The 115,343-nt window shown below is 65.7% G+C and carries 78 protein-coding genes and 2 pseudogenes (2 of these 80 running past the window's edge); 37 read left to right on the top strand and 43 right to left on the bottom strand.

Annotated features, from left to right (window positions below):
• Positions 1 to 2,693: the 3' portion of a PAS domain-containing protein gene (locus JANGC3_RS0106010; RefSeq protein ID WP_017875581.1), read on the top strand. It extends 157 nt beyond the left edge of the window; only the last 2,693 of its 2,850 coding nucleotides appear in the window; its start codon lies off the left edge, out of view; it ends in the stop codon at positions 2,691 to 2,693.
• 46 nt (positions 2,694 to 2,739) lie between these two features.
• Here the strand turns inward: JANGC3_RS0106010 and JANGC3_RS0106005 are convergent, their stop codons facing one another.
• Both JANGC3_RS0106005 and JANGC3_RS0106000 read right to left on the bottom strand, forming a co-directional pair.
• A complete protein-coding gene (locus tag JANGC3_RS0106005; protein WP_026132615.1) occupies positions 2,740 to 6,207 on the bottom strand; it encodes a response regulator in 3,468 nt (1,155 codons plus the stop codon).
• A gap of 136 nt (positions 6,208 to 6,343) precedes the next feature.
• Positions 6,344 to 8,191, bottom strand: coding sequence for a PHA/PHB synthase family protein (locus tag JANGC3_RS0106000; RefSeq protein ID WP_081611779.1), 1,848 nt, complete (start codon positions 8,189 to 8,191; stop codon positions 6,344 to 6,346).
• Positions 8,192 to 8,492: 301 nt separating this feature from the next.
• On the opposite strand from JANGC3_RS0106000, the gene JANGC3_RS0105995 reads away from it, so the two are divergent.
• On the top strand, positions 8,493 to 8,948 hold the full coding sequence (locus JANGC3_RS0105995) for an Hsp20/alpha crystallin family protein (protein ID WP_017875578.1): 456 nt from the start codon (positions 8,493 to 8,495) through the stop codon (positions 8,946 to 8,948).
• A gap of 45 nt (positions 8,949 to 8,993) precedes the next feature.
• Here the strand turns inward: JANGC3_RS0105995 and JANGC3_RS0105990 are convergent, their stop codons facing one another.
• The 8 genes from JANGC3_RS0105990 to rsgA form a co-directional block, all read right to left on the bottom strand.
• Positions 8,994 to 10,475 carry an aldehyde dehydrogenase family protein gene (locus JANGC3_RS0105990; protein ID WP_026132613.1) on the bottom strand — a complete coding sequence of 494 codons (1,482 nt, stop codon included), beginning with the start codon at positions 10,473 to 10,475 and terminating at the stop codon, positions 8,994 to 8,996.
• Between the two features lie 299 nt (positions 10,476 to 10,774).
• Entirely contained in the window at positions 10,775 to 13,942 is a 3,168-nt protein-coding gene (locus tag JANGC3_RS0105985) for an efflux RND transporter permease subunit (RefSeq protein WP_017875576.1), read from the bottom strand.
• The gene (locus tag JANGC3_RS0105980; protein WP_017875575.1) at positions 13,939 to 15,525 is read right to left on the bottom strand and encodes an efflux RND transporter periplasmic adaptor subunit; all 1,587 of its coding nucleotides are present in this window, start codon (positions 15,523 to 15,525) and stop codon (positions 13,939 to 13,941) included. Before JANGC3_RS0105980 ends, JANGC3_RS0105985 begins: the two co-directional genes overlap by 4 nt.
• The gene (locus tag JANGC3_RS0105975; RefSeq protein ID WP_081611778.1) at positions 15,522 to 16,865 is read right to left on the bottom strand and encodes a TolC family protein; all 1,344 of its coding nucleotides are present in this window, start codon (positions 16,863 to 16,865) and stop codon (positions 15,522 to 15,524) included. Before JANGC3_RS0105975 ends, JANGC3_RS0105980 begins: the two co-directional genes overlap by 4 nt.
• A 75-nt stretch (positions 16,866 to 16,940) precedes the next feature.
• Positions 16,941 to 17,348 (bottom strand): hypothetical protein, encoded by a 408-nt coding sequence (locus JANGC3_RS32400; protein ID WP_026132611.1) that lies wholly within the window; start codon positions 17,346 to 17,348, stop codon positions 16,941 to 16,943.
• A 310-nt stretch (positions 17,349 to 17,658) separates the two neighbouring features.
• Complete coding sequence (locus JANGC3_RS0105965; RefSeq protein ID WP_232429664.1) at positions 17,659 to 19,491, bottom strand: amidohydrolase; 1,833 nt, start codon at positions 19,489 to 19,491, stop codon at positions 17,659 to 17,661.
• Positions 19,492 to 19,584: 93 nt separating this feature from the next.
• Entirely contained in the window at positions 19,585 to 20,262 is a 678-nt protein-coding gene (locus JANGC3_RS0105960; protein WP_017875571.1) for a GNAT family N-acetyltransferase, read from the bottom strand.
• 248 nt (positions 20,263 to 20,510) lie between these two features.
• The gene (gene rsgA, locus JANGC3_RS0105955) at positions 20,511 to 21,575 is read right to left on the bottom strand and encodes a ribosome small subunit-dependent GTPase A (protein WP_017875570.1); all 1,065 of its coding nucleotides are present in this window, start codon (positions 21,573 to 21,575) and stop codon (positions 20,511 to 20,513) included.
• Positions 21,576 to 22,134: 559 nt separating this feature from the next.
• On the opposite strand from rsgA, the gene JANGC3_RS0105950 reads away from it, so the two are divergent.
• The 7 genes from JANGC3_RS0105950 (at position 22,135) to JANGC3_RS0105920 (ending at position 30,702) form a co-directional block, all read left to right on the top strand.
• Positions 22,135 to 23,475, top strand: coding sequence for a chitinase (locus JANGC3_RS0105950; protein ID WP_232429663.1), 1,341 nt, complete (start codon positions 22,135 to 22,137; stop codon positions 23,473 to 23,475).
• Positions 23,476 to 23,755: 280 nt separating this feature from the next.
• Positions 23,756 to 24,103 (top strand): hypothetical protein, encoded by a 348-nt coding sequence (locus tag JANGC3_RS0105945; protein ID WP_017875568.1) that lies wholly within the window; start codon positions 23,756 to 23,758, stop codon positions 24,101 to 24,103.
• A gap of 128 nt (positions 24,104 to 24,231) precedes the next feature.
• The gene (locus JANGC3_RS0105940; protein WP_026132610.1) at positions 24,232 to 25,455 is read left to right on the top strand and encodes a TolC family protein; all 1,224 of its coding nucleotides are present in this window, start codon (positions 24,232 to 24,234) and stop codon (positions 25,453 to 25,455) included.
• A complete protein-coding gene (locus JANGC3_RS0105935; protein WP_017875566.1) occupies positions 25,452 to 26,000 on the top strand; it encodes a hypothetical protein in 549 nt (182 codons plus the stop codon). The genes JANGC3_RS0105940 and JANGC3_RS0105935 overlap by 4 nt, the downstream gene beginning before the upstream one ends.
• Positions 25,997 to 27,139, top strand: a complete 1,143-nt coding sequence (locus JANGC3_RS0105930; RefSeq protein ID WP_017875565.1) for an efflux RND transporter periplasmic adaptor subunit — start codon at positions 25,997 to 25,999, stop codon at positions 27,137 to 27,139. The genes JANGC3_RS0105935 and JANGC3_RS0105930 overlap by 4 nt, the downstream gene beginning before the upstream one ends.
• A 6-nt stretch (positions 27,140 to 27,145) precedes the next feature.
• Positions 27,146 to 30,247: an efflux RND transporter permease subunit gene (locus JANGC3_RS0105925; protein WP_017875564.1), complete on the top strand. Its 3,102-nt coding sequence runs from the start codon at positions 27,146 to 27,148 to the stop codon at positions 30,245 to 30,247.
• 80 nt (positions 30,248 to 30,327) lie between these two features.
• Complete coding sequence (locus tag JANGC3_RS0105920) at positions 30,328 to 30,702, top strand: hypothetical protein (protein ID WP_017875563.1); 375 nt, start codon at positions 30,328 to 30,330, stop codon at positions 30,700 to 30,702.
• A gap of 45 nt (positions 30,703 to 30,747) precedes the next feature.
• On the opposite strand, the gene JANGC3_RS28520 is transcribed toward JANGC3_RS0105920, so the two are convergent.
• The 7 genes from JANGC3_RS28520 to JANGC3_RS30645 all read right to left on the bottom strand — a co-directional run bounded on the left by JANGC3_RS28520 (position 30,748) and on the right by JANGC3_RS30645 (position 42,149).
• Entirely contained in the window at positions 30,748 to 31,923 is a 1,176-nt protein-coding gene (locus JANGC3_RS28520) for a trans-sulfuration enzyme family protein (protein ID WP_017875562.1), read from the bottom strand.
• Between the two features lie 101 nt (positions 31,924 to 32,024).
• On the bottom strand, positions 32,025 to 32,435 hold the full coding sequence (locus JANGC3_RS0105910; protein WP_051068230.1) for a TipAS antibiotic-recognition domain-containing protein: 411 nt from the start codon (positions 32,433 to 32,435) through the stop codon (positions 32,025 to 32,027).
• A 67-nt stretch (positions 32,436 to 32,502) separates the two neighbouring features.
• Entirely contained in the window at positions 32,503 to 33,783 is a 1,281-nt protein-coding gene (locus tag JANGC3_RS0105905) for a c-type cytochrome (RefSeq protein ID WP_017875560.1), read from the bottom strand.
• A 57-nt stretch (positions 33,784 to 33,840) separates the two neighbouring features.
• The gene (locus tag JANGC3_RS0105900) at positions 33,841 to 34,962 is read right to left on the bottom strand and encodes an ISAs1 family transposase (protein WP_017875559.1); all 1,122 of its coding nucleotides are present in this window, start codon (positions 34,960 to 34,962) and stop codon (positions 33,841 to 33,843) included.
• A 105-nt stretch (positions 34,963 to 35,067) separates the two neighbouring features.
• Complete coding sequence (locus tag JANGC3_RS0105895) at positions 35,068 to 35,607, bottom strand: (2Fe-2S)-binding protein (RefSeq protein WP_017875558.1); 540 nt, start codon at positions 35,605 to 35,607, stop codon at positions 35,068 to 35,070.
• A complete protein-coding gene (locus JANGC3_RS0105890; RefSeq protein WP_017875557.1) occupies positions 35,604 to 38,390 on the bottom strand; it encodes a xanthine dehydrogenase family protein molybdopterin-binding subunit in 2,787 nt (928 codons plus the stop codon). The genes JANGC3_RS0105895 and JANGC3_RS0105890 overlap by 4 nt, the downstream gene beginning before the upstream one ends.
• Positions 38,391 to 38,630: 240 nt before the next feature.
• Positions 38,631 to 42,149: a response regulator gene (locus JANGC3_RS30645; protein ID WP_017875556.1), complete on the bottom strand. Its 3,519-nt coding sequence runs from the start codon at positions 42,147 to 42,149 to the stop codon at positions 38,631 to 38,633.
• A 281-nt stretch (positions 42,150 to 42,430) separates the two neighbouring features.
• Here JANGC3_RS30645 and JANGC3_RS0105880 point away from each other — a divergent pair, with 281 nt between their 5' ends.
• From JANGC3_RS0105880 to JANGC3_RS0105870, 3 genes are all read left to right on the top strand, one after another.
• Positions 42,431 to 43,015 carry a TetR/AcrR family transcriptional regulator gene (locus JANGC3_RS0105880; protein ID WP_026132608.1) on the top strand — a complete coding sequence of 195 codons (585 nt, stop codon included), beginning with the start codon at positions 42,431 to 42,433 and terminating at the stop codon, positions 43,013 to 43,015.
• 77 nt (positions 43,016 to 43,092) lie between these two features.
• Positions 43,093 to 43,872 carry an SDR family NAD(P)-dependent oxidoreductase gene (locus JANGC3_RS0105875; protein ID WP_017875554.1) on the top strand — a complete coding sequence of 260 codons (780 nt, stop codon included), beginning with the start codon at positions 43,093 to 43,095 and terminating at the stop codon, positions 43,870 to 43,872.
• Positions 43,873 to 44,066: 194 nt separating this feature from the next.
• Positions 44,067 to 44,561, top strand: a complete 495-nt coding sequence (locus tag JANGC3_RS0105870) for an arsinothricin resistance N-acetyltransferase ArsN1 family B (RefSeq protein ID WP_017875553.1) — start codon at positions 44,067 to 44,069, stop codon at positions 44,559 to 44,561.
• 39 nt (positions 44,562 to 44,600) lie between these two features.
• On the opposite strand, the gene JANGC3_RS0105865 is transcribed toward JANGC3_RS0105870, so the two are convergent.
• From JANGC3_RS0105865 to JANGC3_RS0105845, 5 genes are read right to left on the bottom strand one after another with little or no spacing between them, the layout of a single operon-like run.
• On the bottom strand, positions 44,601 to 45,608 hold the full coding sequence (locus JANGC3_RS0105865; protein ID WP_017875552.1) for a site-specific integrase: 1,008 nt from the start codon (positions 45,606 to 45,608) through the stop codon (positions 44,601 to 44,603).
• 23 nt (positions 45,609 to 45,631) lie between these two features.
• Entirely contained in the window at positions 45,632 to 46,432 is an 801-nt protein-coding gene (locus JANGC3_RS0105860) for an ABC transporter permease (RefSeq protein WP_035787547.1), read from the bottom strand.
• Positions 46,433 to 46,442: 10 nt separating this feature from the next.
• Positions 46,443 to 47,189, bottom strand: a complete 747-nt coding sequence (locus JANGC3_RS0105855) for an ABC transporter ATP-binding protein (RefSeq protein ID WP_017875550.1) — start codon at positions 47,187 to 47,189, stop codon at positions 46,443 to 46,445.
• On the bottom strand, positions 47,186 to 48,151 hold the full coding sequence (locus JANGC3_RS0105850; RefSeq protein WP_017875549.1) for an ABC transporter substrate-binding protein: 966 nt from the start codon (positions 48,149 to 48,151) through the stop codon (positions 47,186 to 47,188). Before JANGC3_RS0105850 ends, JANGC3_RS0105855 begins: the two co-directional genes overlap by 4 nt.
• Positions 48,148 to 49,263, bottom strand: coding sequence for an aryl-sulfate sulfotransferase (locus JANGC3_RS0105845; RefSeq protein ID WP_017875548.1), 1,116 nt, complete (start codon positions 49,261 to 49,263; stop codon positions 48,148 to 48,150). The genes JANGC3_RS0105850 and JANGC3_RS0105845 overlap by 4 nt, the downstream gene beginning before the upstream one ends.
• 116 nt (positions 49,264 to 49,379) lie before the next feature.
• Between JANGC3_RS0105845 and JANGC3_RS0105840 the strand changes: the two genes are divergently transcribed.
• Positions 49,380 to 50,339, top strand: coding sequence for a LysR family transcriptional regulator (locus JANGC3_RS0105840; RefSeq protein ID WP_017875547.1), 960 nt, complete (start codon positions 49,380 to 49,382; stop codon positions 50,337 to 50,339).
• A gap of 9 nt (positions 50,340 to 50,348) precedes the next feature.
• On the opposite strand, the gene JANGC3_RS0105835 is transcribed toward JANGC3_RS0105840, so the two are convergent.
• A complete protein-coding gene (locus tag JANGC3_RS0105835) occupies positions 50,349 to 51,653 on the bottom strand; it encodes an alginate export family protein (RefSeq protein ID WP_081611777.1) in 1,305 nt (434 codons plus the stop codon).
• Positions 51,640 to 53,121 (bottom strand): MFS transporter, encoded by a 1,482-nt coding sequence (locus JANGC3_RS0105830; RefSeq protein WP_026132606.1) that lies wholly within the window; start codon positions 53,119 to 53,121, stop codon positions 51,640 to 51,642. The genes JANGC3_RS0105835 and JANGC3_RS0105830 overlap by 14 nt, the downstream gene beginning before the upstream one ends.
• A gap of 139 nt (positions 53,122 to 53,260) precedes the next feature.
• Between JANGC3_RS0105830 and JANGC3_RS0105825 the strand changes: the two genes are divergently transcribed.
• Together JANGC3_RS0105825 and fhuF are read left to right on the top strand one after the other, a co-directional pair.
• The gene (locus JANGC3_RS0105825; protein WP_026132605.1) at positions 53,261 to 54,166 is read left to right on the top strand and encodes a LysR family transcriptional regulator; all 906 of its coding nucleotides are present in this window, start codon (positions 53,261 to 53,263) and stop codon (positions 54,164 to 54,166) included.
• Between the two features lie 177 nt (positions 54,167 to 54,343).
• Positions 54,344 to 55,126 (top strand): siderophore-iron reductase FhuF, encoded by a 783-nt coding sequence (gene fhuF, locus JANGC3_RS0105820; RefSeq protein ID WP_017875543.1) that lies wholly within the window; start codon positions 54,344 to 54,346, stop codon positions 55,124 to 55,126.
• Here the strand turns inward: fhuF and JANGC3_RS0105815 are convergent.
• The 3 genes from JANGC3_RS0105815 to JANGC3_RS28505 all read right to left on the bottom strand — a co-directional run bounded on the left by JANGC3_RS0105815 (position 55,101) and on the right by JANGC3_RS28505 (position 59,966).
• Positions 55,101 to 55,841, bottom strand: coding sequence for an alpha/beta fold hydrolase (locus JANGC3_RS0105815; RefSeq protein ID WP_081611986.1), 741 nt, complete (start codon positions 55,839 to 55,841; stop codon positions 55,101 to 55,103). The genes fhuF and JANGC3_RS0105815 overlap by 26 nt on opposite strands.
• Positions 55,838 to 57,472 carry a cyclic peptide export ABC transporter gene (locus JANGC3_RS28510; RefSeq protein ID WP_051068228.1) on the bottom strand — a complete coding sequence of 545 codons (1,635 nt, stop codon included), beginning with the start codon at positions 57,470 to 57,472 and terminating at the stop codon, positions 55,838 to 55,840. The genes JANGC3_RS0105815 and JANGC3_RS28510 overlap by 4 nt, the downstream gene beginning before the upstream one ends.
• An 85-nt stretch (positions 57,473 to 57,557) precedes the next feature.
• Positions 57,558 to 59,966 carry a penicillin acylase family protein gene (locus JANGC3_RS28505; RefSeq protein ID WP_157406478.1) on the bottom strand — a complete coding sequence of 803 codons (2,409 nt, stop codon included), beginning with the start codon at positions 59,964 to 59,966 and terminating at the stop codon, positions 57,558 to 57,560.
• A 218-nt stretch (positions 59,967 to 60,184) separates the two neighbouring features.
• On the opposite strand from JANGC3_RS28505, the gene JANGC3_RS0105800 reads away from it, so the two are divergent.
• Together JANGC3_RS0105800 and JANGC3_RS0105795 are read left to right on the top strand one after the other, a co-directional pair.
• Positions 60,185 to 61,429 carry a lysine N(6)-hydroxylase/L-ornithine N(5)-oxygenase family protein gene (locus JANGC3_RS0105800; RefSeq protein ID WP_017875539.1) on the top strand — a complete coding sequence of 415 codons (1,245 nt, stop codon included), beginning with the start codon at positions 60,185 to 60,187 and terminating at the stop codon, positions 61,427 to 61,429.
• A gap of 157 nt (positions 61,430 to 61,586) precedes the next feature.
• Positions 61,587 to 63,785 carry a TonB-dependent siderophore receptor gene (locus JANGC3_RS0105795; RefSeq protein WP_017875538.1) on the top strand — a complete coding sequence of 733 codons (2,199 nt, stop codon included), beginning with the start codon at positions 61,587 to 61,589 and terminating at the stop codon, positions 63,783 to 63,785.
• A 437-nt stretch (positions 63,786 to 64,222) separates the two neighbouring features.
• Here the strand turns inward: JANGC3_RS0105795 and JANGC3_RS0105785 are convergent, their stop codons facing one another.
• Together JANGC3_RS0105785 and JANGC3_RS0105780 are read right to left on the bottom strand one after the other, a co-directional pair.
• The gene (locus JANGC3_RS0105785) at positions 64,223 to 64,699 is read right to left on the bottom strand and encodes a MarR family winged helix-turn-helix transcriptional regulator (protein ID WP_081611776.1); all 477 of its coding nucleotides are present in this window, start codon (positions 64,697 to 64,699) and stop codon (positions 64,223 to 64,225) included.
• A gap of 7 nt (positions 64,700 to 64,706) precedes the next feature.
• Positions 64,707 to 65,570 (bottom strand): alpha/beta fold hydrolase, encoded by an 864-nt coding sequence (locus tag JANGC3_RS0105780; protein WP_081611775.1) that lies wholly within the window; start codon positions 65,568 to 65,570, stop codon positions 64,707 to 64,709.
• Positions 65,571 to 65,610: 40 nt separating this feature from the next.
• Between JANGC3_RS0105780 and JANGC3_RS34205 the strand changes: the two are divergent.
• The 5 genes and pseudogenes from JANGC3_RS34205 to JANGC3_RS30640 all read left to right on the top strand — a co-directional run.
• A pseudogene (locus JANGC3_RS34205) lies at positions 65,611 to 66,122 on the top strand (recombinase family protein); the annotation flags it as partial.
• Complete coding sequence (locus JANGC3_RS33155) at positions 66,096 to 66,332, top strand: helix-turn-helix domain-containing protein (RefSeq protein WP_198291993.1); 237 nt, start codon at positions 66,096 to 66,098, stop codon at positions 66,330 to 66,332. The pseudogene JANGC3_RS34205 and the gene JANGC3_RS33155, both read left to right, overlap by 27 nt.
• Before the next feature lie 159 nt (positions 66,333 to 66,491).
• On the top strand, positions 66,492 to 66,866 hold the full coding sequence (locus JANGC3_RS33150; RefSeq protein ID WP_198291992.1) for a hypothetical protein: 375 nt from the start codon (positions 66,492 to 66,494) through the stop codon (positions 66,864 to 66,866).
• Positions 66,867 to 66,963: 97 nt separating this feature from the next.
• Positions 66,964 to 67,293 (top strand): hypothetical protein, encoded by a 330-nt coding sequence (locus JANGC3_RS33145; RefSeq protein ID WP_017875534.1) that lies wholly within the window; start codon positions 66,964 to 66,966, stop codon positions 67,291 to 67,293.
• A gap of 392 nt (positions 67,294 to 67,685) precedes the next feature.
• The gene (locus JANGC3_RS30640; RefSeq protein ID WP_017875533.1) at positions 67,686 to 68,234 is read left to right on the top strand and encodes a hypothetical protein; all 549 of its coding nucleotides are present in this window, start codon (positions 67,686 to 67,688) and stop codon (positions 68,232 to 68,234) included.
• A 189-nt stretch (positions 68,235 to 68,423) separates the two neighbouring features.
• Here JANGC3_RS30640 and JANGC3_RS0105760 read toward each other — a convergent pair whose 3' ends face one another.
• The gene (locus JANGC3_RS0105760) at positions 68,424 to 69,263 is read right to left on the bottom strand and encodes a formyltransferase family protein (RefSeq protein WP_017875532.1); all 840 of its coding nucleotides are present in this window, start codon (positions 69,261 to 69,263) and stop codon (positions 68,424 to 68,426) included.
• Positions 69,264 to 69,445: 182 nt separating this feature from the next.
• Here JANGC3_RS0105760 and JANGC3_RS0105755 point away from each other — a divergent pair, with 182 nt between their 5' ends.
• Positions 69,446 to 70,402, top strand: coding sequence for an alpha/beta hydrolase (locus JANGC3_RS0105755; protein WP_017875531.1), 957 nt, complete (start codon positions 69,446 to 69,448; stop codon positions 70,400 to 70,402).
• 11 nt (positions 70,403 to 70,413) lie between these two features.
• Positions 70,414 to 71,163 carry a GNAT family N-acetyltransferase gene (locus JANGC3_RS28490; protein ID WP_081611774.1) on the top strand — a complete coding sequence of 250 codons (750 nt, stop codon included), beginning with the start codon at positions 70,414 to 70,416 and terminating at the stop codon, positions 71,161 to 71,163.
• Between the two features lie 112 nt (positions 71,164 to 71,275).
• On the opposite strand, the gene JANGC3_RS31285 is transcribed toward JANGC3_RS28490, so the two are convergent.
• From JANGC3_RS31285 to JANGC3_RS0105715, 7 genes are all read right to left on the bottom strand, one after another.
• Positions 71,276 to 81,718 (bottom strand): non-ribosomal peptide synthetase, encoded by a 10,443-nt coding sequence (locus JANGC3_RS31285; protein ID WP_017875529.1) that lies wholly within the window; start codon positions 81,716 to 81,718, stop codon positions 71,276 to 71,278.
• Entirely contained in the window at positions 81,718 to 85,038 is a 3,321-nt protein-coding gene (locus JANGC3_RS0105740; protein ID WP_026132603.1) for a non-ribosomal peptide synthetase, read from the bottom strand. The genes JANGC3_RS31285 and JANGC3_RS0105740 overlap by 1 nt, the downstream gene beginning before the upstream one ends.
• Before the next feature lie 9 nt (positions 85,039 to 85,047).
• Positions 85,048 to 89,595: a type I polyketide synthase gene (locus JANGC3_RS0105735; RefSeq protein WP_017875527.1), complete on the bottom strand. Its 4,548-nt coding sequence runs from the start codon at positions 89,593 to 89,595 to the stop codon at positions 85,048 to 85,050.
• The gene (locus JANGC3_RS0105730) at positions 89,592 to 94,883 is read right to left on the bottom strand and encodes a non-ribosomal peptide synthetase (protein ID WP_026132602.1); all 5,292 of its coding nucleotides are present in this window, start codon (positions 94,881 to 94,883) and stop codon (positions 89,592 to 89,594) included. Before JANGC3_RS0105730 ends, JANGC3_RS0105735 begins: the two co-directional genes overlap by 4 nt.
• Before the next feature lie 15 nt (positions 94,884 to 94,898).
• Positions 94,899 to 95,159, bottom strand: a complete 261-nt coding sequence (locus tag JANGC3_RS0105725; RefSeq protein WP_017875525.1) for an MbtH family protein — start codon at positions 95,157 to 95,159, stop codon at positions 94,899 to 94,901.
• Between the two features lie 308 nt (positions 95,160 to 95,467).
• On the bottom strand, positions 95,468 to 95,722 hold the full coding sequence (locus JANGC3_RS0105720) for a DUF4880 domain-containing protein (RefSeq protein WP_232429662.1): 255 nt from the start codon (positions 95,720 to 95,722) through the stop codon (positions 95,468 to 95,470).
• 64 nt (positions 95,723 to 95,786) lie between these two features.
• Positions 95,787 to 96,290: an RNA polymerase factor sigma-70 gene (locus JANGC3_RS0105715; RefSeq protein WP_017875523.1), complete on the bottom strand. Its 504-nt coding sequence runs from the start codon at positions 96,288 to 96,290 to the stop codon at positions 95,787 to 95,789.
• Between the two features lie 26 nt (positions 96,291 to 96,316).
• Between JANGC3_RS0105715 and JANGC3_RS32390 the strand changes: the two genes are divergently transcribed.
• Positions 96,317 to 96,628 carry a hypothetical protein gene (locus JANGC3_RS32390; protein WP_157406477.1) on the top strand — a complete coding sequence of 104 codons (312 nt, stop codon included), beginning with the start codon at positions 96,317 to 96,319 and terminating at the stop codon, positions 96,626 to 96,628.
• A 92-nt stretch (positions 96,629 to 96,720) separates the two neighbouring features.
• Here the strand turns inward: JANGC3_RS32390 and JANGC3_RS31280 are convergent, their stop codons facing one another.
• Both JANGC3_RS31280 and JANGC3_RS32385 read right to left on the bottom strand, forming a co-directional pair.
• Entirely contained in the window at positions 96,721 to 97,692 is a 972-nt protein-coding gene (locus JANGC3_RS31280; protein WP_081611773.1) for a M35 family metallo-endopeptidase, read from the bottom strand.
• A gap of 194 nt (positions 97,693 to 97,886) precedes the next feature.
• Positions 97,887 to 98,765, bottom strand: coding sequence for a hypothetical protein (locus JANGC3_RS32385; RefSeq protein WP_157406476.1), 879 nt, complete (start codon positions 98,763 to 98,765; stop codon positions 97,887 to 97,889).
• A 512-nt stretch (positions 98,766 to 99,277) separates the two neighbouring features.
• Between JANGC3_RS32385 and JANGC3_RS0105705 the strand changes: the two genes are divergently transcribed.
• On the top strand, positions 99,278 to 100,309 hold the full coding sequence (locus JANGC3_RS0105705; protein WP_017875521.1) for a DNA-binding protein: 1,032 nt from the start codon (positions 99,278 to 99,280) through the stop codon (positions 100,307 to 100,309).
• A 310-nt stretch (positions 100,310 to 100,619) separates the two neighbouring features.
• On the opposite strand, the pseudogene JANGC3_RS31275 reads toward JANGC3_RS0105705, so the two are convergent.
• Both JANGC3_RS31275 and JANGC3_RS0105695 read right to left on the bottom strand, forming a co-directional pair.
• A pseudogene (locus JANGC3_RS31275) lies at positions 100,620 to 101,078 on the bottom strand (DUF4158 domain-containing protein); the annotation flags it as partial.
• A 3-nt stretch (positions 101,079 to 101,081) separates the two neighbouring features.
• Positions 101,082 to 101,660: a recombinase family protein gene (locus tag JANGC3_RS0105695; protein ID WP_017875519.1), complete on the bottom strand. Its 579-nt coding sequence runs from the start codon at positions 101,658 to 101,660 to the stop codon at positions 101,082 to 101,084.
• Between the two features lie 387 nt (positions 101,661 to 102,047).
• Here JANGC3_RS0105695 and JANGC3_RS31270 point away from each other — a divergent pair, with 387 nt between their 5' ends.
• The 9 genes from JANGC3_RS31270 to JANGC3_RS0105650 all read left to right on the top strand — a co-directional run bounded on the left by JANGC3_RS31270 (position 102,048) and on the right by JANGC3_RS0105650 (position 110,718).
• Positions 102,048 to 103,574, top strand: a complete 1,527-nt coding sequence (locus JANGC3_RS31270) for a CYTH and CHAD domain-containing protein (protein WP_081611772.1) — start codon at positions 102,048 to 102,050, stop codon at positions 103,572 to 103,574.
• A 95-nt stretch (positions 103,575 to 103,669) separates the two neighbouring features.
• Positions 103,670 to 103,924, top strand: coding sequence for a DUF3562 domain-containing protein (locus tag JANGC3_RS0105685; RefSeq protein ID WP_017875518.1), 255 nt, complete (start codon positions 103,670 to 103,672; stop codon positions 103,922 to 103,924).
• 326 nt (positions 103,925 to 104,250) lie between these two features.
• Entirely contained in the window at positions 104,251 to 104,940 is a 690-nt protein-coding gene (locus tag JANGC3_RS0105680; RefSeq protein WP_017875517.1) for a response regulator transcription factor, read from the top strand.
• Positions 104,927 to 106,192 (top strand): sensor histidine kinase, encoded by a 1,266-nt coding sequence (locus tag JANGC3_RS0105675; protein WP_017875516.1) that lies wholly within the window; start codon positions 104,927 to 104,929, stop codon positions 106,190 to 106,192. Before JANGC3_RS0105680 ends, JANGC3_RS0105675 begins: the two co-directional genes overlap by 14 nt.
• Before the next feature lie 109 nt (positions 106,193 to 106,301).
• The gene (locus JANGC3_RS0105670) at positions 106,302 to 107,930 is read left to right on the top strand and encodes a phosphoethanolamine transferase (protein ID WP_026132600.1); all 1,629 of its coding nucleotides are present in this window, start codon (positions 106,302 to 106,304) and stop codon (positions 107,928 to 107,930) included.
• Positions 107,920 to 108,639, top strand: coding sequence for a phosphatase PAP2 family protein (locus JANGC3_RS0105665; protein ID WP_157406475.1), 720 nt, complete (start codon positions 107,920 to 107,922; stop codon positions 108,637 to 108,639). Before JANGC3_RS0105670 ends, JANGC3_RS0105665 begins: the two co-directional genes overlap by 11 nt.
• A gap of 288 nt (positions 108,640 to 108,927) precedes the next feature.
• A complete protein-coding gene (locus JANGC3_RS0105660) occupies positions 108,928 to 109,293 on the top strand; it encodes a hypothetical protein (protein WP_017875513.1) in 366 nt (121 codons plus the stop codon).
• Positions 109,266 to 110,228 carry an alpha/beta hydrolase gene (locus JANGC3_RS0105655; protein WP_157406474.1) on the top strand — a complete coding sequence of 321 codons (963 nt, stop codon included), beginning with the start codon at positions 109,266 to 109,268 and terminating at the stop codon, positions 110,226 to 110,228. The genes JANGC3_RS0105660 and JANGC3_RS0105655 overlap by 28 nt, the downstream gene beginning before the upstream one ends.
• A gap of 67 nt (positions 110,229 to 110,295) precedes the next feature.
• Complete coding sequence (locus JANGC3_RS0105650; RefSeq protein WP_026132599.1) at positions 110,296 to 110,718, top strand: Fur family transcriptional regulator; 423 nt, start codon at positions 110,296 to 110,298, stop codon at positions 110,716 to 110,718.
• Positions 110,719 to 110,904: 186 nt separating this feature from the next.
• On the opposite strand, the gene JANGC3_RS0105645 is transcribed toward JANGC3_RS0105650, so the two are convergent.
• Together JANGC3_RS0105645 and zigA are read right to left on the bottom strand one after the other, a co-directional pair.
• Positions 110,905 to 111,888, bottom strand: a complete 984-nt coding sequence (locus tag JANGC3_RS0105645) for a CobW family GTP-binding protein (RefSeq protein WP_017875510.1) — start codon at positions 111,886 to 111,888, stop codon at positions 110,905 to 110,907.
• A gap of 14 nt (positions 111,889 to 111,902) precedes the next feature.
• Entirely contained in the window at positions 111,903 to 113,135 is a 1,233-nt protein-coding gene (gene zigA / locus JANGC3_RS0105640) for a zinc metallochaperone GTPase ZigA (RefSeq protein WP_017875509.1), read from the bottom strand.
• 375 nt (positions 113,136 to 113,510) lie between these two features.
• Here zigA and JANGC3_RS0105635 point away from each other — a divergent pair, with 375 nt between their 5' ends.
• Both JANGC3_RS0105635 and JANGC3_RS0105630 read left to right on the top strand, forming a co-directional pair.
• Positions 113,511 to 113,909, top strand: coding sequence for an Hpt domain-containing protein (locus tag JANGC3_RS0105635; RefSeq protein WP_017875508.1), 399 nt, complete (start codon positions 113,511 to 113,513; stop codon positions 113,907 to 113,909).
• A 269-nt stretch (positions 113,910 to 114,178) separates the two neighbouring features.
• On the top strand, positions 114,179 to 115,343 hold the 5' portion of the coding sequence (locus tag JANGC3_RS0105630; protein WP_017875507.1) for an EAL domain-containing protein. 1,439 nt of this gene lie beyond the right edge of the window; the window shows 1,165 of its 2,604 coding nt (coding positions 1-1,165); the start codon lies at positions 114,179 to 114,181; its stop codon lies beyond the right edge, outside the window.

Here is a 115,343-nt window from a genome sequence, read left to right as displayed (position 1 = left end):
ACGACGCCGACCGCTTCACGTCGGTAGTCGCGCCGGGCTTGCCGGAGGACTACCGCGTCGCCTTGCTGCACAGCGCGATCGGCCTGCACACCAGCCCGTTCGGCACCGCCGCGTTTGCCGGCGCGCCGGTGTTTGCCAGCGATATCGCGCAAGAGCTGACCTGGACCGACGGCCGCAAGGACGCGCTGCTGCACGGCTTTCGGGCTTGCTGGGCGGCCCCCGTGTTCGGCGCCAACGGCCACATTCTCGGCGTGCTCGGCCAGTTGTTCAAGGCGAACAAGCACCCGACCCAGCTTGAAACCGAGCTCATGACGGTGGCGGCGCGCGCCTGCGCCCACACCATCGAACGGCGCCAGGCGGCCGCCGCCGTCGCCGAGAGCGAGGAGCACTTCCGCCACGCGCTCGAATTGAACGCGCAGGTGCTATGGACCGCGCAGGCCGACGGCCAGCTCGACTACGTGGCGCGGCGCTGGCGCGACTGGACCGGCGGCAGCGGCCTGGGGGGCAGTTGGGGCGAGGCGATGCACCCGGACGACTTGGCGCCGACGCTGGCCGCCTGGCAAGCCTCGGTGGCCAGCGGCGCCCCCTACGACATCGAACACCGCGTGCGCATGCTCGACGGCCAGTACCGCTGGATGCGCTCGCGCGCGCTGTGCCGGCGCAACGAACACGGCGCGCAACTGAAATGGTACGGCTCGACCGAGGACATCAACCAGCACTGGCAGGCCCGCGCGGCGCTGCTGAAGAGCGAGGCGGAATTCCGTTCGCTGGTCGAGGCGATGCCGAACCAGGCCTGGCTGGCGCGCCACGACGGCGCGTTGTATTGGGCCAACGAGCGAGGCTATGAATACACCGGCGCCCAGTTCGGCCTCAGCGACATCGACGACTGGAGCAAGGTGGTGCACGAGGACGACCTGGCCGGCGCCGTCGAGGCCTGGCACGGCGCGGTGGCCGCCGGCACGCCGTACGAGGGCCAATTACGCCTGCGCCGCGGCGCCGACGGCGCCTACCGCTGGTTCCTGGTGCGCGCCGTGCCGGTGCGCGACCAGGACGGCGCGGTGGTGCGCTGGGTCGGCACCAACACCGACGTGCAGGAGCAGCGCAACGCCGCCGACAAGTTGGCCTATCTGAACTTTTCGTTGGAAATCGAGGTTGCCAACCGCACCGCAGACCGCGACCGCATGTGGCAATTGTCGACCGACATCATGCTGGTGGCGGACTTCAGCGGCATGATCATCGCCGTCAATCCGGCCTGGTCGGCGATCCTCGCGCGCATCGAGGGCGAGTCGCTGGGCATGGACTTCCTGGAACTGGTGCACGCCGACGACCGCGCCGACACACTGCGCGAGTTCGGCAAGCTGGAGCAGGGCGTGCCGACGCTGCGCTTTGAAAACCGCTACCGCCATTGCGACGGCTCCTACCGCTGGATTTCCTGGACGGCGGCGGGCGCGCAGGAACTGATCCACGCTATCGGACGCGACATCACCGACGAGAAGGAGGCGCGCACGGCGCTGGCCCGCAGCGAGCAGGCCCTGCTGCAGTCGCAGAAACTCGAATCGATCGGCAAGCTCACCGGCGGCGTCGCCCACGACTTCAACAACGTGTTGCAGATCATTTCCGGCAACCTGCAACTGTTGGCCATGGCCGTCGACGACAACCCGGTGGCGCTGCGCCGGGTCGAAACCGCGATCGCCGCGGTCGAGCGCGGCGCCAAGCTGTCGTCGCAATTGCTGGCGTTCGCCCGGCGCCAGCCGCTCAAGCCGCTGGTGACCGACCTGGGCCGGCTGGTGCGCGGCACGGCCGAACTATTCCGCCGCGCCATCGGCGAAATGATCGAAACGGACATCACCTGCGGCGCCGGCCTGTGGCACGCGCTGATCGACCCGAACCAACTGGAAAATGTGTTGCTGAACATGGCCATCAACGCCCGCGACGCGATGCAGCGCCGCGGCAAGCTGACGCTGGCGCTTGACAACGTCACCCTGCTTGGCGACCCGCGGCAGCCCGAGTTGCCGGCCGGGCAATACGTGCGCCTGGCGGTGACGGACACCGGCCACGGCATGGAGCAAGACATCCTCGACAAGGTGTTCGAACCCTTCTTTAGCACCAAGAAGGAGGGCGAGGGCACCGGGCTGGGCCTGAGCATGGCCTACGGCTTCATCAAGCAAAGCGGCGGCCACATCAAAGTATCGAGCCAGTCCGGCCATGGCTCGACGTTTGAAATCTTCCTGCCGCGCACGCTGGAGCCGCTGGCCGACCTGCGCGTCGCCTTGAGCGGCCCTGTGCTGGGTGGCAACGAGACGATCCTGGTGGTGGAAGACGACGTGCACGTGCAAACGGCGGTGGTCGACATGCTGCGCGGACTCGGCTACTCGGTGCTGAAGGCAAACACGGCGCAAAGCGCGCTGACCGTCATCAAAAGCGGCGTCGCGGTCGACCTGCTGTTTACCGACGTGGTCATGCCGGGCGAACTGCGCAGCCCGGAAATGGCGCGCCAGGCCAAGCTGCTGCTGCCCAAGCTGGCGGTGCTGTTTACATCCGGCTACACGCAAAACGCCATCATGCACGGCGGCCGGCTGGAACCGGGCATCGAACTACTGAGCAAACCCTACCGGCGCGAAGACTTGGCGCGCAAAGTCCACCATCTGCTGGCGAAACACAAGGCCAGCCCGGCGGCCGGCGCCGCGCAATAGCCCGGCATCAAGCGGCAACCCCGGGGTCGGGACAGTGGCCGCGGCCCTAAATGCGTTCCATTTTCGGCATCCACACGCGCAGCAGCGAATACAGCCGGTCCAGGTCGATCGGCTTGGCCAGGTAGTCCGAGGCGCCCGCCTGCAGGCATTCCTCCTGGTCGTTCTTCATCGCCTTGGCGGTGATGGCGATGATCGGCAGCTTCCGGAAGCGGGCGTCGGCGCGGATGCGGCGCGTCGCCTCCAGCCCGTCCATGCCCGGCATCATCACGTCCATCAGCACCAGGTCGATGTCGCTCACGCTGCCGAGCTTGCTGATCGCCTCCATGCCGTTGCGGCCGATTTCCACCACCACGCCTTTTTGCTCGAGCGCGTTGGTCAGCGCGAAGATGTTGCGCACGTCGTCGTCGACCAGCAGGATCTTGCGGCCGTGGAACACCCGTTCGCGGCTGCGCACTTGCTTGAGCATGCCCTGGCGCTCGCTCGACAATTCCGATTCGACCTTGTGCAGGAACAGCGTTACCTCGTCGAGCAGGCGCTCCGGCGAGCGCGCGCCCTTGATGATGATCGAGCGCGAGTACTTCATCAGGTCGCTTTCCTCGTCGCGGCTCAGGTTGCGCCCGGTGTAGACGATCACCGGCGGAAAGGCGCACAGTTCTTCGCGCGCCATCCGTTCGAGCAATTCCTTGCCCTGTATGCCCGGCAACTTCAAGTCGATGATCATGCAGTCGAAGGTCTGCGTGCGCAGTAGCGCCAGCGCCTCTTCGCCCAGGGCCACGGCGGTGATTTCAATGTCCTGGTCGGCGATCAGGTGGATCACGCTGTCGCGCTGGCGCTCGTCGTCCTCGACCAGCAGGATGCGCTTGAGCTTTTGCGTGAACTTCGATTCGAGCTTGAGGAAAACCTGCTTGAGTTCTTCGCGCGTGCTCGGCTTGCTGGCGTAGCCGATCGCGCCCAGTTGCATGGCGGCCTGGACGTGGTCGTAAGCGGAGACGACGTGCACCGGAATGTGGCGGGTGCGCGGGTTTCCCTTGAGCTTTTGCAACACCAGCAAACCGGGGCTATCCGGCAGGCCCATGTCGAGCAGGATGGCGTCCGGCAGGAACTGCGCCGCCAGGCGCAGGCCTTCGTCGGCGCCGTGGGCGACCAGGCAGTGGTACTGCATTTCATGCGCCAGCTCGAACAAGATGCCGGCGAAGGCCGGTTCATCCTCGATCACCAGCACCGCGCGACGGCCGGACTGCTGCCGTTCGCGGTCGTCGGCGAAGGCCGGGATGCCGATGTGCTCCGGCTCGGCCACCGTGGCCGGCGGCGTCGCGGCCGCCGGAGAAAATGCGGCGACCGGGGAGGGCGCCGACGTATCGACCAGCTCGTCGCGCCAGGCCAGCGGCAGGGTCAGGGTGAAGGTGCTACCCTGGCCGGGCGTGCTGCCGAGCGTGACGGCGCCGCCGAGCAAGGCGGCAAGGTCGCGCGAAATCGACAGGCCCAGCCCGGTGCCGCCGTAGCGCCGGCTGGTGGTGCCGTCGGCTTGGTGGAAGGCGTCGAACACCTTGTCTTGCTGGTCGCCGGCAATGCCGATGCCGGAATCCTGTACCACGAAGACCACCTTGTCGTCACCGTCGAGGTCGACCGAGAACGCGACCTTGCCGGCGTCGGTGAATTTCACGGCGTTCGACAGCAGGTTGCGCAACACTTGCTCCAGGCGATGGCGGTCGCTGACAAACTTCGGCGGCAGGCGCGCGCCGAGCTGGACGGTGAACGCGAGTTGCTTCAGCTCGGCCAAGGGCGTAAACGTCTTGCGCAAGCCGTCCAGCAGGTCGGCGAAGCGGAGTTCTTCGGGCAGCAGGTCCAGCTTGCCGGCCTCGACCTTGGAAATGTCGAGAATGTCGTTAATCAGCGTCAGCAGGTCGTTGCCGGCCGCGTAGATCGTCTCGGCGAAGTTGACTTGCTGCACCGTCAAATTGCCATCGCTATTGTCGGACAGCAGCTTGGACAGAATCAGCGAACTGTTCAGCGGTGTACGCAACTCATGCGACATGTTCGCCAGGAACTCGGACTTGTAGCGGCTGGCGCGCTGCAACTCCTCGGCGCGCAGCTCAAGCTGGGCGTGGGCCTGGCCGATCGCGCTATTTTTCTGGTCCAGCGCCAGCGCCTGCACTGCCAGTTGGCCGTTGGACTCTTCCAGCGCCGCCTTTTGGCGCTCCAGATGGATCTGCGATTCTTCCAGCACCCGCGACTGTTCGCCCAATTCCTCGTTGGTGGTGCGCAACTCCTCCTGCTGCACCTCCATCTCCTCGTTCAATTGCTGGGTTTCCTCCAGCGCGTCCTGCAGGCGCTGGCGGTACAGCGCCGCCTCCAGCGAGGCGCCGATATTGACGCCGATCAAACGCAGGAACTCAAGGTCGCGCGCGCCAACCGGGCGACTAAAGCCCAGCTCGATCACGCCATTAACCTTACCCTCGTTCTCGATGGGCGCCAGCAGCAGATGCACCGGCGCGGCGGCGCCCAGGCCGGAAGTGACGTTCACGTATCCTAGCGGCACCTGGTCGATCTGGATCAGCCGTCGCGTCGCCGCCGCCTCGCCCACCAGCCCCTCGCCGAAGCGGAACGCCTGCGGCGTGCGGGCGCGCTCGCCGCTGAAGCCGTAGCTGGCACTGCGCCGCAACAAGCCGTCATCCTCCGTCACATATATCGCCGCCACGCTCACGGCCAAATAGCCGGCAAGGAACTCCAGGGCCTGTCTCCCCAATTGCGGCAGGGCGAGTTGGCCGCTGATGTGGCTGGCCAGCTCGCTTTGTCCGGTGCGCAGCCAGGCTTGCTGTTGTAACAGCGCATTGTCGTCGGCGCTTTGTTGCAGCGCCGCGCCGTAGATCTCGGACAAGCGTAGCAGCTCGCGCCGGCCCAGGTAGGCCAGCAGCCCGCTCAGCGACAGGCTGATGGCGAGAAACAGGCCGACCGACAGCAGCGTGCGCTCTTGCGCGGTGTCGTTGCGCTCCTGCCGCAGGCGCTGCTCGGTGTCCAGGAAGGCGTCGAACTCGCGGCGGATCTGTTCAAACTCCTGGCGCCCCTCGCCGGCGCGTACGCGCGACAGGAAGTCGAGGTTTTTGCGGCGCATGTCGATCATGTCGAACGCGTATTCGCCCCATTGCAGCTGCAGGGCCCGGATGCGCTTGACGCGATCGAGCTGAGCCGGATTGTCGGCGACCAGTTCCTGCAGCGCCAGCATTTCCACCGCCATGCCCGCCTTGGCGAGCTTGTACGGCGCCAGATTCAACTCGTCGGACGTCAGCAGGAAGCCGCGCAAGCCGGTTTGCAGGTCGACCGACAGCTTGGTCATTTCATTGGCCTTGCCGATCACCCGCTCCGAGTGCTCGACCCAGCGCAACGCCGCCAGCAGATAAATGACCAGCCCGACGAAGACGGTGGCGCTGGCGACGCCGACCAGCAGGGGGATCGTGACGTTGCGGGTGAGGATGCGGCGAAAGCTGAGCGGATCGATCGTGGGCTGGCGGTTCATTTGGCGCGGGTAGGTGCTTGTCAAGGTGGCTAATTCTAGCCTAACCGCAAGAAAAACCGCGCCGCGCGCCACGGCAATGACGCGGCGAACACGCTTACAGCGCCCGCGACCGTGCCGCGTTCAGCCTGGGCGAGCGTCAGCGCTGGTGAATATACGAGCCGGGCGCCGGGGCGATCGCTGCGTAACCCTTCGCCGGCGCACCCATGGGCGGCGGCGGCTCCAGTTGCGCGCTGGAATTGTGGCGTAGCCATTCGGCCCATACCGGCCACCACGACCCTTCCACCGTCGGCGTCTCGAGATACCAGCGGTCGGGGTCGACATAGCGCTCGTCGGCCTCCCAGCGCGAAATCCGGAAGCGCCGTTTATGATGTCCAGGCTCGCTGATGATGCCGGCGTTGTGGCCGCCACTGGTGAGCACGAAAGTGACTTCGGTGTCGGCCACCAGATTCAGCTTGTAGACCGAATGCCACGGCGCCACATGGTCAGCTTCCGTCGCGACGGCAAAAACCGGCACATGGATGTCGCTGAGCGCGACCGACTTGCCGTCGACCTTGTAGCGGCCGGCGAACAGGTCGTTGTTGAGGAACAGCCGGCGCAGATATTCGCTGTGCATGCGATAGGGCATGCGCGTGGTGTCGGCGTTCCAGGCCATCAGGTCGCTCATCGGCGCGCGCTGGCCGAGCAAGTAGTCGTGCACCATGCGCGACCAGATCAGGTCGTTCGAGCGCAGCAACTGGAAGGCGCCGGCCATTTGCCGCGTATCAAGGTAACCCTGCTGCCACATCAGGTTTTCCAGATAGACGATCTGGCTCTCGTCAATGAACAGCGACAGTTCGCCCGCCTCGCTGAAGTCTGTCTGGGCCGCCAGCAGGGTCATGGAATTGAACGGCGTCTCGCCGCATTCGGTCAGGTAGGCCGCCGCCACCGCCAGCATGGTGCCGCCGAGGCAGTAGCCGACCGCGTTGATTTTGCGCTCGGGCACGATCGCCTGCACCACCTTGCACGCGCCGAATACGCCCAGCCATAAATAGTCGTCCATGCCCAGCTCGCGGTCGTCGGCGCCGGGATTGCGCCAGGAGATCATGAACACGGTGTGGCCGCGCTCGACCAGGTAGTTGACCAGCGAGTTATGCGGCGACAGGTCGAGGATGTAGTATTTCATGATCCACGCCGGGACGATCAGCACCGGCTCGGCGCGCACCTGCGCCGTTTTCGGGCTGTACTGGATGACTTCGATCAATCGGTTGCGGAACACCACCTGCCCCGGCGTGACCGCCACCTCTTTGCCAGGGCGAAACGCCTCGGCGCCTGGAGGCGGCTCTTTGTTTCCCTCCCGCCGCAAGTCTTCCAGGAAATTGGCTGCGCCGCGCACAAAGTTCTTGCCGCCTTCCCTGGCGGCGGCGGCCAGCACCTCGGGGTTGGTGGCGATAAAATTCACCGGAGACACCATGTCGAGCAATTGCCGCGTGACAAATGACACCATGTGTTCGTGGTGCGCCGAGACGCCGCTGATGCCGGTCATCGCGTTGTGCCACCATTGCTGGTTGAGCAGGAAGCCTTGGTAAACCACGTTGTACGGCCAGTTTTGCCAGGCCGGGTCGCGAAAGCGCTTATCCTGTGGCAAGGGTTCGATACAAGGTGGGCAGGGCTGCCCGAGCGGGAATTGCGTCGCCGCGCAGCGCGCCGCGTAGGCGCCCAGCCGGAACTCCCTGCGCACCGCTTTCTGTATCAAGGCCTGCCATCGACCGGATGAACTCATCAGATGCATTGCCCAGTCGGCGTACGCCAGCGCGACGCTGATCGGCGATATGCCGTGGGTAGCCCGCGCAACGGTCGCGTGGATCGCCCGGTCGATTATGCTGGGCACCTCTTCGTCGTTCCAGCCCGGCACCAGGGTTTCCAGATGTACATCGCCGCGAACCGGACGCCTGCCGGAACGCAAGTGGACTGGCAAGCCCGCTTGCCTTGTTTGCGAAATTTGCATGTGAACGCTCCTGCAAAAGTTAGGGCGCCGCGCCGGCCCCTGAGCGTTGGACGGCGCGTGGGGTGCGACGTTTCACCTTTCTCGACACGGGTGGAGATAGATCAAACAGTGTCGCGGCGCTGTCATCCGCCAGGCAAGGGCAGAGCGGCGACTATCACCAAGACAGGGCTACATTTGACGCACATCAAAGGCGCACGCCGTCGCGATTCTAGGATAGGCGAACGGGCGACCATACAAACGGCGCGCGTGGCCGCGTTGCCGCGGCGGTTAATATCCATTTCTTTTCACAGTGAGGCTCCACATGGCAAACAATTTGATACCGCGCGATCCCTTTGGCGGACTCGCGCGATTTGATCCCTTCACCGACATCGACGAGATATTCCGCGACTTCTTCGGCACGCCGGGCCTGCAGCGCAGCGGCCGCGACGCGGCCTCGCGCATCCGCGTCGATATCACGGAAACCGACCAGGCCTATCAGATCAAGGCCGAAATTCCCGGCGTGAGCAAGGACGACATCAAGGTGTCCGTCGAAGGCAACCGGGTGTCGATCAACGCCGAGCTCAAGGAAGAGCGGCAAACCGACGAGGGCGGCAGGATGGTGCGCAGCGAACGCATGTATGGTCAGCAATATCGCAGCTTCACGCTGCCGCAGGAAGTCGACGATACGTCGGCGCAGGCCCGATATCAGGATGGGGTGCTGGAACTGTCGCTGCCGAAAAAGGCCGGGGCCGGTGCGAAACAGTTGTCCATTCAGTAAGGCATGAGCGTGGCGAGCGGCCGGCAGGCACCGGCCGCCGCACCCTTACAGCATTGGCAGGCGCATCAAATCGACTGTTTTGCGCACCAGATAGTTGCGGTTCTTGCTGTACGGCGGGAAAAACAGTTTAATCAGCATCAGCGGCGACGAGCGCATGACGCCGCGTTCGTGCGAAAACGCGCGGAAGCCATAGGCGCCGTGGGCCGAGCCGATACCGGAATTGTTGACCCCGCCAAACGGCAGGTTCCCGTGGGCAAACTGGGCGACGCAATGGTTGACGCAGGCGCCGCCGGAGCTGGTGCGGGCGAGCAGGGCGTCAATGTGCGCCTGCTTGCGGCTCCAGACATACAGCGCGAGCGGTTTTGGACCGGCGTTGATGGCGGCGATGACCTCGTTTAGATCGGTATAGGCGAAAATCGGCAGCAGGGGGCCGAAAATCTCCTCGTCCAGAATCGCCGCCCCGGCCGGGACCTGGTCGAGCAAGGTCGGCGCGATAAAGCACTCGGCCTCGTCGAGCGTACCGCCGGCGCGCACCACGGCGCCGCGCGCCAGCGCGTCCGTCAGCAGCGCGGCAACCCGTACCGTGTGGCGGCGGTTCACCATCCGCGTCAAGTCGGGGCTGCGCTGGTGCTCGGCGGCCGTCGCGCCGTAGCGCGCGTCGAGCACCTTCTTGCATGCGGCGATGAAGGCTTCCTTGACGCTGGCATGCACGTAGACATAGTCGGGCGCGACGCAGGTCTGGCCGTTGTTTAGGAACTTCCCCCACATCAACGTTTCGGCGGCCAGCACCAAGTTCGCGCTCTCATCGACGACGGTCGGCGACTTGCCGCCCAGTTCCAGCGTCACGCTGGTCAAGTGCTTGGCGGCGGCGGCCATGACAACCTTGCCGACGGCCGGCGAACCGGTGAAGAAAATGTGGTCGAACGGCAGCGCCAGCAAAGCCTGGGAGGTGGGCAGGGTGCCTTCAAACATCGCCACCTCGTTTTCCGGGAACACCTCGCCGATGATGCGCGCCATCAAGGCCGACACCGCGGGCGTCATTTCGGACGGCTTGACGATGGCCGTGTTGCCCGCGGCCAAGGCCGAGACCAGCGGGCCGAAGCACAGGCTCAGCGGATAATTCCACGGCGCGATGATCAAGACCCGGCCGCGCGGCTGGTACTGGACCCAGGCCGAAATGCCGAGCATGGTACTGGTCGGCCATACCTTGCTGGGCTTCATCCAACGCTTCAACTGGCCGATCGCATGGCGCATCTCGTCCATGACCGGCAGCAGCTCCGACATCTCGACCTCGGTCGCCGATTTGCGGAAATCCTGCGCGAAGGCCGCATACAATGCCTCGCGCTGCGCCATCATCGCCTCGCGCAGCTTCTTGATGCGGGCGATCCTCTCCTTGGCGCTCGACACGCGCCACTGCAGCGCGGTGGCCAACTGGGCCTCGAACACCGTCGTGATGTGGAGTGGATCGGCTTCGCCCGGGACCGCGCCGGTCGGCGCATGCGGGCGGGATGGGGGAATGGAGTGCATGCGGGATCGCTTTCAGGTTGGAACGGCCAAGGATGGGTGCGGGTCGCGGGGAACGATACCACGGCGGCGGATATCGTTTTGACAGGATTCCTCTAATTTGGGCTCGGCGCACGGACGCGACGAAACAGCATAGCACTCGGCAAACTTCCAACATTTCGCATAATTTATATTATGTCAAATCCTAGTTTATCTGGACAGTCTCGGATACCAAGTGCGCACCTAACTACTGTCGAACTGCTCATAGGACCTCAGTACGCGCCCGAGGGCGCGGCTTGGTCATGTTTATAACGTTATAGTCTTCAACGACTCCCTTGCTGTCGCCCCGCACTTCCGGCGGCGGTACGGCGCAATTGCCGGCGGCGCAGCAGCAAATACACCGCCGGCACCACAAACAGCGACAACAGCGGCGCGGTGATCATGCCGCCGACCATCGGCGCGGCGATGCGCTGCATCACTTCCGAGCCGGTGCCGGCGCCGACCATAATGGGTACCAAGCCGGCGATGATGACCGCCACCGTCATCGCCTTCGGCCGCACGCGCATGACCGCGCCTTCGCGGATCGCGTCGAGCAGGTCGGCTTCGCCGGTGCGGCCGATGCCCTGGCGCGCCTCCCATGCCTGCTTCAGATACAACAGCATGATCACGCCGAACTCGGCCGACACCCCCGCCAGCGCGATGAAGCCGACGCCGCTTGCCACCGACAGGTTGTGCCCGAGCAGCCACAGCAGCCAGATGCCGCCGGCCAAGGCGAACGGCAGCGTCGCCATGATCAGCGCGGCTTCGTCGACGCGCTTGAACGTCAGGTACAGCAGCACGAAGATGATGAACAGCGTCGCCGGCACCACAACCTTCAGTTTCGCATTGGCGCGCTCCAGGTATTCAAACTGCCCCGACCACGATACGGAATAGCCGGGCGGCAGCGCCACCTCCTTGGCGACCGCACGCTGCATGTCGTGCACGACCGCTGTCAGGGCGCGCTCGCGTATGTCGACATAGACCCAACCCGACAGGCGGGCGTTTTCGCTCTTCAGCATCGGCGGACCGTCGTTGACGCGGATCGAGGCGACGTCGCCGAGGCGGATTTGCGCGCCGCGGTCGGTCAGCACCGGCAACTGGCGCAGCTGTTCGACCGAGTCGCGCACCTCGCGCGGGTAGCGCACGTTGATCGGGAAGCGCTGCAGCCCCTCCACCGTTTCGCCGATGTTGTCGCCGCCGATGGCCGCCGAGACGATGCTGTGCACGTCGGCGATGTTCATGCCGTAGCGCGCCGCGGCGTCGCGGTCGATGTCGATGTCGACATAACGTCCGCCGTTCAGGCGCTCGGCCAGCGCGGACGACACGCCGGGCACGCGCCCGACCACGCGCTCGATCTCGCCGCTGATGCGGTCGATCTCGCGCAGGCTGGGGCCCGCCACCTTCACGCCGACGGGGCTCTTGACGCCGGTGGCCAGCATGTCGATCCGGTTGCGGATCGGCGGCACCCAGATGTTGGACAAGCCCGGCACCTTGACGATGCGGTCGAGCTCGTCAACCAGCATGGCGGGCGTCATGCCCACCCTCCACTGCTCGCGCGGCTTGAACTGGATTGTCGTCTCGAACATTTCCAACGGCGCCGGATCGGTGGCGCTCTCCGCGCGCCCTGCCTTGCCGAACACGCTTTGTACCTCCGGCACCGTTTTGATCAGACGGTCGGTTTGCTGCAGCAGCTCGGACACCTTGCCGGCCGACAGGCCCGGCAAGGCCGACGGCATGTACAGCAAGTCGCCTTCGTCGAGCGCCGGCATGAACTCGCCGCCCAGCCGCGACATCGGCCACAAGCTCGCCAGCGCGAGCAGCGCCGCGCCCAGCAGCGTCGCCAGCGGAAACCGCAGCACGATGTCGAGCAAGGGGCGGTACACCGCGATCAGGAGCCGGTTGACGGGGTTCTTGCGTTCGTCGGGGATGTCGCCACGGACCAGGTAGCCCATCAATACCGGTATCAAGGTCACCGCCAGGCCGGCCGCGGCCGCCATCGCATACGTTTTGGTGAACGCCAGCGGCGCAAACAAGCGCCCCTCCTGGGCCTCTAGCGTGAACACCGGAATGAACGACAGCACGATAATCAGCAGCGAAAAAAACAGCGCCGGGCCGACCTCGGCGGCCGCGTCGCCGATCACGCGCCAGTGCTCGTCCCCTCGCAAGCGCTGTCCCGGGTGCGCGTGGTTCCACGCCTCGATGTGCTTGTGGGCGTTCTCGATCATCACCACGGCGGCGTCGACCATGGCGCCGACGGCGATGGCGATGCCGCCGAGCGACAGGATGTTGGCGTTGACGCCCTGGTAGTACATGGCGATAAAGGCGATCAATATGCCGATCGGCAGCGTGACGATCGCCACCAGCGCGGAACGCAGGTGGAACAGGAAGAGCGCGCAGACCACGGCCACGACGATGAACTCCTCGATCAGCTTGTGTCCCAGGTTGGTGACGGCGCGCTCGATCAGCTTCGAGCGGTCGTACACCGGCACGATCTCGACGCCGGGCGGCAAGCCGGGCTTGAGCTTGTCCAGTTTGGCTTTCACCGCGGCGATGGTGTCCAGCGCGTTTTTGCCCGAGCGCATGATTATCACGCCGCCGGCCACTTCGCCTTCGCCGTCCAGCTCGGCGATGCCGCGCCGCATCTCCGGGCCGATCTGCACGCGCGCCACGTCGCCCAGCCGCACCGAGACGCCGGCGTCGGTCGTCGTCAACGGTATCTGGCGAAAGTCGTCCAGCGACTTCAGGTAACCGGACGCGCGCACCATGTATTCGGCCTCGCCCAGCTCCAGCACCGAACCGCCGCTTTCCTGGTTGGCCCGCCGCACCGCCTCGATCACCTTGCCGTGGCCGATGTTGTAGGCGCGCAGCTTGGCCGGATCGAGCACGATCTGGTACTGCCGCACCATGCCGCCCACGCTGGCCACTTCCGCGACGTTCGCCACCGCCTTCAATTCATACTTGAGGAACCAGTCCTGCAGGGTGCGCAGTTGCGACAGGTCGAGCTTGCCGCTGCGGTCCACCAGCGCGTATTCGTACACCCAGCCGACGCCCGTCGCGTCCGGTCCGAGAGCGGTCTTGGCCTGCGGCGGCAGGCGCGACTGCACCTGGTTCAGGTATTCCAGCACCCGCGAGCGGGCCCAGTACGGGTCGGTGCCATCCTCGAACAGGATATAGACGAACGAGTCGCCGAAGAAGGAATAGCCGCGCACCGTCTTCGCGCCCGGCACCGACAGCATGGTGGTGGTCAGCGGATACGTGACCTGGTTTTCGACGATCTGCGGGGCTTGGCCGGGATAACTGGTGCGGATGATGACTTGCACGTCGGACAGGTCGGGAATCGCGTCGAGCGGCGTGCGCGCCAGCGACCAGATGCCCCAGGCGGTGAGCATGGCCGTCGCCAGTAGTACCAGAAAACGGTTGGCGATCGACCAACGGATCAGTTTGGCCATCATTTTGCGGCCCCCGGCTGACCTGTTTTACCCGCGGCCGGCCGGACGCCCTCCAGTTGACCGTCCTTCCTTCCGGGCGGCGGCGCCGCAGCCGTGGGGGAAATCGACGTCAACTGGTACGCGCCGTCCTTGTTCTGCCGCACCTCGAAGGCGACGCTGTCGCCCACCGCGACGTTGCGCGGCAGGCCGCCCTGCGGCGGCTTGAACGCCATTGTCATCGCCCCCCATTGCAGCGACGGGATCGGGCCGTGCGACAGCGTGATGTCGTCTTTGCCGATCGCCTCAACCTTGCCCTCGCCGCGATGCGGCGCCGGCGCCGGCTTGCCGGCCCCATCCGGCTCGGGCATGCCGCCCATCCGCGTCGCGGTGCCCTTCAGGCTGGCTTCGGAGTCAATCAGGAATTGGCCGGAAACGACCACGTCCTGCCCCTCTTCCAAACCCTTGCGGATCTCGCTCTGGCCGTTCGCCTCGGCCCCGACCTCGACGTCGGCGGGCAGGAACTTGCCACCGCCTTGCGCCAGCATGACGACGCTGCGCGTGCCGGTCTGGATCACCGCCTCCGACGGCACCAGCAGCACGTCGCTGCGGGCGTCCGGGCTGAGCCTGACGGCGGCGAACATGCCGGGCACCAACCGGCCGCCGGGATTCGCTAGTTCCACGCGCGCCTTCAGCGTGCGCGTCGCGCCGCTCACCTCGGGTAGAATCGCGCCGACCGTGCCCTTGAAAACGAGGTCCGGCAGCGCCGGCGTGCGCGCCTCCACCGCGTTGCCCGGGCGCACACGCGCGGCCAGGCTCTCCGGCACCTCCGCGTTGACCCAGACGGTGTCCAGTCCGTTGATGCGGAACAGCGTGGCGCCGGCGGCCACGGTCATACCCTCGCGCGCCCCCAGCTCGGTAACGACGCCGCCGATCGGGGCGGTGACGCGCAAGCGCGCATGCGTTTTCCCGCTCGCTTCGACCAGGCGGATCTGCTCGTCCGTCATACCGACCAGGCGCATGCGCTGGCGCGCCGCGTCCAGCAGGCCATCCGCGCCGGCGCCCGTCATCCGTCTGACGGATATATACTCCTCCTGCGCCGCCACCCACTCCGGCACATACAGCTCGGCCAGCGGCTGTCCCTTGCGAACCGGATCGAGCGGCGCCCGCACATACAAGCGCTCGACGAAACCGTTGCCGCGCGCCTGGACCAGCGCCACGTCGCGCTCATTGTAGGCGATGCCTCCGGCCGCGTCGAACGGGGCCGACAGGCTGCCTTTGACGACCCGGGCCGTGCGCACGCCGAGGTTCTGCTGCACCCGGGGACTGATACTCACCCTGCCCTCGTCGCCGGCGTCGCCCGCGTACACCGGCACCAGTTGCATGTCCATGAAAGGCGACTTGCCGGGCTTGTCGAATTTCTGGCCCGGCACCATCGGGTCGTGCCAATACTGCACTTTTCTGCCGGTTGCCGTGTCGGCCCCGGCTGCCGCGGGCGCCGCCGTTCCCATGCCCTGGTTCACGCCGGCCCGGTAAAGGCCATAGCCGGCCGCCGCCGCGGCGACGGCGCCCGCCGCCGCAAGCGCGAGGACAATTTTCTGATGCTTCATCGGACGCTCCCGTTCATCGTCGCCGCCGGACGCGCCCGCAGGCCCTCATCCGGCAAAAGAAAGTTCAATTGCGCCCACAGGCGCGCCATGTCGGCCTCCAGTTGCAGCGCCTGAATCCTCACCTCGACCTCGCCGCGGCGCGCGGCCAGCACGTCGGCCAGTCCGGCCCGCCCGCCGCGGTATGCGGCCAGCGCCGCCGCCGTGCGCTCGCGGGCGAGCGGCAGCGCTTCGCGGCGGTAGCGGCCGATGCGCTCATGCCCGTTGTCCCACTCGTCGATCATGGCCCGTGTTTCGGCGACATGCGCGCGCAACGCTTCCTCGCGTTCGGCCCGGGCCTGCTCCACCGTCGCCAGCCTGGCCGACAGCTCGCGGTCCTGGCGGTTCTTCTGGTCCCACTGTAGCGGGATCGAGACGCCGAAGGAAATCATGTTGGCGTATCCGGGACCGCGCTGCTGGTAGGCCAGTTCGACACTCCAGTCGGCTGTCTTGTTGGCACGGGCCAGTTGCGCCTCCGCCAGCGCGACTTCCTCCCGTTTCGCCAGCACCGCCACCTGGGGGTGATGCGCAAGCTCGGTGTCGAGCGCCGCCCGGTCCAGATGGATGGTGTCGGTGCCAGTCTCGTCGGCCAGCGGCAGGTCCGCCGCCGGGCCGATCCAACGCGCCAGCATGGTGTTGGCGGCGCGCACGCGCCGCTTCGCGTCGCTGGCGCGGTCTTCAATGAGGACCAGGGCGCCGCGGGCGGCCAGCAGGTCGCTCCGGCTGCCCCGTCCGCCGCGGTAGGCGCCTTCGGCGGCCTGAATTTCCAGGGCCGCCTGCGCCCCTTGTTCGGCGATTGCCGTCGCCATGGCCTGCGCGTAATACCGCTCCAGCCAAGCGAGCGCGGTGTCGCGCTCGATGGCTGCGGCGGCAGCGCCTTTCTCGGCAAGCGATTTTTCCGCCTCGCGTTCGAAGCGGCCGGCGCGCAGGCGCCGTTTGTCGGCGCGCGTGATTTCCTGCGTCACGCCGACCCGCCGCATCGTCATGAAGTCGCCGCCAAGGCTGAAGCGGTCCCCGCCGCTGAGCGGCAGGTTGTCGACGCCGAGCTTGAGGACGGGATCGGGAAGCTGCCCGGCCGCGACCGCCATGTCGCGCAAGGCGGACGCGGCATAATCTTGCGCGGAGAGTGCGCGGTTGCGTTCGATGGCCAGTTGCCTGGCCCTGGCAAGGGTGAGCGGCGCCTCGGCGGCTGGGGCGTCATGTGGAAGCGCCAGCGCGCCAATCAATGCGGCGAAGGCGGCCCGGCCAACAAGCCGGCAAAAGGTTGGACGCGCCGTATCGGGCGCGAAAATAGAAGATGGCATGGAAGCTCCAGACGGCGTTGAACAACATCGACTGCGCGGGACGCGCAACGATGGCGGACTAGGCGATCACGAGGCTTAAATGCGGAAACAGCAGTTGCGGATGGACAGCGGCGGCGCGGTGGCGCGCTGCAACAGCGGCGCGGGTGACTGGGCGGAGTGCGGACGGTAGGCGGTATCGAGGAAAATCAACGCCTGCATCAATTCGACGGCCACGAAGGGCTGCACCTGCGGCAGCTCGGGCTTGTCGAGGGATTGGTTGCCGGTTTGGCTGTGGGCGTGGCACAAACTCGGCTGCTGCATATCCATCCCGGTACAAGCGGACATGTTTCGCATCCCTGAACTCGACGATTGGGCCAGCGCTCCGTTATTTTGCCCCGTCCGCAGGTTCGGGCAGGCGTACGATGCCACGGCAAGCTGCATGAACAGCATGCTGAATAGCGCAATCAGCGCGGCAACATATCGAAAGTGTCGGGAGGATTTCATCGGGAGGTGTTTTTTTCTTAATCCATAGTAGCAAGCGAGACGGCCCGCTGTCAAATTTAGCAGGTGAGACAAAACACCGGCAACACACGGCCCCCCTTGGGTCAAATATCGGTGTCGCTTGGACAAGCCAACAATATGCAAGGCCGCGACGCGCCAAAGTCACGTACTTGGTGTCGTCGCGCGTCGCTATGTCCAGCAAGTCCCTAAAATTGGCAAGACAGGGTTGCCCGCGCAGGTGATCCGAAACCCATTGCTCTGCCTCCCACGGCCAGCCAGGCGGGCAGACGGGAGCCCCGACCGCCATGCAACCCTATGAACGTAACGGCCGCCGCCGAGCGCTACTGGCCAGGCCAGGCCAGCCCTTGTCCCGATACACGATCTTTCCGCCCACCATGGTTTGCAACACCTTGATATTGGCAATGTCCTCGGCCGGAATGGTGAAGAAATTGCGGTCCAACACGATCATATCGGCCAGCTTGCCCACCTCCAGCGAACCGGTCTGGCGTTCCTGGCGCAGCGTGTAGGACGAGTTCATCGTGATCGCGCGCAGCACGGCGGCGCGCGGCATGCCGGGATGCGGGCCGAGCTGGCCGGCGAACTCGGCGCCGGCGTCGGGCGCGGCCGTGCGGGTCACGCCGACCTTGAGGGCGAACCATTCGTCGAGCGCGTCGACCGGCCAGTCGCTGCCGTAGACGACGCGGGCGCCGGCCGCCAGCAGCAGCGACTGCGGCTCCACGACGTCATAGCGAAGCGGCCCCAGATAAGGCTTCAGCGCCGCCACCGTGTCGGGCGCCGGCTTGCCCCACTGGAAAGACAGCACGGCGCTGGTGTCGAGTGCGGCGAAGCGGGCGAAGTCGGCCGGATCGACCAGTTCGGCGTGCGCCAGCGCCGGCCGCAGCGCCCTGCCCTGTGGCGTGGCGCGCAGCGCGGCGAGCGCATCGAGCGCGTCGCGCACTGCGCCGTCGCCATCGGCGTGGATGTGCGGGTCGATACCGGCCTTGGCCAGTTCGCGCAGCACGCCTTGCAGCCGCGCCGGCGGGAAGTAGCTGTCCGGCCCCTTGCTTGCGCCCGGCACCCAGTGCGGCTGTTGCGGCGTGCCCTGGTCTATATAGTAGGGCGCGAGCAAGGTGCCGGTCTGGGCAGGCGCGGCGATAACGCCGTCCATGAACAGCTTGGCGTGGCGCACCTGCAGCGATGGCGCCACCCGGGTCGCGCCCTGGTCGAATTGGCGCGACTGCTTGAGCAGCCCGGCCACCGCCCTGCCCGGCGCCGCGCCGTCCTCGGGGGCGATCAACACGGCAAAGTGGCCGCGTGCGGTCAACTCGCCGCGCCGTTGCAGTTGGCTGAAGGCGGTCATGGTTTCCGGATCGGTATAGGCGTCGAGGAAACTGCTTACGCCCTGCTGGCGCAGCGCGGCCAGCGCGGCACGGGAAGCGGCCAGGTTCTCGGCCGGCGTCAGCGGCGGCACCAGTTTCATCACCAGCTCCTGGGCGGCGTCTTCCAGCAGACCGCTGGCTTCGCCACGGGCGTCGCGGGTAATTTTGCCGGCCACCGGATCGACCGTGCCGCGCTGAATGCCGGCCAGTTGCAGCGCGCGGCTGTTGACCAGCGTGGAGTGGCCGAACGAGGAACGGACCATGACGGGGCGCGCGGTCTTGAGCGCGTCCAGCGTGGCGACGCCGGTAGCTACGCCCTCCGGCTGCATGCCTTGTTGGAACCAGTTGACCACCACCAGCCAGCGCTTGGCGCCACCTTGCTTGTCGGCGTCCAGGCAAGCTTGGATACGCGCTTGGAACTGCGGCACGGTCAGCGAGGCGTAATTCAGGTTGCAGTTAAGCAGACGGGCGCCGCCCGATTGCGGATGCAAATGGCCGTCGACCAGCCCCGGCATCAGCATGCGCCCGCCCAGATCGACGACATGGGTGCGTTTGCCGGTGTGGTGCGCGGCGCCGGCGTCGTCGCCGACATAAACGATGCGACCGGCGCGCACCGCCAGCGCCTGGTGCACGCTGTCGCGCGCATCGACCGTGTAGACATAACCGTTGCGGTAGACCGTGTCGGCCTGCGGCGCAGCGGCGGCAGCGGCGGCCAGTAGTAGCGAACAGCCGACGCCAGCGCCCCTTTGCTTCCAGTTCATCTTCATCAACTATCCTTTTTGTGCCGGTCGGCGATCTTCGCACGAAAATGATCGCAAAGCGATGAATCCAAGAATCAGGGCGGCGATGCCCGCCGCTCGTCAGCGCCGCGAAATTTCCCTGGCCGTGGAGTCGCGATAGTCGCGAAAACCCATGCGCTGGTAAAGACCGTGGATTGCGGCGTTGTCGCGCATGACGCGCAGAAAAGGCATCGCCTCGTGCTGCATCGCGCGCCGGATCAAGCCAAGGACGAGGCGGCGGGCCAAGCCCCTGCCGCGGAAGTCGGGATGGGTGCAAACGCCGGTGATTTCCTGCCAGCCGCCGGCGCAGGCGCGCGCGCCGGCCATCGCCACCAATCGCTCGCCGCAAAACATGCCGACATAGCGGCCCAGCTCCACGGTCCGGGCCGCAAACGGTCCCGGGCGGGTCAGCGCGGCCAGCTCGAGCGCGGCGGCGCCATGACTAGCATCGAGCAGCACCGGCTCGGGCTCCCCGTCGGCCGCGGGCATGTCTCCCTCCCATAGCATCCTGACCAGAGTGGCTTCGGACTCGATGCGCCAACCGGCGGGGGGGGCGCCGGCCCAGCCGTCGCAGTACACATGCTCGTCCGGCAGGACGAAGGGAGCCAACGCGTCGAAATTCGGATGCTGCAGATCGGCAAACGCGATAAAAGGCGTGAATCCCGCCACATACCGGCGCGCCTCGGGCGTGCCGGCGCTATATTGCGCATGCGGCCCGCACAGCGTATGCCAGACGATGTTGTCAAAAATAGTCAGCATAGCGCGGCGAGTCGGCTGGTGGCAGGGCGCATGAGTGGCCTGTCTTTCTCGAATACGATGATGGCGATCTTAACCCGCTTTGCTCCAAGCTAGATTCATACACCTATCGACCTTGGCCTTTCGCACCGTCTTCTGGGCAAAAATACAACGCCGGCCGGCGCTGCCCGGCGTATAACGATACCCCTTCAGGCCGGACCCGCATTTGTGCCCGGCCTTGGGACGCGTCCATCCATCCGCAAGCGACGACGCTAGCCCCGATTGTGGCGGTCGCGCTGTTGCACCGACTTCATCAACACTTTCCACTTGGCGCGTTCGGCGATTCGCTCGAGCGGCGTCTGCTGCCCGCGCCGCGCCTCGCGCAGCAGCTTGTGGTAGTTGCGCAGGCGGTCAGCGTCGACCGCGCCGCGCACCGCGCAACCCGGCTCGTCGGCGTGGCCGCAGTCACGGAACTGGCAGCCCGCCGCCAGCGCGTCGATATCCTCGAACGTCGCCGCCAGCGCGCGCTCGTTGGCGTCCGGGCGCCAGGAGCGCAGCCCCGGCGTGTCGATGATGCAGGCGCCGCCCTCGCACTGGTGTAGCGAGCGCGATGTCGTCGTGTGCCGGCCGCGGCCGTCGCCGCGGCGCACGCCGCCGGTTTGCTGGCCGCCGCCGCAGAGCGTATTCGTCAGCGTCGACTTGCCGGCGCCGGAAGTTCCCAGCAGCATCAGCGTCTGCCCGGGCGTGAGCCACGGCGCCAATACCGCCGCCGTGTCGGGCGCCAACGCGTTCACCGCAAACGCCGGCACGCTGGCCGGCAGCCGTTGCTGCAATTGCGCCATGCGTTGCGCCACATCGCTGCCGATGTCGGCCTTCGTCAGCACCACCACCGCCGCCACGCCGGCCGCCTGTACCAGCGCGATATAGCGCTCCATCCGGCGCAGGTTGAAGTCGTGGTCGAGGCCCATGACCAGCAAGGCGGTGTCGATATTGCTGGCGAGCGATTGGCGCCGGCTGTCATTGGTACGGCGCGCAATGTGGCTCACCGGCGCCAGCCGCGCGACGATCCAGTATTCGTCGTTCGGGTGCGCCTCCACCAGCACCCAGTCGCCGACGACCAAGACGACGTTTTGCAACAGCAGCGCTTGCAGCACGCGCGGCAAGGCGCGCACGCGGTACTCCTCCCTGCCGTCGTGCACCGTCAGCCAGTCGCGCTGCACTTCGGTGATGCGCGCCAAGCGGGCGCCCGGCGGCGCCAGTTCAAGGGTGTAGAGCCGGTTGGCGATAGTTTGGTTGAGGCCGATATTGCGGAGTAATTCGAAATCGAAGTCGATCATGATAGAAGTGAAGTCCCTGATTCGTAAGGCTTGCGGCGAGCGCAGGCAAAGCCGCCACGCACAGCGTGGAGGCACGAAGAAACGGAAGTCGGCGCGCAATCAGGCGCGTCTCAACACACTCGGCTCAGATCAAAGGTGACAACGGGAGCGAAAGGCGGAGAAGCGCGATCAGGCAGCCGACAGGACGACAATCTCATTGGTTCGCATGATGTGTCTCCTGTGGAAGTTGAATGGAATGCCGAGTCTGGCACCCAGTTGCCTGAATGTCAAGCATGAAGCGCCACGCGACGCAACAACCCCGGGGTCAGGTTTTGAAATGGCGGTTTCCATGCCGTCGCCCTAGCTTTCTGCGCTGATACCACCTGCCCGGCGAAGAAAATTGGTATCGCCACGTTTGGCTTGCACGCGCTGAGAATCTTTTGCCGCCGGAGAGAAATTGGTATCTGTTGTGATTTGTTTTTTGAAACCAGTTGACTACCAGATCGAATGCTCGCATTCTCGAAAAGACAAGTTTTTCTGTGCTTTTCGACGTAGCAAAACCAATAACAAGGAGACGTAATTGAACAAGACAATCATCAACAGCTTGGTAGTCGGTGTGTTCGGCGGCACGCTCGCGGCCTGCGGTGGCGGCGAAGGGGCAAGCGAAAGTGGCACAAAGACCTACGCGAGCAGCACTGTGGTCGCGGCTGCGGCGGATTGCTATGCTGCATGGAGCAGCAGCGCAGTCTATGTGAGCGGAGCTAAGGCCAGCTATAACAGCGTCAACTACAACGCGAATTATTGGACCCAGGGTAACAATCCTTCGACCAGCAATGGCGGTGCGGGTAGCGGCCAGCCTTGGAGCAGCGCGGGCAGTTGCGGCGCGACGCCTACTCCCACGCCCACTCCCACTCCTACCCCAACGCCGACTCCTACTCCAACTCCAACTCCAACTCCAACTCCTACGCCAACCCCCGGCCTGGCAAAACACGCGTTGATCGGCTATTGGCACAACTTCACCAATCCAAGCGGCGCGACCTATCCGATTGCCCAGATCAGCGATGACTGGGATGTCATCATGGTGTCGTTCGCGGACAATGCCGGCGGCGGCAACGTCAGTCTGACGCTCGATCCGGGGGCCGGCAGCGAGGCGCAGTTCATCGCCGATATCAAGGCCAAACAGGCGAAGGGCAAGAAAATTGTACTGTCACTCGGTGGCCAGAACGGAACCGTGTCCGTCGGCTCGACCACCGAAGCGACCAATTTCACTAACAGCCTGTACGCCATCATGACCAAATACGGCTTTGACGGCATCGACATCGACTTGGAAAACGGCGTCGCCCAAGGTGCCGCCATTCAGACCTACCTGCCGATCGCGGTTAAGAACCTCAAAGCCAAGGTTGGTTCGACTTTTTACCTGTCGATGGCCCCGGAATGGGTGTATGTCGAAGGCGGCTACACGAGCTATGGCAGCATCTGGGGCGCGTATATTCCCATCATTAACGCGCTGCGCAACGAATTGACCGTGCTGCATCCACAGTACTACAACAATGGCGACATCTACACGCCCTACTCGGTCAATGCCATTAAGGCGGGCTCGGCGGACCAACTGGTGGCGACCGCAAGAATGTTGATCGAAGGCTTCCAGTACGGTAACAACACGTTCGCCGGTTTGCGGCCGGACCAGGTCGGCTTTGGCGTGCCGTCGGGACGCAGCTCGGCCAACTCGGGTTTCACCACCTCCGCCGACGTGAGCAATGCGCTCAATTGCCTGACGCGCCTGCTCAACTGCGGCACCATCCGGCCGGCGGCGGCCTACCCGGACTTCCGCGGCGTCATGACCTGGTCGATCAATTGGGACAAGCACGACGGCCATAACTTCTCGGCACCGACCAAGGCGGTGCTCCGAACGCTGCCATAAGGGCGCCAGCGAAAACTATCAGCCAGGTGGCGGCGCACATGCGAATCGCTTTCGGCCCCACCTGTAGCCTGACGAGTTCCATGGCGCTCGGCGCGCCTGGCAACGTTGATCGAACCGGTCATGAATGTCTTGCCGCGCCCCCCCGCCATGAGAAGGCGGGGGGCGCGCTGCGGCGCCTGCCCGGCCACGCTGAGAAAATAGTGCGGCCGACGCGCTGCCGACGGCCCCCCTCCCGCTGATATAATTAGCGCATTCCGTTCTGGGCTACACCGTGCGACGTTTGTTTTTTCTGCTGCTGATCTGCCTTTTGCCTTTGCATGGCTTCGCCATGCAATTTGGCACGATGACGTCTGCGCAGGGGGCGGGCATCGCGCATGAACGCGACCATGCCGGCGGCGTCCAGCACCACCACGACGCCGACGGCACCGTGCATTACGACAACTCGGACGAGTCAGCCGAGCATGTTTCGGATCACTCGGCCGCGCACCAGCCCCCCGGGCTGCCCTTGCCGGCCATGCCAGCCATGCTTATCGGCCCTTCTGCGCTTCAATTCGACGATATCACGCAGTTCGTGCCCGACCCGGCGCCGGACGGCCTGCTCAGACCTCCTTCCCCCGCCCTCGGTTAATCGACCGAGGGTGTCGCGCATTTCCTGGTCCCGCACGCGGCGCCCGGCGCCGTTTTGCCTGCCGTCGCGCGCCTGCCATCGATTGCCTGCTGCCTGCTTATTGCCCCGCTTACCCTATGGAGAGTCGCATGCGCGCACATCCCCCGCTTTGTCGTCTTATTTACTGTTTGCTCGCGCTGCCGGCCGTGCTGATGGCGCCGCCCGCCGCCGCGCAGGCCGGACCCAGTCTGGCCGACGCCGTCGAGGCTGCATGGCAGCGCTCGCCGCAAGCCGCCGCGCTGGTTGCGCGCCAAGGCGAATCGCTAGCCGGCCGCGAGTCCGCCCGTTCGTGGATCGCCGGCGCGCCGGTGCTTGGCCTGGCCCAGCGCAGCGACCGTTGGAGCGAGCGGCGCGGAGAGCGCGAAACCGAAATTTCCCTGTCGGCGCCGGTCTGGCTGCCCGCCCAGAAGGCCACCCGCGCCGCGCTGGCCGACGCCAACGCCACCGAACTGGACGCGCAGAGCGCCGCGGCCCGGCTGGCGCTCGCCGGCGAGGTGCGCGCCAAGCTGTGGGAGGTGGCCGCCGCCCGCGAAAAAATGGCCGAGAAACGCGACCACCAGCACCACCTGGAAGAGCTGGCCGACGAGGTGGCGCGGCGCGTGCGCGCCGGCGACCTGGCCCGCAGCGATGGCTTGCTGGCACGGCAAGAAGTACTGGCAGCCCAAAGCGACGTGGCGGCGGCCGCCGGCCAGGCGGCGCAGGCGCTGGCCGGCTTTCGCACGTTGACCGGGCTGGCCGACATTCCCAAGCCGGAACCGGAGCCGATCGCCGAACCAGCGCCGCCGCGGCTGCACCCGCGGCTGGCGGCGGCCGCCCGCGCGACACAGCGCGCGCAGGCGGCGCTGGCGCTGGCCGGCGCCAACCGCAATCCGCCGCCAACGCTCGGCATCAGCGCCCGGCGCGAGCGCGATGGCAGCGGCGGCGCGGCGAGCAGCCTTGGTTTCGCCGTGCAAATTCCGTTCGGCGGCGCCTCGCTCAACCGGCCGCTGGAGGCCGGCGCGCACACCCAGGTGGCCAGCAGCGCCGCCGAGCTGGCGCAAGCCGGGGCCGCCATCGAGTCGGACATTGCGCTGGCCCGCGAACAGCTGACGCTGGTTGACGGCGCCTTGCAGACGGCGTCGGCGCGCGCCGTGCTGACGCGCGAACACGCGCGGCTGATCGAAAAGGCCTTTCGCCTCGGCGAACGCGGCCTGGCCGACCTGCTGCGCGCCCATGTGCTGGCGCACGAAGCGGACATGGCGGAACGCCAGCAGCGCGTTGCGCTCGGCCTCGCTCATGCCCAACTGAATCAAGCCTTAGGAATCATTCCATGAAACGCAACACCATTTTCACCGCCTGCCTGCTGGCCGCATCGACGGCCCTGGCCTCGCCCGGCGCGCACGGCCCCAACGGCGAGCACCTCGACGGCCCCGCCGGCCAGGCCAGCACCGGCGCCGTGCCGCGCATCGAAGCCGTTACCGAAGACTTCGAACTGGTCGGCACCTTGTCCGGTGGCGAGCTGTCGATCTTAATCGACCGCTACGAGAGCAACGAACCTGTGCTCAACGGCAAGCTCGACGTGCAATATCAAGCACTGAAGGCCAGCGCGACCTTCCATGCCGACATCGGCGACTACGCGATTACCGACCAGCGTTTTTTGCAAGCCATTTCAACACCGGGCAAGCACGCGCTGCTGTTTACCCTGGTCGCCGGGAAGGACAGTGATTTACTCGAAGGCACGCTTGAGGTTGCGGCCACCGCGGCGCACGCCCCTGCCCCAGCCCGTTTTCCGCGCTGGGTCTGGATCGGCGTGCCGGTAATGCTGGTGTCCCTGGCCGTCGGCCTGCTGCGCCGGCGTCAATTGAAGATCGGAAAATGACCATGCAACCCATCCACACTGTCTCGCGCGCGTTGCTGCTGGCCGTGGCGCTGGCCTCGGCGGCGCTTGCCTCGCCCGGCGCCCACGGCCCGAACGGCGAACATCTCGACGGCCAGGCGGCCGGCGCCGCCACCGGCCTGGTCCGGCTGCCCGACGGCAGCGTCAACGTGCCCAAGCTGGCGCAGCGCAGCATGGCGATTCGCACCGTCATGGCCAAGGACGGCGAACACCCGCTGACGGTGGCGCTGAACGGCCGGGCCGCGGTTGACCCGAACGCCGGCGGCCGGGTGCAGGCGCCGTTCGCCGGCCGCATCGAACCCGGGCCGCAGGGCCTGCCCGTGGCCGGCCAGACGGTGCGCAAAGGCCAGGTGCTGGCCTACGTGCTGCCGGTCGCCGACGCGATAGCAAGCGGCAACCAGCAGGCCCAACTAGCGGACTTGCGCGCCAATCGCGCCCTGCTGGAACAGCGTGTGCGCCGCTTGGAATTGCTGGAAGGCACTGTGCCGGCCAAGGATATCGAGGCGGCCAGGGCGGAATTGGCCAGTCTGAACGGGCGCGAACGCGCGGTGGCGCTGTCCATTGGCGGGCGCCAGCCGCTGCTGTCGCCGGCGACTGGCGTGCTGGCCAGCGCAAGCGCCATGAACGGCCAGATCGTCGAGGCGCGCGACGTCTTGTTCGACGTCGTCAATCCGGCGCGCATGTTGGTCGAGGCGCAGTCCACCGACGCCGGCTTGGCGCAAAAAATCGCCAGCGCCGGCCTGGACGGCGGCGGCGACGTGCAACTGGAGTTGCTGGGCGGCGGCCGCGTGCTGCGCGACGGCGCCGTGCCGTTGACGTTCCGCGCCCGCGCCCGCGGCCGGGAGCGCAACCCGGACTTGGGCCTGGCGCTCGGCCAGCCGGTGACGGTGCTGGCGCAATTGAAAACCAAGCTCAAGGGCGTGGCCCTGCCGGCCCGGGCGCTGGCGCGCGACCCGTCGAACCAGTCGATCGTGTGGATCAAGTCCGGTGCCACGCGCTTCATCGCGCTGCCGGTGCGGTTCCAGGCGCTGGACGCGCACACCGTGGTCGTCACCGCCGGCCTGAGCGCGGACAACCGCGTCGTCGTCGACGGCGCGGCACTGATCAACCAGGTCAGGTAGGCCGCCATGTTCAACGCAATCGTAGGTTTTAGCCTGCGCAATCGCCTGTTCGTGCTGGCCGCGGCGCTGATGATGCTGCTGGGCGGCGCGCTGACCGCCTGGCGCACCCCGGTGGACGTGTTCCCCGACCTGAACAAGCCGGTCGTCACCGTGCTGGCCGAGGCCGGCGGCATGGCGCCGGAGGAAGTCGAGCAACTGGTGTCCTTCCCCATCGAAACCGCGCTCAACGGCATGGCGGGGGTGACGCGGGTGCGCTCGGTGTCGGGCATCGGCCTGGCTATCGTCTACGCCGAGTTCGACTGGGGCACCGACGTCTACCGCAACCGCCAACTGGTGGCCGAGCGCATTGCCCAGGTGAAGGAGCAACTGCCCGGCGCGATTGCCCCGGTGATGGGGCCGGTCTCCTCGATCATGGGCGAGATCATGCTGATCGCGCTGCCGATCGACCTGGCCAGAACCGACCCGATGAAGGCGCGCGAGTACGCCGACTTCGTGCTGCGCCCGCGCCTGCTGTCGATTCCCGGCGTGTCGCAGGTGGTGCCGATAGGCGGCGAGGTGCGCCAACTGCGCGTCGAACCGGACCCGGCGCGCCTGGCGCAGTTCAACGTCACGTTGGAACAGCTGGAAACGGCGCTGCGCGGCTTCTCGGGCAACAGCAGCGGCGGTTTCATCGACCTGAACGGGCGCGAATACCTGATCCGCAACGTCGGCCGAACCAACCGGCTCGACGACGCGCGCGGCCTGGCGGTGGCTTACCGCAACGGCGCGCCGGTGCTGCTGGAGCAGGTGGCGGCGGTGCGCTACGCCGCCGCCCTGAAACGCGGCGACGCCGGCATGAACGGCCGGCCGGCCGTCATCGTCAGCGTACAAAAGCAACCCGCCGCCGACACGGTGCGCCTGACGGCCGCTATCGAGACCGCGTTGGCCGAACTCAAGCAGGGCTTGCCGGCCGGCTTGGCGGCGCCGCAGGTGCTGTTCCGGCAGGCCGACTTCATCGACGCCTCGATTGCCAACGTCGTCGAAGCGCTGCGCGACGGCGCCATCCTGGTTGCCGTGGTCCTGTTCGCCTTCTTGCTGAACGCGCGCACCACCGCCATCTCGCTGGTCGCCATTCCGCTGTCGCTGGCCGTGACCGCCCTCGCCTTCCACCTGCTGGGGCAGTCGATCAACGTCATGACGCTGGGCGGGCTGGCCATTGCCATCGGCGAACTGGTCGACGACGCCGTTGTCGACGTGGAAAACATCCTGCGCCGGCTGCGCCTGCGCGGTCGCGACAGCGCGCTGTCGGTGGCGGAGGTGGTCTGGCGCGCCTCGGTCGAGGTGCGCTCCGGCATCGTCTATGCGACCGTCGTGGTGGTGCTGGTGTTCGCGCCGCTGTTCGCGCTGCCGGGCATCGAGGGGCGCCTGTTCGCGCCGCTCGGGATCGCCTATATCGTCTCGATTTTCGCCTCGATGCTGGTATCGATGACGGTCACGCCTGTGCTGGCCGCCTACCTGCTGCCGGCGATGGCGCTGCGCCAGCGCGGCGACAGCCCGCTGCTACGCCGCCTGAAGGCATGGGACAGCGCGGCGCTGCACTGGTCGTTCCCGCGCGCCAAGGCGATTATCGCCCTGGCGCTGCTGTGCGTGGCGGCCGCGGCGGCCACGGTGCCGTTCTTTCCGCGCGCCTTCTTGCCGGCTTTCAACGAGGGCTCGCTGGTGATGGGCATGACGTTTACGCCGGGCACCTCGCTGGCCGAGGCGAACCGCATGGGCGCGCTGGCCGAACGGCTGATCGGGCAGGTGCCCGAGGTGCTCAAGGTGGGCCGGCGCACCGGCCGCGCCGAACTGGACGAACATGCCGAGGGTGTCCACTCGTCGGAGCTGGACGTCGACCTGAAGGCGTCGGCGCGCAGCCGCGAGCAAATCATGGCGGCGATCCGCCTGCAACTGGCGTCGATTCCGGCGTCGGTCGCCATCGGCCAGCCGATTTCGCACCGGCTCGACCATTTGCTGTCGGGCGTGCGCGCGCAAATCGCGCTGAAGATCTACGGCGACGACATCGACACGCTGCGCGGCTTGGCCGACGGCCTGCGCACCCGCCTTGGCGCCGTCGACGGCCTGGTCGACCTGTCGGTCGAGCGCCAGGTGCTGATTCCGCAGGTGAAAGTCAGCATCGACTACCGCAAGGCGGCCCAGTACGGCTTGGCGCCCGGCCAAGTGCTAAAGACCCTGGAAACGTTGTCCGAGGGCGCCCGCATGGCCCAGGTGGTGGACGGCGCGCGCCGCTACGACCTGATGCTGCGCCTGCCGGACCAGGCGCGCACGCCGCAGGACTTGGCGCGGGTGCTGCTCGACAGTCCGGCCGGGCGCATTCCCCTGTCGGCCATCGCCACGGTGGAGGAAGCCGACGGACCGAACCAGATCGGCCGCGAGAACGGGCGCCGCCGCATCGTCGTGTACGCCAACACCGACGGCTCGAACATGTCGCGCGTTATCGCCGACGTGCGCCGCGCCAGCACCGCCATGCAACTGCCGGGCGGCTATTTTGTCAGCATCGAAGGCCAGTTCCAGGCCCAGGAGCAGGCCCAGCGGCTCATCGCCGGCCTGGCGCTGGGTTCGCTGGCGCTGGTCTTCCTGGTGTTGTACACGCGCTATCGCTCGGCCACGCTGGCGGCCATCATCATGGGCAACATTCCGTTCGCGCTCATCGGCAGCGTGCTGGCCATGTGGTTGTTCGGCATTGCGCTGTCGGTGGCGTCGATGGTTGGCTTCATCACGCTGGCGGGCATCGCCACGCGCAACGGCATTCTCAAAGTCAGCCACTATATTAACCTGTGCAAGTTCGAGGGCGAACCGTTCAGCCAGGCGATGATCGTGCGCGGCTCGCTGGAGCGGCTGACGCCGGTGCTGATGACGGCGCTGGTGGCGGCGTTCGCGCTGACACCTCTGCTGCTGGCCGCCGACGCGCCCGGCAAGGAATTGCTGCATCCGGTCGCGGTGGTCATTTTTGGCGGCCTGATCAGCTCGACCATCCTCGATTCGCTGCTGACGCCGCTCATTTTCTGGCTGCTCGGACGGCGCCCGCTGGAGGCGCTGGTGGCGTCGACGCAGCGGGACGCGTATTAAGAAGTTTGAACGGTATTATCGGGGTGGTCGCGGCGGCGCCCCTGTCACAAGCCCCCGCCGCCGCATAATTGGAGATTGCAATGAAAAAACTGTTAACACTGGCGGCACTGGCCGCCGCCGTCGCCCTGTCCGGGCAAGCGTTGGCCCACGGCGCCAAGGCCAAGCACGGCGGCATCGTGCAAAGCGCCAACGACTTGACCTACGAGCTGGTCGACAAGGACGGCAAGACCACGATTTATATCGGCGACCACGGCAAGGACCTGCCAACGGCCGGCGCGACCGGCACGCTGACGGTGCTCAAAGGCGGACAGAAAACCGAATTGCCGCTGGAACCGGGCGGCGGCAACACGCTGCTTGTCAAAGGCAACGCCGGGCTGGTCGCCGGCGCCAAGGCCGTGGCGGCGATCGCGTTTGCCGACAAGAAAACCGCCAACGTGCGCTTTTCGGTGAAGTAAATGCCCGAATGATCCCGCCGCGCGCCGCCGGGCAATCGGCGGCGATTATCCGGCTCGCGCGGAAGGCATCGCTGCCTTCTCAAAGGCTTGCGCCAAATCCTCGCGCAGGTCGCGCGCATCTTCCAGACCGACATGGATTCTGACCAGGCGGCCATCGTCCGGCAACGCCTCCTGCGCCCGCAGCCGATGCGACAGCGCCGGCATGACGAGGCTTTCAAAACCACCCCAGCTGGTTCCCAGCGTAAACAGCCGAAGCCCGTCGATAAAACGTTCGAACTGCGCTTCGTCGCACCGGTTCAGCTCAAACGTGAACGGCCCGGCCGCGCCGGAAAATTGCTGGCGCCATAATTCGTGCCCGGGATTGGACGGCAGCGCGGGATACAGCACGCGGCGCACCGCGGCATGCGATTGCAACCACAGGGCCAGCGACATGGCCGATTCCTGGTGGCGTTGCATGCGTAGGCCCAGCGTGCGCAGACCGCGCAGTGCCAGCCAGCACACATCGGGCGCCGCGTGGCCGCCGCTGCGGTCGCAGTACGCGCGGGTGGCGGCCAGCGCCGTCAATGAACCGGTGATCAATCCCAGCATCAAGTCCGAATGTCCGCCGATATACTTCGTCGCGGCGTGGATGGAGATGTCGACGCCAAGCTTGTGGGCGTCGAAAAACAGCGGCGTGCCCCAGGTTGAGTCGGCCGCCACCGGCACCTTCCGGGCGTGGGCCGCGGCGCAAATGGCGCGCACATCGAGCATCTCCATGGTCAGCGAGGCCGGGGTTTCGATCAGCACAAGGCTAGTGTTGTCGCGCAGCAGTGCGCCGATATCGGCCTGCGCAGGGAAAAATTCGACGCGGCAACCGGTCCCGGCCAGCACTTCTTCGCAAAAGACACGGGCCGGGCCGTATACGCCCTCGCTTACCAACAAGTGTTGCTTAGGGCCGGCATGCGCGCTGAGCACGGCGGTGAGCGCCGCCAAGCCGCTGGCGGTGGCCAGGCAGGTTTCCGCGCCGCACAGCTTCGCCATCGCTCTTTGCAACTCGAAGGTGGTTGGCGTGCCGGAGCGTCCGTAACGCGGCGTGTCGAACACCAACCCCTGGTAGGATTGTTTGAACTCGCGCAGCGTGCCGAACGCGACGGTCGATGCGCGCACCAGTGGCGGATTGACGGCGTTGGCCGCCGCGGCGCTGTCTCGGCCAAGATGAATTAAGGCGGTGTTGATATGCATGGCGATGTCCTTCCTGTTTGTGAGTAACCCGATCATAAATCGGCAGGTTGGAACTCGGATGCCAAAACATATCGCCGAATCGCCATGAGGCGACGCGACGATTATGCCGACGCAGACAATTTCTGTTCCGCGTAGACCAGCATCGCAGCGCCCAAAAACGCCACCATTTGTGGATGGTAGGCGTTGTGGAACTCCTTCATCGCGGGATTTTCGTCGTAGAACAGGGCCATGCCAATGTAGGCCAGTTTGCTCGGCGTGTAAAAACGGCAAGCAATCTGGTAGTGCTCGTGAAGCAGTGCCTGCACCGCGGCGTCGGCGGGGCTGGCGCTGCCGATCAATGGCGAAATCCGTTTGTAGAGGGCGTCCCAGTCCGCGTGGACCTGGCCGCGGTCGACGTGTTTCCAATGATCCGTTTCGGCCAGGCTCCTGGTTTGTTCGGCATTCAACGCGCTGCGGCAGATTTCCTGATACGCCAAATCGAGTTCATTTACGCCCACTGGTTTCAATTCCATAATATTATTCAGATAGCAAACCGCGCAGCTTACCCACAGTGGAAACGGATGTCTACCTATTTGTGGCCTAGTGGTGGCCCCCGGCCTGCGCACGCAAGGCTGTCACCTGGCCCTCGCTGACCTTGGCGCCCTGCCCGCCCCAACTCATGCGCATGAAATTGCTCAGGTCGGCAATGTCTTTGTCGCTCAGCGTGCCGGCGAAGCCGGGCATGTCCTGCATATTCTCCTTGGCGCCGAAGTGTTGCGCCTCGATGCCGTCGAGTATCACGGCGATCAAATTGTGCGGGTCGGCGCTGCGCACGGTGGTGTTGCCGCGCATGGCGACGGCGACGTGCGGCTTGCCGCCGCCGTCAACCGCGTGGCAGCCGGCGCACACGGCGATATAGTGGTTCCGGCCGGCGTCCAGCTCGGCCGCCGCCACCGCCACCGGCTTCAGCGCTTGCGGCGCCAACGGCTTGTCACCGAGCAAGTAGGTGGTCATCGCGGCGAGGTCGGCCGGCACCAGGTACTGCGTGCTCAGGTGGACCACGGCGAACATTTCGCCGTACGCCGAGCCCTGCGGCGCGACGCCGGTGCCGAGGAAGGAGGCCAGGTCGGGCCCGGTCCAGCCGGCGGCGGCCAGGCCGGCCGGCGTAATGTCGGGTGCGCCGATGCGCGCCAGCACGTTGCCGCTCAGCGTTTTCGACAAGTCCAGCTGGCCCAGCATGCCGCGCGGCGTGTGGCATTCGGCGCAATGGCCCAGGGTGTTGTTCAGGTAGCGGCCGCGCTGCCAGGCGGCCGAGGCGCCGATGGAGGCGTCGGGCAGGCTGTCCTCGAGGAACAGCATGTTCCAGAAGCGCACGCCAAAGCGCATGTTGTACGGGAAACTCAGGTCGGCGTCCCTGCTTTTCAGCGCCACCGGCCGGGTTTGCATCAGGTAGGCGTAGATGGCGTCGCTGTCTTCCCGCGTCATCGAGCGGTACGAGGTGTAGGGCATGGCCGGATACAGGTGCTTGTCCGGCGTAACGCCGTCGTGCAAGGCGCGGTAGAACTCGGCGGCGCTCCATTTGCCGATGCCGTTTTCCTTGTCCGGCGTGATGTTGGTGCCGTAAAAGGTGCCGAACGGCGACTTCAGCTCGACGCCGCCGGCGAACGGCGCGCCGCCCGCGCTGGTGTGGCAGGCGGCGCAGTCGGCCGCCTTGGCCAGGTAGCGGCCGCGCTTGAGCTGCTCGGCGCCACCGGCACTGGCCGCCGTCGGCGCGGCGGCCGCGGCCACCGCCGGCCGTTCGCAGCCGGACAACAGCGCGCCGCCCAGCGCGGCGACGGCGACAGCGCCGGCCAGCGCCCGTATATAGAGCAATTTTCCCATCACTTGGACTCCTTCACCAGCCCGGGCGTGCCCAGCACAGGGCGATTGCATGAAGGATCAGATGGCCAGGCCCAACACCTTGCCAAGGTAGTCGGCGTTCCAGCCCGCCTTTAGGCGCTTGGAGGCGACGCCGAGCTTCGTCGTTTTCTCGTTCTTCAGCAGGTTGAGGGCAATGCGGCGCAGGATGGCGAAATTTTGCGCCGCGTCGCCAACGCGCACGCGGCAGCCGTCCTCGCGAAATGCGACGTCCAGCACCCAATGCATGCTGTTTTCGATGCCCCAGTGCGCCCGTACTGTTTTGCCCAACATTGCAGCCTTGGCCGGCAAGCTGCTGATGTAATAGCGGCGTTCAACGCTGGCTGTTCCGGTGCTGTTTCGCCCGATGATTTCGCGCGTCGACTCGATCATGATGAGGCTTTGCAGCCCGCTCCAATGCTGTTTTTGCTGAACGAGCCAAGCGATGTCGTTGGTGACAAGGCAGCGCCGGGTTTCGATCCGTCCGTGATCTTTTTCGGTCTGGATGTGCTCCCAGAATGGACGATCCATCTTGCCTGCGTCGGCGGCGTCGAACCACAGCTTGACGGCTTCGGCCAAGACGGGCTGGTTGTCCTTCACACCCAGAACATAGTCGGCGCCGTTGGCAACGATCTTGGCGGCGATGTCGCGCTGGCACCCCATCGCGTCGATTGTGATGATGGCGCCTTTGACGTCCAGGGTATCCAATAATTCCGGTATCGCGGTGATCTCGTTGCTCTTGTCGGCGGTCCGAACCTGCCCAAGTGTGACGCCGCTCGCGCTGCTCCACGCCGACACCAGATGAATGGCGCTCTGTTTGCCATCGTGTGAACCACGCACGCATTTGCCATCGATGGCAATGTGCTGCCCTTCAAGCGACGGACACAGTGCGCCCATCCAGCGTACAAAACACGATTCGAACTGCTTCGCGTCAAGCAGGGAAAAAACGCGTCCGAAGGTGTCGTGCGAGGCGATGCCATTGGCGAACGGCCGGTACTGACGCAGCCACTCGAGCTTCATTTCGCTCCATTCCACAACCGTGGTCCAGCTTTCCGCTCCACTGATGACGGCGCAGATCGCGGCCAGCAGCAATTCGTCCAGTTGATATGCGCACTCGCGCGCGCGCGGATCGCGTAATTCATCGAATGCTTCCAGCAGCGACATCGGTCCGATTGTCATTTTTCTCGCCCAAATATCGAGAGTAAACGCCTTTTTCAAAGAGTTTACAAGCGATACCTACAAGCTGTGCTCATCGCCTCGGCTCCGCCTTCATGCAATCGCCCTGGTGCCCAGCACCACTTCCTTGACGGCCTCGAAGTAGCGCACATAGCCGGTGCAGCGGCATATGTGCGGGTCCAGCGCCGCGGTGATGGCGTGCTCGACCTGGTCCCTGGCCACCGGCGCGCGCTTGAGCCGCTCCAGCAACACCGTGGCGGCGTTGACGAAGCCGGGCGTGCAGTAGCCGCACTGGAAGCTGTAATGCTCCAGGAACTTTTGCTGGACCGGCGACAGCGCCACCACCTCGCCCTTGTCGTTGCGGCGCGCGTGCCCTTCCACGGTCCTTACCTTCTTCGCGTCGAAGAAGTGGGCGCCGGTGATGCAGGAACGCACCTCCTCGCTGGTCCCGTCCGGCTTGTCGAGAATTACCACGCAGGCGTGGCAGATGCCTTGGCCGCAGCCCAGACGCGAACCGGTCAGGTCGAGGTATTCGTGCAGAAAGTCAATCATCATCAAGCCTTCGGGCACCGACACCGGACCGACCGGCTTGCCGTTGATTTGCAGGCTGAGGGGTTTGCTATGGATGCTCATGCCAGCACCTCCTGGATGTGTTGTGGCGTCACCGGCAAGGCCGTGAAGCGGTGGCCGATGGCGTGGGCGATGCCGTTGACGATGGCGCCGACCACCGGGATCATGACGACTTCGGCGATGCCTTTGGGCGGGTCGGTGTCGGTCAGCGGCGGCAGCACGTCGGCGCTTTGCTTCCACACGGCGACGTCGCTGGCGCGCGGCACATGGTAGCGGTTGAAGTTCCAGGTGCCGTCACCGGGGCCGTCCTCGTACAGCGGTAGGAATTCGTGCAGCGCGTGGCCGATGCCCATCGCCAAGCCGCCCTGCAACTGGCCCGACACCAGTTGCGGCGACAACATGCTGCCGCATTCCATGATCGAGTGGTGGCTGAGCAAGTCGACTTTGCCGCTGGCCTCATGTACCGCCAGTTCGACCAGGGTGCCGACGGCGCTGTAATAGGTGACGCCGGCGTTGTTGCGCTGCACCGGCGGCATGAAGACGCGCTTGCGGTCGAGCACGCGGTAGGCGCCGCCGTAGCGCAGCGACAAGCCGTCCACCGGCAGGCGCACAACGGCGCCGCCGACGTCGAACTCGGCTTCGGTCCATTGCCAGCGGTTAAACACGTGCACCACCGCGCCGGTCACCAGACCCAGCGCGTGCGCCTTGGCGGCCAGTTGCTCCAGCGGCAAAGCCTGCAGCCCGCCGGCCGACAGTTTGCCGTCGACCCAGCGCGCGTCCTCGACCCGCAACACCAGCGGCGCCGCCTGGCCGCCGCCGATGCCCTGGCTCCAGATCGCCAGCGCCGCCGGCCACAGGCCGTACATGAACACCGCGCGGGCCGCCTCGCGCGTGCTGTGCGTGAAGTAATAGGCCGAGTTGGTGGCGCTGGCCGGCGACGAATAGGTCGGCGACCAGCGCGGATTGGCCGCCAGCTTGTCTTGCTCGGGCTGGCTCAACATATACGGGTCGCCGCTGCTTTGCACCGGCAGGTCGGGCCACTCGACGATCGAGGTTTGGACCGCGCCGGCCGGCTTGCCCAGCCACTTGGCGCAGGCGATGGCCTGGGAGGTCGACATGCCGGTGCCGATCTCGGTGCCGCTGTGCCACAGCGCGACGGCGCCGTCGGCGCCGACCTCGACCTTGGCGAAGGAGCTTTCGGCGCCGGTGCCGAAGTCTTTTTGCACGCAGGCGAAGCCAACGCCGTAGCGCTTACCGGGGTTGGCCGCCTCGAAGGCGAGTTTTTGCTTGGCGCGGCCGGTCCACAGTGGATGGACTCGGGCTTTTTGCAACACCTCGTCGACCCGCACGGCGCCGGCGGGGATCGCCCCCTGGCTGTTTTTCATGCCCGAGCGCAACGCGTTTTTGAGGCGGAAATCAATCGCGTCCAGGCCCAGTTTGGCGGCGAACTCGTCGATCATCATTTCGGTCGCGGCCATGCTTTGCAGCGTCCCGTAGCCGCGCGCCGAGCCGGCGTCGACCGCGCGCGAGGCAATCGCCACGGCCGTGAAATCGTTCTTGGGGAAATAATAGATCGACTGCGCCGACGTCGCCGCAACCATCGCCACCGACGGCGAAAAATTGCAACGCCCGCCGCCGTTGGCCTCGAAGCTGCCCTGGAACGATTGCAGCAAGCCGCTGTCGCGGTCGACCGCGATGCGGTAGCGCAGTTGGAAGGCGTGGCGTTTGATGGCGCTTTGGAATTGCTCGTAGCGGTCGTTGGCCAGGCGCACCGGTTTGCCGTCCGTGTAGAGCGCCGTCAACAGGCCGTAGAAGGGGAAATTATAGTGGTCCTTGGAGCCATAGCCGACGGTGTAACATGGATGTAGAAAAAGCTTCTTGAGGGGGAATTTACCCTTTTTGAGCATTTCTATCGTGCTCTCCACTACCTCTTGCGGCGACTGCGTCGGCACCACCATGTGCAGCGTCTGGCTGGCGCCGTCGTACCAGCAGTTGGCGTTGTCCGGTTCCAGCGCCGCCGTGTCGACCGACTGGGTGCTGTAGTCGCGTTCGAGCACCAGCCAGTTGGCCGGTGGCTTGTCGAGTTCGTCCTTGATCTGCTTGGCGTAGAACATGCCTTGTTCGCCAAGCTTGCCGTGTTCGACGCCGTCCGGCCAGACCGGTTGCTGCTTGCGCATCATGCTGGGGAACACCATGGCGTTCTTCAGGCTGGAGAAGGTGTCCTCGTCGGCCGGGCTGGCGCCGCCGATCCGCACGAAGCGGAAGGTACCCCAGGGATCGCGCGCAAGCGGCGGCGTCGGCGCGCCGTAGCGGATCACGCCGTCCTTGAATTGCAGCGCGTCCTTGGCGAAGCGGAAGCGGGCGAAGTCGTGGAAGATCAGGATGGCGACCGCCTGCCCCAGGTAGGCCGGGGTTTTCCCCACCGGCAGCAGCATGTCGCTGCCGTAGAATGCCGGGAATTCGACGCCGTCGCGGGCCAGGTCTTCCGCCGTCACCACCCGGTCCGGTTGCAAGTCCGCGCCCAGCAGGGCCAGGTCGAAGCCGTCGTAGCTGCGGTCGGCCTTGGTGGTGCGCAGCATGAAGGCGTGCGATTGTTGCTGCGGCCAGTGCGGCATGTCGCGGGCGCGGATGTCGCGGGCGAACACTTTGGCGCCGCTGACCTTGGCGATGCCGTCGATGCGGAATTTGACTTGGCCGTTTTTGCCGTCCCAGGCGATCGGCGTGAGGATCTTTTCCTCGAACAGCGCGGCGAAGGCTTCGCCGCCGAACGGCGCCACATACACCGCGACGCCGGCGACCACGCCCGCTTTCAGGAAAGTGCGGCGCGACAGTTCTGCTTTCACCATTTCATACTCCCCGGTTCGGCAAGCCATGGTTGAAGAATCTTGCCTGCGTTAAACAGTTGAACAGAGGAACGAGTTTTCGTCAATCGATGTTGCTGTTTTAGCTGAGTCGCGGATGGAAAGCGTGGCGATTTGGTGAGTGCGGCGGGATGACGGGCGCCGTGCAAGCGTATGTTGAACGCCGCTGGTTGGCTTAGAAGCAACGGCGCACACCCGGGGGGGGAGCCCCCCGGGGCTTGATCGTCAGCGTTGCCGGCTCGCCAGCTCGGACGCATACGCGGCGGCCGCGAACCTGGCGACGAGTTTATCGACGGCGTCGGCGGCCGGCGGGCACGCCGCCAGCACCGCGCCGACCGCCGCCCAGCGGACGGCGTCGTCGTCGGCGCTGCGCAAGGCGTGTTCGGCGTGCCCGGCCAGACCGGCCAGTTGTTCGGCGCCCACCGTGCCGGCCAGCCCTTTCAATGTGTGCAGCAGGGGCAGCGCGGCGGCGGATTGTTGCGCGGACGTTGCCGCCGCGAGCAGTTCGGCGTGCCGCCGGGCTTCGCCGGCGAAGCTGCGCAGCGCTATTAAATACACCTTGGTGTTGCCGGCCATGCGGCGCACGGCCGCCGCGCTGTTCAGCGCTATCCCCTCGTCCGCTTCCGGCGTTGCCGGCTGCGCCGGTTCGGCCCGGTCGAATGGCACGAATGGTTCAAAGCTTTCAACATGCTCGAAAAATGGTTTGAATACCGGGTCGATAACGGCCCCGACCGCCGGCGCGGCGGCGGCGGCAACGCCATCGCGGCGCCGCACGTGGCGCAGGATCACGTCGCTCAGTTGCCCCAGGTCGAACGGTTTGCCGACGTGGTCGACCATGCCCGCCGCCAGTGCCGCGACGCGGTCGGCCGCCATGGCGTTGGCCGCCATGGCGATGACCGGCGGCGCCTGGGCGCCCAACAGGTCGCGGATGGCGCGGGTGGCGGCGTAGCCGTCCATGTCCGGCATTTGGATGTCCATCAGGATCGCGTCCATGGCCGGCCCGCCCCGTTGCAGCGCGTCGATGGCGGCCTGGCCGCCGCCGCAGACGCTGACCTGCGCGCCCTCGTTGCTCAGCAGCTCGTAGGCCACTTGTTGGTTGCTCGGGTTGTCTTCCACCAGCAGCAGCCGCAGCCCCGCCAGCGGCTGCGCCGACGGCACCGGCCCGGTGCGGTCGAACTGGCGTCGGCCCAGCTTGGCGTCGGCGACGACGTCGAACAGCATCGACGCCGTCACCGGCTTCACCAGCACGCCGTCCAGCACCAGGCTGAGCTGGTCTTGCCTTTGCGCCAGCACTTCGCGGTCGTGGCCGGTCACCATGACGATCAGCGGGGTGGTGTGCGCCGGCGTCAGTTGGCGGATGCGCTTGCTGGTTTCCCAGCCGTCCAGCATCGGCATGCGCCAGTCGACGATGACGACGTCGTAGGGCCGTTCGGCGCCGCGCCCGGCCACCGCGCCCAGCGCGGCGTAGCCGTCCTCGACCGCGTCGACGCGCCAGCCGAAGGAGCCGGCCATTTCCGTCAGCACCTGGCGGGCGCAGGGATTGTCGTCCACCACCAGGCAGTCGAGCCGCTTGAGCATGGCCGGGTCGACCGCCTCGGCCGGCTCGGGGGCCTCGGCCGGCTGGCAGTCGAGGGCGAAGTCAAAGGTGCTGCCCTGCCCCGCCACGCTCTCAACGCGCAGGGTGCCGCCCATCAAGCGCACCAGGCGCTGGCTGATGGCCAAGCCCAGTCCGGTGCCGCCGTAGCGCCGCGCGGTCGACGCCTCGGCCTGCGAAAAGCCGTCGAAGATACGCTGGCAATGTTCGGCCGAGATGCCGATGCCGGTGTCGCGCAGCGCGAAGCCGATCGACAGGCCGGCGTCGCCGCGCCCCAGCAGTTGCACCGACAGCAGCACTTCGCCGCGCTCGGTGAATTTGATGGCGTTGCCGGCCAGGTTCAACAGCACCTGCTGCAGGCGCAGGCCGTCGCCGACGACCCAGTCCGGCAGCGCCGGGTCGATGCGGAACAGCACCTCGATATCCTTGCCGCTGACGTTGGCCGACAGTACCACCGCCAGGTCGCGCAGCAGCTTGTCTATGCTGAACGGGTGCGGGTCGAGCGTCAGCTTGCCCGCCTCTACCTTGGAAAAATCGAGGATGTCGTTGAGCAGGCCCAGCAGCGAGCGCGCGGCCGACTCGGCCTTGGCGGCGTAGTCGCGCTGGCGGTAGTCGAGCAGCGTTTGTTGCAACAGTTGCAGCATGCCCAACACCGCGTTCATCGGCGAGCGGATCTCGTGGCTCATATTGGCGACGAATTCCGATTTCGCCCGGCCGGCGCTCAGCGCTTGCTCCTTGGCCGCCAGCAAGGCGTCGTGCGCCTCGCGCGCTTCGGTGATGTCGGTGCTGCTGCCGACCCAGCACAGGACGGCGCCGTCGGCGTTCTTCTGCGGCAAGGCGTAGTTGTCGAACACGCGCCAGGCGCCGTCGTGGCGGCGCAGCCGGCAGTCGCAGCGGAACTGGGCGGCGCCGGCGGCGGCCTCGTCCCAGGCGGCGGCGACCCGCCCGCGGTCGTCCGGGTGGACCGCGCCGGACCAGCCGCCGCCGGCCAGCAGTTGCGCCGACCCGATACCGGTGTAGTCGTGCCAGTGGTGGCTGAGGAAATCCACGCGGCGCTGCGCCGTGGCGGTCCAGACCATTTGCGGCAGGCCCTCGGTGAGCGAGCGCCAGCGCGTCTCGGACTCGGTCAGCGCGGACACCGAACCGCTCAGCGCGGCGTCTTTTTGCATCAGTTGATCGAGCACCTGGTACTGGCGCCGCAGCGCCAGGCGCACGCCCAACAACAAGGCGACGGCCAGCCCGACCAGCACGACCAGGAAAAAAGCGGCGTTGCGCACTTCCTTGCGCCATGGCGCCAGGAAATCCGCCTCGGACAGGCCGACCAACACGTTCACCGGGTAGTTGCCGATCTTCCCCAGGCTGTAGACGCGACGCTGACCGTCGACGCCGCTGGTGGTCGTGTAGGTCGCGCGGCGGTGGCCCGTCGCCAGCACCGCCAGCGTCGCCGGCGACAGCTTGACGACGCCATCGGCGCGCGGCCCGCCTTTGGCTTCCGGAAAGCGGTGCAGCGCGCGGCGACGCGAATCGATCAGCGTGATGACGCCGTGTTCACCGGTATTCAGCGACGAAAACAATTCAGTGATGCGCGCACTGTTGATATTGACGTAGACGGTGCCGCCGAAGCTGCCGTCCGGCAAGGTCAATGCGTACATGACCGGCAACACCCACTCGCCGGTGATGCGCGACTTGACCGGCACGCCGAAAATCAGCTCCCGCTCCGTTTTGGCGCGCTGGAAAAACTCGCGGATGACCAGGCTTTGCGGCTTGGCCAGGTCGACGTCCTCGCCGTAGATCACCAGGCCGTCGCGGTCCGAGCCGCGGATCGAGCGGGCCTCCGGTACGCGCTCCTTCAGCGAGCGCAGATAGGCGCTGAAACCGGCGTCGGTGAAACGGCCCTGCTGGTGCAGCGTGCGGAATTCCTCGGCGGCGCGGCGCACCGTCAGGTCGACCTCCTGGAAGTGCGAGTGCAGGAAGTTTTCCAGCACAATCGACAGGTTGCGCGAGGTTTCCTCGGCGCTGTCGTAGTAGCGTTGCTGGCTTTTGATCAAGACGTGGGCGACGAAGGTGGACATGACCAGCAGCACGAATAGCACGGCCGCCGCGACGACGGGGAACAGGTTGCGCAACTTGAGCAGGGAGTCGACTCTCATGGGGCGGGTGGATACATCTGCGGCATAGTGGATTTCTGAGGCATTATTTTTGGCAAAATTATTCCCGTACCGTGTAGTGTGTGGTCGGAATTAACACATTACCATTGCTCAGCCGCTTTGTAACCCCTGATCCATGCTCTTCGTCAATATCTACCCACTTGGTTTGAGCCGTACACGGGACAATGCCGGCGTTTTCTTGACACCGGCGCGATAAGTCCATACACTACCTACCAACTAGTCGGTATATAGACCGAACGGGCAAAAAACATGGAGCTGCAGCGATGAGGCACTTTTCAGACATCTCGGCAACGGCGCAGCGGTTGGTCGACGTCGCCCAGGCGCTGATCCAGCAGCATGGTTACAACGGCTTCTCGTACGAGGATATCGCCCGCGAAGTCGGCATTAAGAAGCCGAGCATCCACCACCATTTCGCCACCAAGGCCGAACTGGTGCGCATTGTCGTGCAGCGTTACGCCCACACCTTCGGCGCGCTGCTCGAACAAATCGACGCGCGCCACCAGGACGCCGGCGCGCGCCTGTCGGCCTACGCCGAACTGTTTGCGCAAACCTACCAAAACGAGCGCCGTTTGTGCCTGTGCGGCATTCTCGGCGCGGAAGCCGACGCGCTGTCGGCCGACGTGGCGCTGGAAGTGCGCGGCTTTTTCCAGTTCAACCTGGCCTGGCTGGTCAAGACCATGGAACTGGGCGCGGCGGCCGGCGCCTTGCGCCTGCGCGGCGGTGCGCAAGAGCAAGCCTACGCGCTGCTGGCCGTGCTGGAAGGGGCGATGCTGGTCGGGCGCGGACTTGGCTCGGACGGCAGCCCCGCCGCCGCCGGGCAGACCTATATTTCGAATTTGCTGGCGTAAGGCCGGCATAGCCGCCGGCTTGCGCCGGCATTTTTTTGCATTCACATCCTACCAACTAGTAGGTAGAGAAAGAAATCATGAACAGCATTTTTTCCGGGAAAAAATTACTTGTCGTTGGCGGCACCAGCGGCATCGGCTTGGCCACGGCACGCTTGGTCCTGCAAGGCGGCGGCGCCGTGGTATTGGTCGGGCGCAACGCCGACAAGGCGGCGGCGGCGCGCGCCGAGCTGTCCGAACTGGGCGGGGTCGAGACCCTGCTTGCCGACCTGGCCAATGACGCCGACCTGAGCCGTCTGCTGGCAGCGCTGCGCAGCGAGCACCGCGACGTCAATCTGCTGGTGAACGCCGCCGGCGTATTCAGTCCGAAACCTTATCTGGAGCACACGCCGGCCGACTTCGACACCTATCACGCGCTGAACCGCGCCCTGTTTTTCATCACGCAAACCGTGGCCGCCAACCTGGTGGCGACGGCGCAGCCGGGCGCGATCGTCAACATCGGCTCAATGTGGGCCAAGCAAGCGATTGCGGCGACGCCGTCGTCGGCTTACTCCATGGCCAAGGCCGGCATCCACGCGCTGACCCAGCACGCGGCGATGGAACTTGCCGACAAGGGCATCCGCGTCAACGCGGTCTCGCCGGCGGTGGTGGAAACGCCAGTCTACGAGGCTTTTATTGCGAAAGAGCAAGTACACGCCGCCTTGCAGGGTTTCAATTCCTTCCATCCGCTGGGCCGCATCGGCACGCCGGTGGACGTCGCGCGCGCCGTCGCCTTCCTGCTGTCGGATGACGCCTCCTGGATCACCGGCGCGGTGTGGGACGTCGACGGCGGCGTGATGGCGGGCCGCAACAGCTATTAGGTAGATTGGACGCTAGCATTTGGCGGACGCGGATGCCGCCGCGTTTGCCAAGCAACGCTGTGGCGCCGACCTTCGGCAGGGCTGCGCCACGTTTTTCGTCGTTGTATTATTATTGTAACTATTAGCAATTTCGCCACTCCGGCACGGCGGTGTTCCATCGCCATAACGCTCTCTGACCGCCGCCAATCAACGCCATGATTCGACTTGCCACCCCCGCCGACGCGCCCGCCATTTGTGCAATTTATAACCATTACGTTCGCACCAGCACCATCACCTTCGAGGAGGTCCCGGTCGAGGACGAGGAAATGGCGCGACGCATCAAAGATGTGTCCGCAAGCCTGCCCTGGTATGTCTGCGAGGACGACGGCCGCGTCGCCGGTTTCGCCTACGCCACGCCGTGGCGGGCCCGCAGCGCCTACCGGTTTTCAGTCGAAAGCACGGTTTACGTGTCGCACCGACACCCGGGACTGGGAATCGGCGCGCGCCTGTACCAGACCTTGATCGAACGCCTGCGCACTCTCGGGGTCCATACGGTGCTGGGCGGTATCTCCCTGGAGAACAGCGCCAGCGTGACGCTGCATGAAAGACTCGGCTTCGAAAAAGTGGGCCATTTCAAGGACGTCGGCCGCAAATTCGACCGCTGGATCGACGTCGGCTATTGGCAACTGCTGTTGCAAAAAACGGAATAGGCACGTCGCCGGCAAGCCCTTGCCCTTGGTTTGGCTATGTCAGCCAACTTTTACCGGCCGCCGCCGCAACAGGCTCAGCGCGGCGTTTTCCTCGAATTGCGCGGCTTCCTCGATGTAACCGTGGACGGTGCCGTCGTGGCGCCAGCCACCCTGGCGCTTGATATCGCGAAAGCTGGCGCCGGCGCGGTGCGCGCTGGTGGCCATGCCGCGCCGCAGGCTGTGGCTCGACAGTTGCGGCACGTAGTCAAGCAGCGCCAGCGTGGCGCCGGCTTCCAGGATGGCGTTGACACTGCCTTCGCCAAGCGCGCGTTCGCCCAAGTGGCCCCATTGATTCAGCGGGCGAAACAGCGGCCCCGATGCGATGCCGGCCGCCGCCAGCCAGACCCGCAGCGCCCGGGCCGGGCAGCAGGCGCCGTCGCCAAACGGTATCGCCTTGACGATGCCCTCCCCTTGCTGGTCGGTTTTCGAGCGCGGCAGCGTGATGACTAGGCCCTCGCGCTCCCACGCTAGATGCGACACGTCGAGGCTGACGATTTCGCTGCGCCGGAAGCCGCCAAAGTAAGCGATCTGCAACAAGGCGCTGTCGCGCTTGGCTTTCAAGGTGTCGAGGCCGGCCAGTTGCGCAACGATCAATTCCAGGTCTTCCAGCGGCAGCGCTTTGGCTTTCTGTTTTGGTTTGCCGTGCACGCGCCGGATGCCGGCCAGCGTCTTGCGCACCGTCGGCGTCGAGGCCGGGTCGGCAAAGCCTTGTTGCACATGCCACTGCGACAGCGCCGTCAGCCGCAACGCGATGGTGCGCGCATTGAGTTCGCCGGCGCAGGCCAGCAGATAGCGGATCAGACTGGCCTCGTCGCTCGGCAAGGCGCCGCCCCACCGCTGGAAATGCCGGACCGCCGAGCGGTAGGCGCGGCGGGTGTTGTCCGACGTGGCGGCGGCCAGCAAAGCGCGGTGGCGGGCGGCGCTCTCGGCGTCAACCGGCAGCGCCGCCGTGTTGACCGGAACGTTCAGGCTGGTGGTGGAAACTGGGGGCGGGTATTTTGACGGCATTCCGCCATTTTGTCATATTCCAGCTACGCGGCGCTGGGTTCATCCCGATGCCGCAGCAGCAGGCGGCCGGCGCCGCTGACCGTGGCGAACAACAGGAAACCCAGCATGGTGGCCGCGATCACCTCGGCAAACAGCAGCGCGGTATACATCCGTCCCTGGGCAAAGACGATCTGCACGCCCAGGCCGCCCTGTTCGTTGCCCGAGCCGATGATGAATTCGCCGACGATGGCGCCGACCACCGACAGCCCGGCCGAGATGCGCAGCCCGGCGATGGTGTGCGGCAGCGCCGCCGGCAGGCGCAGCTTGCGAAACACCGTCCAGCGGCTGGCCCCGTGCAGTGCGAACAGCTCGGTCAGATTGCGCGACGTCGAGCGCAGCCCCAGCAAGGTGTTATTGACGATGGGGAACAACGACATGATCAGGCTGATCAAGACCACCGAGCGCTCGTTGTAGCCGCACCAGAGGACGATCAAGGGCGCGACCGCCACCACCGGCACGGTTTGCAGCAGCACCGCGTACGGATAGATGCTGCGCTCGATTAAACGCGACTGGCTCATCAGCGCGGCCAGCGCGACGCCGAGCACGACGGCCAGCGCGTAGCCGAACAGCGCCTCCTTCAGCGTCGCCAAGGTTGCAGAAGCGAGCACGCCGGCGTGCTCGCCGACCGCCGCCGCCACCTCAAGCGGCGCGGGCAGCAGGTAGCCCCTGCCCTGGTAGACGGTGCTGCTGAGTAGTTGCCATAGCCCGAAGGCGAGCACGGCCACGCTTAGCGCCGGCAAAACGTGGGCGGCCAGTGCGGCGGCGGAAGGGGGACGGTGGAGCATGGGCGCCTTCTTATATAGTGGTGGGTTGGCGCAGGGCGGCGCTGACCCGCCCCGTCAATTGCGCGAACGCCGGCGTGGCGCGCAGCTCCGGCGCGCGCGGGAACGGGAACGGCACGTCGATCACGTCGACGATGCGGCCGGGTCGCGGTGACATCACCAGCACCCGGGTCGACAAGTAGACCGCCTCGTGCACATTGTGGGTCACCAGCACGCCGGTAAAGCCGCCCTGCCGCCACATCCGCGACAACTCTTCCTGCAGCACGTCGCGGGTCAACTCGTCGACCGCCGCCAGCGGCTCGTCGAGCAACAGCAGGTCGGGCCGCAAGGCCAGCGCGCGCGCCAGCGACAGGCGCATGCGCATGCCGCCCGATAACTGGTGCGGATAAGCCCGTTCGAAACCGGCCAGTCCGACCAGTTGCAGCACTTCGGCGACGCGTTGCCGCATCTGCTCGGGCCGGCAAGCCGCCAGTTCCATCAGTAATTGGGCGTTGCGCTCGACGTTGCGCCACGGTAGCAGCGCCGCCTCCTGGAAGACGAACGCCGGCTGCGCACCGTCGCCGCGCCGGCAATGCCCGCTGCTGGGGGCGACCAGGCCGGCGACGATGCGCAGCAGGCTCGACTTGCCGCAGCCGGACGGGCCGACGATGGACGTGAAGCTGCCGGCGCGCAGCGTGATGTCGATGTCGGCGAGCGCCTCGACGCCGTTATCGTAGCGCTTCGATATGCCCGACAGGACAATTTCCGCCCCGCCGCTCATGTTGGGCATCCGGCAATGAAGCTGCGGTCGTAAGCCAGCGACTCGTCAAAGCCCGCCGGCAGGAAATGCACACTGCGCAGTTGCGCGGCCAGTTCGCGCCAGCGGGCCGGGCTCATGCAACCGAGTTGGCCGAGGTCGGCCGGCGCCAGCGTGGCGCGGATTTCCTTGCTGGCGCTATCGTAGAGCGCCGGCGATATCTGCGGATTCATGGCCGTGAGCATCGGCTTGACGCCGTCCGGCTGGCGCAGGTAGGTGTTCCAACCCTGCCGCACCGCGGCGATGGTGGCCCGGACCAGCGCCGGATTGTTCTTGATCATCGCATCGGTGGTAAACAGCACGGCGTAGGGCCGGTATCCCAGCGCCGCCAGCTTGATTTGGCGCACCGGCACGCCGGCGGCCGCCATGCGCGCCGGTAAGTACAGCGAATAACCTTGCTGCACGATGTTCGTATCGCTGCGAAACAGACCCAAGTCGCCCGTTACCGGAATGTCGCGCGTGGCGCCGAGCCGGTATTGCTTCTTGGCCCATTCCCAGTAGGCGCTGCCGATGTTGACCGAAAAGGTGCGCTGGCGCAGCTGCTGGATCGACGCCTCCGCCGCGCCGGCGTGGTACACCAGCGCATACGGCACATGGTCGAGATGGGCGAACACGGCGCGCACCGGCGCCCCGCGCAGCCGCGCCAGCAACACGTCGTCGGCATTGCCGATGCCAAACTCGGCCTGGCCGGCGGCGACCTGCGGGATGGTCTGGATTTTCGGGCCGCCCTGCACGACGCTGATGGCGATGCCGTCCGCGCGCCCCAGCTTGTCCCGTTGCGCCTGCCAATAACCGGCATGGTCCGGCTGCGCGAACCAGTTCAGCAGGATTTTGACCTGCTGCGGCGGTGCCAACTGCTGCGCGGCGGCGGGGGCGCCGACGAGCACGCCGGCGGCCATGGCGATGGCGATGGCGAGCCGCTTCATACGGCCAGCCACGGCAGTTGCTCGCGGCTGTAGCGGAAGGTCTGGAACACGCTGTTTTGCCGCCCCGGCACATACTTGCGCGCCGCCTCGTCCGGATATTCGGCGAACCAGGGAATCACGTACTCCCAGACCACCTCGCCGGCGGGGGTGACTTCGAACAGGCGCCCGGTGGCCGACTCGGTGATATGCGTGTTGCCGTTGGGCAGGCGCTGGGCGCTACCCATATAGGCGGAATAGAAGGCGTTGACCAGTTCGTCGGTGTACGACCAGACCACGGCGTTGCTGGCCGGATCGATTTCCAGCACGCGCGAAAACGCCACATGTTTGCCGGCGCGGAAGTTGCCGTTGTCAAAAGTCAGGATATTCCCGTTGGACAGGGCCTGCGGCGCGTGCTGGTGCGACACCACCCCGGCCGGAATGTGCAGCGCCGGCTTGCCGCTGGCCTTGTCGACGCCAATGATGCCGGACGTTGTGCGCAGACTCATCAGCACCAAACCCTGCGCCGTCACGTCAAGTCCGTTAACCAGCGGCCAATGGCTGCGGGCGAAGCCCGGGTCGATCGGAAAGTCGCCCGGTTCCAGATGCTCCCATGCCTTCCATTCCCAAACGATCTGGCCGGCGCGGTTGACTTCGCGGATCACGTCGCCGTAGCTGCTGGCGCCCTCGGCCAGCGCGCTGCCGCCAATGAGCCGCCCGGCGAACTCCAGCGGCAACGGCGCGCAGGCGGCGTACAGCAAATTGCCGTTGGCGAGCCAGCGCGCGTCGTGGTGGTGGCTGGGGTCTTGGTAGTGCCAAAGCACCTCGCCGTCCGGCGTCACTTCGGAAAAATCGCCGCCGTGCCACAACGACCATGCCGGGTAGCGCTCCGCCGAGTCGGCGTGATTGCCGTTATAGCCCATGTTGCCGTTCGGCAGTATGACGGCGGCCCGGCCCGGGCGCAGCGGCATTTTCCATTGATGGACGACACTGCCGCCGATGTCGATCAGGTAGACGTTGCCGTTGTCGGTCTGCGGCGCGATCAGCGTGTAGCCGCCGGCGCTGAGCGCGGCGTCATGGGCAATCAAGCCGACGCCGCGGCGGCGCTGGGTAATTTGGTCGACGGTGCTGTTCAATTGCGTACTCCTGCTGTGGTGTGGGATGAGGTGTCCGGCAAATTGTAGGTCCCGCCACGGCGTCAGGAATAGCTGATAATTTATGATACAGTGTCAAAAATTTTCTGACACGAGCCATGCCCGCCATCTGCCAATCCTTTCGCTGTTTCGATGAAGTCGCCCAACGCGGTTCCGTGCGCAAGGCAGCCGTGTCCCTGCATTTGACGGCGGCGGCGGTCAACCAGCAGATTTTGAACCTGGAAAAAATGGTCGGCGTGCCGCTTTTCGACCGGGTGCCGAGCGGCATGCAGTTAAGTTCCGCCGGCGACATCATGCTGGCGGCGGTGCGCCGCAGCCAGCGCGACTTCGACAACGCGCTGGCCCAGGTGGAGGACTTGCGGCAATTGCGGCGCGGCCACGTCAACCTCGGCGTGTCGCATTCCTCGGCCGAAAACCTGATTCCCCAGATCATCGGCAGCCTGATGGACAGCCACCCCGGACTCAGCTACAACGTCCGCTCCGGCAACGGCGAGACGCTACTGCGCTGGGTCGCCAACGGCGAGGTCGACGTCGCCTACTGCCTGCGGCGTCCTGTTCCACCGCCAGGCGTGGTGGAAGTGCGGGCCTGGCCCCAGCGGCTGGGCGTGGTGACGGCGCCCGGCCATCCGTTGGCGGCGCAAGCGACGCCGCTGCGCCTGCGCGATTGCCTCGACTACCCGCTGGCCTTGATGGCACAGGATATGGAATTGAGCAGCGTTGCCAGCCACATCGAGCCGCGCCTGGCCAGCCGCGGCCGCCCGGTGGTCGAGACCAATTCGGTGGCGATGGCGCGTACCCTGGTGGCGCGCGGCAAGGCCGTCGGCTTTCTGATTCCCGAGAACGTCGCGCTGGAGGTGGCCAACGGCACGCTGGCGTGGCGCGGGCTGGTCGATTCCGGCGCCCACTTGCATACCTGCCTGTACCAGCGCGCCGGCTACAGCACGACCGCGGTGATGAGCATGTTCGTGGCGGCGATGGACTTGGCCATCGAGGACATCCACCGGCATTTCGACATCGCCAAAACGGCCCGCATAGAGATTAACAACTTGGCTGTTTAAACACGGACTTCAATACCGCCAGGTCGCGCCGATATAGGCGTAGCCGCCCGACGGGTATTGCGCGCGCTTGAGCACGTCGCCGGCCACGAGGCGCTCAACATTCAAGAACAAGGTCAAATGGTCGCTGGCCGACCACGTCCCGACGGCGCGCAACAGGCCGCCGATTTCGCGGCCCGGGACGTCCTGGCTACCCGCATAGGCGCGCATTGCGCCTGCATAGGCCGCGTCGCCCTCCTTCAGCCGTCGCGCGAAGCCATACTCGACCGAGAGATGGCTCCGTGGCGTAGGCGAAACGGCCAATCCCGGCGCAAGCATCAACAGGTTGCTCAGGCTGAGGAACTGCCCCTCACCGAGATAATTGGAACTGGCATAGAGCTGGTTGAAGCCCTTCAGCGTGGCGCTGCCGGAGGCGCGGCCACCGGAGGCGAGGTCGATATGCGCCGTCAGGCGTGGCTTCCAGCCCTCGTTAGAGAGCGCCAGGCTGTGCACCGCGAACAGGCCCCAGGCATCGAGGTCGCGATTCACGTGTTTGCCGCTCTGGTGCGCCAGTGTCCAGTCGAAGCGCAAGTCGCCCCGCTGGCCCCACAGGCGCGCGCCGACGGTGTCGCGGTCATCCAGACCGACGCGGCCGGCGAAGCGCAAGTGCGGGTTTTCGCTGTGAATCCAGAACGGGTCAAGATAGGTGTTGGCTCCGCCGCCGGATGCGACGACCAGACTGGCATTGATTCCGCGCAGGCGTTCGGCGCCATTGATCTCCTCGTCGAAGGCGCCGCGCAGCAGCCGCGTTGCGCGTAGCTGGAAAACGTTTACCCGAACCTGCTCACCGTTGGCGTAGAAACGCGCGCCGTTCCAGCTGCGATGGAGATTGGGACCGTCGCTCAAGCTAATCAGTTGTCGCGGTCCGTCGGCAAACTCCTGGCGCCCGATCGCTACGCCCACCACGGCCGCTCCGAGGTTTCCCCTTGTGTCGACGAATAATTGCTGCAACGAAGCGTCGTTCTGAAAATTGGCGGTAGCGGCGTTGCGGCGGCCCGCCACCTGGCCCGTGGCGAGCTCGCCATAGACGCGCAAGGCGGGGTTCCAGCGAAAATCAGCGCCCGCAACGCCGCGCAGCAACCCTTGCCGATAATCGTTGCCGCTCGTCGATTGGCCATTCTCGTAGCTGTCGTAGCGCAAGCGAGCCTCGGCGCTCAAGCTCAAGGATGCCCCGCCACCGAGCGGCATCGCCTTGCTCGGTGCGATGCTCTGGGCAGCGGCGGCACCGGCCCAGACCATCAGAACGATCGCAGCGCCACTGAATTTACCGGGGGCCATTCGCGTCCTCCCGGCCACATTGTGGCGCAGCGGCGCGCTGCGACAGCGCCTGGCTAAAGGCGGCGATAGCGAGGGCGCCAACGATGAGCGCGGCGGCAACGGCGAAGGTAATACGCATGCCGTTGGCAAGCGCCTCCGGCGGCGCCGCCAGCATGTCGCCCGTCGCCGAAGCGAGCGCGAACACGGCGCCCATCACGGACGCGCCGGTGAGCAGCCCAAGATTGCGCGACAGGTTCAGCAAGCCGGATACGACGCCGCGCTGGTCGGCGCGGATATCCGTCATGACGGCGGTATTATTGGCAGCCTGGAACAGCGCATAGCCGGCGGTGACGACGACGAGCGGGCCCATGTATCCGGGAATGCCAAAGCGCGTCGGCAGCATGGGCAGGACGGCGCAACCGAGCGCCATGGCGACGAGCCCGGCAATAGTCATGCGCCGCGCGCCAAAACGGTCGACCGCGCGGCCGGCAGGCACACCCGTCAGTGCGGCGACAATCGGACCGGACGACATGACCAGCCCGACCCGGGCGGTGTCGAGCGCCAGCGCGCCGGACAGGTAGAACGGGCCGACCACCAGCGTCGCCATCACCACGGTCGTCACCAGGGCGCTCATGGCGAAGCCCGCGCTCAGCACCGGATTGCCGAACATCGCCAGGCGGATCAGCGGCGACGCGGCCGTCGACTCGGCGCGCACGAAAAGGCCGACGCCGCAGACGGCGGCGGCCAGCAGCGCCACGTTGATGGCGCCGAAACTACCGCGCCCGGTCGTCATGGCAAGCGCATAGGCCACCAGCGTCAGCGCAAGCAGCAGCGTACCCACATGGTCGAAGCCGGGCCGCTGCGCCTTCGGTGCGCGGCGGTCATCCGGCAGGAAGCGCTGCGCGAGCAGCAGCGCCACGATGCCCAGCGGCACATTGATGAAGAAAATGGCCGGCCAACCCAGTGCGGCGATCAGCGTGCCGCCGAGCGTGGGACCGAGCGCCGTGCCAATCGCCGACATGGTGCCGAGCAGCCCCATGGCGCTACCGGTCCTTGCCTTCGGTACTGTCTCGGCGACGAAGGCCATGGTGAGGGCCATCATGGTGGCCGCGCCAAGGCCCTGTACCGCGCGGGCGGCAATCAGCACGGGCAGCGTGGGGGCGAAGCCGCACAGCGCCGAGGCCAGCGTGAACAGAGCGATACCGGCCAGCAGCAAGCGCCGGCGCCCGGTGATGTCGCCGAGCCGCCCAACGCTGACGATCACGGTGGTGACGGCGAGCAGATAGGCCAGCACGACCCACTGTACCTGCTGGAAGGAGGCGTTGAACGCCTGCGCCAGCGTCGGCAAACCGACATTGGCAATGCTGATGCCTAGCGAGGAGAGCAACATGGATAGGGAAAGGCTGACCAACGCCCAGCGCACCGTGGGAGCGAGTGTCGCTCTTCCCTCTGGCACCTCATCGGTTTTTGCATTGATGGGTTTCAACATGACCTCCGCTTATTTGACAACTCTCGAAATGGAGCTAAGCACATCATGCCTTCTGGCTTGACATAGCGGAAGGCGCAGCATTTGCACTGTATTCGTGCGTCTGACGCCATCCCAAAACAATCTACGTTAAAATTGCCGCATGTCGACACCGGATTTGAACTTATTGATCACTCTAGACGCCGTGCTCGCCGAAGGCAGCGTTGCGCGCGCAGCCCAGCGGCTGCGCCTTAGCCCGTCGGCGATGAGCCGCGCGTTGGCGCGCCTGCGCGAGACCACCGGCGATCCGCTGTTGGTCCGGGCCGGACGCGGCCTCGTTCCGACACCCAGGGCGATCGAGCTGCGCGAGCGCGTCAGCCAACTGGTCGAAGATGCAAAAGCGGTACTCCGGCCTGCCGAGAAGCTCAACCTGAAACAGCTCGCCAGAACGTTTACGCTGCGTACCCGCGAAGGCTTCGTCGAAAACTTCGGCGCGGCGCTGATCGCCCGCGTCGGCGAGGAAGCGCCGGGCGTGCGGCTGTGTTTTGTGCAGAAAACGAACAAAGACAGCGCGTCCCTGCGCGACGGCAGCGTCGACCTGGAGACCGGCGTGGTGGGCAAGGCGACCGGGCCGGAAGTACGCGCGCGCGCCTTGTTCCGCGACCGTTTCATTGGCGTGGTGCGCACCGGCCACCCGCTGAGCCAGGGCGCGGTCACGCCCGCGCTGTATGCGGCGGGCCGGCACATCAGCGTTTCGCGACTCGGACTCGACAAGGGGCAGATAGACGAAGCCTTGCTGGCGCTCGGGCTGGAACGGCAAATCGCCACGATTGTCGGCAGCTTTTCGGCGGCGCTGGCGCTGGCCCGGGCCGGCGAGCTGATCGCCAGCGTTCCCGAACGCTACACCGACAACCTGCGCGCCGGCATGCACAGCTTCGCCCTTCCCGTCGCGGCGCCGGAAATCAGCATTTCATTGCTCTGGCACCCACGGCTGGACGCCGATCCGGCACATCGCTGGCTGCGCGGCCTGGTCCTCGACATCTGCGCGGCGCGCCCCGACGCTCCCTGATCGCCATTCCGCCAACCCAACGATTGCCAATCTCCACGTCGCCAAACGAACGATTTTCGTCGGTCGGGTTAGCCCGTCCGGGCGTAACCCGACTGGCGTCGGCAGCGGCCCGGCGTCAACGTCGAAAACATTCGCGTCGCCGGTTCGTCTACTAAACATGACCCGAAAATTATCCCCATGATCGCCCTGCTGGAACCCTTGTTCCAGGGCGAACGGCGCGCCTATGGCGAGTCACTCTCCTACGCGCCGCGGTTTCCGCCGGATGCGCTGCCGGTAAGCCGATTGCTGGCCGACCCCACGCTGCTGGCGCAAAGCGTGCGTCGTTTCGCGGACAGGCTCGGCACGGACGACCTGCGGCCGGCGGCCTCGGCCTGGAGCTACAGCTATCTGGGCGCGCTACTGCCACCGCTAGCGGCGGCGGCAACGCTGCTGCGCCACCGCTTCCCGGCAGACGCCAACGACATGGCAGTATCGCTCGACCACCACGGCGGCGTGGCGCGATTCCATATCCGCGCGCTGGGCGGTGCTGGCGCCGACACCGTGGAATGTTATGACGCATTACTGCGCGGCCATTTGACGCCCCTGTTCGCGCAACTGGGCCGCCAGTCGGGACTGGCACAGAAGACATTATGGGGAAATCTGGCGCGACTGCTCGACAGGTTCCTGGCCGAGGCGGCGCAATCTGCCGTCGCCCACGGCGAGGCCGACATCGCGGCGGCGGTTGCGCAAGACCGCGCCGCCTTGCTCGACGCGCCGGCGTGGGCCGGCGCCGTCAATCCCTTACATATGCGACAAGGCCGCGCGCAAGGGCTGTCCGACGATGCTGCCAGTCCAGGCAAGCCGCTGCTGCTGCACCGGCAATGTTGCCTGTACCACCTGCTGCCGGATCAAGGCTACTGCGGCGCCTGCCCGCTCGATTCGGGCAACGCACGAGTCAAGGGCACGACGCCGGCTGCCTGAGCGCCAGGGCGCGCTCCAGCGCCTGCATCAATTGCCGCTCCTGCGCCTGCCCGCGCAGATAGAAATGGCCGCCGTCGTACCACTCCAGCCCGAAGTCCGAACCGGCTTCCCGGCGCCATGCCTGCATCTGCGGCGCCGTGTAGCGGTCGTTGCGGCCGGCCATCACCCACAGCGGCATATCCAACGGCGGCGCCGCCGCGTCGAAGCAGAAGCTGGCGCACACGCGGTAGTCCGCGCGCATCGTCGGCAAGATCATCTGCATCAATTCCCCGCTGTCGAACACGGCCTCGGGCGTGCCGCCCTGGCGCCGCAGCTCGGCGACCAGCGCCTGGTCGTCGTCCGGCGTGAAGACCAGCGTGTCGCGGCACGATGGCGCGGCGCTGGCCGAAACCAGCAGCGCGCGCGGCGCCCTGCCCCCGCCAAGTTGGCGCAGGCGCCGCGCCATGCCATACGCCAGCAAGCCGCCCATGCTATGGCCGAACAAGGCGTACGGCCGCGGCGGCAGGCGCAGGTATTCGTCGCACAGCTGCGCGAGCAAGGTGTCGTAGTCCTGCACCAGCGCCTCGCCCGAGCGCACGCCCCGGCCCGGCAACTCCATCGGCATCAAGCCAATCCACGCCGGCAGCAAACGCCGCCAGCGCAGGTACATGGTGGCGCTGGCGCCCGCGTTGGGCAGGCACAGCAAGGTGATCGACGCCCTGTCGGCAAGCACTATGCCGCCTGGACGCGGGTGCGCGGCGTGGTGTCCTCGCTGAGCTGGCCGTTTTCCATGCGGATGAGCCGGTCGGCCAGGTGGAAATAGCGGTCGTCGTGCGAGATCACCAGAATGGTCTTGCCCTGCGCCTTCAGCTCGGCCAGCACCTCCTGGTAGAACACGTTTTTGAACAGCGGGTCCTGGTCTGCCGCCCATTCGTCGAACACCAGGAAGGGCCGGTTCTCCAAACAAGCGACCACCAGCGCCAGACGTTTGCGCTGCCCCTGCGACAGCGCCTGCGTGGTGAACGCGCCGTCGCGTACCTGGACCTTGTGTTGCAGGTGCAGGCGTTCAATCAGGCGGTTGCCACGCGCGTCCAGATCCGCGCCGCCGTCGCCGCTGTGCAGCAGGCGGTCGAACAGGTAGAAGTCGGAAAACACGGTGCTGAACAATTGCCGGTACTGGTCGCGGTTGCTGTCGTCGACGCTGTTGCCGTTGAGCGTGATGCGGCCCGATTCCGGCGGATACAGGCCGACCAGCAATTTGGCTAGCGTGGTCTTGCCGCTGCCGTTGCCGCCGACCAGGAACACTACTTCGCCCGGTTTGAAGACGAAGCTGACCGGCCCCAAGGCGAAGAAATCATCGCTTTGCTCGTGGTAGTAGCGGTGCACCACCGATTCCAGCGCCAGTTGGTACAGCGGCTCCGGCTGGGCGCTGGTGACGGCCTGCTCGTGCTCGGCCATGCCCGCCGTGATCTCGTCGATGCGCTTGGCCGATGCCTTGGCCAGATTGGCGCGCGGGATGTTGAGCAGCAGCACTTCGAGCGGCGTAACCATGTAGACGAACACCAGCGCGAAGCCGGTCATGACGCGGGATTGGTCGGGCGCGTCGCCCAGCAGCACGAACAAGACCAGGCCGATGAAGGCGTAGATCAGGAAATTGGCCCAACTGGCCGAGACCACAAAAATCGACATGCCAAGCGTGCGGGCGCTGCGCACCTGCTCGATCGACGCGCCCAGCACTTGCTCGCGGAAGACTGTGCGCTTGCCGAAATGCAGCCGCAGTTCCTTGGCGCCGTCGGTCAGCGCGCGGAAATGGCCGAACAGGCGGTCCTGCTCCTCCGCCGCCAGGTTTAAATGGCGGATCGCGCGCAGGTTGGCCAGGTGGTAGCCGAAGGAACCGAGCCCGATCAGCGCGACGGCGAACAGGAAGATTTGCCACGACAACAGCAACATGTAGGTCAGGCAACCGAGTACTACGACGAAATTGCTCAGGATGGCAGGGAACGTGACGAAGAAGGCGGCGACGTTGGCGCTGTGCTCGGACAGCGCCGACTGCACCTTGGCCGAACCGACCGCTTCCAGGTTGCGGTAGTCGGCCGCCATGACGCGGCCGCTGACGTAGCGCCGTAATTCGGCGTGGGCGTGCTGGCTAAGGCGCTCGAACAGGCCCGAGGCGACGATGTGGGTGAGCATCAGCCCGATTGCCAGCACGCCGAACATCCAGGCCATGCCGGCGCGCGCCGACGGCGCGGCGCTGAGGGCCTCGCTGATGAGGGCGATCAGCGCGACGCCGCAGACACCGTGCGCAACGCTGCCGGCGGCGGCGGCGAGCAACAGGCCCCTGGATTGTTGAATCAAAAATCGTAACATGAACGTAATCCTTGTGAGTGGGCTTCCCTTGCAAGACGAACGGTGGTGCGCCTTGTTTAGCCTGATTTGTTTGGAACGGGCCTGCTTACGGCTGCAATACCGTGCTCGACGTGACTGCGGCGGCGATCTCGGCCTCGCGGAACGGAAAGCGCTGCCATTGCTTGGCCGCGTAGCGCTGTAGCGCCGAATTGCCCGCCACGTCGGCCAGCCCGGTGTCGCGCAAGCCGTGGGCGAGCAAGGTGTCGGCTTGCGCGCCGCCCGGTCCGAAGCGCACCACTTGCACATAGCTGTTGCCGACAAAGTCAGGCGGTACGCCCCGGCTGCCCAGCGCCCGGCAGGCCACCGTGTAGTAACCGCCCTGGTGGCAGCCGCCGTACAGCGGCACATGCGCGGCGGCGGCGCCGTCGCCGGCGTACAGGCTGTCGCCAAGCAAGGTGTCGAGCGCCTGGCCGGCGTCGGTCATCGCCAGCACCGCCGCCCCCAAGCTGGTCGCCATGCGCGGGTCCCCGGCCTGGATGCGCGCCGGCGTCTCCAGCGGATGGGCCGGGTCGAACGGCACGGCAAAGCGCTCGGCCTCGGGAATTTTCTCCACCCTGGCCCAGAACTGCTCCCACAACAGCGCCCCGCGCTCGCCCGCGTTGGCGCTGTCGTTCCAGCCGCCCAGCACCCGGCACGCCTGCGCCAGGCGCACCGGCCGCGGCGCGTCAAAGATCTTGCCGGTCAGACTGTCGCGCTCCACCTTGACCACCCGCTGCGAGCAGATCGACTCCAGCAGCGGCGTCTTGTACAGTTGCGCCGCCAGCGAGCGGGCGTCCAACACTTGCCGCTTCAGGCTGTCGACCACCTCGGCCGCCGGCAGCGGCGCATGCGCCAGCATCTCGGCGGCGATACCGTGGCCGATTTTGCCGCGCAGCGACACGCCTTGGCGCTCGCCGCCCATCACCAAGGGATAGCCTTCCAGCGGCTCGGCCGGGTTGCTCAGCCAATAACTCTCGTTCGAGTTCGCCACATAGTCGGTGCGAAACAGTCCCGGCTGCGCGGACGCCGGCAAGGCGCCGGGCTGGGCGGCGGCGCCGTCGACGAGCCAGTTGCAATCGCCGCGGCTGCCGTCGAGCACCGGCGCGAGCGGGTCGACCGCGGCAAACGCCTTCGACGCCGGCGTTGCGCAGCGCGCGCGCAAGCGGTCCGGCGCGTTCGGCACCGCGCCGATGTCGGCATACCAGACGCGGGCGTCGCCGCGACCGATGGCGACCGTGTTGACCCACGGCGTGCCGGCCTCGCGCTTCTGGATTTCCACAAAGTGTTGCAGCGAGCGCGCCTGGTTCCAGTAAAAGAAGGTGCGGAAAACCCGCAGGTTGTCGGCGTTGACGTCGCGCAGCGCCAGCGCCTTGCCGGCGCTCCAGCCCAGTTCGGGCGCCAGCACGCCCAGGTCGAGCAGCGGACCGTATTGGCTGGAATACAGCGTGCGCGTGGCGCTGTCGCCTTGGCCGTCAGCGCCGCGCAGGGGCACGGTGACGGTGTGCGCGCGCATCGGCACCAGGTCCTGGTCGAGCCGATAGTGGGTCGGATCCGCCAGCGTCAGGTCGAACAGGCCGAAACGCCGCGCTTCGGACACCGTATGGCTCCACGCGACGTTGTCGTTGAAGCCCACCATCAGCACCGGCACGCCGAGGAAGGACACGCCGGCGGCGTTCAGCTTGCCGGGTATGCTCAAGTGGGCCTGGTAGAAACGGTCCGGGCCGCGCCAAAACCAGTGCGGGTTGCCAAACAGCACGGACTGCGCCTCGCCGGTGACGTCGCCGCCCAGCGCCAGGGCGTTGCTGCCAATGCCGGGCTGGTTGCCGATGGTGTGCGCCAGCGTCTGGGCCAGCGTCGGCCCCGGCGCCGCCCGGGTGGCCGGGTGGGCCTGCGCCCGGGCGGCGCCGGGCGGCGCCGCGTTGGCAATCGCCGGGATAAAGCGCGCGTAGCCGGCGCTGATGCTGGCGGCGTACATGCGCCGGTAGATGTCGCCGGCCGTGATGTTCTCCACCCACGCTTGGCTGGCGCAGGCGTCGCTGCGGGCCAGCCGGGCTTGTCCCAGATAGCGGTTGTAGCCGTCGGCGAACCCGCCGATCAATTGTTGCAGCTCAACCGGCTGGGCGCGCCGGTACGCCGCCACCATCGCCTCGGTGGCGTAGGCGGCAAAGAAGAAATCCAGCTCCAGGTTGGTCGGGCGCCCCAGCATCGATTCATGCTCGGGCCGGTTGTCCGCTCCCCAATGCAAGCTGCGCCGGCCCTTGTAGGTGACAAACGCCTCGCTCAGCGTGCACAAGGCGTCCTGCGCTTGCACATAGCCATAACCCAGGCCGAGGTCGCGCCAGTTGGCCGCCTTGATATGCGGTATGCCGTCGGCGGTGCGGCGAATACTGACCTCGGCCGCCTGCGTCGCGCCGGCCGACAGCGTCAACAGGGCCGCCAGCGCCGCCCCCATGGCCGGCCTCGAATTGTTCAACATAGTTGTGCTCTTTCATCTGTGTGCATGCAGGCCTGACGTATCGGCGCCGCCAATTTTTAAGCCCTTGGGCGCCGTCGCCGCCAAAGAATAAAAAAGCGTCGAAATTGTAAACAGTTCTCATTCCGGTTCGTCAATCCAGCAAGACCATACAGCGACCGGCGTCTTTCTAAAGCCTCCGGTTCCCGCGAACCGCTCAACAGGACATCAGCACATACACCATGCATATCCATAAACTCATCGGCATCGGCTTCGGCCCCTCCAACCTGGCGCTGGCCATCGCACTGCAGGAGCAAGGCCAGCCGGCCGACGCGCTGTATCTGGAAAGGCAGCAGCAATTCGCCTGGCATCCGGACATGCTGCTGGATGGCACGCATATGCAGATTTCATTCCTAAAAGACCTGGCCACGCTGCGCAACCCGGCCAGCCGCTACACCTTCCTGCATTACCTGCACCAGCGCCAACGCCTGCAAGATTTCATTAACCTGAAAACCTTTTACCCGAGCCGGCGCGAGTTCAACGACTACCTGGCCTGGGCCGCGCGCCAGTTCGCCGCCCAATGCCGCTACGGCGAGGAAGTCAGCGCGGTGCTGCCGGTGCTGAGCAAGGGCCAGGTCACGCACCTGACGGTGCAGTCGCGCGACAGCCAGGGCCAGGTGCACGAGCGCCAGGCGCGCAACATCGTCGTCAGCGTCGGCGGCAGTCCGGCCATTCCTGAGTGCTTCGCTGCGTTCCGCGGCGACGCCCGCGTGTTCCACTCCAGCGCCTACCTGTCCGCGCTGGGCCAGTTGAAGGACGCGCGCCGCGTCGCCGTCATCGGCGCCGGCCAGAGCGCCGCCGAGATTTTCATGGATTTGCACGGCAAGGGCTATAACGTCGACCTGGTGACGCGGGCGCGCGCGCTCAAGCCGGCCGACGACAGCCCCTTCATCAATGAAATCTTCAACCCCGACTACACCGACTATGTGTTCCAGCAGACCCCGGCCGAGCGCGCCGCGCTGCTCGACGAGCATCTCAACACCAATTACGCGGTGGCCGACACGGCGCTGATCGAACAGATCTTCAACGTCTTCTACCAGCAAAAGGTGCTGGGCGACCAGCGCCACCAGTTCCTGCGCCGCCACGAGGTCGTCGCCGCCCACGCGGAAGCAGCCGGCGTCCAGTTGCAACTGCGCGACCACGAAAGCGGCAATACCTTCGCCAGCCGCTACGACGCGGTGATCCTGGCCACCGGCTACCGCCGCCAGCAGCACCAAAACCTGCTGGCGCCGCTGGCGCCATGGCTGGACGGCATGGCGGTGGATCGCCACTACCAGTTGATCGGCAACGCCCAGTTCCAGCCGCGGGTGTTCTTGCAGGGCGGCTGCGAGGCTTCGCACGGCCTGTCCGACACCTTGCTGTCGATCACCGCCATCCGCAGCCAGGAGATCGGCGCGGCGCTGCACGCCACCGCGCCCGCGCTATAGCAATGCCAGCCGCCGGGGTGCGGGCGCGGCGCCGAATATGTCGACTAAACAAATTGATCGCTGATTCGTCAAGGTCATAAGCGTTGTTGCGTCCAGGCATTTCGGACGCGCCCGCCACCCTTCCGTCATTACCTACTAAACTGAACAGCAAGCGAAAATGCATATCAAATCTAGCAAACTTCCGGTCCGCCGCAGCGTCCTGGCCCTGCAACTGGCCCTGGCCAGCCTCTCCGTCGGCGGCGCCGCCCACGCCCAACAGGCAGGCGCCGCCACGGCCAAGGAGGGGCAGACCATGGCGCCCGTGACGGTAACGGCCGGCGCCATCGGCCCCAGCGAAGGCAGCGGCTCCTACACCAGCGCCGGCAGCACCGCCGCCACCGGCCTGAATTTGTCGATCCGCGACACCCCGCAATCGGTCAGCGTGATCACCCGCGAACGCCTGGACGACCAGGCGCTGCTGTCGGTGTTCGAGGTCGCCAACACCACCACCGGCGTCTCCGCCAAGGGAATCGACAGCGTGCGCGGCACTTTCTTCGCCCGCGGCTTCCAGATCGACAAGCTGCAAATCGACGGCACGCCGATGGCCGGCAACAATGAAGGCGAGGCCAATGCCGACACCGCGATCTACGACCGGGTCGAGATCGTGCGCGGCGCCACCGGCCTGATGAGCGGCAGCGGCAGCCCGTCGGCGTCGATCAACCTGATCCGCAAACACGCCGACAGCAAGCAGTTCACCGGCTCGGCCAGCGTCGGCCTGGGTTCCTGGGACCGGCGCAACGGCGTCATCGACCTGAGCGCGCCACTGACACAGGACGGTTCGGTGCGCGGCCGCGTGGTCGTCAGCGCCGAGGACAAAGACAACTTCATCCGCCTTGAAACCACCCAAAAGGCGCTGGTCTACGGCGTCATCGACGCCGACCTGGGCCGCGACACCAAACTGAGCGTGGGCTTCAGCGAGCAGCGCGACGAGCACCGCGGCAACCAGTGGGCCGGCCTGCCGATTTTCTACACCGACGGCAGCCGCACCGACTGGGACCGCGCCACCACCACGGCGGCCAACTGGAACCGCTGGGACACCCGCCAGCAAAGCGTCTTCGCCACCGTCGACCACCGCCTCGGCAAGGAATGGAAGCTGCAGGCGTCGGCGACGCGGCGCAGCAACACCGGCGACCAGCGCCTGAACTGGATGGAGGGCGCGGTCGACCGCGCCACCGGCCTGGGCCTGCAACCCTGGCTGGTCGGCTACGGCGTCGACGCCACGCAGACCGACTTCGGCCTGACCGCCTCCGGCCCGTTCGAACTGCTGGGGCGCAAGCATGAAGTGGCCGTCGGCCTGCTGCACGGCAAACACGATCTGGAATGGCAGAACAGCAACGCCAGCGAACTGCCGCCAATCGGCGACTTCAGCGCCTGGAGCGGCGCCTACCCGGAGCCGACCTGGTCGGCGTACCAGCTCGGCAACCGCTCGCGCGAGACCCAGACCAGCGTCTACGGCGTGGCGCGACTGCAATTGACGGACGCGCTCAAGTTCATCGCCGGCGCCCGCGTCAGCAACTGGAACCGCGACGGCGAAGCGACGCTATGGACGGCGCAAGCGTACTCGATCCGCCACCACGGCGTCGTCACCCCCTACGCCGGCGCCGTGTTCGACCTGAGCCCGCAGGCCTCGCTGTATGCGAGCTACACCAGCATCTTCGATCCGCAGAACAGCCGCGACAAGACCGGCGCCTATCTGGAGCCGCTGAAAGGCAAGAACGTCGAAATCGGCGTCAAGGGAGAACTGCTCGACGGCAAGTTGAACACCTCCTTCGCGCTGTTCCAGGTGAAGCAGGACAATTTCGCCATCGCCGACGGCAACCAGGTCATCCCGAACACCCGCGAGCAAGCCTATATCACCGGCGACGGCAGCAAGACCCGGGGGTACGAAATGGAATTGAACGGCGAACTGGCTAGCGGCTGGAACGCCAGCGTGGGCTGGAGCCAATTCACCAGCGAGGACGCCGCTGGCAAGGCGATCAACACCGCCCATCCGCACAAGATGCTCAAGGTCTACACCAAGTACCGCCTGCCGGGTGAGTGGAAAAAACTGGCGGTCGGCGGCGGCGTGAACTGGGAAGGCCGCAGCTACGCGCAATTCCCCAGCCCGTTCGGCGGCGCCGATCTCCGGGTGGGCCAGGACGCCTACGCGGTCGCCAGCGTGATGGCGCGCTACGAGATCAGCCCGCAGTTGTCGCTGCAGGTGAACGTGAACAATCTGTTTGACAAGAAATACTACGCGAACCAGATCGACACCTTCAAGAACATCATGTACGGCGCGCCGCGCAATGTGTTGGCGACGCTGAAGTACACGTTTTAAACTAAAAAAGTTGAAGTATGGATGCAGGGGGCGGACCGCAATGTTTGCCCCCTGCATCGTTTGCGATCAACAAGCGTCCAGCCGGCGCTTAAAACTGACCGAAGAAATCACGCGCGACCACTTCGCAGGCGACCTTGATCATGAATAATGCCTTACTGAGATCGATGAGATGGCGGCCGATGAAGGTCAAAAAGTCGTCATTGGTCGCCGTCCTGCTGTCGTGAAAACACTCCCGTCAGCAGCGCGGCGACCGCGCGCAGCCGCGATCTTGTCAATAACTATGTGAAATATTCTCGCCGCTTGGGGCCAAGATCCTTAAGTTTGGTGGAATGGCGTCGGCTCCAGGTTCGAGCTGATTGCTGAACATCACTTGAATCTCGGCCGCCTTGGTATGGAGCTGTTCGCTCATGTCCTTGAGCCGGTATGGTCGCGTCAACTTATTCGATAGATGCGTGATTTTCCTCCACCGACGCGATCAGGTGTTTCAATACGCGCATGTGTTCATCGAGCGACTGAATATCAAAGCCGGCGCCAATCAAATTCGCCCACCGTGTTTGCCTGTCGGACAAGTTGGCGATAGCCGCGCGTCCGCTGGGCGTGGGTGTCGCCAGGCGCGCAGTTTTATGGGCCGGGTTATCGTTCATCGTCAGCAATCCCTCCGCGACCAGCGCGTCGCTGAGGCGCTGCACGCTTTGTCGCGCCAGCCCCATGTTGCGGGCGATATCCGCGACGGTGCGAGGTTCGCTGAGGACGGCGCCGAGCACCCGCCAACGCGCCGCCGTCAGGCCCGCCGGCGCGGCGATTTTGTCGGCTGCGTCCATTAATGCGCCGTCGAGCCGAAAAGCAAGTAACACGATCTCGGTCAGCGCCGCGCCAGCGGGTGTTTTTTTGATCCTTGGTGATCGTGTAGTCATAAGAGCGTTAGCCTTGCGGATCAAGTTCGTTGATGAATTGTTCCATTGCCAGGGCGGTGGCCTCCGGCTGATCCATTTGCAGCCAGTGCCCCGATCCGTGAATCACGCGAAACGCCGCTTCGGGCTTGAGCCATCGCAGCGATGACGGCGTATCGCCAGCTTCGCTGGAAAGTATCAACATCGGCTTCGTATAGCTCGCCAGGTCCGTTTCGGGATTCCAGGCCAGCATTGCCGCGGTCATGGCAATGAAAGTCTGCATCTCGATGCTTTCCGAGCTGGCGAGGACCAGCGCGACAGTATCAGCGTTGTCGCCGGCAATCGAGTTCAGATAGTCACGCAGGTAAGCGCGGTTGTCCGAGCCCTTTAGCGCAGCATCTATCTGCGTCTGGATGGGTTGCGGAATCGCTCGCGGGTCGGATGGCGGATCAAGCAAGATCAGTCCAGCGACCTTGTCTGAATTGGCCGCCGCGTAGCGCAGTGCCGTGGCGCTGCCCGCGCTGTGCGCGACCAGGATGAACTGTTGAAGATCCATGGCGTCTGCTACGGCGCAGATGTCCTCGGCCCGTCCTGTATAGCTGTAGTCACCATTCGCCGGGGCATCACTGGCGCCATGACCGCGGGCGTCGAACGCCACGACTTGGCGCCGCGAACGGAAGCGCTCAGACAATTCGCGCCACTGACTGGCTTGGCCGGGATCGGCGTGTACGAACAGAATCGGTATCTGGCCGCAGCGATCCGCCGACGCGGTCATTGATATTGCGCATTGTGGTCCTTTGATGCGACGTTCAATCATTTGAGTTGCCGCCTCCGCTTTGTCGCGTTCGCGTTGGGTCGGATAAAGCGGGCTTGCAGGGCGATCCTTTGAAGTCATAGTAGATCCCAATTTGACAGTGTACTGTCATTCTCAATTAATGACAGTGTACTGTCAACTTCATCATCCTTCCTATTTCAAACTGTATTGCACCGCTCACGCCGAAGCACAGAAAGTGGTCTTCGATTCCGCGCCGACGTATGTCGTCGCGGCCTCAGCCTGTGGCGATTTCACTTCTGGCGTTGGGAGACGAACCCGACCCATGGGGCTCTACGGATATGCCCGCGTTTCCTGCAGCGACCAGGATTTCGCCCTGCAGGAGCAGGCGCTGCGCGCCGCCGGCTGCGACGTGGTCCGGGCCGAGAAGGCGAGCGGCACCAGCCGCGCCGGACGCACCGAGCGGGAGACGCTGCTCGATTTCCTGCGGCGGGGTGACACGCTGGTCGTGACGAGGATCGACCGCCTGGCGCGCAGCATCAAGGATTTGCAGGACATCGTCACACGCTGAAGGAGCGCGGCGTCACCCTCAAGGCGACCGAGCAAGCCATCGACACCCGCAGCGCCGCCGGCAAGGCGTTCCTGGACATGCTGGGCGTGTTCGCGGAGTTCGAAACCAACCTCCGGCGCAAGCGCCAGCTCGAGGGCATCGCCGCCGCCAAGGCGCGCGGCGCCTACCGTGGGCGCAAGCCGTCGGTCGATCCCGTCGAGGTCCAGCGCCTGCGCGTCGAGGCGAAGCTTGGCGCGACGGAGATCGCGCGACGGCTCGGCGTCGGCCGCGCCTCGGTGTACCGCGCGCTGGCCCGCCTTGAGCGGCCGGCGTAAGGCGATTCCCGTCGACTCGCTGCTGCAGCGACGGCAGTGGCTGGATCGCTTGCCGCGCAAGAGTCCGGAACGGGCAGCCCAGATCGCCGCAGCGGCCGGCTTGTACGGCGCGCGACGACCGTCTATCGGGCGCTGCAAGCGGTTCAGAAGCCGAACGCTGTGCACCGCTCCGACCACCGCAATCCGCCACTGTTGCCGCAAATGGAGCTGGAGCGCTATTGCGAGCTGATCGCGGCGCTGAAACTGCGCACCACCAACAAGGCCGGGCGCCACCTTTTCACCGGGCGGGCCATCGAGCCGATGGAGGACTACGGCGTGGAAACGATACAGGGCTTGGTCAAGGCGCCCAAGGGCCTGCTGCGGCGTCCGACCGTCAATCGCCACCTTTCCCGTTGCGGCTCGATCAACCCCACTTGTTGCGCGAACCGCCAGCGCTGCGTTTTCAGGCAGAGCACAGCAACGACTGCTGGCAATTCGACATGGCGCCGTCCGACCTTAAACACATCGACAAGCCCGATTGGATCGACCCTTTGAAGGGCGTGCCGACCTTGATGCTGTTCAGCGTGGTGGACGACCGCAGCGGCGTCGGCTACCAGGAGTACCAGTCAAGAGCAGGGCCTTCCAAAACGTCATGCTGGCCCTCGATATCGCGTGGCTCACGCACATCCCGGCCGGCATGCAGATCCCCAAGCAGGGCGAGCGGCGCGACCGCGAGCTGCAGCCGACGCTGGCGCGCCACGGCTACCGGCTCAAGGACATGACCGAGCAGTTCGACGCCTGGATCTGTCCCGACGTGTACCTAATAAATCGAATCCGTCGCATGCTCGGCAACGTTCTCGACGAGGTCGGCTTCAGCCCTAAAGACCGAGTTCGATTGACGATTGAGGATGATTTGATAACGCTCACCCACGAGCGCTCAGGGCTACCCGCTTCGTCCGGGAGCCGCAGCGCCCAGAACTGAAAAAGGTGCGTGCCCTGCATGAGATGCCACCACCGGGCGCGCTGGAGGAATTCGTCCAGTTGGCCAGATATTGACTGGAGGACGAGTACAGCCCGCATTTGCAGTTAGCGTGAGCCGGCGGCAATGCGAGCCTGCGCCGTCGATTGCAAGCTCATTTGCAGATAGTGTGAGCACGGACCTACCGTCATTTGCAGATAATTCGAGCCGAAATCGGCGTCAAATGCGAGCACGGTCGGTTTCAAACGCGAGCCGCTACAGATAAACATCGGCATTATGCAAACGCAAACCTTCGGCTTTACCAAAAATTGGTAAATGCCAGGCAATGCGAATCGAGACGCACTGCGGTTCCCAATCAGGTACTCTTGAGGTATGGTTTCTCTTGAAAGGAAAAAATGGGCGCTAGCGTAGACTGGATTGTTGATTTGGATGCCACCTTGGACCAGGCGCAGGCATTGGCCGAGCGCGTCAAGGAATGGCTGATCGCCCGGGAGGTCATCTCGACAACGCTATGTCCCCAGCAGGCGTACAGTGGCGCCGACCTGATGGCGCGAGGGGCGTCGGCAGCGCAATGGGACGCCTGCCCTCTGACGCCACCGTTCTTAATGAGTGGACTTGAGGTCGCGATCGAACGGACGGTGTACCACACGGGCGACAACGGCATTGCCGCGATCCGCTGCCCCGGCTGCGCAGCCGCATATGACCCGGACGACCTGCCTTGGAGCGATGCCGTAGGGGCGTGGTTTTCGGACGAGGCCGAGTGCTCTATGGCCTGCCCGGCTTGCCACACCAGCCGAAGCATCGTGGATTGGACGTTCGACATGCCGTGGGGTTTTGGGAATCTCGCGTTCGGGTTCTGGAACTGGCCGATCAGCGAGCAGTTGGTGAACGAGCTATCTGTCTTGACCGGGCATCGCTGTCGTCTGGTCCATGAGCATATTTGACCCAATCGCTGATGACTGCGGCTAGAACTAACTGCGGCCCTTGGCGGCTTCAGCGTTGAATTCATCAAAACCAACTGCGTAACCCCGGGGTCGGACCTTAAGGCCCGACCCCGGCTCTCTGTCTTGGGTTGATTTTCAGCGTTGCCGGCCCGCCAATTTAACGGCATTACTTCGGTCCGTTTTCGCGTATCAAGCCGCCTTGCGCAGGCGCCCCGCCATCAACGTCAAGCCCTGCTGCATCGCCGGGAACAGGCTGAGCTTGAAGTTGTTCCAGCGCAGTTCCAATATCGTATCCTCCGGGTCGATCTCGGTCTTCAGCACGTCGACGATCACCTCGCCCGAGTCGATGCCGTTGTCGACATAATGGAAGGACGCGCCGGTCATCAACACCGGCGGCACCGCCACCGTTTCCATCGTGCTCCAATCGCGCACCTGCTGGCCGCGCGCGCCGTACAGCGCGTTGAGCGTGGCCCAGGCGCCGCGCCGCTCGTATGGCGACTCCAGCCGCGTAATGCCCGGATGGATGTTGACGATGCGCCTATGGTAGGGGCAGCCCGGGCGCACCAGCTCGTCGAGGATGATCAGCAGGCCGTCCAGCAGCACCAGGTCGGCGCCGAGTTCGTTCAGTTTGGCCAGCAGGTTCGCCTCGAACACGCGCTTGCCGGCGACGTGCTCCGGCGTGCCCCTGGCGTGGCGCCGATAGGTCGACGGAATCGCCTGCATCAGCGTGTCGAGGTCGCGGCCCTGCACCTGCAAGCCGGCAGGGCACAGCCACTTCTTGCCGGGCTCGCAGCGGAAGCCGTACTCGGCCAGCCTTTCGCGGTCGCGCGGCGAACCCTCGTCGTCGTCGTAGATGACGGCCTCCAGCGTATAGGACTGGCCCAGGCTGGTTTCATTGAGTTCCTCGACCAGATATTCGAGCGGCGATTTCATGTAGCGCCGTTCCTCCTTATACTCAATGTATTGCCCCGCCTGGTCGGCGGCGGCGTTCCTCAATGAGCAGATATAGACGATTTTTGCCTTCGACATAGATTTTGTACGATCAGAAAATGGTTGTTCGGGCCGGCCGGGTGCTATCCACCCGCAGGCAATGCGCGTGTCCGGCCGCCAGCCGGACTTATACCTCTAGACGAGCGAGGGGCCAAAATAGTTAGCTAAACAAACGCCGCGACGGTTCGTCAAGCAAGCACCGTCACCACTTATCGTTCGCCATGCCGCTCAATCCCGACCTCGAGTCCTTCCTGGAGCTGGTGCAACTCGGCGACAGCCAGCCCATGCACCTGCAAACCCCAACCGCGGCGCGCGCCAGCTACGACGCCGCCACGCCCATGCTCGACGCCCCCGGCGCCGCGTCGGTCGCGGCGCTCGACCTGGCGCTGGCCTGCGCCGACGGCCGCGGCATCGGCGCGCGCCTGTATTCGCCTTCCGACACGGCCGCCGCCCTGCCCTGCCTGCTGTTCTTCCACGGCGGCGGCTTTTGCATCGGCGGCCTGGAGTCGCACGACGCGCTGTGCCGCGACCTGGCCGAGCGCACGCCGTGCAAGGTGCTGGCGGTCGACTATCGCCTCGCGCCGGAGCACAAATTTCCCGCCGCCTTCGACGACGCCGTCGACGCCTGGAGCTGGCTGGAGCGGCACGCGGCGGCCCACGGCATCGACGCCGCCCGCTTGGCGGTCGGCGGCGACAGCGCCGGCGGCACCCTGGCCACGACCCTGTGCATCGCCCTGAAACGGGCCGGGCGGGCGCAGCCGGCGCTACAACTGTTGCTGTATCCCTGCACCAGCAGCAAGCAGGACAGCGCTTCGCACCAGCGCCACGGCACCGGCTATCTGCTGGAGGCCGACACGCTGCAATGGATGTTTGCCCACTATCTGAACCACGAAGGCGAGCGCGGCGACTGGCGCTTCGCGCCGCTGGCCGCCGTCGACGTGGCGGGGCTGGCCCCGGCGCACATCGCGCTGGCGGAATACGACCCGCTGCTCGACGAAGGCGTCGCCTACGCCGCCAAGCTGCACGACGCCGGCGTGCCGGCGACGCTGGAAATCTACGCCGGCATGGTGCACGACTTTGCCCGGCTGGGTAACATCGTCGACGCCGCCGACACCTTGCGCGACGACCTGGCGCGGACGCTGGCCGCCGCCTTCGCCGGCGCGCGCCTGCCTCTTTGAGCGAAGAACCGATGACCGACAGCAGAACCACAGCGAATCTGGACGAAGGCGATCTCTTAACCCCGCATAACGCGCAGGAGCGGCACTTGTGGTTGCCGCAGGCGCAGCCAACGGTGGCGCCGGCCTACCAGCTCAGCGCCGGCCGGCGCCACCCGCTGCGCCCGCCGCAGCCGGTGGGCGACGTGTATCGCCGCTATATTCCATGGCTGGAGCGGACGTTGAGTTTCCGGGTCGCCGACAGCGACGCCGATCTGCCGCATTTCCACCGTTGGATGAACGATCCGCATGTGGCCGAGTTCTGGGAGGAGCAAGGCGACTTGGCGCGGCACCGCGCCTATTTGGAGCGGCTGGCGGGCGACCCGCACAGCATTCCACTGATCGCTTGCCTGGACGACGTGCCCTTCGGCTATTTCGAGGTGTACTGGGCCAGCGAGGACCGGATCGCGCCGTTTTGCGAGCCGGATGAATTCGAGCGGGGCTGGCATGTGCTGATCGGCGAAGCCGGGTGCCGGGGCCAAGCCTTCGTATCGGCCTGGCTGCCGTCGATTGCCCACTATCTGTTTTTGGACGACAACCGCACCGGCAGGCTGGTGATCGAGCCGCGCGCCGACAACCAGCGCATGCGCCGCAATCTGACGCGCTCGGGATACGATTTGTTGGGCGAGTTCGATTTTCCGCATAAGCGCGCCGTGCTTGGCGTGCTGCCGCGCGAGCGCTTTTTTGAGCGCCAGCTGTGGGCGCCGCAGGGCGTTTTTTCGTAGGTCGGGTGAGCCCATGGGGCGTAACCCGACAACGTTAGCTTGGAGCAGCGCGGACGACTAGAAACAGCCGGGCTCAGACCAGAAGGCCTGACCCCGGTTCTACGCTAGCGCTCTAGCTCTGCGTGACCCCCTCTCCCAACTTGGCCGCCTGCTCCAGCCAGCGCTCGTCGCGCGTAATGGTGTAGTGGTCCGCCTCGATTTCCGCGGCGATGCCGGCCACGCCGGTCTGGCGCAGCAGTTCGGCCTTGTGCGCCTCGTCCCTGCCGGCGGCCCACCAGTAATGCACCTGGCAAGCCAGTACCGGCAGCGGCCCGGCTTCGATCGACAGCGCTTTCAAATGCCGCGCCACCTCGAAGCCGCGCAGCAGTTCCGCCGCGCCCATGGCGCCGTACGCCGAGTCGGCGCCGGCCAGCGCCAGCGCCAGGCGCGCTTCCAGCGCCAACCCCACCGTCTCCGGCAAGCCGTCCAGCGCCACGCCAGGCAGCACCTGCGACAGGAAGTCGGCGAAGTCGCGCTGCCACGGCGGCATGACGCGCTGTTCGGTGCCCGGAATATACGAATCGACCAGGCCGACGAAGCTGACCGCCTGGCCCGCCCGCTCCAGCAGCGCCGCCACCATCGCCGCCAGCGTGCCGCCCAGCGACCATCCCATCAGCCGGTACGGCCCCTGCGCCTGGGTTTGCCGGATCATGCGGGTATAGTCGCGCGCCATCTGCTCCAGCGACGCGTCGACGTGCGCGCTGTCGGCCAGCATGCGGCAGCCGATGCCATATACCGTGGCCACGCCGTCGAGCTTGCGGGCCAGCGGCTGGTAGTCGAAGACGGTGCCGAAGCCGGCGTGCAGGCAGAACAAGGCTTCCTGTCCTTCCCGGTTCAGCGCCGTCACGCCGGATGAAACCCGCTCCAGCTCCAGCCCAAGCAGCTGGGCGATGGTCGGTTTTTGCATCACGTCGCGTAGCTTGAAGTTGAAGCGCGCGTCCTTCAACGTTCGCAGGCGCGATATCAGCTTCAGGCACAGCAGCGAATCGCCGCCCAGTTCGAAGAAGTTATCCGTCTCGCCCACGCGTTCCACGCCCAGCACTTCCTGCCACAGGTCGGCCATGCGGCGCGCCTGCGGCGTCGACGGGGCGCGGTACTGGCGCGCCGCCTCGGCCTGGATAGGCGGCAGCGCGTTCCGGTCGAGCTTGCCGGTCGGCAGCCGCGGCAGCGCCGCCAGCACCGCGTACGCCGATGGATGCATGAAGTCGGGCAGCGTGCCGGCCAGCGCCATGCGCGCCATCTGCATCACCTCTTGCGGGGCGGCCTCGCTGACCAGGTAGGCGTGCAGTTGCGCGCCGCCCTCGCCGGCGGCGGCCACCACGGCCACGTCGGCGACGCCGGCCACCTTGCGCAGTTGCGCTTCGATTTCGCCCAGCTCGATGCGGAAGCCGCGGATCTTGACCTGGTGGTCGGCGCGGCCGATGTATTCGGCGTTGCCGTCGTCCAGCCAGCGCACCAGGTCGCCGCTGCGGTACAGCCGCGCGCCGTTGTCGCTGAACGGGTCGGCGACGAAGCGCTCGGCCGTCAGGTCGCTGCGCCCGACATAGCCGCGCGCCAGGCCATAGCCGCCGATATACAACTCGCCCACCACGCCGTGCGGCACCAGTTGCATGTCGGTGTCGAGCACGTACACGCTGCGCTCGCCCACCGGACGGCCGATCGGCGCGTAGGCGCAGTCGAAGCTGTCGTCGCCGCTGGCCTGCCAGATCAGCGGCGTGACCACGGTTTCGGTCGGGCCGTAGCCGTTGATCAGGCGCCGCGGGCGCAAGTGGCGGCGCACTTGTTCAAAGCCGGCCTTGGGCATGGCTTCGCCGCCGAACACGTACAGTTCGACCGGCGGCGGATCGCCCGCCGCGCCGGCCCAGTCGGCCAGCTGGTTCAGGTAGGCCGGCGGGAAGGCCGCCGTCGAAACGCCGTAACGGTGCAGCGCGTCGCTGGTTTGCTCGGCGGTCCAGATTTCGGGGTCGCGGATGGCCAACGTCGCGCCGGCGGTCAGGGCGCTGATCCAGCGTTCGTGCGCCCCGTCGAACGAGAACGACATGAACAGCAGCTCGCAGGACTCCGGCCCCATGGCGTAGATCTCGTTGGTGGCGGCGCAGTGCATCGCCAACGGGCCGTGCGCCACCGCCACGCCTTTCGGCTGCCCGGTCGAACCGGAGGTGTAGATCGCGTAGGCCAGATGGTGCTCGCTGAGCGCGACGGCAGGATTGTCGCGGCCGCGGCCGGCCAGTTGCAATTGTTCCAGCCACACCGTCGGACATGGCAGCGTTTCTTGGTAGTCGGCGCTGCTGATCAGCAGCGCCGGCGCGCAATCGGCAATGATGTAGCGCAGCCGTTCCAGCGGATAGTCGGCGTCCAGCGGCACGTAGCTGGCGCCGGCCTTGAGCACCGCCAGCAGCGCGACGATCATGTCCATCGAACGCGGCAGCAGCACGGCCACCCTGGCTTCCGGCGCCAGACCCTGGGCCAGCAGCCAATGCGCCAGCTGGTTGGCGAGCGCGTTCAGCGCGCCGAAACTCAGCGTCTCGTCGCCGATGCGCAGCGCAAGCGCGTCGGGCCGGTGCAGCGCCTGTTGTTCGATCTGCCGGTGCACCCAGTCGGGCCGGCGGGCGAAGTCGGTGCGGCCAAGGGCCAGCACCGGCGCCGCCGCCAGCGCGCCCAAGCGTGGCAACTCGCCCATCGGCAGTTCCGGCGCGGCGATCATGGCGCGCAGCAGTTCGTCCATTTCGGCGCGCAGCGCCAGCACCTCGGCTTCGCTGAAGCTGGCGCGGGCATAGCAATACTCGATTTCCAGCGCGCCTTCGACCGTGACCTGCAAGTCCATCGCATAGCCGGTCAGGCCCTCGCCGCCGACGTCGCCGAAACGCAGGCCGTGCGCCAACGGTTCGCTCAGCGCCTTGTGCACCGGGTAGTTTTCAAACACGATGATGCTGTCGAACAGGGCCTGGCCGCCGGCGCCGCCCCAACGCTGGATCTGCGCCAGGGAAGTGTGCTCGTGCTCGCGCGCCTCCAGGTTGACGCCCTGCAGTTGGCGCAGGAAGGCGCCGACCGGCATCTGCGGCTGGCGCGACACCAGCACCGGGATGGTGTTGATGAACAGGCCGAGCATATCCTCGGCGCCGCCCAGTTCGGCCGGCCGGCCCGCCACCGTCGCGCCGAAGCACACGGCGTCCTTGCCCAGATGCCGTTGCAACAGCGTCGCCCACGCCGCCTGCACCACGGTGTTGGCCGTGACGCGCTGCGCCTTGGCGCAATCGAACAGGGCGCGGGTTTGCGCCGCGTCCCAGCTCAAGTAAATTTTGTCGTATCCGGTTTCGTCGCGGCGCCGTCCGGCCAGCAGGCTCGGGCCGTCCAGGCGCTGCAACTGGCCGCGCCAGTACTGTTCGGCCGGGGCGCTCGCTTGCCGGCGCAACCAGCGGATGTAGTCGCCGTAGTGCGCCCGCACCGGCGCCAGCGCCTGGCCCGAGTAGTCTTGCAGCCACTCGCCCAGCAGACGCGACTGGCTCCAACCGTCGAGCAGGATATGGTGCATGGTCAGCAGCAGCTGGTACTCGTCCTCGCCGACGCGCACCAGGAACAGGCGCGCCAGTTGCGGGCGCGCGAAGTCCACTTCGCGCAGCAGCTCGGCCGAGGTCAGTTCGGCCAGGCGCCCGGCAATGTCGGCGTCGCCGTGCCAGTCCAGCGTGTCGACGAAGGCGTCGGCCTCGCGCCACACCAGTTGCAAGGCGACGTCGACGCCGGCCTGCCATGCGAAGCCGGTACGCAAAATGGCGTGGCGGCGCACCATGGCGTGCCAGGACACGGCCAGGCGCTGCGCGTCGAGTCCGCCGACGGCGACGCGCAACTGGTTCATGTACAAACCGCTGCCCGGCGCTTCCAGCGACATGAACAGCATGCCCTCTTGCAGCGGTGACAGCGGATACACGTCCTCCAGTTGCGCGCCGTCGAACGGCAGCGCGGCAAGCGCCGCCTCGGACAGGAAATCAGCCAGCGCGCCGCGCTCGCGCTGCGCCGGCGCCTGGGCCGGCGCGGCCAGCGGCTCCAGCACGGCGGCCGCCTCGGCAATGGTCGGGCGCTCGAACATCAGCTTGGGATTCAGGTTCCAGCCGGCGCGCCGCACCCGCGCGACGATTTGCAGGCTCAGGATGGAGTCGCCGCCCAGTTCAAAGAAGTTATCGTCGCGGCCCACCTGCTGCTGGCCCAATACGTCGCGCCAGACCAGCGCCAGCGTTTCTTCCAGCTCGCCCTGCGGCGCCGTGTAGACGCCGCCGACCAGTTCCGGTTCCGGCAGCGCCTTGCGGTCGACTTTGCCGTTGGCGTTCAGCGGCAGCCGCTCCAGCACGACGATGGCGCTTGGCACCATGTGCTCGGGCAGCGTGCGGCGCAGGCGTTCGCGCAGCACGGCGGCGTCGGCCAGCGTGCCGGTCTGTTGCGACAGGTAGGCCACCAGCAGCGCGCCGCCCGGCCCTTGTTTGGCCACGACCACCACGTCGCGCACCTCCGGCTGCGCCAGCAATTGCGCCTCGACCTCGCCCAGTTCGATGCGGAAGCCGCGGATTTTCACCTGGTGGTCAATGCGGCCCAGGTATTCCAGTTGCCCCTCGTCGTTCCAGCGAACCAGGTCGCCGGTGCGGTACAGGCGCCCGCCGGCCGGGTCGAACGGGTCGGCCACGAAACGCTCGGAGGTCAGGTCGGGACGGTCCAGATAGCCGCGGCCCAGATTCACGCCGCCCAGATACAGCTCGCCCGCCACGCCGGCCGGGGCCAGGTTCAGGTCGGCGTCCAGTACATAGGTGAGCGTCGCGCTGATCGGACGCCCGATCGGCACCTGGTTCAGGCCGTCGTCGCGGCAAGCCCAGTGCGTGACGTGGATCGCCGCCTCGGTCGGGCCGTACAGATTGTGCAGGCCGGCGTGGCGCAGGCGCGCAAAGGTTTCCCGCTGCGTCTCGGCGGGCATCGCCTCGCCGCCGCAGATGATGTTCCTCAGCCGCGTGCTCGCCTCGATGCCGTCGTGCGCCAGGAACGCTTGCAGCATCGCCGGCACGAAGTTGACCGTGGTGACTTGGTGTTGCTGGATCAGCGCCACCAGTCGGGCCGGGTCGCGCTGGTCGCCCGGCAGCGCCAGCGCCAGGCGCGCCCCCGCCGTCAGCGGCCAAAACAACTCCCACACCGAGACGTCGAAACCGAACGGCGCCTTGTGCAGCACCGTGTCGGCCGGCGTCAAATGGTAGGTCTCCTGCATCCACGCCATGCAGCTGAACAGTGAGCGGTGGCGGTTGGCCGCGCCCTTCGGCATACCGGTCGAGCCGGACGTGTAAATCACGTAAGCCAGGTTTTCGCCGTGCAGCGGCACCGCCGGATTGGCGGCGCTTTCGCCGGACAGGTCGAGCTGGTCGAGCAGCAGCAGGCGGCCGTTGGCCGGGTGCGGCACGCTGTCGGCCAGCGCGGCGTGCGTCAGCAGCAGGACGATGCCGCTGTCCTCGACCATGTAGCGCAGGCGGTCGCCCGGGTAGTCCGGGTCCAGCGGCACATAGGCGGCGCCGGCCTTGAGGATGCCCAGCAGGCCAACCACCATGTCGATTGAACGCTCGACGGCGATGCCAACCCGGGTCTCCGGTTTGACGTCCATGGCGATCAGGCGGTGCGCCAGCCGGTTGGCGCGCGCGTTCAATTCCGCGTAAGTCAGCGTGTCATCGCCAAACAGCAGCGCCGGCGCCCGCGGATGCAGCGCCGCCTGGCGTTCGAATACCTCGTGCACCGGCGCCACGCCGGCGTGGTGGCGTTGGTTCACGCCCCACGTGCCGAGCTGGGCCAATTCCGCCGCGCTCATCACGTCGAGTTCGCGCATCAGCGTCGCCGGCCGGTCGGCCAAGGCCGCCAGCAGCCCGGCCATCGCCTCGTGCAGCAAGCCGCACAGGCGCTGCGCGCCTATCGACGGCTTCACTTGGGCGACCAGCGCGAAGCCCTCGCCCAGATCGTCGACCGAGATCGACAGCGGATAATTGCTGCGCTCCTCGCCGCCCAGCAGTTCCACGCCTTCCCACACATTGCCGGCGCCGGCCTGGCCCTCCCCGGCGCCGTAGCGGTAGTTCAGCAGGGACGAGAATAGCGGCGTGCCGCCCGGCAGCGCGCTGCAGCGCTGCGCCAGCGACAGGCTGGCGTGCTCGTGGTGCAGCAGGCCGGTCAGCGCGGCCTGGGTCTGGCGCAGGCACTCCAGCGCGTTTTGCCCGCCCAGGCGGATGCGCAGAGGCAGCGTATTGATGAACAGGCCCAGCGCGCGGCCGGCGTCTTCGCCGCCCTGCATGCGGCCGAACAGCACGGTGCCGAAGACCACGTCGTCCTTGCCGCAGATGCGCGCCAACACCAGCGCCCAGGCTTGGTGGAACAGCGTGGCCGCGCTGACGCCGTGGCGTTGCGCCTGGCGCCGCACCCGCGCCGACAAGGCCGGCGCCATGGGCAAGCGCGCCTGTTCGATTTCGCTGCCGTCGCCCTGCACGTCGATCAGGTTGAACGGCGCCGTCGGCTCGTCGACGTCGCCCAGCATCTGGCGGAAGAAGGTTTCGTGCTCGACCTGGCTGACGCCCAGGCGGGCCTGCGCGACGAAGCGCCGGAACGGCACCGCCGGCAGCAGCGCGGCGCCTTGCTGGATCAAGCCGATTTCCTCGACCAGCAAGTCGAGCGTGGTGTGGTCGACCACCAGATGGTGGCTCGGCAGTTGCAGCAAAAAGCGGCCGCTGTCGCGGTCGCGCGCGGCCAGCGCCCGGATCATCGGCGCCCGCCGCACGTCGATGCGGTACTGGCCGGGATGCACCGCCGCGGTCAGCGTCGCCGCGGCGCCGCCGTCGTCCGCTTCCAGCCATTGCAGCGCCAGGCTGGCCTCGCGCCACACCACTTGCAGCGGTTCCTTCAAGTCTTCCCACAGCACGGCCGTGCGCAGGATGTCGTGGCGCGCAATCACCTGGTTCAGGCTGGCGACAAAGCGCTGCAGGCGTTCCTCGCTGTCAAAGCTGAGCAGCTGCGGCGTGACGTAGGCGTCGCCCTCGGTCTGCAACACGTGGTGGAACAGGATACCTTCCTGCAGCGGCGCCAAGGGGTAGATGTCCTGGATATTCGCCGCGCCTCCCGGCACGGCCGCCTCGATGGTGGCGATCTGCGCGGCGTCGAGGTCGACCAACGTCAGCATGGCGGGATCAATTGCGGTGCAGCCGGCCGGAATGCCGTTCGGCGGCACCACCACCGCCGCCCTGCCCCGTTCCTGCGTTGACGCCCGCGCGAAGTCGCCCAGGCGCGGATGTTGGAACAGGCTGCGCACCTGCGCCGGCAAGCCCTGGGCGCGCATGCGTTCCAGCAGCCGCAGCGCCAGCAGCGAATGCCCGCCCAGTTCGAAGAAATTGTCGTTGCGGCCGACCCGCGGCACGCCCAGCAGTTCGCTCCACAGCGCGGCCAGCGCCAGCTCCAACGCGCCCCGCGGCGCCTCGTAAGCCTGGCCGGGCGTGAAATCCGGCTCGGGCAGCGCTTTGCGGTCGACTTTGCCGTTGGCGTTCAGCGGCAGGCTCTCCAGCACCACGATGGCACTCGGCACCATATATTCCGGCAGCGCCAAGCCGAGGCGCTCGCGCAGGCTGGCCGCCCCGCATCGCTGGCCGGCCTGCGCCGACACGTAGGCGACCAGACGCGCGCCGGCGGCGCCGTCCTTGGCCACCACTACCGCTTCGCGCACCTCGGCTTGCGCCAGCAGTTGCGCCTCGATCTCGCCGAGTTCAATGCGCAGGCCGCGGATTTTCACCTGGTGGTCGATGCGGCCCAGGTATTCCAGCTGGCCTTCGCTATTCCAGCGCACCAGATCGCCGGTGCGATACAACCGGCCCCCTTGCGGGTCGAACGGGTCGGCCACGAAACGCTCGGCGGTCAGGCCGGCGCGCTCCAGGTAGCCGCGCGCCAGACCGATACCGCCCAGATACAGCTCGCCCGCCACGCCGGCCGGCGCCAGCGCCAGTTCTCCGTCCAGCACATAGGTCTTGGTCTGGCTGATCGGCTGGCCAATCGGCACCTGGCCGCGGCCGTCGTCGCGGCAGGTCCAGTGGGTGACGTCGATTGCCGCTTCGGTCGGGCCGTACAGATTGTAGAGCGCCGCCTTCGGCAGGCGCTTGAACACCTCGTTTTGCGCCTCGGCCGGCAAGGCCTCGCCACTGCAGACGATGCGTTCCAGGCTCACGCACGCTTCCACGCCCTGGTGCGCCAGGAACGCTTGCAGCATCGACGGTACGAAATGCAGCGTGCTGACGCGGTGGCGGACGATCAGCTCGACCAGGCGCGCCGGATCGCGGTGCTCGCCCGGGCCGGCGATGGCGAGACGGGCGCCGACCATCAGCGGCCAGAAGAACTCCCACACCGAGACGTCAAAACTGAACGGGGTTTTTTGCAGCACCGTCTCGGCCGGCGTCAGCTGGTAGGCCTGCTGCATCCACGCCAGGCGGTTGTACAGCGAGCGATGGCGGTTGGCCGCGCCTTTCGGCTTGCCGGTCGAGCCGGACGTGTAGATCACATAGACCAGGTTCTCGCCATGCAGCGCCGGGTGCGGATTGTGCGCCGGTTCGGCGCCGACGTCGAGCGTGTCCAGCGCCAGTATGTTCAATTGGGCGCTGTCGGCGAAGCGCGCTTGCATATCGCCGTGCGTCAGCAGCAGGCGAATGCCGCTGTCCTTGAGCATGTAGCGCAGCCGCTCGGCCGGATAGTCCGGGTCCAGCGGCACATAGGCGCCGCCCGCTTTCAGGATGGCCAGCAGACCGACCACCATCTCCAGCGAACGCTCCAGCGCGATGCCAACCTTGGTTTCGGCCTTGACGCCCAGGCCGATCAGGCGGTGCGCCAATTGGTTGGCCCTGGCGTTCAGTTCGGCGTAGCTCAGCGTTATGTCGCCGAACACCAGCGCCGGCGCCCGCGGTTGCCGCGCCGCCTGGCGCTCGAACAGGCGCTGGACCGCTTCCTCGCCCGGGTGCTGCAGCCGGTTGTCGCCCCATTGCTGCAACTGGCGGCGCTGCGCGTCGTCCAGCAATTCGACCTCGCCCAGCAGCTGCTCGGGATGCGCGGCCAATGCCTGCAGCGTGGCGCTGTAGTGCCGCGCCATGCGCGCGATGGTCGCGGTGTCGAACAGCTCTGCGGCATAGCTGAAGGTGGCGTTCACCACGCCGTCGGCGTCTTCGCTAGTGTCCAGCGTCAGCTCGAACTGGGCCTGCTTGTCGGCCAGCGCGTAGTCGTGACGTTCCAGACCCGGCAGCCGCTCCAGCGCGCGGTAGTCGCTGCGCTGGTGGTTGAACATCACCTGGAACAGCGGGTTGCCGTTCAGGCTGCGCTCGGGCTGCAAGGCCTCGACCAGCTGTTCGAACGGCAGATCCTGGTGTTCCTGCGCGCCCAGCGCGGCGTCCCTGGCCTGCGCCAGCGCCTGCGACAGGCTGAGACGCCCTTGCAGTTGGTTGCGCAGCACCTGGGTGTTGACGAAGAAGCCGACCACGCGTTCGCTTTCGACGCGGTGGCGGTTGGCGATCGGCACGCCGACGCGGATATCGGTCTGGCCGCTATAACGGCTCAGCAAAACCTGGAAGCCGGCCAGCAGCGCCATGAACAGCGTCGCGCCCTGCGCCTGCGCGCGCCGCTGCAATCCGTGCGCCAGCTGCGCCGGCAGCGTGATACTGTGGCGCGCCGCGCGGTAGTTGGCGTCGGCGCGGCGCGGATGATCCGCCGGCAGTTGCAAGGCCGTGTGGTCGCTACCCAGTTGCGCGCTCCAATAAGCCAGTTGGCGTTGCCGCTCGCCGGCTTCGAGCCAGCTGCGCTGCCACACGGCGTAGTCGGCGTATTGGATAGCCATGGCCGCCAGCTCGGCGGCCCCGCCCTGCACGCCGGCGCGGTACAGCGCCGCGAACTCGTCGACGATAATTTGCATCGACCAGCCGTCGGAGACGATGTGGTGCATCACCAGCACCAGCACATGCTCGTCGGCCGCCGCGCGGATCAGGCCGACCCGCAGCAAAGGCCCCTGCGTCAGGTCGAACGGCGCCCGGCTGATGCGGGTCGCTTCGCGCAGCACGCGCGCGGCGCGCTCAAACGCGTCCACCGCGCTCAGGTCGATGATGGCGAAGTCCAGCGCGGCCTGCGCCTGGATCACTTGTTCGGCCAGGCCGTCGGCGGTGCCGCGAAACACCGTGCGCAGCGCTTCGTGGCGCGCCACCAGGGCGGCGAAGCTGGCCTTCACGGCGTCCACCGCCAGTTCGCCCTTGAGCGTCAGCGCGCCGGCGATATGGTAGGCGGTGCTGGTTGGATCAAGCTGCCACAGGAACCACTGGCGCGTTTGCGCATACGACAAGGGGCAGGCTTGCGCCAGCGCCGCTTCGCGCTGGAGGATGGGGAACTGGCCGATGCTCATGCCGTCGGCCTTCAGGCGTTGGTACACTGCGCGGCGCTGTTCGGCGGACAGTTGAGCGAATTTCTCCGCAATGCGGCGCGTCGCGTCGTTATTCATTAAACGTTCTCCAAACTATCTATAAAGGAATCAAGGTCAGACAGGGCCTGCTCGGCGGACTTGCCGCCGGCGTCCGCCAGCAGCAACGCCATGGCGCCTAGCGTGGGATGTTGAAATACCTGCTGCACCGTCAGTTCGCGCTGGGTGGCGCGCTGCACCCGGGCCGCCATCTGCACCGCCAACAGCGAATGCCCGCCCAACTCGAAGAAATTGTCGTGCCGGCCGATGCGGGGCAGGCCCAGCACCTCGGCCCAGACCTGCGCCAGCGCGGTTTCCGCCTCGCCCCGCGGCGCGGCGTAGGCGGCCGCTTCCTGCCGTTCCGGCGCCGGCAGCGCCTTGCGGTCGATTTTGCCGTTGGCGTTCAGCGGCAGGCGCTCCAGCACCATGAAGGCGTGCGGCACCATGTAATCGGGCAGCGCGCGGCCCAGCCGCTCGCGCAGCGACGCCGGGTCGAACTGGCCGTCTGGCGCGGCGATGGCCAAATAGGCCACCAGACGCGCGCCTTCATTGGCCACGACCACCGCTTCGCGTACTTCCGGCTGCGCCAGCAGTTGCGCCTCGATCTCGCCCAGTTCGATGCGGAAGCCGCGAATTTTCACTTGATGGTCGATGCGGCCCAGGTATTCCAGCTGGCCTTCGGCATTCCAGCGCGCCAGGTCGCCGGTGCGGTACAAGCGGCCGCCCAGCGGGTCGAACGGGTCGGCCACGAAGCGTTCCGACGTCAGCGCGGCGCGGTCCAGATAGCCGCGGCCCAGCCCGACGCCGCCCAGATATAGCTCGCCGGCGACGCCGGCCGGGGCGAAATTGAGTTCGCCGTCGAGCACATAGGTGTGGGTGGCGCTGATGGGACGGCCGATCGGCACCTGGCTGGCGCCGTCGTTGCGGCAGGTCCAGTGCGTGACGTCGATGGCCGCTTCGGTCGGGCCGTACAAGTTGAACAGTTGCGCCCGCGGCAGGCCGGCGAAGACGGCTTTCTGGGCCTCGGCCGGCAGCGCCTCGCCGCTGCAGACGATGCGCTTCACGGTGGTGCAGGCGTCGACGCCCTCGTGCGCCAGGAAGGCTTGCAGCATCGACGGCACGAAGTGCAGCGTCGTCACCTGGTGGCGGCGAATCAGCGCCATCAGGCGCGCCGGTTCGCGGTGCTCGCCCGGGGCCGCGATGGCCAGGCGGGCGCCGACCATCAGCGGCCAGAAAAACTCCCACACCGAGACGTCAAAGCTGAACGGGGTCTTTTGCAGCACCGTGTCGGCCGGCGTCAGTTGGTAGGCCTGCTGCATCCACGCCAGGCGGTTGTGCAGCGCGCCGTGCCGGTTGGCGGCGCCTTTCGGCTTGCCGGTCGAGCCGGACGTATAGATAACGTAGGCCAGGTTTTCGCCATGCAGCGCCGGCGCGGGATTGGCCGCGGACTCGCCGCTCAGGTCCAGCGTGTCCAGCTCAAGCACCCGCGCCGGGTCGACGCCGGCGATCTGCCCGGCCAGCGCGCTATGCGTCAGCAGCGTACCGATACCGCTGTCCTCGACCATGTAGCGCAGCCGCTCAGAAGGATAGTCCGGGTCCAGCGGGACGTAGGCGCCGCCGGCTTTCAGCACCGCCAGCAAGGCGGCCACCATGTCGATCGAACGTTCCAGCGCGATGCCCACGCGCGACTCCGGCCCGACGCCGGCGGCGATCAGGCGGTGCGCCAGGCGGTTGGCGCGGATGTTCAGGTCGTCGTAGCTAAGCTGCTCGTCGCCGCACAACAGCGCCACCGCGCGCGGCGCGGCCAGCACCTGGCGCTCGAACAGGCGGTGCACCGGTTGCATGTCCGGGTGGCGCTGCGGGTTCGCGCCCCAGCCGGCCAGTTGCCGCAATTGCGGCCCGGCCAGCAGGCCGACGTCGCCCAGCGCCTGCTCCGGCTGCTCGGCCAGCGCCTGCAACAGCAACAGGTAATGCGCCGCCATCGTTTCGATGTGGGCCGCGTCGAACAGCTCGGCGGCGTAACTAAAGCTGGCCCGCACCCGGCCGTCGGCCCCCTCGCTGGTGTTCAGCGTCAGTTCGCACTGCACGTCCTGCTCGTCGAAGTCCACGCGTTCGACGCTAACGCCGGGCCATTGCGCCAGCGAGCGGTGGTCCAGGCGCAGGTGGTTGTACATTACCTGGAACAGCGGATTGCCGCTCAGGCTGCGCTCCGGCTGCAAGGCTTCGACCAGTTGTTCGAACGGTAAATCCTGGTGCGCCTGGGCGCCCAGCGCATTGTCGCGGGTCTGCTCGAACAGCTGCGCCAGCGCCATGCGCGCGTCCAGCCGCGCCGGCAGCACCTGCGTGTTGACGAAGAAGCCGATCAGGCCGGTGGTTTCGGCGCGGTTGCGGTTGGCGATGGGGACGCCGACGCGGATATCGCCCTGGCCGCTGTAGCGGAACAGCAGCGCCTGGAAACCGGTCAACAAGGCCATGAACAAGGTGCCGCCTTGGGCCTGGGCCTGCCGTTTGAGGCCGGCCACCAGCTCGGCGGGCAGCGCGACGCTGTGGCGGGCGGCGCCGTAGACACCGTCGGCCTTGCGCGGCCGCGCCGTTTGCAGCGCCAGCACCGGTTGCTGTTGGCCCAATAGCGCGCGCCACCACGCCAGTTGCTGCGCGCCGGCCTCGCCGGCCAGCCAGGTGCGCTGCCACACGGCGTAGTCGCTGTAGTCGATCGGCAGATCGGCCAGTTGCGCTTGCGCGCCCTGCACGCGCGCGGCGTATTGCTGCGCCAGTTCGTCGAGGATCAATTGGGTGGAATAACCGTCCGAGACGATGTGGTGCATGACCAGCAGCAGTTGCTGCTGGTCATGCACCATCTTGAACAACGCCACGCGCAGCAAGGGACCGTGGCCAAGGTCGAAGGGCTGGGCGCAGAGACGGCGGATTTCGGCCCGCGCAAAGGAGGCGCGCGCCGCCGGCTCGAAGGCGCTGAAGTCCAGGCTAGGCAGCTCGATGGCCGCCGCCGGCTGCACCACCTGCCGCACGCCGCCGTCCTCGTCCTGCCGGAAAACGGTGCGCAGCGACGGATGGCGCGCCACCAGCGCCCCGATGCTGGCGCGCAGCGCCGCCACGTCGAGGTGGCCGCTGAATTTCAGGCCGCCGCTCAGGTGGTAGGCCGCGCTGGCCGGGTCGAGGCGCCATAGGAACCACTGGCGCTGCTGGGCGAACGACAGCTCGGCGCTGCCGCCGTCCGGGCGGCGCGGAATGGCGTGGGACGCGTCGGCGGCAGCGACGCCGCCGCGCAGGCGCTGCTGTAACTGGACGCGCTGGGCCGGGCTGAGCCGGGCGCGCAATTCGGACAAATTATTCATATCGGACATGGAAAACCTTTACACCTTTGCGGACGCGGCGGCCGATTCGGCGCGCTCGATGTCTTCTATCATTCGGGTCTCGAGCATCACCGCCAGGGCGGCAACCGTCGGGTTCTTGAAAAAGCCGGCCGGGTGCAAATCAACCCCATAGGCGCTGCGCACCTTGGCCAGCAGCTGGATCGCCAGCAGCGAGTCGCCGCCCAGCTCGAACAGGTTGTCGTTGGCGCCGACCGGGGCAATGCCGAGGAATTCGCTCCACAGCGCGGCCAGGCCCCGCTCGAATTCATCGCCCGGCTCGACATAGGCCTGGGCCAGCGCCGGACGCGCGTGCCGCTGGCGCCGCGCCGACGGTGCCGGCGGCAGGCGCTCGGCCATGTCGAGCGAGGCGCTGCGCGCCAGTTGCCGTTCCAGCCCGAGCGTCGAGACCAGCAGTTGCGGCACGGCCGGACCGGCCAGCACGCGTTCGAGCAGTTCGCCGGCGTCGGCGGCGGCGATACCCTCGCCTTGCGCCAGTTGCTGGCCAACGGCCATGCCGAGGTCGCGCCAGACGTCCCAGTTGACCGAGACGATCCAGGGCGACCCGGTGGCGGTGGCGCGGTGCGCCAGCGCGTCCAGGTAGCAGTTGGCGGCGCAGTAGTCGGCTTGGCCGAAACCACCGGTGACGGCCGACAGCGATGAGCACAGCAGCACGAAGTCCAACGGCTCGCCGGCCAGCGCGTCGAGCGTGGCCAGACTGCCTTGCAGTTTGGGCGCGAACACCTTCTCCACGGCGGCGCGCGATTTGCGGGCGATCAGGCCACCGCCGGCGGCACCTGCGGCGTGGACCACGCCGTTCAGCGCGCCAAAGCGATGGCGCGCGGCGGCGACGGCGGCGGCCATCTGGGCCGCGTCGGTAACGTCCGCTTGCACGGCCAACACCTCGGCGCCCAGCGTCTCCAGCTCCAACAGCGCTTGCAGAGCGCGTAATTGCGGATCGGACGCGTCGGCCCGCTCCACGCGCTGCCGCCATTCCTGCCGCGGCGGCAGCGCGCTGCGGCCCAGCAGCACCAGCTTGGCCTGCCAGGCCTGCGCCAGATGGCGGGCCAGCGCCAAGCCGACGCCGCCCAAACCGCCGGTAATCAGGTACACGCCATGGCGGCGCAGGCGCTGGCCGGCATCCGCCTCGCGCCGCACCGGCTCGAAATGCTTGTGCCAGGCATGTGCGCCACGGTAGGCGATTAGCGATTGGCCGCTTGGCTGGTCCATTTCGGCCAGCAACTGGCGCGCCAGCAGTTGTTCGGCCGCGCTGTCGGCGGGCGCCGGCACCACGTCGAACAGCCGGCAAGCCAGGTTTGGAAACTCCTGCGGAATCACTTTGCACGGTCCGTACAGGGTTGCCTGCTCCGGGCACAGCACTTCCAGCCCGGTGACGTCTTCCAGCCGCTCCGTCACGACGTTGATGGCGACATTTCCGGCGCTGTTGGCGTCAAGCGCCTGCGCCAACGCCAACAGGCTGTGGAAGCCGCGCTCAAGCAGATCCGCCGGGGCGTCCACGCCCAATGTCCACAGGTGGCAGACCTCGGACACCTGGCCCAACTCGGACTGTACCGCACGCAGCACGTGCTCCAGGTCTTCGCTGGCGCCTGGACGCACGGCGTAGGAATGCTTATCTATCCGTTCAAAGCTGGAAGCGCGTTCGACGCGCACCACTTGGCGGCCGCGCGCGTTCAGCAGATCGGCGAGGCCGTCGGCCAGGCTGTGCGTGTCGGCCAACAGCAGCGCCACGCCACGCGGCGGCGTGTCCGCGCCCGGCCGCGGCGCCAATGGCGCGGCGCGCTTCCAGACCGGCGCCAGCAGGTAGTCGGCGACGCCGCGTTCGGCTTGCGCCACCGGCGCCGGGCCTGCCACCGCCTCGACCCAGTACGATTGCCGCTCGAACGGATAGCCCGGCAGCGCCACGCGGCGCGCTGCCACGATACCCAGCGCGGCCGCGTCCAGTTCGACGCCGGCCACCCACAGCTGCGCCAGGCAACGGCTGAACTGCAGGCCGTTATGGGCGCGCCGCGCCGGATGGCATTGCGTCGACAGCACCGGCCGGCCTTCCGTCAGCGGATGGCGGCGGGCCAGACCGCTGAGGGTTTCACCGGGGCCGACTTCTAGAAGCACGCGCGACGGGTTTTCCAGCAAGGTGGCCAGGCCGGCGGCGAAGCGCACGGTGCCGCGCACATGGGCGACCCAGTAAGCCGGGCTGCACGCCTCTTCGGCCGTAATCCAGCGCCCGCTCAGGTTGGATATGAAGGGAATCTGCGGCGCCCGCAGCGCGACGCCGCGCAACAGTTCCTCGAACCGGGCCAGCATCGGCGCCACCAGCGCCGAGTGGAAGGCGCGGGTAACGTGCAGGCGGCGGGCGCCAACGCCGTTGGCGGCCAGCTTGCGCTCGGCCGCTTCGATTGCCGCCAGCGGTCCCGACAGCACGCACAGATCGGCGGCGTTAACCGCCGCGAGGTCGCAGCCGCCGTCCAAGTAGGACGACAATTGCGCCTCCGGCAGGCTGACGGCAAGCATCGCGCCCTCGGCGGTCGCCTGCATCAGGCGGCCACGCTCGGCGACGATGGCCAGCGCGTCCTCCAGCGAAAATACGCCGGCCAGGCAGGCGGCCACATACTCGCCGATGCTATGGCCCAGCATGGCGGCGGGACGCACGCCGCGTTGTATCCACATCTGCGCCATCGCGTATTCGATGACGAACAGCGCCGGCTGGGTGAACGCGGTCTGCTCCAAACGCGCGGCGGCCTGCTCTTCCTGGCCCTCGGCCGGGAACAGCAGCGTGCGCAGGTCCAGGCCGAGACGGCCCGCCAGCAGCAGGCAGCACTGGTCGACGGTGGCGCGCACGCCGCTGTCGCTCCGGTACAGCGCGCTGCCCATGTCGACGTGTTGCGCGCCCTGCCCCGGGAACAGGAAGGCCAGCGCCGGCTGCCCGGCGCCGACCTGCCCGCTTGTATATTGGGTGGAATCGCCGGCCAGGGCCAGCGCGGCCTCGGCGTGGTCGCGACCCAGTGCGACGGCGCGGTGCGCGAAATGCTTGCGCCCGGCGTGCAGCGTATAGGCGACGTCGGCCAGGGCTTGCTCTGGATGGCGCCCAAGGTGGCCGGCCAATTGAGCGGCCGCGTTGTCCAGGGCCGCCGCGCTGCGTGCGGACAGCAGCAGCGGCAGCAACGGCGCGTCCGTCGCGTTCGGGGCGGCGACAAGCGCGGGCGCCTCTTCCAGCACCACGTGGGCATTGGTGCCGCCCATGCCGAAGGAGCTGACGCCGGCGCGGCGCGGCGTGGCGCCCGCCGGCCAGGCGCGCGCCCGCGTGTTCACATAAAAGGGGCTGGCGGCGAAGTCGATTTGCGGGTTGGCGCGCTCGTAGTGCAGGCTTGGCGGCAGGGTCCGGTGCTTGAGCGCCAGCGCCGCCTTGATCAGGCCGGCCACGCCGGCGGCGGCGTCTAGGTGGCCGATGTTGGTCTTCACCGAGCCGATGGCGCAGTAACCGCGCCCCTCGGTGTCGGCGCGGAACGCCTGCGTCAGCGCGGCGATTTCGACCGGGTCGCCCAGCGTGGTGCCGGTGCCGTGGGCCTCGACGTAGCCGATGCTGGCGGCGTCGACCCCGGCCATCGCCAGCGCCGTCTGGACCACTTCGGCCTGGCCGTCGACGCTGGGCGCGCTGTAGGCCATTTTCGTCGCGCCGTCGTTGTTCAAGGCCGATCCCTTGATCACCGCGTGGATGGTGTCGCCGTCGCGCAGCGCGTCGTCGAGGCGCTTCAGCACGACGATGCCGGCGCCGCTGCCGATGACGGTGCCGGCGGCGGCCGCGTCGAAGGCGCGGCAGTGGCCGTCCGGCGACAGGATCGCGCCTGCCTGGTGGCGGTAGCCCGCCTCTTGCAGCAGGTTGAGCCAGACGCCGCCGGCCAGCGCCAGGTCGCTTTCGTAGTTCAGCAAGGCGCGGCAGGCAAGATGCACCGCCACCAGCGACGTCGAGCAGGCGGTTTGCACCGACAGCGCCGGGCCGCGCAGATTCAGCTTGTAGGCGACGCGTGTCGCCAGCGAGCCCTGGTCGTTGCCGTTCATCAGGCCCAACAGCGAGGCGACGTCGCTGGCGGCCCAGTCCACGCCCGGCAGCAGGTTGCGCATCAGGTAGAGGTTGGCGCCGCTGCCGGCGTAGACCCCGGTCAGCGCCGGCGCGCCGGCGCCGGCGTAACCGGCGTGCTCCAGCGCGTGCCAGGCCGTTTCCAGGAACACCCGGTGCTGCGGGTCGAGCCGCTCGGCGTCGCGCGGCGCGTAGCCGAAGAAGCCGGCGTCGAACTGGTCCATCCCCTGCAACAGCATGCCGGCCTTGACGTAGCCGGGGTCGGCCAGCAGGCCGGCGTCGACGCCGCGGGCGCGCAATTCGTCGTCGCTGAAGGCGCTGCGCGATTCGACGCCGTCGCGGATATTGCGCCACAGCGCGTCGATGTCGTCGGCGCCGGGGAAGCGCCCGGCCATGCCGACGATGGCGATTTCCACGCCGCTGTACGCCGCGTCCCCTTGCTGGTTCAACTGGTTCATGTCGGTACTCTTTCTGCTACGGGTTTGCGTTGTAAAAATGCGCCGCGCTGGCGCTTGGCCCGTTCGTCGACTTCCTGCGTGGCGCGCGCCGGCCGGTTGCCGCCGCGCAGGAAGGCGGCCAGCGCCTCCAGGGTCGGGTACTTGAATAGCTCGACCACCGTCGGACGCAGGTCCAGCTGCTGCGCCAGGCGGCGCTGCATTTGCAGCAGCAACAGCGAATGGCCGCCCAATTCAAAGAAGCTGTCGTGCCGGCCAACGCTGCCCAGTTCCAGCAAGCCGCACCAAATCTGCGCCAGCGTTTCCTCCAACTGCCCTTGCGGCGCCTGGCCGGCCGTGCGGCCCTCGGGCGCGACGTCCGGCAGGGCCTTGCGGTCGACTTTGCCGTTGGCGTTCAGCGGCAGGAACGGCAGCGCGACGATATGCCGCGGCACCATGTAGTCCGGCAGGCGCAGCGCCAGTTGCGCCTTCAGGGCGGCGGCGTCGACGAGCACGCCCTCGTGCGCCGCCACGTAGGCCACCAGGCGTTTGCCGCCCGGCGCCTCGCGCGCCAGCACCACCGCTTCGCGCAGCGCCGGCTGCGCCAGCAATTGCGCCTCGATTTCGCCCAGTTCAATACGCAGGCCGCGGATTTTCACCTGGTGGTCGATGCGGCCCAGATATTCCAGCTGCCCTTCGCCGTTCCAGCGCACCAGGTCGCCGGTGCGGTACAGACGGCCGCCGCGTGGATCGAAGGGGTCGGCGACGAAGCGTTCGGAGGTCAGGCCGGCGCGCCGCAGATAGCCGCGGCCCAGGTGTACGCCGCCCAGATACAGCTCGCCGGTGACGCCGGCCGGGACCATGTTCAATTCCGTGTCGAGCACATAGGTGTGGGTGGCGCTGATCGGACGGCCGATCGGCACCTGGTTCCGGCCGTCGTCGCGGCAGGCCCAGTGGGTGACGTGGATCGCCGCCTCGGTCGGCCCGTACAGGTTGTGCAGGCCGGCCTGGCGCAGGCGCGCGAAGGTTTCGCGCTGCGTCTCGGCGGGCATCGCCTCGCCGCCGCAGATGATGTGCTTCAGGCGGGTGCTCGCTTCGATGCCTTCGTGCGCCAGGAAGGCTTGCAGCATCGCCGGCACGAAGTTGACCGTGGTGACCTGGTGCTGCTGGATCAGCGCCACCAGGCGCGCCGGGTCGCGCTGGTCGCCCGGCAGGGCCAGCGCCAGGCGCGCGCCCGCCGTCAACGGCCAGAACAGCTCCCACACCGAGACGTCGAAACCGAACGGCGCCTTGTGCAGCACGGTGTCGGCCGGCGTCAATTGGTAGGTCTCCTGCATCCACGCCATGCAGCTCGACAGCGCGCGGTGGCGGTTCGACGCGCCCTTCGGCATGCCGGTCGAGCCGGAGGTGTAGATGACGTAGGCCAGGTTTTCGCCGTGCACCGGCAAGGCCGGGTTGGCCGCGCTCTCGCCGGACAGGTCTAGCCGGTCCAGCAGCAGCGTGCGCAGCGGCGCCGCCGGCGCCGGCGCCGCTGCGCCGGTCAGCGCGCTGTGCGTCAGCAGCAGGCCGATGCCGCTGTCCTCGATCATGTAGCGCAGGCGCTCGGCCGGATAGTCGGTATCCAGCGGCACGTAGGTGGCGCCGGATTTCAAAATCGCCAGCAGGCCGACCACCATGTCGATGGAGCGCTCGACGGCGATGCCGACGGTGGTTTCCAGCCGCACGCCCAGCGCCACCAGGTGGTGCGCCAGCCGGTTGGCCTTGGCGTTCAGTTCGGCGTAACTAAGCGTGGCGTCGCCGAACACCAGCGCCGGCGCGTCGGGGCGGCGCGCCGCGTGGCGTTCGAATGCGCGGTGGACCGGCTCGGCGTCGGCGTGGCGCACCGGGTTGACGCCCCATTTTTCAAGCTGGGTTTGTTCTGCCTGGTTCACCAGCCCGACGTCGCCGACCGCCTGCGCCGGCTGCGCCGCCAGCGCCGCGACGATGGCCAGGTAGTCGTCGGCCATGCGGGCGATGGTGGCGGCATCGAACAACTCGGCCGCGTAGATGAAACGCAGGCTCAGGCGGCCGTCCGCGTGCTCGGTGCTGTCGAGCGTCAGTTCGAACTGCGCCGCCTGCTCCGGCAGCGCGTAATAGCGTGCCTCCAGGCCGGGCAGTTGCGCCAACTGGGCGTAGTCGGCGCGCTGGTGGTTGAACATCACCTGGAACAACGGGCTGTGGCTCAGGCTGCGCTCGGGCTGGAGCGCGTCGACCAGCTGTTCGAACGGCAGGTCCGGGTGCGATTGCGCGCCCAGCGCGGCTTCGCGCGCCTGCGCCAGCGCCTGCGCCAGCGTGGTGCGGCCGCCGACCTGGTTGCGCAGCACCTGGGTGTTGACGAAGAAGCCGATCAAGCCCTCGGTTTCGATGCGCTGGCGATTCGCCAGCGGCACGCCGACGCGGATGTCGTTCTGGCCGGTGTAGCGATGCAGGAGCACTTGGAAACCGGCCAGCAACGCCATGAACATGGTGGCGCCGTGGTGACGCGCGCGCTCGCCCAGCGCCGCCGCCAATTGCGCTGGCAGCTCGACGCTATGGCCGGCGGCGCGGTAGGCGGCGACCGGATGGCGCGCGCGGTCGGTCGGCAAAGATAGCACCGGCTGCTCGCCGCCCAATTGCTGGCGCCAATATGCCAGTTGCCGCGCGCCCTCGCCCGCCTGCAGCCAAGTTTGCTGCCAGGCGGCGTAGTCGGCGTACTGGATCGGCAGCGCGGCCACGGCCGGCGCCGTTCCCGCAAGACGGGCGCGGTAGTGCGCCGCCAGTTCGGCGATCAACACCTGCATCGAGACGCCGTCGGAGACGATATGGTGGACCACGACGGCAAGGATATGCTCGGCCTCGCCGACGCGGATCAAGACGGCGCGCAGCAGCGGGCCGCTGTGCAGGTCGAACGGCCGGTTATTGAGGTGCTCGACCAGCCGCGCCGCCTGTTCTTCCCTGGCGCCGGCGGGTTCGGTGCGCAGATCGGCCTGTGACCAGTCCAGCGGCGTACCATTCTGTATCAGTTGTTCGGCCAGGCCGTCGGGGCCGCTGCGGAACAGCGTGCGCAGCGATTCGTGGCGCGCGACCAAGGCGTCGAAGCCGGCGCGCAGCGCCTCGGTGTCGAGCGCGCCGGTGTAGCGCAGCGCGCCGCCGACGTGGTAGGCGGTGCTGGTCGGGGCCATCTGCCACAGGAACCATAGTCGTTGTTGGGCATGCGACAAGGGCAGCGGCAACTGCCGCTGCGCCGGCGCCAGCGGCGCGATCGCGCTGCGCGCGTCGCGGGCGCCGCCGGCCAGCTGGGCGGCGACGGCGTCGGCCATCTGCGCCAGCAACGGCTGTTCGAAAATCAGGCGCACCGGGAAGTCGATGTCCCAACGTTGGCCGATGCGCGCCGCCACTTGTACCGCCGCCAGCGAACTGCCGCCGCTGGCGAGGAAGTGGGCGTCGCGCGCATAGGCGACGCCGGCGTCGCGTTTCAGCACGTCGCGCCAGATGCCGGCCAGCGCCGTTTCCGTGTCGCTGAGCGCGGCGGCGGCCGCCGCCTCGATTGGCCCGCCCAGGACGAAGCGGCCGTGCTGGTGGATCGCGTAGGCGTCCAGCGTGTTCTCCAGCCAGCCCTTGCGGCAGGCCCCGCGTTGCAGTTTGCCGCTGGAGGTCTTCGGCAGCGCGCCGGGGTTCAGCAACACCAGCACCGAGGCCGGCTCGCGGCAGGCCGCGCCGACGGCCTGGCTCAGAGCTTCGACCAGGGCCGCCACCGGCACCAGTTTTTGCAGGCCGCGGGAGATTTCGACGGCCACGCCGACGCCCTCGCCGCCGTCCGGCATCGGCACCGCGAAGGCGGCAACGCGGCCCTTGCGCGCGGCCTCGACGTCGGCTTCGACGCCGCGTTCGATGTCTTGCGGGTAGATGTTCTGGCCGCGGACGATGATCATGTCCTTGATGCGGCCGGTGATGTAGAGCTGCTCGTCGTGCAGGAAACCAAGGTCGCCGGTGCGCAGCCAGCGCCGCCCGGCGCGCTCGACGAAGGTGTCGTCGCTGTTACGCTCGCGGCGCCAGTAGCCTTGCGCGATGCTCGGGCCGCTGGCCCAGATTTCGCCGACCGCGCCGGCGGCCGCGGAGGCGCCGGTGTGCGGGTCGACGATGTCGAGCAGATGGCCGTCGACCATGGCGCCGCAGGAAACCAGCATGGCGCCGCCGTCTTGCGGCGCGGGGGTGCCCTGCGCCAGGCTGTCGGGCGAGAAGGCGCGCGCCTTGACGCCGCCGGCGCGGCGCCCGCCGGTCAGCAGCAGCGTCGCTTCCGCCAGGCCGTAGCAGGGATAGACGGACGACGCGGCGAAACCGGCCGGCGCGGTGTGCGCGATGAAGTCGCACAAGGTGTCGTGGCGCACCGGCTCGGCGCCGGAAAACGCCACGCGCCAGCTCGACAAATCGAGCCGGGCCAGCTGGCTTTGCTTGACCCGGTCCAGGCACAGGCGGAAGGCGAAGTCCGGCCCGCCGCTGACGGTGCCGCGCAGGCGCGCGATCGCTTCGAGCCAGCGCGCCGGCCGTTCAAGGAAGAATTTCGGTGTCAGCAAGGCGACCGGAATGCCGCGGTGGAAAGGCTGCAAGAGGCCGCCGATGAGGCCCATGTCATGGTAGAGCGGCAGCCAGGAGACGAACACGTCGTCGGCGCGTACTTCCATGGCGGCTTCGATGGCGCGCTCGTTGGCGATCAGGTTGCCATGGGTGACCATTACGCCCTTGGGCGTGGAGGTGGAGCCGGAGGTGTATTGCAGGAAGGCGAGATCGTCGGGCCGTGGCAGACGCACCAGCCATTGCCCGGCGCCGTCGGTGTCGACCTGGTCGGCGGCGATCACGCTCACGCCGGCAAAGGCGGCCATGGCGCCGCCGACCATGTTCAGAATATCGCTGGAGGTCAGGATGCAGGCGGCCTGGGCGTCGGCGGCGATGCCGACCAGGCGCGCCAGATGCTGTTCCCGCGCCGATTCGGGCGGGAACACCGGCACCGCCACCAGGCCGGCGTAGAGGCAGGCGAAGAAGCTGACGACGTAGTGGTCGTTGTTGTCGAGCAGTAGCAGCGCGCGTTCGCCGGGGCCGAAGCGTTGCTGCAAATGCGCGGCCAGCGCGCGCACGCGCCGCTCCAGCGCGGCGTAGGTAATGGGCGTGTCGTGCACCGCCCCCTCGCGTTCGGCGACCACGATCAAGGCGGTATCGGCGGGGCGTTCCGCGGCGAGCGCACGCAGGTGTGCGACAAAATTCTCGGGATGGTGGCGCGAAGGCGAGTGAATAGGCATCAGGCGTCCTGCGGCTTAGTGCGCGGCGGCGTCGGTGGCACCGGCCGATACGGCGTAGGCCTGCTCGTCCATCCAATCGCGCAGCGACTGCGGACGCATGTCGGTCCAGGTTTTTTCGACGTATTCCAGCGCGGCCTTCTTCGGACCCCGCACGCCGTCGACGGCCTTCCAGCCGCCCGGCACGGCCTTCCAGTGTGGCCAGATCGAGTATTGGTCTTCGTGGTTGACGAGGACGATAAAGGTTTCGTCTTCGCGGTCAAAGCAGCTAGTGGACATGCGGTTTCCCCATCATAGTGATGGCAGCGCCGGGCGTCCCGACATGGGGCGCTTCCTGCGCTGCTCTCCTTCTATGACGCATGAGGCGCGGCGAAATTTAGCGCTTTGCAGCGATAGCGTAATCGCGCGCGCACTTGGCCCGTGGCGCTGGCGCGCGGTCGGGTCGCTGCAGGGAAAATGGGGGGGGGGTACGCCTGGCCCCGGCCGGCCGGATGAATGGATGGATGGATGGACGGATGGATGCGGTCGTCGGGCGACGGCGCGGCAATTCAAGTGTGTGGCGGTGGCGCCGGCCGTGCGCAGGCCTGCTATGCGGGGTCGGACGGCGGCACCAGGCCCGCCGCCAGCCAGACCCTGCACGCCTCGTCATAGGCATGCCGATGTGCGGGTGCGGCATTCAACCATGCCGCCAGTTCGGCCTGGGCGGCGGCGTCAAAGTCGTCTTCGTGCCGGCGTTGGATCCAGTCCAGGGCTGTCTGCCAATGCGCGTCGGCGTCTGTGGTTGTGGTCATGGCGTCGTTGATAGAGGAATCGAATGCGCCATCCCGGTCGGCGGCGCGCAACAATTATATCAACAGCATACCGGCGGTTACCGGCTTTTTTCGGCGCGGTGGTGGAATGCTGGGATCAAGCCGCGCGCAGAGCGTCGCGGCAGCACAACATGGCGTCGCGGATCATGAAATTGACCAGCGTGGTGGAAATACCAAGGTCGGCCGCCACCTCGCGTTGGGTCTTGCCACCCAGGCGGTGCAGTTCGAACGCGGCGCGGGTGCGCTCCGGCAGTCCGGATAGGGCGCGCGCTACCAGCACCAGGTGCTGGGTATGGATGGCGTTGGCCTCGGGCGTAGCCGCTGCCGAGCCGACGTGCAGCCCATCGTCCTCGGGCGCGAACACTTGCAGCTCGAAGGCGCTACGGCGGTGACGGTCGATCGCCAAGTTGCGTACCAGTTGGAACAGATAGGCGCCCGGGTTGAGTATTTGCAGCTCTTCGATACCGTCCGCCAGCTTCAGGTAGGCGTCTTGCACTACGTCCTCCGCACGCTGCCGGCAGCCTAGGATGCGCGCGGCAGCGTCCCGCAACTGGGCGCGGGAAAGGATAAAGAGCTGACGGATTTCGGAGCCGGTGGTCATATGAGGCGCTATCTGCTGGAAGCTTAATGAATGATAATGATTCGCGTTTACAAATCATGGCAGATGTTGACTATTTTTGCAACGTTTCTTTTGGTGTGGGCGAATTTTTTTGGCGGACGGTGTCTGGCCTGCCTGGGACCAGGGCAAATGTGACGCCGAGGGCGACGGCGGCCTTGAAAAGCCCGATTGTACTTTTTCTCTATATTCCACTGCGATTGGAACTGGCGCAACCAGTGTCACAAAAAATCCTGTCAGGCGAACGCAAGCTGTTCCAGTTCTCTATGCTGGGTAGCGACATCAAAAATTCGGACTGCAACAGTTTGCGTGTGTGCGTTTAACTTCGGGTGACAGGTCATGGGCGGCATTGATGGAACAAGGCGGCAGCCGTCAGTTCAATCACTACCTGTTCCTTACGGTTAACTCAAAAAACTTAAGAAAACTCGTCGATATACCACTGGTAATTCGACGCATTACGCAGTACATCCGGACTGTTTCTGGCGGCGTAGTTTTTGCAGTTATCACTTCCGTACCCTTTCGATGTGCCCAATTTATCCAAGGTGCCACATAAACAATGCGTCAGTTCGTGAATGAGAACTGCACATCGCGATGTACTCACACCTTCTTGCCCCTTCCATGTTACGGCGGGACCCCAAAAGGGACTGCCGAGGAAGATATGGCAGTTTTGCGGGTCACTGTCTCGTTGCTCATCAGGTGAATAAAAACCGGCCGAGTCCACCACTTTACGGATAGGCATTTCCTCGTTATGAGGTGGTATACGTTCTATAGAATTATTCGTCAGACGATCGCCTCTATAATAAAGCCGGTATCCCTTCGTGCTGGCTCGAATGATTTCAAAGTTTCGCAAAACCAGGTCGTACCTATTTCCCGAAAACGTTCCAAACCATTTTTCAAATCGGAGCCGCTCGTTCCGGTCGCTTGGCACTCGCCACAGCGCCGCCACCCCGGCGTTCAATCTTGGGCGCACCTCTCCGCCAGCGCCCAATGCCCACAACTTCTCCGACTCGGTTGCATAATTGAAGGAGGCGGCAAGCGTCGTGGCGCCGAGCGCTATGACAGGATTAATTAAATCACACTGTTTCAAAAATCTTTGTTTTGTATCGGCCATACTCATGCTTGAAACGAGTGTCTTTAGCAGAGGAAGACGATTGTATTCAAAAGCAAGTAAGAGCGCCCGCCGGGTATGGCGCAGGTTCACGTCCGATGCACTGGAACAAGGATGCCACCCGCCGAGCGATAGCCTTTCGCTGAGCAATGCGAGGTTTTGCTGTTTTGTCCACTGCTTCAATATGGTTTGAACAGCAAGTCCACGTATTTTTTCCATGAACAAAACTGGCAGGTACTCCAGTGTTTCCCATACTCTCTGTTCGTCCGTCTTTGTCATGATTCTCTTCCTTCTCCAGAGCTTCGCTTGTCCTTGATTTCGCTGAGCGCCGCCGGCGATATTTGGCCCCTCCGCCTCGCCGGCAACTGGACTGCCTGCACATCGCGGCTAATGTCTAACTCGTCTATATGTGTCGATACTTACCGCTAGTGAGTCGCAATCGACCAAACTGCCGCGTCATTTTCTTTACATCACTACCAGGGACCCATATCGACATCGGTGTCTGGCGAGACTGCAGGGGCCACGCTTGCGCTGTTATAGCCCGGTTGCCGAAAGCGGGTTGGCGATTCATGAACCCTCTGCTGCATCTTTGGGCTTGCGACATAGTCGAGTGCATCAACTAATCTATTGCTTTTTATGTGAGTATTGATCGCTGAGACGACCAGATCCGCTTCATCCCCCACAATCTCAACTATCTTGTGAACTACGCTATTAATTCCCGCGATATAATACCCAGCAGTTTCCGCCAACACATTCTTCTCCACTTTTTTGATTGCCATTTCCTGAAGAAGGTTTGATGCATGGTTTAAATAATGGCAGACTTTACCTTCCGTAATGCGAGGCTTTTTGCTCGACATTGAAAAAATTTCGTTATACATATCTCGATGAACTTGATCAACTACTTTGTCCGGGCCCAAGTTAATTGACTGCGGTAAAAGCGTCGTGTTGCTACAAAAATTCTCGCAACAAGTGTAGAGTCGCCCTAAGAGTTGATCACTAATCGCATATTTCTCGCAGGCTCGAACAAAGGGATCAGTCAGACCAAGATTGTTTGTATGGGCCGCATCCATACTACCGTGTCCAGTGACTGTCAAATTCGCCGGAGCGGAAGAGTATACATCCAACTTTTCCATCGCTTTGTTTCGCACCCCCTTGTCGACCTGATGCGTTGCGTGAGGACTAATGGCATCTTTTGGCAATATGCAGACATTATAAATAGCAAGGTAATCGCAAGTGATCTCAACATAGAAGCAAAAAAAGAAGAAATGTAGTATCCGATCCGCTGCATGTCGGGATAGTGCGGCGTCAAGGCTGCCACTGAACAGCGCAGCATATTCATTACGTTCTTGCATTGTCCTGGGAGGCATAATCATCCTTTTATACATCGGGTAGTCCGGAATTCATGGTAGGAGTTGGCTCCCACGTAACACAAGTAACAAGGCAGTATCGTGGATGGCACAGCCGACTTATTGGTCCGCTCGTGCGTGAAAGGATGACAAATTGCATTTTCGTCAATCTTACCGCCGACATAATTACCCTCCAGTCCAACGGCCTTCGCACAGCGGACCAGGGTGCGCTTTCGCTTTGGGTGGTGGCTGGTTGGCCCCGCCGCGAACACGAGCAGTGACACGAACGCAACGCGCCAGAGGAACCGCGAATTCGACGTAGACGAGGGCCGGTTCCAATAAGTCATGGACTGGAGATGTACCGGGCAGAACATGAAAAATCCGTTCTATCGGCTTCATAACTCACGATAATCAACATTATCAGATGTTATAAAGCTTGAAGAAGGCAACTTTTTTAACGTAATTTTATGTATAATTACGTATCACGTAATACGTTACGTTATTTCATGGATGGGCTTATGGCACGCATCGGTATCCTGTATTCCCACGTTATGAAAGCCGCCGAAAAAGTGGCCGCCGAGGGCAAAAACCCCACCGTCGACAGCGTCCGCGAGGCCTTGGGCGGCACTGGTAGTAAAAGCACCATTGCGCCCCTGCTCAAGCGCTGGAAGGTCGAGCATCAGGAATCCGTGGTGGCGGCTGAAACCGGCGTGCCCGCCGAATTGCTGCTGGCCGTCAAAGGGCTGTATCAGAAGCTGCAGGCGGACGTCGGCCTGCAGTTGGCGCAGGCAAGCGAAGCCCAGCGTATCGCGTTACAGGGCGCCGCCGAGCGCCTGGAGCAAAGCCAGGCGGACAACCGCAACCTGTCGCAGACCAAGCTGGCGCTGGCCGCCGATCTGGCCCAGACCAAGGACGAGCTGTCGCAGCTGCGCGCTGAGCACCACAGCGGCGCCATTACGCTGGCCGGGCTGGAAAGCGACAACGCCGGCCTGCGCGCGCGCCTGGCCGACCGCGCCGCCGAGGTGGCCGCGCTGAACCAGCAACTGGCGCAGGCCCGCACGCAGTTCGAGCACTACCAGCACGCGACGGCGGCACAGCGCACCGAGGAACGCCAGGCGGCGGACCAGCGCGTAGCGCGCTTGGAGCAGGATCTGGCTGGCGCCCGCCAGCACGGGCAGATCCAGCAAGCGGCCCTGATCCAGCGGGAGACGCAACTGGCGCAATCGCAGCTTGAGCAGGACCGCTGGCGCGAGGCCGCCGACGCCCTCCAGGGTGACCTCGCCGCGATGCGGCCGGAGCGCGACCAACTGGCCTATCAATTCAAAGAGGCGTCGGCGGCCGGCGCCGCCCTCGCCGGAAAACTCGCCACCACGCAGACGGCGCTGACCGAAGCGCGCATCGCCCTGGCGGGCCGCCAGCACCAGGCGGAACTACTCGGCGAACGCCTGCGCCAGGCGGAGAACAAGGAAAACAGCCAAGAGGCAGCGCGTTTGACGCTGATCGAGGAAAAAGCTGGGCTGCAAGCGCAGTTGGCGAGCCGGAAGCGCTAAAAAATCAACCAAAGGCAAAGAGCCGGGGGAAGGCCGTAAGGTTGGCCCCCGGGGTTACGCCGTTGGTTTTAACTATTCCTACGCCGGAGCCACCTAACTGACCGGCATGCCGAACGTGTAGGGAAGAGCAGGGAAAAAGAAAAAAATAGCACGCTAAGGTTTTTCATGCGTTCGTAGCGGCCGAAATTGCCCCTCGTCGATCATCCGGTTCTGATGCCGAACGTAATCGCCGGTCAGGTTGATGTGCTCCCATCCGAGCGGCGCAAGGAACTGAAGCAGGGATTCGTCTTTCAGCTTGCCGGTATCCCGCGTTCCGCTGCCGCAGCGTCTCCAAGGCTTTGGCCGCGAGCACCAGCCCTTTATCAGTCTGCATGGCGAGGTCAGCAAGGCTGTACGACAGCTTGCGAAAATCCGGCAAGCTAAACGCGGACAAGCTGAGGTAGGCGCGCAATTCCTGGAAATGTTCGCGTCTGGTCTGATCACGCACGCCATACTGCGGCCAAGCCTCGGCATCGCTTTGTATCTGACGGGATATCCACTGGATGATCACGTCCGGCACCGGCATGTCGACCGCCAGTGCATAGCCCGGATAACGCAGCAGGCACAACTGGACGGCAAAGCCGAGCCGATTGGCGTCGCCTCGGCGCTGCCGAATCAAGGACAAATCGGACTCGGTAAAGCTGTAATGCTGGATCAGGTCGTCTTGGCTTTGCGGGAGCGCCAGTAGGCTGTCCCGCTCAGTTGCGGAAAGTATTGAGCGGCGTGGCATGCGTTACGTTGACCCGATTTCGCCGATTCGTGCGATGGTTTCGATCAACGTGGTTCGCTTGACGCCGAATGTTCGGCAGACGGCGGCCTTGGACATCCCACCGTTCAGAGCAGTAACAATGGAGTCCAGCTTCTCACCGGTAATCGCTGGCGGACGACCACCGACACGGCCGCGTCGGCGCGCGGCTGCGAGTCCGGCGGTCACGCGCTCCTTGGTCAAGGCGCGTTCGTACTGGGCGAGCGCGCCGAACACATGAAACAGTAATTCGCCTGATGCTGTCGTGGTATCCATGCCTTCGGTAAGAGAACGAAAAGCAACCTGTCTATCCTTTAGCGTGTTCACGATAGTGAGCAAGTGCTGCAGCGAGCGTCCGAGTCGGTCCAGCTTCCAGACAACGAGCACATCGCCAGACCGCACGAATCCAAGCGCCTGGACCAAGCCGGGCCGATCATCCTTGGCACCGGAAGCTCGATCCTCAAACAGGTGTCGAGCGTCGACGCCCGCCGCCAACAGGGCGTCGCGCTGCAGATCAGTGTTTTGGCGGTCTGGCTCGGACGAAACTCGCATGTACCCGACAAGCATGTGCGGAAAACCTGTGATGTGTGGTTGGCGTATGCTACATCATGACGACATAGTTTTCCGCACATTTTTCAGCTATTCACCACCCTTCACATGTGAGCTTCCGGTGTCGCCTGCTGGCCCGTCGGAAAACACTTGTTTTCCGACGGGCGGCGTTCCGCCATACGCTAATCAGCAACTAATGTCGAGCGAGGCAACTGCCATGAAACGGCGATCTGAGCGTCAAGCCTGCCGGGTTGGCTAACTACATTTCGTTTCCGATAGATTTTTGCGCGGAATTGGAATGTCTTACAAATTCGGCGGTGATACCATTTCAGCCAAGGATGGAGCTGCCGGCTCTCCAAAATACATCTGTTAAGGCTCTCGAAATGACAATGGGAAATAGAAAATATGGAAACCGAACTCAAACTAAAAATTGACGCTATTGATCGCTCGCGCATCTATGAACATCCACTCCTTGTCGATAACGCTCGCGCCGTCCCGTCCGAACATCAACTTGTAGACACGTACTACGATACTAAAAAATTGGATTTATGGAGGCACGGGGTTACGTTGCGCGTGAGGGAGGATGGACTGTCAGAAGAAGGCTCAATACGGACTCAGACGGTGAAGACCGCTTCTGTCAGCTCTGCATCTCTGCATCAGCGCGGTGAATGGGAATCCGCTCTCTCAAGCGCCGTTCCCCAGCCATCAGAAATTGCTCGGCAGATCAAGGTAGAGCGCATCGCCAAACTCTTGCGATCTCCGAATGTTGCCGAGCATCTGTACCCCATCTTCACAAACACCACCCATCGTACGATTTGGAATTTGGACCTACCGGATGGCCAACAAGTCGAGTGTTCGCTGGACTCCGGCAATATTGATTGTAGAGGTCAGAATTTACCAATCGAAGAGCTGGAATTTGAACTGAAAAAAGGTAATCCGACGCAACTATTCGACCTCGCGCTCGCGTTGCACAGAGACATACCGTTGGAACTTTCGAACGATAGTAAGGCAGCACGAGGATACGCAATGCTGGAAAATCGGCCACCCGAACCGGTCAAGGCGGGACGTGTGAAACTTCTCCCTAAAATGAGTCTAGAGAATGCGTTCCGTTGCATGGGGTTTAACTGTTTACAACAAATGGAAGCCAACATGCCTGGCGTTTTGAATCAGAGCGTCGAAAGTCTCCACCAGATGAGAGTGGGTCTGCGGCGGTTGCGAGCGCTGTTAGATATGTTTGAGCCATTGGCAAAGCTCCCACCTGAAGTCCGCGTCAGCTTGGATTGGTTAGCTGGAGAACTCGGAGCCACGCGGGATTGGGACGTGCTGGCTACCTCGACACTGGATGAAATTACTACGCCAAACCAGGGGCGCCTCGTAGCCCTGGCCACAACACAAGCAAGGTCGCTGCATCAAACTCTCGTACTTTCCTTGCATGAGCCTCGTTACACCGAACTCTTATTGCAATTAAATGGTTGGCTTCATGGACGAGCTTGGCGAAAAGAAGAGCATCTCTCGAAGAAGTCAGCGCTAGCAAAACGTGCCGTTGATGGGATGACGCCATTACTCAAAAAGGCAGAGAAGCGCCTCATCAGTCGCGTCAATTCTGCCAATCAACACGATGCGTCAGCACGACACCGAGTTCGTATCGCTGCAAAAAAAGCGCGCTACGCCGCAGAGTTTTTTTCCGATCTTTTGCCTAACAAGGCCGTCAAGCACTACATTTCTGCCCTCTCCCAACTACAAGATCGGCTTGGTAGCCTAAACGACCTGGAAGTTGCCAAAACTTTACTGTCGGGCATAACCGAACCGTCGTCGACTCAAGATGGAGCGCTGGCTATCGGCTATATAGGTTTAAAACTGCAGCAAAACACTAAAGGCTTGGCCTCGCTGTTTCGTACGACGGGCCGTTTAAGGATGGCCAGTTACAAATGATGTATCGAGGTTAGTGCGCAAAAAATATGGTTCCAATGTTTTTTCCAAGGTACGTTTTTTTCATGACGTAACGTAACTTTAAGTTGAGGTGAACTATGATCCCAATCGTTTCCCAGGAGAGTAACGCGCGCGAAGCTTCTCCTCGTTCCAATGCGCGGAGTGAATCGGCCAGCACGACTCGTCACATGGAAAGCATTCATGCCCTTTGCAATGAGATCGATCGCCCGTTCGAGGAATTGGCGGCGCTCTATCAGTGGGAGCTGGCGCGTCTTACCGCGATCGCTTCCGTTTGGGATTACCTGCCAGTTTTGGTAGTTAAGCACGTGCGGGAAATTTACAGGCACCGCTAGGCGCCCAAACGTAGAGGGCTGGGTGCATTGCTGGCAGCCTTTCGCCACTAGCGGATTGCTTACAGGTGTCCCTTACATTTTGACAAGCCTGGGACAGCACCCTGTTGTTCGTTGACGGTTTGCTGGAAGGTGACCAAAAGAAGTTTGAAGTTCTCTCACTTTGCGATTCCGTGGTCACCCCCGCTCGCAGCTGAATACGGCTTATCGTTCGTGTATTGAGAACAGATCTGAAAGCCGGGATCATCTGCTTAGCGTGCTATTTTTTCCGTTTTCCCTCGTCTCCCCGTGTAGACTGGCGCTTTCCGCCGCCGTCACCATTCCACTCCATGCGCATCCTTGTCATTGAAGATAATCCCGATATCGTCGCCAATCTGTACGGATTCCTCGAACCCAAGGGCCATGTGCTCGATTCGGCCGCCAACGGCTACGCCGGCCTGGCCCTGGCCAACGACAACAGCTACGACGTGGTGGTGCTGGACATCACCCTGCCCGGCTTGAATGGCATCGAGCTGTGCCACAAGCTGCGCAACGAGTTGCGCGACCTCACCCCGGTGCTGATGCTGACGGCGCGCGACACGCTGCAGGACAAAGTCGCCGGTTTCGACAGCGGCGCCGACGATTACCTGGTCAAGCCGTTCTCGCTGGTCGAACTGGAGGTGCGCCTGAAGGCGCTGGTGCGGCGCGCGCACGGCGCGCACGGCGGCGCCGCCCTGCTGAGCATCGGCAACCTGAGCTTCGACACCGAGACTTATCAGGCCGCCCGCGCCGGCCGCCCCCTGACGCTGACCAAAACCGGCTATACGCTGCTGAAGTGCCTGATGAAGGCGGCGCCGCGCGTGGTCTCGCGCGAAACGCTGGAGTCCGAGGTGTGGGGCGAGGACCGGCCCGACAGCGACGCGCTGCGCACCCACATTCACGCGCTGCGCCAGGCCCTGGACAAGCCGGAGCCGTTTGCCATGTTGCGCACCGTGCCGGGCATCGGCTTCAAACTGGTGGCCGCCGATGAAGCCCTCTAACTCGCTGCGCCGGCGCATCGTCACCGCCTACCTGCTGTTCGCCCTTGGCTGCTCGCTGTTTTTCGCCATGGTCGCCGCCGTCATCGTCGAGGGTATCGAAGTGCGCCTGGTTGACGAGCGACTAAAAGAAGTGGCGCTATGGGCCTCGCCTCGCCACGCCGGCAACTTGCCGGTTGAAATGCCAGCAGGAATGAGTTTCCACCACGGCGAGTCGATTCCGCTGTCGCTGCGCAACCTGCCGCCGGGCGTGCACGATATCGACGTCGACGGCGTCGGCTTGCACGTGTTGTCCGGCCGCGACGCCGCCGGCCCCTACGTCGTGGTCGACCACGAAAGCGACTACGTCGAGGTCGAGCTGGCCGTCTACTCCCTGCTGGGCGTGAGCTTGCTGGGCTTTATCGGCATGTCCTTGCTGCTGGGCGCCTTCGTCGCGCGCCGCTTCGTCACGCCGATCATCACGCTGTCGGCGGCGGTGGCCGAGCGCCGCGCCGAGCTGCCGTTGATCGACAACAACGACGAACTGGGCGTGCTGGCCCGCGCCTTCGCCGAGCACACCGGCGAAATGCAGCAATTCCTCGACCGCGAGCGTTTTTTCACCGGCGACGTCAGCCACGAGCTGCGCACGCCGCTGACCGTCATTTCCGGCGCCGCCGAGATATTAATGCTGGAAACGGCCGGCCAGCCGCTGCTGTACCGCCCCGCCGAGCGCATCCACCGCGCCGCGCGCGACGCCAGCGACAGCGTGGCCATCCTGTTGTTGCTGGCGCGCTCGCCAACGCTGATCGAGGCGGCCGACGTGTCGCTCGCCGACGTCGTCAAGGAGGAGGTCGCGCTGCACCAAAACCTGGTCGGCAACAAGCCGGTGTCCTTGCGCTACGCCGGCGGCGCCGATTTTTCGATCCGGGCGCCGCGCAAACTGGTCGCCGCCGCGATAGGCAACCTGATCCGCAACGCCTGCCAATACACCGACCATGGCACGGTCACGGTCGCGCTGGAACACCACTGCGTGCTGGTCGCCGACACCGGCCGCGGCCTGCCCGACGCGCTGCGCGCCATGCTCAGCGGCGACCAGGGCGCGGCGGCCCCGGTCGACCTCGGCGCCGGTTCGGCCGGCATCGGCCTGGGGCTGGCGCTGGTCGGGCGCATCTGCGAATACCTCGGCGCCACGCTGGAAATAGCCTCGCCGTCGGCGCCCGGCACGGCAATCGGCATCCGCTTCGCCCCCGCGGAAGATGCTTTAACGAAATCTTAACGTTGCCGTAACGGCGAATTCACAACGTCCAACGTAATCTGCCGTCGCTGCGCCCCCCCTCCCCCGGAGCGCGCCCGACATTACTTTGGAATCCGCAGTGAAAATACATATGCCTTCGCGTATAGACGCGTCCGTATTGCCCTTGGCGGCCTCCGTGCTGTTTGTTTCCTTCTACAATGTCACATTTTGGAAGAATTTCTTTGCCGACACCGGCGGCATCCATCTGGCGAATATCCCTTTGCACATCGGCATGTTTCTGTTGCTGGTACTGCTGTTCAACGCCAGCCTGACCCTGTTCAACTTTCGCTTCATCATCAAACCGCTGCTGGTGGCCCTGTTCCTCGCCACCGCCGGCGCCAGCTATTTCATGGACCAGTACGGCACCCCGATCGACTGGTCGATGGTCCAGAACGTCGTCGAAACCGACGCCCGCGAGGGCGCCGAGCTGCTGAGCTGGAAAATGCTGCCGAGCATGTTGCTGCTGGGCGTGCTGCCGTCGCTGGCGCTGCTCTATGCGGACGTGCGTTTTCCACGCCGGCGGCGCCATGCCGCCAACAGCATCGGCGCGGTCGCCGCCTCGCTGGCCGTCGCCGCGGTGCTGTTGCTGCTGCTGTTCAAGAGCCTTGCGCCGGCCCTGCGCGAGCACCGCGAATTGCGCTTTCTGCTGACCCCGTCCAACTACATCCAGGCGGTCAACGGCTATCTCAAGCGCAAGTGGAGCCAACCGCTGGTGGTGGCGCCGCTGGGCACCGACGCCGTCAAGGGCGGGGCCTGGGCCGGCGCCAAACGCAAGACCGTGACCGTAATCGTCGTCGGCGAAACCGCGCGGGCGATGAATTTTTCCCTGAACCACTACGCGCGCGACACCAACCCGCTGCTGTCGCGGCAAGCGGGGCTGCTCAACTTCCACCACATGCAGTCCTGCGGCACCGCCACCGCCGTGTCGGTGCCGTGCGTGTTTTCGGCGCTGGGCCGGCAGCGCTATTCGGACGAAAGGGCGAGGAGCCAAGAAGGCTTGCTCGACGTGCTCAGCCACGCCGGCCTCGAGGTGCTCTGGCGCGACAACAATTCCGGCTGCAAAGGGGTATGCGCCCGGGTCAAATACGAAGACCTGTCGCAGCCGGCGCCGGGCGACCCGTTGTGCAACGACGAGGACTGCTACGACGAACGGCTGCTGCGCGGCCTGCCCGAGATCATCCGCAACGCCAGCGGCGACATGGTCATCGTGCTGCACCAGAAGGGCAGCCACGGGCCGTCGTACTGGAAACGCTACCCCGCCGCGTTCAAGCACTTCGGGCCGCAATGCGAGACCAATGAACTGGCGAAATGCTCGACCGAAGCGATCGTGGCGGCCTACGACAACAGCATCCGCTACACCGACTACGTGCTCAGCAAGGCGATCGCGCTGCTCGAGCGTAGCGGCCGCGAGGACAACGTCGACACCGCGCTGGTCTATTTTTCCGACCACGGCGAGTCGCTGGGCGAAAACAATCTCTACCTGCACGGCGCGCCCTACGTTATTTCACCGCCTGAACAGCGCCACGTGCCGTTCATGCTGTGGCTGTCCGACGGCTTCCGCCAGCGCTTCGGGCTGGACCAGCGCTGCCTGGCGGCGCGCGCCGACCAGGAATTTTCCCACGACAACATCTTCCACTCGACACTGGGCATGTTAAACATCAGCACCTCCGCCTACAACCCGAAACTGGACCTGTTCCATGCCTGCAGCCATGCCATCTAAACCGTGGCGCCGACTCCAGCTGCGCGTCTGGCCCGCCATGCTGGCGGCGGCGTTGTTAATCGCCTGGATCGGCGCCGGCACCGACATCGACCTGGCGCTGGCCGACGCCGCCTTCGACGCCCGCCTGGGCGGCTTTCCGTGGCGCGACGCGTGGCTGGCGGACGCCTTCAGCCACGTCATCCTGAAGCGCCTGATGGTCGCGCTGGGGTTGGCGGCCGTCGGCGCGGCCGCGTGGGACCTGGTCCGGCCGCGGCCCTGGAGCCCGCTGCGCCGGCTGCAACAGCGCCTGGTCGCCCTGTCGGCGCTGCTGGTGCCCGGCATCATCGCCACGCTGAAGCAACTCAGCAGCTCGCACTGCCCGTGGGATTTGCAGCGCTACGGCGGCACGCAAGCGTATATCCGACTGCTGGAAACGGTGCCGCACGGCGTCCCCGCCGGCCACTGTATGCCCGGCGGGCACGCCTCAAGCGCGCTCTGGCTCATCTCGCTGGCCCTGTTCTTCCTGCCGCGACGCCCGCGCACGGCGGCGCTGGCGCTGGCACTGCTGCTGGCCGTCGGCGCCTCGGTGGGCTGGTTGCAGCAACTGCGCGGCGCCCATTTCCTCACCCATACCCTGTGGTCGATGTGGCTTGCCTGCGCCATCGTCTTCGCGCTGGCGGGCTGGCTCGACCGCGACGCCCGCCTACTGCACACGCCAAACCAACGCTAAGTCACTCCTACAACCCTGGGTCGGATCTCGATACGACAGGTTTCGCACATCGCCGGTAACAGACCTGTATCCAAAAAAATTGCAACAAAACCGCCATGTTTCGAAGGCATTACCGACCCGGTCTGGAACGCGGCGCCGGGCGAAACCGGTAACGTGCTATCGTCAAGTAAGCCGCCCAGCGAACCGGTTCGCGTCGCCGTCCCCGAGCACGTCAGCGGCGGCGTGGTCATTCCCGTTCCGCACAGCGCGGCCACAACAATGTTGAAAGCGAGTTGAAAGCGCGTAGCGATGGATCTAGTCACCTCCGCCATCATTGCGGCCATTGAAAATGGCAGCCGCGCGTTTGTCCGCGAGGTCGTCGCGCTCAGCTACACTCGTCTGAAAACCGTTATCAGCAGAAAAGTCGCCGATCCGGAACCGATCCTCGAAGCGATCGCCAGCCTCGAGCTCGATCCGAGCTCGGTGTCGCGCCAGTTCGCCTTGCGCGACACGCTCAACGGCGCCAACGTCAGCAACGACATCGACGTGCTGATGGCGGCGCAAACCCTGCTCTACCAGATCAAGCCGCCGCCGATGGTGCCGGCGACGACGGCGCGGCGCCGGCGCCGAACTACGCGGTCGTCAAGGTGTTCTTTGCCACCGACCGCAACCTAACCAGCAGCGTGCTGCCGGCGCAGAAATTCGGCGCGCTGCGCTCCGAGCTGAGCTATGGCAGTTGCGAAATCGGCCTCCCGCGCGACCAGCGCATGGGCGAACTGGAGGCGCCCACGCTATGGCGCCTGGAATGGCGCGAGAACCCGGATCGGCATGTCGTGCTGCTCGACGCCAAAGCGCAGGACAAGGACCTCTTCCTGGCCGCGCTGTCGGCGCGGATCCAGCGCTCCGGCAAGAAAAGCGCCTTCCTGTTCGTGCACGGCTACAACGTCACCTTCGAAGACGCGGCGCGGCGCACCGGACAGATGTGTTACGACCTCGCCTTCGACGGCGCGCCGGTCTTCTACAGCTGGCCCTCGCAGGGCGAGCCGTCCGGCTACCTCGTCGACGAGGCCAACATCGAATGGTCGCAAAGCAACCTGACGCTGTTCCTGCTCGACTTTCTCGACAAGAGCGACGCCCAGCACGTCTACGTGATCGGCCACAACATGGGCAACCGCGCGCTGACCCACGCCGTTGCCGCCGCCCTGGCCCAGCAGCCGGTAATGGCGCAACGCATCACCGAAATCATCCTGACCGCGCCCGACATCGACGCCGGGGTGTTCAAACGCGACATCGCGCCGGCGCTGGCGGGCGCGCGCAACCCGGTCACGCTGTACGCCTCGTCCGAGGACATGGCGCTGTCGGCGTCGAAGGCGATGCACGGCTACCCGCGCGCCGGCGACAGCGGCGCCGGCTTGCTCGTCGTCGAGCGGGTCGAAACCATCGACGCCACCGGCGTCGACACCGGCATGCTGGAGCACACATATTTCGCCGAAAAGCGCTCGGCCCTGTCCGACATCTTCGATCTGATCAAAAACGACGCCCGGCCCGACCAGCGCTTTCTCGAACCAGTGGAGGTGGCCGCCGGGCGCTACTGGAGCTTCAAGAAGTAGCCTGCCGGGCAAGCTGCACCGTGATAAAATGCGGCAAATGAGTTGCGTTAACTCTGGCCGAAACTCTATGTCGACATCCCCTACCCTGCCCGCCGAAACACTGATCCGCAACACCCGCGCCCGCGTCACCACATCGCGGGTGAAAGTGCTCGACTTCCTGCTGGGGCAAACCGCATCGCTGACCCACCACGATATCCAGCAACGCCTGGCCGAGGACAGCGGCATCGACTCCGTCACCCTGTACCGCGTGCTGGACTGGCTGACCGAAAACCAGCTGGTGCACCGCATCGGCGGCGCCGACCAAGTCTGGCGCTTCAGCGCTGGCGCCGGCCACCAGTCGCACGAGCACGCGCATTTCCAGTGCACCAAATGCGCCACCCTGACCTGTTTCACCGAGGTAAAACTGCCGGCCGCGTTGGCGCTACCGGAAGGCTTCCACAGCCAGGAAGTGGACTACCTGATCAAAGGCCTGTGCCCGCGCTGCAAGTGAGCCACCGCCGGCGATTGTCGTGGGTCGGGTGAACCCACCGGGCGTAAGCCGACAACGTTGGCTCGGAGCCAGCCCGTATTCGCCCCGGCCAACGTTGCCGGATTACGCAGTCGCTGCGGACACCGATAAGCCGCGGGCGCTAAAAACCAAGCCAAGGCAAAGAGCCGGGGCTTAGTGGCCTTGGCGTCAACCGGCGCGGTGCACGCAACGGTCCAAGCCGTTTTGCAGCATCGTCCTCGGCAAATCCTTGCCGATAAACACCATACGCGTCTCGCGGTACTCGCGCTCGCCCCAGTTGGCGCCCAGTTCGCAGCCCATCAACATGTGGACGCCCTGGAATACCGCGCGGCAAGGCGCCCCGGCGATGTGCAGGATACCCTTGTAGCGCATCATCTGCGCACCGAACACTTGCACGATCGCGTCGAGAAATTCCTCGATCAGGCGCAGATCCATCGGCTCGGCGTTGCGGTAGACGAAGGAGCCGACGCCGTCGCCGTGGCGAGGCACGGCGTCGGCCAGGAACTCGGGTTCCAGTTCGAGCACCTGGTTCAAGTTGAAACCCCGGATATCGATGATCTCCTTGATTGGCACGTTGCCGAAACTTACCTTCTGTATCCTGGCGCGGCAATTGATCGCCGCCAGACGGCTGCGCAGCGCGGCCAGTTCCACCTTGTCGACCAGATCCGTCTTCGACAGCAAGATGCGGTCGGCGAACCCGACCTGCTCCTGGGCCTCGGTGTGCCGGTTCAATTGTTGCCCCCCGTGGCGGGCGTCCACCACGGTCAATACCGCGTCCAGTAAATAATGCCGGGCCACATACTCGTCGACAAAAAACGTCTGCGCCACCGGTCCGGGCGCTGCCAGGCCGGTGGTTTCAATGATTAAATGGTCGAACACCACGGCGCCGGCTGCGCGCCTGGCCGCCAATTCGCCGAGGATGCGCACCAGGTCGCCGCGCACGCTACAGCAGATGCAACCGTTGTTCATTTCAACGATTTGCTCCGCGCCCTGCTCCAGCAGCACGGCCTGGTCGACGCCCTCGGCGGCGAATTCGTTCTCGATCACGGCGATGCGGTAACCATGGTCGCCCTGCAAAATCCGCTTCAATAAGGTGGTTTTCCCGCTGCCGAGAAAACCGGTGATGATAGTGACGGGTACCAGTTCGCTCATGCGCGCTCCGATTGTTAATTGACCAGCTCGCGCTCGTCGCTGCGTTGCCATTGCGGGAATGGATCGGGCAAGCGGCGCCAGGCCTTGATGCCCTTGCGCGTTTCGACAATGCTCAACTGGCATTCGCGCAAGCCATCCTCGATCGCCGCGCGGTCCAGGTCGCGGCCGATAAACACGATTTCCTGATACCGGTCGCCATACGGCTCGCGCCAACTGGCGCGCAACTCCGCCAGCGATTCGGCGTCCTTGGGCCAGCGCTTTTCCGGCACGGCCGCCCACCACATGCCGACCGGCTCGATATTCATCAGCTTGCCGGCGCCGGACAGGCTGGCCACCCAGTCGGGTCTGCTGGCCAGCCAGAAATAGCCCTTGCTGCGCACCAGGCCGGGGATCGGCGTCATCAGGAAGTCGTGCAGGCGCTGGGCGTGGAAGGGTTCGGTGGCGCGAAACACAAAGCTGTCGATGCCGTAGGCCGCTGTTTCCGGCACATGGTTGCCGGCCAGCTCCTGGGCCCAGCCCGGCATCGCCGCCGCCCGCTCTAGGTCGAACAGGCCGGTATTCAAAATGGCGTCCAGCGGCACGTTCGCGTTTTGCGTCTCGACTATACGCGCCAGCGGGTTGAGCGCCTTGACCACGCCGAGCACGCGGCGCAGTTCGGCGGCGTCGACCAGGTCGGTCTTGTTGACCACGATGACGTTGGCAAACTCGATCTGATCGGTGAGCAAATTGGCCAATTGGCGCTCGTCCTCCTCGCCGGCGGTCTCGCCGCGCTCAGCCAGTGTATCCTCGCTGCCGAAATCGGCCAGCAGATTGGCGGCGTCGACCACGGTTACCATCGTATCGATGCGGGCGACGTCGTTCAGGCTGTCGCCGTGCTCGTCCTCGAAGTCGAAGGTGGCCGCCACCGGCATCGGTTCGCCGACGCCGGTCGACTCGATCAACAGGTAGTCGAAACGCTGTTCGGCCGCCAGGCGCCGCACCTCCAGCAGCAGATCGTCGCGCAAGGTGCAGCAAATGCAGCCATTCGACATTTCCACCAGCCGCTCCTCGGTGCGCGAGAGCGCGGCGCCGGCGGCGTGGGCGCTGTCGCGCACCAGCGCAGCGTCGATATTCACCTCGCTCATATCGTTGACGATGACGGCAACCCGCTTGCCCTCGCGGTTGCGCAAGACGTGGTTGAGCAAGGTGGTCTTCCCTGCGCCGAGAAAACCGGACAGTACGGTGACAGGCAATTTGTTGTGGAGCATGGTGGAGTCCCATAAAAAACGGTGGCGGAATGCCAATGCAATAGAGTTGCATTTGTTGAATTATAATGCAAATGGATTGCATTTGCTGGATTTCAACGTGGTAAACATGCAGGCCTGCGGCGTAAGCTCGTTGCCGAATGTTCGGCGCCCGGCACAGCCAATGAGAGTGTGCTCAAGAGTTGCCGTATAAAGCGGTATGATGTGCATGATGGCTTGCCGCATGGCCATCTCTAGTGGCGCCCCGCCTGTCGCGGTATCGCCCAGCTCCCTTGCTATCGGCATAGTGCGCGCGCAATGGGCGGCGCGAGTAGACCGGCGCGGCGGGTCCGGCTTCCGCGCCGGTCAATGGAGATTTAACGTATACAAGGAGTTGCAATGTCCGTTACGCAAACCAGTCAGGAAGAGGCGACGATTTTTACGGTCGATACCCTGGTCAAGTACATGGGCGGCGACCAGAAGGCGCTGGCGGTGGTGACGAAGATCGTCCGCGACGCGGTGGCCGGCGCCGCCGAGCCGATGGCGCTGGCTACCGCGGCGGTGCGCGAGGGACGCTACGAACAGGCCGCGCGCTATTTCCACGGCTTGCGTGGCTCCATCGGCACCTTGGGCACCAAGCGCTTCGTCAACGCTGCGCTGGCGCTGGAGGTGGCGATGCTGGAACAACGCGGCGACCAGCTGCCGCTGTTGCTGCTCGGCGTAGAGCGGGAATACGCGCTTGCGATGGAGCAAGCCCATGCCTGGCTGGCCGCAAACCCGGTTCAAGCGGCTGGCTAGGCCGGCGGTCGATCAGGCGGCGGCCATCCAGTTATTACTTTTTGCAACAATGCTTTGCGGAGACGCAAACTTATTGAGTATTCCTACACGCCCTGATACTATTTTTGTGCGAGTTGGCGCAAGCTGGCGAATCCGGCACGTTCCCGGCCATGCGGCGTGTAGAAGTTGGTTTTAATAAGGGAAAAGTTTATGCCGAGCGCCGCTTGTCCCGACCAGCACCCACACGCCCACGGCTTGCCGGGCCTTTGGCCGTTCGTCGGTAGGGCGATATGACCTTCCCCGACGCAGCGCCCGCCAGCATCCTCATCGTCGACGACGAAGCGGTCAATTGCCTGCTGCTCGAAGCGCAGCTACAGGCCGAGTCGTATCGCACCAGCTGCGTCTCCAGCGGCGCGGCGGCGCTGGCGGCGGTCGCACTGGCCCCGCCGGACCTGATCCTGCTCGACGTGATGATGCCGGGCATGGACGGCTACCAGGTCGCCAACGCACTCAAGGCCAACCCGGCCACGCGGCACATTCCCATCATCATCGTCACCGCGCTGATCGACCACGGCTCGCGCCTTGCCGGGCTGGACGCCGGCGTCGAGGAGGTCTTGTGCAAGCCGATCGACCGCACGGAGCTGTGCCTGCGGGTGCGCAACTTGTTGCGCCTGAAGGCCTTGAGCGACTTCCAGCAAAACCACAGCGCGATCCTCAAGCGCGAGGTGCGCACCCGCACCGCCGACCTGCAAACCTTTCGCACCGCCATGGACGCCACCACCGACGCCATCATGCTGGTGCGGCGCGGCACGATGCTGTTTATTGAAGTCAACGCGACCGCCTGCAATATGCTCGACTATCCCCGCGCGGAATTGCTGCAGATGGGGCCGGCACAACTGCGCGGCGTGGCGCCGCAGGAGATGAGCCGCCTGTATGACACCGTCATCGCCGGCGACAGCGTCAACGACCTGGTGGAAACGTCTATGCGCCGCAAGAACGGCACGCTGGTCCAGGTCGAGGTGCGCCACCACGCCCAACTGGTCGACGACGACTGGATTATTGTCTGCGTGGTGCGCGACATTGGCGCGCGCAAAGAGGCGGAACAGCGCCTGCACCGCCTGGCCCACTACGACATCCTGACCGGCTTGCCCAACCGCATGCTGTTCTATGCGACGCTCAAGCGCACCCTGGGCCAGCTGGCGGGCAGCGGCGCCGAGGTGGCGGTGTTGTTGATCGACCTAGACCATTTTAAGAACGTCAACGAAACGCTGGGCCACGCCGCCGGCGACGAGTTGCTCGGCCAGTTCAGCACCCGCCTGGCCGAATGCGTGCGGCTGCGCGACAGCGTCGGGCGCCTGGGCGGCGACGAGTTCGGCGTGATCCTGACCTTGCGCGAAGACCGCCAGGGCGCTTCCCAGTTGGCCGGCGAGATCCGCGACATGCTGCGCCAACCCT

This window comes from Janthinobacterium sp. CG3, from assembly GCF_000344615.1.
Lineage (GTDB): Bacteria > Pseudomonadota > Gammaproteobacteria > Burkholderiales > Burkholderiaceae_D > Janthinobacterium.
The sequence above is the reverse complement of the archived record's forward strand: the minus strand, read 5'-3'. Positions and strand labels throughout refer to the sequence as shown.

Bases quoted from the DNA above. Each gene is read 5' to 3' on its own strand.
- JANGC3_RS0105925 (WP_017875564.1), top strand. From the start codon at position 27,146: ATGTTCAACGCAATCGTAGGTTTTAGCCTGCGCAATCGCCTGTTCGTG.
- JANGC3_RS0105675 (WP_017875516.1), top strand. From the start codon at position 104,927: ATGAAGCCCTCTAACTCGCTGCGCCGGCGCATCGTCACCGCCTACCTG.
- JANGC3_RS28505 (WP_157406478.1), bottom strand. From the start codon at position 59,966: ATGTTGAACAATTCGAGGCCGGCCATGGGGGCGGCGCTGGCGGCCCTG.
- JANGC3_RS0105830 (WP_026132606.1), bottom strand. From the start codon at position 53,121: ATGTTGAAACCCATCAATGCAAAAACCGATGAGGTGCCAGAGGGAAGA.
- JANGC3_RS30640 (WP_017875533.1), top strand. From the start codon at position 67,686: ATGGGCGCTAGCGTAGACTGGATTGTTGATTTGGATGCCACCTTGGAC.
- JANGC3_RS32400 (WP_026132611.1), bottom strand. From the start codon at position 17,348: ATGAAATCCTCCCGACACTTTCGATATGTTGCCGCGCTGATTGCGCTA.
- JANGC3_RS0105835 (WP_081611777.1), bottom strand. From the start codon at position 51,653: ATGGCCCCCGGTAAATTCAGTGGCGCTGCGATCGTTCTGATGGTCTGG.
- JANGC3_RS0105665 (WP_157406475.1), top strand. From the start codon at position 107,920: ATGCCATCTAAACCGTGGCGCCGACTCCAGCTGCGCGTCTGGCCCGCC.
- JANGC3_RS0105855 (WP_017875550.1), bottom strand. From the start codon at position 47,189: ATGAGCGGCGGGGCGGAAATTGTCCTGTCGGGCATATCGAAGCGCTAC.
- zigA (WP_017875509.1), bottom strand. From the start codon at position 113,135: ATGCTCCACAACAAATTGCCTGTCACCGTACTGTCCGGTTTTCTCGGC.
- JANGC3_RS0105670 (WP_026132600.1), top strand. From the start codon at position 106,302: ATGCCTTCGCGTATAGACGCGTCCGTATTGCCCTTGGCGGCCTCCGTG.
- JANGC3_RS0105900 (WP_017875559.1), bottom strand. From the start codon at position 34,962: ATGTCGCTGCTGGAAGCATTCGATGAATTACGCGATCCGCGCGCGCGC.
- JANGC3_RS0106000 (WP_081611779.1), bottom strand. From the start codon at position 8,191: ATGCAAATTTCGCAAACAAGGCAAGCGGGCTTGCCAGTCCACTTGCGT.
- JANGC3_RS0105725 (WP_017875525.1), bottom strand. From the start codon at position 95,159: ATGTCCACTAGCTGCTTTGACCGCGAAGACGAAACCTTTATCGTCCTC.
- JANGC3_RS0105960 (WP_017875571.1), bottom strand. From the start codon at position 20,262: ATGCTGACTATTTTTGACAACATCGTCTGGCATACGCTGTGCGGGCCG.
- JANGC3_RS0105895 (WP_017875558.1), bottom strand. From the start codon at position 35,607: ATGAGCATCCATAGCAAACCCCTCAGCCTGCAAATCAACGGCAAGCCG.
- JANGC3_RS0105755 (WP_017875531.1), top strand. From the start codon at position 69,446: ATGCCGCTCAATCCCGACCTCGAGTCCTTCCTGGAGCTGGTGCAACTC.
- JANGC3_RS0105990 (WP_026132613.1), bottom strand. From the start codon at position 10,475: ATGCACTCCATTCCCCCATCCCGCCCGCATGCGCCGACCGGCGCGGTC.
- JANGC3_RS31285 (WP_017875529.1), bottom strand. From the start codon at position 81,718: ATGAATAACGACGCGACGCGCCGCATTGCGGAGAAATTCGCTCAACTG.
- JANGC3_RS0105870 (WP_017875553.1), top strand. From the start codon at position 44,067: ATGATTCGACTTGCCACCCCCGCCGACGCGCCCGCCATTTGTGCAATT.
- JANGC3_RS0105695 (WP_017875519.1), bottom strand. From the start codon at position 101,660: ATGCTTGTCGGGTACATGCGAGTTTCGTCCGAGCCAGACCGCCAAAAC.
- JANGC3_RS0105860 (WP_035787547.1), bottom strand. From the start codon at position 46,432: ATGCTCCACCGTCCCCCTTCCGCCGCCGCACTGGCCGCCCACGTTTTG.
- JANGC3_RS0105650 (WP_026132599.1), top strand. From the start codon at position 110,296: ATGTCGACATCCCCTACCCTGCCCGCCGAAACACTGATCCGCAACACC.
- JANGC3_RS0105715 (WP_017875523.1), bottom strand. From the start codon at position 96,290: ATGACCACCGGCTCCGAAATCCGTCAGCTCTTTATCCTTTCCCGCGCC.
- JANGC3_RS0105785 (WP_081611776.1), bottom strand. From the start codon at position 64,699: ATGACTACACGATCACCAAGGATCAAAAAAACACCCGCTGGCGCGGCG.
- JANGC3_RS28490 (WP_081611774.1), top strand. From the start codon at position 70,414: ATGACCGACAGCAGAACCACAGCGAATCTGGACGAAGGCGATCTCTTA.
- JANGC3_RS0105940 (WP_026132610.1), top strand. From the start codon at position 24,232: ATGCGCGCACATCCCCCGCTTTGTCGTCTTATTTACTGTTTGCTCGCG.
- JANGC3_RS33155 (WP_198291993.1), top strand. From the start codon at position 66,096: ATGCTGGGCGTGTTCGCGGAGTTCGAAACCAACCTCCGGCGCAAGCGC.
- JANGC3_RS0105635 (WP_017875508.1), top strand. From the start codon at position 113,511: ATGTCCGTTACGCAAACCAGTCAGGAAGAGGCGACGATTTTTACGGTC.
- JANGC3_RS31270 (WP_081611772.1), top strand. From the start codon at position 102,048: ATGGAAACCGAACTCAAACTAAAAATTGACGCTATTGATCGCTCGCGC.
- JANGC3_RS0105730 (WP_026132602.1), bottom strand. From the start codon at position 94,883: ATGCCTATTCACTCGCCTTCGCGCCACCATCCCGAGAATTTTGTCGCA.
- JANGC3_RS32385 (WP_157406476.1), bottom strand. From the start codon at position 98,765: ATGCAAGAACGTAATGAATATGCTGCGCTGTTCAGTGGCAGCCTTGAC.
- JANGC3_RS0105905 (WP_017875560.1), bottom strand. From the start codon at position 33,783: ATGGGAAAATTGCTCTATATACGGGCGCTGGCCGGCGCTGTCGCCGTC.
- JANGC3_RS0105880 (WP_026132608.1), top strand. From the start codon at position 42,431: ATGAGGCACTTTTCAGACATCTCGGCAACGGCGCAGCGGTTGGTCGAC.
- JANGC3_RS0105865 (WP_017875552.1), bottom strand. From the start codon at position 45,608: ATGCCGTCAAAATACCCGCCCCCAGTTTCCACCACCAGCCTGAACGTT.
- JANGC3_RS0105935 (WP_017875566.1), top strand. From the start codon at position 25,452: ATGAAACGCAACACCATTTTCACCGCCTGCCTGCTGGCCGCATCGACG.
- JANGC3_RS28520 (WP_017875562.1), bottom strand. From the start codon at position 31,923: ATGCATATCAACACCGCCTTAATTCATCTTGGCCGAGACAGCGCCGCG.
- JANGC3_RS0105760 (WP_017875532.1), bottom strand. From the start codon at position 69,263: ATGTCGAAGGCAAAAATCGTCTATATCTGCTCATTGAGGAACGCCGCC.
- JANGC3_RS0105980 (WP_017875575.1), bottom strand. From the start codon at position 15,525: ATGAAGCATCAGAAAATTGTCCTCGCGCTTGCGGCGGCGGGCGCCGTC.
- JANGC3_RS0105680 (WP_017875517.1), top strand. From the start codon at position 104,251: ATGCGCATCCTTGTCATTGAAGATAATCCCGATATCGTCGCCAATCTG.
- JANGC3_RS0105965 (WP_232429664.1), bottom strand. From the start codon at position 19,491: ATGAAGATGAACTGGAAGCAAAGGGGCGCTGGCGTCGGCTGTTCGCTA.
- JANGC3_RS0106005 (WP_026132615.1), bottom strand. From the start codon at position 6,207: ATGAACCGCCAGCCCACGATCGATCCGCTCAGCTTTCGCCGCATCCTC.
- JANGC3_RS0105705 (WP_017875521.1), top strand. From the start codon at position 99,278: ATGGCACGCATCGGTATCCTGTATTCCCACGTTATGAAAGCCGCCGAA.
- JANGC3_RS0105910 (WP_051068230.1), bottom strand. From the start codon at position 32,435: ATGGAATTGAAACCAGTGGGCGTAAATGAACTCGATTTGGCGTATCAG.
- JANGC3_RS0105920 (WP_017875563.1), top strand. From the start codon at position 30,328: ATGAAAAAACTGTTAACACTGGCGGCACTGGCCGCCGCCGTCGCCCTG.
- fhuF (WP_017875543.1), top strand. From the start codon at position 54,344: ATGATCGCCCTGCTGGAACCCTTGTTCCAGGGCGAACGGCGCGCCTAT.
- JANGC3_RS0105875 (WP_017875554.1), top strand. From the start codon at position 43,093: ATGAACAGCATTTTTTCCGGGAAAAAATTACTTGTCGTTGGCGGCACC.
- JANGC3_RS0105800 (WP_017875539.1), top strand. From the start codon at position 60,185: ATGCATATCCATAAACTCATCGGCATCGGCTTCGGCCCCTCCAACCTG.
- JANGC3_RS32390 (WP_157406477.1), top strand. From the start codon at position 96,317: ATGAATGATAATGATTCGCGTTTACAAATCATGGCAGATGTTGACTAT.
- JANGC3_RS31280 (WP_081611773.1), bottom strand. From the start codon at position 97,692: ATGACAAAGACGGACGAACAGAGAGTATGGGAAACACTGGAGTACCTG.
- JANGC3_RS0105890 (WP_017875557.1), bottom strand. From the start codon at position 38,390: ATGGTGAAAGCAGAACTGTCGCGCCGCACTTTCCTGAAAGCGGGCGTG.
- JANGC3_RS0105850 (WP_017875549.1), bottom strand. From the start codon at position 48,151: ATGAAGCGGCTCGCCATCGCCATCGCCATGGCCGCCGGCGTGCTCGTC.
- JANGC3_RS0105660 (WP_017875513.1), top strand. From the start codon at position 108,928: ATGGATCTAGTCACCTCCGCCATCATTGCGGCCATTGAAAATGGCAGC.
- JANGC3_RS0105985 (WP_017875576.1), bottom strand. From the start codon at position 13,942: ATGATGGCCAAACTGATCCGTTGGTCGATCGCCAACCGTTTTCTGGTA.
- JANGC3_RS0105930 (WP_017875565.1), top strand. From the start codon at position 25,997: ATGACCATGCAACCCATCCACACTGTCTCGCGCGCGTTGCTGCTGGCC.
- JANGC3_RS0105995 (WP_017875578.1), top strand. From the start codon at position 8,493: ATGGCAAACAATTTGATACCGCGCGATCCCTTTGGCGGACTCGCGCGA.
- JANGC3_RS0105780 (WP_081611775.1), bottom strand. From the start codon at position 65,570: ATGACTTCAAAGGATCGCCCTGCAAGCCCGCTTTATCCGACCCAACGC.
- JANGC3_RS30645 (WP_017875556.1), bottom strand. From the start codon at position 42,149: ATGAGAGTCGACTCCCTGCTCAAGTTGCGCAACCTGTTCCCCGTCGTC.
- JANGC3_RS0105975 (WP_081611778.1), bottom strand. From the start codon at position 16,865: ATGCCATCTTCTATTTTCGCGCCCGATACGGCGCGTCCAACCTTTTGC.
- JANGC3_RS0105735 (WP_017875527.1), bottom strand. From the start codon at position 89,595: ATGAACCAGTTGAACCAGCAAGGGGACGCGGCGTACAGCGGCGTGGAA.
- rsgA (WP_017875570.1), bottom strand. From the start codon at position 21,575: ATGATCGACTTCGATTTCGAATTACTCCGCAATATCGGCCTCAACCAA.
- JANGC3_RS0105685 (WP_017875518.1), top strand. From the start codon at position 103,670: ATGATCCCAATCGTTTCCCAGGAGAGTAACGCGCGCGAAGCTTCTCCT.
- JANGC3_RS0105740 (WP_026132603.1), bottom strand. From the start codon at position 85,038: ATGTCCGATATGAATAATTTGTCCGAATTGCGCGCCCGGCTCAGCCCG.
- JANGC3_RS33145 (WP_017875534.1), top strand. From the start codon at position 66,964: ATGCTGGCCCTCGATATCGCGTGGCTCACGCACATCCCGGCCGGCATG.
- JANGC3_RS0105825 (WP_026132605.1), top strand. From the start codon at position 53,261: ATGTCGACACCGGATTTGAACTTATTGATCACTCTAGACGCCGTGCTC.
- JANGC3_RS0105795 (WP_017875538.1), top strand. From the start codon at position 61,587: ATGCATATCAAATCTAGCAAACTTCCGGTCCGCCGCAGCGTCCTGGCC.
- JANGC3_RS28510 (WP_051068228.1), bottom strand. From the start codon at position 57,472: ATGTTACGATTTTTGATTCAACAATCCAGGGGCCTGTTGCTCGCCGCC.
- JANGC3_RS0105645 (WP_017875510.1), bottom strand. From the start codon at position 111,888: ATGAGCGAACTGGTACCCGTCACTATCATCACCGGTTTTCTCGGCAGC.
- JANGC3_RS0105840 (WP_017875547.1), top strand. From the start codon at position 49,380: ATGCCCGCCATCTGCCAATCCTTTCGCTGTTTCGATGAAGTCGCCCAA.